95 protein-coding genes and 1 pseudogene are annotated in these 115343 nt (G+C 75.0%); 51 read left to right on the top strand and 45 right to left on the bottom strand.

Annotated elements, in window-relative coordinates; all coding sequences use genetic code 11:
- Positions 1–102 precede the first annotated feature (102 nt).
- Genes ACZ7KX_RS20695 through asnB form a run of 4 tightly spaced genes read right to left on the bottom strand, consistent with a single transcriptional unit; the run spans position 103 to position 7281 of the window.
- Positions 103–2823: an amino acid adenylation domain-containing protein gene (locus ACZ7KX_RS20695; protein ID WP_470327689.1), complete on the bottom strand. Its 2721-nt coding sequence runs from the start codon at positions 2821–2823 to the stop codon at positions 103–105.
- Entirely contained in the window at positions 2820–4556 is a 1737-nt protein-coding gene (locus ACZ7KX_RS20690) for a non-ribosomal peptide synthetase (protein WP_470327688.1), read from the bottom strand. The genes ACZ7KX_RS20695 and ACZ7KX_RS20690 overlap by 4 nt, the downstream gene beginning before the upstream one ends.
- A complete protein-coding gene (locus ACZ7KX_RS20685; RefSeq protein ID WP_470327687.1) occupies positions 4553–5392 on the bottom strand; it encodes an aspartate/glutamate racemase family protein in 840 nt (279 codons plus the stop codon). The genes ACZ7KX_RS20690 and ACZ7KX_RS20685 overlap by 4 nt, the downstream gene beginning before the upstream one ends.
- Positions 5389–7281 (bottom strand): asparagine synthase (glutamine-hydrolyzing), encoded by a 1893-nt coding sequence (gene asnB / locus ACZ7KX_RS20680; RefSeq protein ID WP_470327686.1) that lies wholly within the window; start codon positions 7279–7281, stop codon positions 5389–5391. Before asnB ends, ACZ7KX_RS20685 begins: the two co-directional genes overlap by 4 nt.
- A 257-nt stretch (positions 7282–7538) precedes the next feature.
- Here asnB and ACZ7KX_RS20675 point away from each other — a divergent pair, with 257 nt between their 5' ends.
- From ACZ7KX_RS20675 to ACZ7KX_RS20630, 10 genes are all read left to right on the top strand, one after another.
- Positions 7539–9320 (top strand): carbamoyltransferase family protein, encoded by a 1782-nt coding sequence (locus tag ACZ7KX_RS20675; RefSeq protein ID WP_470327685.1) that lies wholly within the window; start codon positions 7539–7541, stop codon positions 9318–9320.
- The gene (locus ACZ7KX_RS20670) at positions 9310–12015 is read left to right on the top strand and encodes a condensation domain-containing protein (RefSeq protein WP_470327684.1); all 2706 of its coding nucleotides are present in this window, start codon (positions 9310–9312) and stop codon (positions 12013–12015) included. Before ACZ7KX_RS20675 ends, ACZ7KX_RS20670 begins: the two co-directional genes overlap by 11 nt.
- Positions 12012–18350 (top strand): amino acid adenylation domain-containing protein, encoded by a 6339-nt coding sequence (locus ACZ7KX_RS20665; RefSeq protein ID WP_470327683.1) that lies wholly within the window; start codon positions 12012–12014, stop codon positions 18348–18350. The genes ACZ7KX_RS20670 and ACZ7KX_RS20665 overlap by 4 nt, the downstream gene beginning before the upstream one ends.
- An 80-nt stretch (positions 18351–18430) precedes the next feature.
- Positions 18431–18625, top strand: a complete 195-nt coding sequence (locus ACZ7KX_RS20660) for an MbtH family protein (RefSeq protein ID WP_350522721.1) — start codon at positions 18431–18433, stop codon at positions 18623–18625.
- A gap of 36 nt (positions 18626–18661) precedes the next feature.
- Positions 18662–25930, top strand: a complete 7269-nt coding sequence (locus ACZ7KX_RS20655; RefSeq protein WP_470327682.1) for an amino acid adenylation domain-containing protein — start codon at positions 18662–18664, stop codon at positions 25928–25930.
- Positions 25923–26669 carry a CatB-related O-acetyltransferase gene (locus ACZ7KX_RS20650; protein WP_470327681.1) on the top strand — a complete coding sequence of 249 codons (747 nt, stop codon included), beginning with the start codon at positions 25923–25925 and terminating at the stop codon, positions 26667–26669. The genes ACZ7KX_RS20655 and ACZ7KX_RS20650 overlap by 8 nt, the downstream gene beginning before the upstream one ends.
- Entirely contained in the window at positions 26666–27895 is a 1230-nt protein-coding gene (locus tag ACZ7KX_RS20645; RefSeq protein WP_470327680.1) for a cytochrome P450, read from the top strand. Before ACZ7KX_RS20650 ends, ACZ7KX_RS20645 begins: the two co-directional genes overlap by 4 nt.
- Positions 27892–29214 carry an MFS transporter gene (locus tag ACZ7KX_RS20640; protein WP_470327679.1) on the top strand — a complete coding sequence of 441 codons (1323 nt, stop codon included), beginning with the start codon at positions 27892–27894 and terminating at the stop codon, positions 29212–29214. The genes ACZ7KX_RS20645 and ACZ7KX_RS20640 overlap by 4 nt, the downstream gene beginning before the upstream one ends.
- A gap of 446 nt (positions 29215–29660) precedes the next feature.
- Entirely contained in the window at positions 29661–31073 is a 1413-nt protein-coding gene (gene argG / locus ACZ7KX_RS20635; protein WP_470327678.1) for an argininosuccinate synthase, read from the top strand.
- A gap of 192 nt (positions 31074–31265) precedes the next feature.
- Positions 31266–31925 (top strand): GAP family protein, encoded by a 660-nt coding sequence (locus ACZ7KX_RS20630; protein ID WP_470327677.1) that lies wholly within the window; start codon positions 31266–31268, stop codon positions 31923–31925.
- Positions 31926–32023: 98 nt separating this feature from the next.
- On the opposite strand, the gene ACZ7KX_RS20625 is transcribed toward ACZ7KX_RS20630, so the two are convergent.
- From ACZ7KX_RS20625 to ACZ7KX_RS20615, 3 genes are all read right to left on the bottom strand, one after another.
- Positions 32024–32833, bottom strand: a complete 810-nt coding sequence (locus tag ACZ7KX_RS20625) for a hypothetical protein (protein WP_470327676.1) — start codon at positions 32831–32833, stop codon at positions 32024–32026.
- A gap of 52 nt (positions 32834–32885) precedes the next feature.
- Positions 32886–33458, bottom strand: a complete 573-nt coding sequence (locus ACZ7KX_RS20620; RefSeq protein ID WP_350522729.1) for an RNA polymerase sigma factor — start codon at positions 33456–33458, stop codon at positions 32886–32888.
- Between the two features lie 403 nt (positions 33459–33861).
- A complete protein-coding gene (locus tag ACZ7KX_RS20615; RefSeq protein ID WP_470327675.1) occupies positions 33862–34335 on the bottom strand; it encodes a MarR family winged helix-turn-helix transcriptional regulator in 474 nt (157 codons plus the stop codon).
- 164 nt (positions 34336–34499) lie between these two features.
- Between ACZ7KX_RS20615 and ACZ7KX_RS20610 the strand changes: the two genes are divergently transcribed.
- A complete protein-coding gene (locus ACZ7KX_RS20610; RefSeq protein ID WP_470327674.1) occupies positions 34500–34910 on the top strand; it encodes an organic hydroperoxide resistance protein in 411 nt (136 codons plus the stop codon).
- A gap of 119 nt (positions 34911–35029) precedes the next feature.
- On the opposite strand, the gene ACZ7KX_RS20605 is transcribed toward ACZ7KX_RS20610, so the two are convergent.
- Positions 35030–35449 (bottom strand): hypothetical protein, encoded by a 420-nt coding sequence (locus ACZ7KX_RS20605; RefSeq protein ID WP_470327673.1) that lies wholly within the window; start codon positions 35447–35449, stop codon positions 35030–35032.
- 196 nt (positions 35450–35645) lie between these two features.
- Between ACZ7KX_RS20605 and ACZ7KX_RS20600 the strand changes: the two genes are divergently transcribed.
- Positions 35646–36035 carry a hypothetical protein gene (locus tag ACZ7KX_RS20600; RefSeq protein ID WP_470327672.1) on the top strand — a complete coding sequence of 130 codons (390 nt, stop codon included), beginning with the start codon at positions 35646–35648 and terminating at the stop codon, positions 36033–36035.
- A 37-nt stretch (positions 36036–36072) separates the two neighbouring features.
- On the opposite strand, the gene ACZ7KX_RS20595 is transcribed toward ACZ7KX_RS20600, so the two are convergent.
- Entirely contained in the window at positions 36073–36723 is a 651-nt protein-coding gene (locus ACZ7KX_RS20595) for a LamG domain-containing protein (protein WP_470327671.1), read from the bottom strand.
- 162 nt (positions 36724–36885) lie between these two features.
- Positions 36886–37512: a CBS domain-containing protein gene (locus ACZ7KX_RS20590; RefSeq protein ID WP_470327670.1), complete on the bottom strand. Its 627-nt coding sequence runs from the start codon at positions 37510–37512 to the stop codon at positions 36886–36888.
- A 409-nt stretch (positions 37513–37921) separates the two neighbouring features.
- On the opposite strand from ACZ7KX_RS20590, the gene ACZ7KX_RS20585 reads away from it, so the two are divergent.
- Positions 37922–38305 (top strand): hypothetical protein, encoded by a 384-nt coding sequence (locus tag ACZ7KX_RS20585; protein ID WP_470327669.1) that lies wholly within the window; start codon positions 37922–37924, stop codon positions 38303–38305.
- A gap of 57 nt (positions 38306–38362) precedes the next feature.
- Here ACZ7KX_RS20585 and ACZ7KX_RS20580 read toward each other — a convergent pair whose 3' ends face one another.
- Positions 38363–39562: an FAD-dependent monooxygenase gene (locus ACZ7KX_RS20580; protein WP_470327668.1), complete on the bottom strand. Its 1200-nt coding sequence runs from the start codon at positions 39560–39562 to the stop codon at positions 38363–38365.
- Positions 39563–39730: 168 nt separating this feature from the next.
- On the opposite strand from ACZ7KX_RS20580, the gene ACZ7KX_RS20575 reads away from it, so the two are divergent.
- On the top strand, positions 39731–40441 hold the full coding sequence (locus ACZ7KX_RS20575) for a TetR/AcrR family transcriptional regulator (protein WP_470327667.1): 711 nt from the start codon (positions 39731–39733) through the stop codon (positions 40439–40441).
- Positions 40442–40545: 104 nt separating this feature from the next.
- Complete coding sequence (locus ACZ7KX_RS20570) at positions 40546–41346, top strand: HEAT repeat domain-containing protein (protein ID WP_470327666.1); 801 nt, start codon at positions 40546–40548, stop codon at positions 41344–41346.
- A gap of 36 nt (positions 41347–41382) precedes the next feature.
- On the opposite strand, the gene ACZ7KX_RS20565 is transcribed toward ACZ7KX_RS20570, so the two are convergent.
- Complete coding sequence (locus ACZ7KX_RS20565) at positions 41383–41748, bottom strand: hypothetical protein (protein ID WP_396546316.1); 366 nt, start codon at positions 41746–41748, stop codon at positions 41383–41385.
- A gap of 269 nt (positions 41749–42017) precedes the next feature.
- On the opposite strand from ACZ7KX_RS20565, the gene ACZ7KX_RS20560 reads away from it, so the two are divergent.
- Positions 42018–42287 carry a GlsB/YeaQ/YmgE family stress response membrane protein gene (locus ACZ7KX_RS20560; RefSeq protein ID WP_470327665.1) on the top strand — a complete coding sequence of 90 codons (270 nt, stop codon included), beginning with the start codon at positions 42018–42020 and terminating at the stop codon, positions 42285–42287.
- A gap of 75 nt (positions 42288–42362) precedes the next feature.
- Here ACZ7KX_RS20560 and ACZ7KX_RS20555 read toward each other — a convergent pair whose 3' ends face one another.
- Positions 42363–44243, bottom strand: coding sequence for an APC family permease (locus ACZ7KX_RS20555; protein ID WP_470327664.1), 1881 nt, complete (start codon positions 44241–44243; stop codon positions 42363–42365).
- Positions 44244–44718: 475 nt separating this feature from the next.
- Between ACZ7KX_RS20555 and ACZ7KX_RS20550 the strand changes: the two genes are divergently transcribed.
- Positions 44719–46326 (top strand): N,N-dimethylformamidase beta subunit family domain-containing protein, encoded by a 1608-nt coding sequence (locus ACZ7KX_RS20550; RefSeq protein ID WP_470327663.1) that lies wholly within the window; start codon positions 44719–44721, stop codon positions 46324–46326.
- 51 nt (positions 46327–46377) lie between these two features.
- Here ACZ7KX_RS20550 and ACZ7KX_RS20545 read toward each other — a convergent pair whose 3' ends face one another.
- The gene (locus ACZ7KX_RS20545; protein WP_470327662.1) at positions 46378–47145 is read right to left on the bottom strand and encodes a hypothetical protein; all 768 of its coding nucleotides are present in this window, start codon (positions 47143–47145) and stop codon (positions 46378–46380) included.
- 227 nt (positions 47146–47372) lie between these two features.
- Between ACZ7KX_RS20545 and ACZ7KX_RS20540 the strand changes: the two genes are divergently transcribed.
- Positions 47373–48107 (top strand): polyprenol monophosphomannose synthase, encoded by a 735-nt coding sequence (locus tag ACZ7KX_RS20540; RefSeq protein ID WP_470327661.1) that lies wholly within the window; start codon positions 47373–47375, stop codon positions 48105–48107.
- 177 nt (positions 48108–48284) lie between these two features.
- Positions 48285–49541 (top strand): FUSC family protein, encoded by a 1257-nt coding sequence (locus ACZ7KX_RS20535; protein ID WP_350520850.1) that lies wholly within the window; start codon positions 48285–48287, stop codon positions 49539–49541.
- 141 nt (positions 49542–49682) lie between these two features.
- Here the strand turns inward: ACZ7KX_RS20535 and ACZ7KX_RS20530 are convergent, their stop codons facing one another.
- The 6 genes from ACZ7KX_RS20530 to ACZ7KX_RS20505 form a co-directional block, all read right to left on the bottom strand.
- On the bottom strand, positions 49683–50132 hold the full coding sequence (locus tag ACZ7KX_RS20530) for an SRPBCC domain-containing protein (RefSeq protein ID WP_470327660.1): 450 nt from the start codon (positions 50130–50132) through the stop codon (positions 49683–49685).
- Positions 50133–50136: 4 nt separating this feature from the next.
- Entirely contained in the window at positions 50137–50610 is a 474-nt protein-coding gene (locus tag ACZ7KX_RS20525; protein ID WP_470327659.1) for a VOC family protein, read from the bottom strand.
- Between the two features lie 92 nt (positions 50611–50702).
- Positions 50703–52700: a phosphocholine-specific phospholipase C gene (locus ACZ7KX_RS20520; protein ID WP_470327658.1), complete on the bottom strand. Its 1998-nt coding sequence runs from the start codon at positions 52698–52700 to the stop codon at positions 50703–50705.
- Between the two features lie 29 nt (positions 52701–52729).
- The gene (locus ACZ7KX_RS20515; protein WP_470327657.1) at positions 52730–53797 is read right to left on the bottom strand and encodes an endonuclease/exonuclease/phosphatase family protein; all 1068 of its coding nucleotides are present in this window, start codon (positions 53795–53797) and stop codon (positions 52730–52732) included.
- 756 nt (positions 53798–54553) lie between these two features.
- On the bottom strand, positions 54554–54820 hold the full coding sequence (locus ACZ7KX_RS20510) for a metal-sensitive transcriptional regulator (RefSeq protein WP_188303232.1): 267 nt from the start codon (positions 54818–54820) through the stop codon (positions 54554–54556).
- 106 nt (positions 54821–54926) lie between these two features.
- A complete protein-coding gene (locus ACZ7KX_RS20505) occupies positions 54927–55274 on the bottom strand; it encodes a PRC-barrel domain-containing protein (RefSeq protein WP_396546306.1) in 348 nt (115 codons plus the stop codon).
- A gap of 326 nt (positions 55275–55600) precedes the next feature.
- Here ACZ7KX_RS20505 and ACZ7KX_RS20500 point away from each other — a divergent pair, with 326 nt between their 5' ends.
- Together ACZ7KX_RS20500 and ACZ7KX_RS20495 are read left to right on the top strand one after the other, a co-directional pair.
- Positions 55601–56431 carry an SAM-dependent methyltransferase gene (locus ACZ7KX_RS20500; protein WP_470327656.1) on the top strand — a complete coding sequence of 277 codons (831 nt, stop codon included), beginning with the start codon at positions 55601–55603 and terminating at the stop codon, positions 56429–56431.
- 255 nt (positions 56432–56686) lie between these two features.
- Positions 56687–57700, top strand: a complete 1014-nt coding sequence (locus ACZ7KX_RS20495; RefSeq protein ID WP_470327655.1) for a phosphotransferase family protein — start codon at positions 56687–56689, stop codon at positions 57698–57700.
- 31 nt (positions 57701–57731) lie between these two features.
- On the opposite strand, the gene ACZ7KX_RS20490 is transcribed toward ACZ7KX_RS20495, so the two are convergent.
- From ACZ7KX_RS20490 to ACZ7KX_RS20470, 5 genes are all read right to left on the bottom strand, one after another.
- Positions 57732–58493, bottom strand: a complete 762-nt coding sequence (locus ACZ7KX_RS20490) for an NUDIX hydrolase (RefSeq protein WP_470327654.1) — start codon at positions 58491–58493, stop codon at positions 57732–57734.
- Between the two features lie 202 nt (positions 58494–58695).
- A complete protein-coding gene (locus ACZ7KX_RS20485; protein WP_470327653.1) occupies positions 58696–59352 on the bottom strand; it encodes a hypothetical protein in 657 nt (218 codons plus the stop codon).
- A 192-nt stretch (positions 59353–59544) separates the two neighbouring features.
- Positions 59545–60222 carry a response regulator transcription factor gene (locus ACZ7KX_RS20480; RefSeq protein ID WP_470327652.1) on the bottom strand — a complete coding sequence of 226 codons (678 nt, stop codon included), beginning with the start codon at positions 60220–60222 and terminating at the stop codon, positions 59545–59547.
- Positions 60219–61685 carry a sensor histidine kinase gene (locus ACZ7KX_RS20475; RefSeq protein WP_470327651.1) on the bottom strand — a complete coding sequence of 489 codons (1467 nt, stop codon included), beginning with the start codon at positions 61683–61685 and terminating at the stop codon, positions 60219–60221. Before ACZ7KX_RS20475 ends, ACZ7KX_RS20480 begins: the two co-directional genes overlap by 4 nt.
- Before the next feature lie 98 nt (positions 61686–61783).
- Positions 61784–63985 carry an MMPL family transporter gene (locus tag ACZ7KX_RS20470; RefSeq protein ID WP_470327650.1) on the bottom strand — a complete coding sequence of 734 codons (2202 nt, stop codon included), beginning with the start codon at positions 63983–63985 and terminating at the stop codon, positions 61784–61786.
- Positions 63986–64367: 382 nt separating this feature from the next.
- On the opposite strand from ACZ7KX_RS20470, the gene ACZ7KX_RS20465 reads away from it, so the two are divergent.
- Genes ACZ7KX_RS20465 through ACZ7KX_RS20455 form a run of 3 tightly spaced genes read left to right on the top strand, consistent with a single transcriptional unit; the run spans position 64368 to position 67569 of the window.
- Positions 64368–65492 carry a DegT/DnrJ/EryC1/StrS family aminotransferase gene (locus ACZ7KX_RS20465; protein ID WP_470327649.1) on the top strand — a complete coding sequence of 375 codons (1125 nt, stop codon included), beginning with the start codon at positions 64368–64370 and terminating at the stop codon, positions 65490–65492.
- Between the two features lie 27 nt (positions 65493–65519).
- The gene (locus tag ACZ7KX_RS20460; protein ID WP_350520864.1) at positions 65520–66464 is read left to right on the top strand and encodes an NAD-dependent epimerase/dehydratase family protein; all 945 of its coding nucleotides are present in this window, start codon (positions 65520–65522) and stop codon (positions 66462–66464) included.
- Positions 66465–66477: 13 nt separating this feature from the next.
- Positions 66478–67569 carry an MGDG synthase family glycosyltransferase gene (locus ACZ7KX_RS20455; protein WP_470327648.1) on the top strand — a complete coding sequence of 364 codons (1092 nt, stop codon included), beginning with the start codon at positions 66478–66480 and terminating at the stop codon, positions 67567–67569.
- Positions 67570–67688: 119 nt separating this feature from the next.
- Here the strand turns inward: ACZ7KX_RS20455 and ACZ7KX_RS20450 are convergent, their stop codons facing one another.
- From ACZ7KX_RS20450 to ACZ7KX_RS20430, 5 genes are all read right to left on the bottom strand, one after another.
- On the bottom strand, positions 67689–68426 hold the full coding sequence (locus ACZ7KX_RS20450) for a polysaccharide deacetylase family protein (protein ID WP_470327647.1): 738 nt from the start codon (positions 68424–68426) through the stop codon (positions 67689–67691).
- Positions 68427–68433: 7 nt separating this feature from the next.
- Entirely contained in the window at positions 68434–69234 is an 801-nt protein-coding gene (locus ACZ7KX_RS20445; protein ID WP_350520867.1) for an SDR family NAD(P)-dependent oxidoreductase, read from the bottom strand.
- A 77-nt stretch (positions 69235–69311) separates the two neighbouring features.
- Complete coding sequence (locus ACZ7KX_RS20440) at positions 69312–70199, bottom strand: DMT family transporter (protein ID WP_470327646.1); 888 nt, start codon at positions 70197–70199, stop codon at positions 69312–69314.
- Positions 70200–70410: 211 nt separating this feature from the next.
- Complete coding sequence (gene bla, locus ACZ7KX_RS20435; protein WP_470327645.1) at positions 70411–71331, bottom strand: class A beta-lactamase; 921 nt, start codon at positions 71329–71331, stop codon at positions 70411–70413.
- Between the two features lie 118 nt (positions 71332–71449).
- Positions 71450–72253 carry an SAM-dependent methyltransferase gene (locus ACZ7KX_RS20430; protein WP_470327644.1) on the bottom strand — a complete coding sequence of 268 codons (804 nt, stop codon included), beginning with the start codon at positions 72251–72253 and terminating at the stop codon, positions 71450–71452.
- Positions 72254–72489: 236 nt separating this feature from the next.
- On the opposite strand from ACZ7KX_RS20430, the gene ACZ7KX_RS20425 reads away from it, so the two are divergent.
- Together ACZ7KX_RS20425 and ACZ7KX_RS20420 are read left to right on the top strand one after the other, a co-directional pair.
- Positions 72490–73122 carry a sigma-70 family RNA polymerase sigma factor gene (locus ACZ7KX_RS20425; protein ID WP_470327643.1) on the top strand — a complete coding sequence of 211 codons (633 nt, stop codon included), beginning with the start codon at positions 72490–72492 and terminating at the stop codon, positions 73120–73122.
- Positions 73123–73253: 131 nt separating this feature from the next.
- Positions 73254–73919 carry a hypothetical protein gene (locus ACZ7KX_RS20420; RefSeq protein ID WP_470327642.1) on the top strand — a complete coding sequence of 222 codons (666 nt, stop codon included), beginning with the start codon at positions 73254–73256 and terminating at the stop codon, positions 73917–73919.
- 74 nt (positions 73920–73993) lie between these two features.
- Here the strand turns inward: ACZ7KX_RS20420 and ACZ7KX_RS20415 are convergent, their stop codons facing one another.
- From ACZ7KX_RS20415 to ACZ7KX_RS20395, 5 genes are all read right to left on the bottom strand, one after another.
- Positions 73994–75649, bottom strand: a complete 1656-nt coding sequence (locus ACZ7KX_RS20415; RefSeq protein WP_470327641.1) for a condensation domain-containing protein — start codon at positions 75647–75649, stop codon at positions 73994–73996.
- 244 nt (positions 75650–75893) lie between these two features.
- Positions 75894–76583 (bottom strand): 4'-phosphopantetheinyl transferase family protein, encoded by a 690-nt coding sequence (locus tag ACZ7KX_RS20410; RefSeq protein WP_470327640.1) that lies wholly within the window; start codon positions 76581–76583, stop codon positions 75894–75896.
- Complete coding sequence (locus tag ACZ7KX_RS20405; RefSeq protein WP_470327639.1) at positions 76580–77359, bottom strand: beta-ketoacyl-[acyl-carrier-protein] synthase family protein; 780 nt, start codon at positions 77357–77359, stop codon at positions 76580–76582. The genes ACZ7KX_RS20410 and ACZ7KX_RS20405 overlap by 4 nt, the downstream gene beginning before the upstream one ends.
- A 4-nt stretch (positions 77360–77363) precedes the next feature.
- Positions 77364–77654, bottom strand: a complete 291-nt coding sequence (locus ACZ7KX_RS20400) for a phosphopantetheine-binding protein (protein ID WP_363573322.1) — start codon at positions 77652–77654, stop codon at positions 77364–77366.
- 150 nt (positions 77655–77804) lie between these two features.
- A complete protein-coding gene (locus ACZ7KX_RS20395; RefSeq protein ID WP_470327638.1) occupies positions 77805–78737 on the bottom strand; it encodes a 3-oxoacyl-[acyl-carrier-protein] synthase III C-terminal domain-containing protein in 933 nt (310 codons plus the stop codon).
- A 169-nt stretch (positions 78738–78906) separates the two neighbouring features.
- On the opposite strand from ACZ7KX_RS20395, the gene ACZ7KX_RS20390 reads away from it, so the two are divergent.
- The 4 genes from ACZ7KX_RS20390 (at position 78907) to ACZ7KX_RS20375 (ending at position 82323) form a co-directional block, all read left to right on the top strand.
- Positions 78907–79206 (top strand): hypothetical protein, encoded by a 300-nt coding sequence (locus tag ACZ7KX_RS20390; protein WP_470327637.1) that lies wholly within the window; start codon positions 78907–78909, stop codon positions 79204–79206.
- On the top strand, positions 79203–80348 hold the full coding sequence (locus ACZ7KX_RS20385) for a glycosyltransferase (RefSeq protein WP_470327636.1): 1146 nt from the start codon (positions 79203–79205) through the stop codon (positions 80346–80348). Before ACZ7KX_RS20390 ends, ACZ7KX_RS20385 begins: the two co-directional genes overlap by 4 nt.
- Before the next feature lie 174 nt (positions 80349–80522).
- A complete protein-coding gene (locus tag ACZ7KX_RS20380; RefSeq protein ID WP_470327635.1) occupies positions 80523–81518 on the top strand; it encodes an ATP-binding cassette domain-containing protein in 996 nt (331 codons plus the stop codon).
- Between the two features lie 40 nt (positions 81519–81558).
- Positions 81559–82323: an ABC transporter permease gene (locus ACZ7KX_RS20375; protein WP_470327634.1), complete on the top strand. Its 765-nt coding sequence runs from the start codon at positions 81559–81561 to the stop codon at positions 82321–82323.
- Between the two features lie 139 nt (positions 82324–82462).
- On the opposite strand, the gene ACZ7KX_RS20370 is transcribed toward ACZ7KX_RS20375, so the two are convergent.
- The 4 genes and pseudogenes from ACZ7KX_RS20370 to ACZ7KX_RS20355 form a co-directional block, all read right to left on the bottom strand.
- The gene (locus ACZ7KX_RS20370) at positions 82463–83749 is read right to left on the bottom strand and encodes an aminotransferase-like domain-containing protein (protein ID WP_470327633.1); all 1287 of its coding nucleotides are present in this window, start codon (positions 83747–83749) and stop codon (positions 82463–82465) included.
- Positions 83746–84702 (bottom strand): annotated as a pseudogene (locus tag ACZ7KX_RS20365) (alpha/beta hydrolase); the annotation flags it as partial. The gene ACZ7KX_RS20370 and the pseudogene ACZ7KX_RS20365, both read right to left, overlap by 4 nt.
- A 79-nt stretch (positions 84703–84781) precedes the next feature.
- Positions 84782–85573 carry a methyltransferase domain-containing protein gene (locus tag ACZ7KX_RS20360; protein ID WP_470327632.1) on the bottom strand — a complete coding sequence of 264 codons (792 nt, stop codon included), beginning with the start codon at positions 85571–85573 and terminating at the stop codon, positions 84782–84784.
- A gap of 44 nt (positions 85574–85617) precedes the next feature.
- Positions 85618–86712 carry an alpha-hydroxy acid oxidase gene (locus ACZ7KX_RS20355; protein WP_470327631.1) on the bottom strand — a complete coding sequence of 365 codons (1095 nt, stop codon included), beginning with the start codon at positions 86710–86712 and terminating at the stop codon, positions 85618–85620.
- Between the two features lie 184 nt (positions 86713–86896).
- Here ACZ7KX_RS20355 and ACZ7KX_RS20350 point away from each other — a divergent pair, with 184 nt between their 5' ends.
- The 12 genes from ACZ7KX_RS20350 (at position 86897) to ACZ7KX_RS20295 (ending at position 98723) form a co-directional block, all read left to right on the top strand.
- Complete coding sequence (locus ACZ7KX_RS20350) at positions 86897–88339, top strand: class I adenylate-forming enzyme family protein (protein WP_470327630.1); 1443 nt, start codon at positions 86897–86899, stop codon at positions 88337–88339.
- Between the two features lie 61 nt (positions 88340–88400).
- Positions 88401–88676, top strand: coding sequence for a phosphopantetheine-binding protein (locus ACZ7KX_RS20345; protein WP_470327629.1), 276 nt, complete (start codon positions 88401–88403; stop codon positions 88674–88676).
- Complete coding sequence (locus ACZ7KX_RS20340) at positions 88673–88993, top strand: acyl carrier protein (protein ID WP_470327628.1); 321 nt, start codon at positions 88673–88675, stop codon at positions 88991–88993. The genes ACZ7KX_RS20345 and ACZ7KX_RS20340 overlap by 4 nt, the downstream gene beginning before the upstream one ends.
- Complete coding sequence (locus ACZ7KX_RS20335) at positions 88990–90192, top strand: beta-ketoacyl synthase N-terminal-like domain-containing protein (RefSeq protein WP_470327627.1); 1203 nt, start codon at positions 88990–88992, stop codon at positions 90190–90192. The genes ACZ7KX_RS20340 and ACZ7KX_RS20335 overlap by 4 nt, the downstream gene beginning before the upstream one ends.
- Positions 90193–90205: 13 nt before the next feature.
- The gene (locus tag ACZ7KX_RS20330) at positions 90206–90733 is read left to right on the top strand and encodes a beta-ketoacyl synthase chain length factor (RefSeq protein WP_470327626.1); all 528 of its coding nucleotides are present in this window, start codon (positions 90206–90208) and stop codon (positions 90731–90733) included.
- 210 nt (positions 90734–90943) lie between these two features.
- Positions 90944–92560 carry a class I adenylate-forming enzyme family protein gene (locus ACZ7KX_RS20325; protein WP_470327625.1) on the top strand — a complete coding sequence of 539 codons (1617 nt, stop codon included), beginning with the start codon at positions 90944–90946 and terminating at the stop codon, positions 92558–92560.
- Positions 92557–93813 (top strand): beta-ketoacyl-[acyl-carrier-protein] synthase family protein, encoded by a 1257-nt coding sequence (locus tag ACZ7KX_RS20320; protein ID WP_470327624.1) that lies wholly within the window; start codon positions 92557–92559, stop codon positions 93811–93813. Before ACZ7KX_RS20325 ends, ACZ7KX_RS20320 begins: the two co-directional genes overlap by 4 nt.
- Before the next feature lie 51 nt (positions 93814–93864).
- Positions 93865–94851 (top strand): 4-hydroxyphenylpyruvate dioxygenase, encoded by a 987-nt coding sequence (gene hppD / locus ACZ7KX_RS20315; RefSeq protein ID WP_470327623.1) that lies wholly within the window; start codon positions 93865–93867, stop codon positions 94849–94851.
- A gap of 30 nt (positions 94852–94881) precedes the next feature.
- Entirely contained in the window at positions 94882–95796 is a 915-nt protein-coding gene (locus ACZ7KX_RS20310; protein ID WP_470327622.1) for a phytanoyl-CoA dioxygenase family protein, read from the top strand.
- Complete coding sequence (locus ACZ7KX_RS20305; protein ID WP_470327621.1) at positions 95793–96848, top strand: thiamine pyrophosphate-dependent dehydrogenase E1 component subunit alpha; 1056 nt, start codon at positions 95793–95795, stop codon at positions 96846–96848. The genes ACZ7KX_RS20310 and ACZ7KX_RS20305 overlap by 4 nt, the downstream gene beginning before the upstream one ends.
- Positions 96845–97813, top strand: coding sequence for an alpha-ketoacid dehydrogenase subunit beta (locus tag ACZ7KX_RS20300; RefSeq protein WP_470327620.1), 969 nt, complete (start codon positions 96845–96847; stop codon positions 97811–97813). Before ACZ7KX_RS20305 ends, ACZ7KX_RS20300 begins: the two co-directional genes overlap by 4 nt.
- Positions 97814–97934: 121 nt before the next feature.
- A complete protein-coding gene (locus tag ACZ7KX_RS20295; protein ID WP_470327619.1) occupies positions 97935–98723 on the top strand; it encodes a DUF3050 domain-containing protein in 789 nt (262 codons plus the stop codon).
- A gap of 21 nt (positions 98724–98744) precedes the next feature.
- Here ACZ7KX_RS20295 and ACZ7KX_RS20290 read toward each other — a convergent pair whose 3' ends face one another.
- Entirely contained in the window at positions 98745–100094 is a 1350-nt protein-coding gene (locus tag ACZ7KX_RS20290; RefSeq protein ID WP_470327618.1) for an acyltransferase, read from the bottom strand.
- A 173-nt stretch (positions 100095–100267) separates the two neighbouring features.
- Between ACZ7KX_RS20290 and ACZ7KX_RS20285 the strand changes: the two genes are divergently transcribed.
- The 5 genes from ACZ7KX_RS20285 (at position 100268) to ACZ7KX_RS20265 (ending at position 105400) form a co-directional block, all read left to right on the top strand.
- Positions 100268–102634 carry an ABC transporter ATP-binding protein/permease gene (locus tag ACZ7KX_RS20285; RefSeq protein WP_470327617.1) on the top strand — a complete coding sequence of 789 codons (2367 nt, stop codon included), beginning with the start codon at positions 100268–100270 and terminating at the stop codon, positions 102632–102634.
- A gap of 141 nt (positions 102635–102775) precedes the next feature.
- Entirely contained in the window at positions 102776–103390 is a 615-nt protein-coding gene (locus ACZ7KX_RS20280; protein ID WP_350520899.1) for an SH3 domain-containing protein, read from the top strand.
- On the top strand, positions 103387–104454 hold the full coding sequence (locus ACZ7KX_RS20275; protein ID WP_470327616.1) for a serine/threonine-protein kinase: 1068 nt from the start codon (positions 103387–103389) through the stop codon (positions 104452–104454). The genes ACZ7KX_RS20280 and ACZ7KX_RS20275 overlap by 4 nt, the downstream gene beginning before the upstream one ends.
- Positions 104442–104816 (top strand): DUF1304 domain-containing protein, encoded by a 375-nt coding sequence (locus ACZ7KX_RS20270; protein WP_350520901.1) that lies wholly within the window; start codon positions 104442–104444, stop codon positions 104814–104816. Before ACZ7KX_RS20275 ends, ACZ7KX_RS20270 begins: the two co-directional genes overlap by 13 nt.
- An 86-nt stretch (positions 104817–104902) precedes the next feature.
- The gene (locus ACZ7KX_RS20265; RefSeq protein WP_350520902.1) at positions 104903–105400 is read left to right on the top strand and encodes a hypothetical protein; all 498 of its coding nucleotides are present in this window, start codon (positions 104903–104905) and stop codon (positions 105398–105400) included.
- Positions 105401–105415: 15 nt separating this feature from the next.
- On the opposite strand, the gene ACZ7KX_RS20260 is transcribed toward ACZ7KX_RS20265, so the two are convergent.
- On the bottom strand, positions 105416–106768 hold the full coding sequence (locus ACZ7KX_RS20260; RefSeq protein WP_470327615.1) for a streptophobe family protein: 1353 nt from the start codon (positions 106766–106768) through the stop codon (positions 105416–105418).
- A gap of 201 nt (positions 106769–106969) precedes the next feature.
- Here ACZ7KX_RS20260 and ACZ7KX_RS20255 point away from each other — a divergent pair, with 201 nt between their 5' ends.
- The gene (locus ACZ7KX_RS20255; RefSeq protein WP_470327614.1) at positions 106970–108484 is read left to right on the top strand and encodes a DUF6777 domain-containing protein; all 1515 of its coding nucleotides are present in this window, start codon (positions 106970–106972) and stop codon (positions 108482–108484) included.
- A 240-nt stretch (positions 108485–108724) separates the two neighbouring features.
- Entirely contained in the window at positions 108725–109552 is an 828-nt protein-coding gene (locus ACZ7KX_RS20250; protein WP_470327613.1) for a nucleotidyltransferase, read from the top strand.
- 103 nt (positions 109553–109655) lie between these two features.
- On the opposite strand, the gene ACZ7KX_RS20245 is transcribed toward ACZ7KX_RS20250, so the two are convergent.
- Both ACZ7KX_RS20245 and ACZ7KX_RS20240 read right to left on the bottom strand, forming a co-directional pair.
- On the bottom strand, positions 109656–111170 hold the full coding sequence (locus tag ACZ7KX_RS20245) for an LCP family protein (RefSeq protein ID WP_470327612.1): 1515 nt from the start codon (positions 111168–111170) through the stop codon (positions 109656–109658).
- Positions 111171–111408: 238 nt separating this feature from the next.
- Positions 111409–112035 carry a DUF6542 domain-containing protein gene (locus ACZ7KX_RS20240; protein ID WP_470327611.1) on the bottom strand — a complete coding sequence of 209 codons (627 nt, stop codon included), beginning with the start codon at positions 112033–112035 and terminating at the stop codon, positions 111409–111411.
- A 258-nt stretch (positions 112036–112293) separates the two neighbouring features.
- Here ACZ7KX_RS20240 and ACZ7KX_RS20235 point away from each other — a divergent pair, with 258 nt between their 5' ends.
- Both ACZ7KX_RS20235 and ACZ7KX_RS20230 read left to right on the top strand, forming a co-directional pair.
- Positions 112294–112500, top strand: a complete 207-nt coding sequence (locus tag ACZ7KX_RS20235; RefSeq protein ID WP_470327610.1) for an antitoxin — start codon at positions 112294–112296, stop codon at positions 112498–112500.
- A 73-nt stretch (positions 112501–112573) separates the two neighbouring features.
- Positions 112574–113263 (top strand): lytic transglycosylase domain-containing protein, encoded by a 690-nt coding sequence (locus tag ACZ7KX_RS20230; RefSeq protein WP_470327609.1) that lies wholly within the window; start codon positions 112574–112576, stop codon positions 113261–113263.
- A gap of 104 nt (positions 113264–113367) precedes the next feature.
- On the opposite strand, the gene galE is transcribed toward ACZ7KX_RS20230, so the two are convergent.
- Positions 113368–114381 (bottom strand): UDP-glucose 4-epimerase GalE, encoded by a 1014-nt coding sequence (gene galE / locus ACZ7KX_RS20225; protein ID WP_470327608.1) that lies wholly within the window; start codon positions 114379–114381, stop codon positions 113368–113370.
- A 132-nt stretch (positions 114382–114513) separates the two neighbouring features.
- On the bottom strand, positions 114514–115185 hold the full coding sequence (locus tag ACZ7KX_RS20220) for a hypothetical protein (RefSeq protein ID WP_470327607.1): 672 nt from the start codon (positions 115183–115185) through the stop codon (positions 114514–114516).
- Between the last annotated feature and the right edge of the window lie 158 nt (positions 115186–115343).

Below are 115343 nucleotides of genomic sequence, written 5' to 3'. Positions count from 1 at the left end.
GCTGCGGGCCGGCGAGCCGGCGGGCCAGCGGGGCTGCGGGCCAGCGGGGCTGCGGGGCTGCGGAGCCGAGGAGCCGAGGGGTCCTCGGGGGCGGGGAGGGTGTCAGGCCCCGTCGCCTTCCGGGCCGCTCCGCCGTGCCGGCAGGGGCCAGGGCAGCCGCGCACGATCGCGTTTGTTGGTGGCGGTGCGCGGCAGGTCGGCCAGCACCGCGATCAGGTCGGGCACCGCGGGGGCGGGCAGCCGCGCCGCGACGAGCCGCCGCAGCGCCTCGCCGGAGACGCCGGGGTCGGCCACCACGTAACCCACCAGGCAGGGGTCACCGGACGCGGTGGTGCGGACGGCCGCGGCGGCCTCCCGCACGCCGGCCTGCTGCTCCAGCACTGCCTCGACCTCGTCCAGTTCGACCCGGTTCCCGCGGATCTTCACCTGGTTGCCGGTCCGGCCGGTGAACGCCAGGGTGCCGTCGGCCCGCCAGTACCCGCGGTCGCCGGTGCGGTACAGCGTCCGGCCCGGCCGCCAGGGGTCGGGCAGGTACGCCGCGGCCGTCTCGGCGGGCCGGCGGTGGTAGGAGCCGGCCAGGAACGGGCTGCGCAGGTGGATCTCGCCGGGCACCCCGACCGGGCACGGTCGGCCGAGGCCGTCGAGGACGAGCACCTCCCGGCCCGGGATCGCCCCGCCGATCGGCACGCCCGTCGGGTACGCGCCGCCCGGGGGCAGTTCGTGGTGGGTGGCGAGGATGCACTCGGTGGGCCCGTACAGGTTGTGCAGGCCCGGCCGCACCGCCCGGTGCGCCCAGGCCTCCGCCAGGTCCACCGGGAACACCTCACCGGCGATCAGGACGTGCCGCAGGTCGGGCAGTTCACCGCCCTGCGCGTCCAGGGCCTCGGTGAGCAGCCGGAAGAACGACGGCACGGTCTGGATCTGCCCGATCCGCTCCCGTCGCAGCCAGCGCACCACCGCGACCGGGTCGCGCCGAGCGGCGGCGGGCGGCAGGCAGAGCTCGGCGCCGGCGGTGAGCGCCGCGAACACCTCGGTGTACGCGGCGTCGTAGGTGAGCGGCGCCCACTGGGCGACCCGGCTGCCCGGCCCGATCCCGAACCGCTCCCGCTGCCACTCGGCGAACTGCGCGAACGCGGCCCGCGACAGCGCGATCCCCTTGGGCGTCCCGGTGCTCCCCGAGGTGTGCACGATGCACAGCGGGTGGTCGGCGACCGCCGGGGCCGGGAAGCCGCCGTGCCCGCCCGGCGGGTCGTCCCCCGGGGCGGGCTCCAGCGGGAGCACCGGCAGGCCCGCCAACCGGCCGTCCGGCCCGAGCAGCGCGGGGTGCGCCGCGGCGGCGGCCGGGTCGGCCAGCACGCAGACCGCGCCGGTGCCGGCCAGGATGTCGCCCAGGCGGGCGTCCGGGTCGGCGGGGTTCAGGCAGGTGAAGGTCGCACCGGTGCGCATCGCACCGAGGACGGCCGCGATCTGCCCCGCGCCGCCGCCCGGCAGCAGCGCCACCACCTGCCCGGGGCCGGCGCCGTGGGCGGCGAGGGCGTGGGCGATCCGGTGGCTCCACCGGTCGAGCCCCCGGTAGTCGAGCGTGCCCTCGTCGGAGCGCACCGCGACCGCCTCGGGGGCCTCCCGCACCCGGGCCGTGAACTCCTCGTCCAGGAAGGCCAGGTGGTCGCGGTACGGCCGGGCGGGGGCGGGTGCCGGGTACGGGGCGGGGCGGCCGGAGAGGTCGAGCTCGGCCAGCGGCCGGTCTGGGGTGTCGAGCCCGAACCGCACCGCCCGGACGAGGTGGTCCGCGAAGCCCGCGGCCGTCACCCGGCCCGGCAGCGCGCCGGTGAGGACGACGGTGAACTCGTCCGGCCCGGTCAGGGCCAGGGTCAGCCGGCCCTCCGGGTCGGGCGGGGCGTCGACGGTCACCTCGGCGGCGATGCCCGGCAGGTCCAGGGCCGCCGTGGGGAGGCCGGACGGCGCGAACACGGCGCGGATCGGGAAGGCCGGTCCGTCCGCGCCGGCCCGCGGTGCCGTCCGCACGGCGGCGCCCAGCCGGGCGAACGTCAGGTCGTCCGGAAGGTCGAGCCGGATCACCCGGGCCGCCGGGCCGACCGGAGCAGTCCCCGCGAGTCCGTCCGGCACCGCGGCCTCCTCCGGCAGCGGGACCGCGGCCCCGCCCGGCACCGGCACCGGCACCGGCACCGGCACCGGCACCACGGTCTCGTCCGGAACAACCGGCACCGCCGCCACGGCCTCGTCCAGCAGCGTCACCACGGCCTCGTCCGTCCCGGCGTACCTGCCGAGCACCGTGGCGAAGGCTGCGAGCACCCGCTCGGCCGTGGCGCCGCCGGGCTGCCCGGGCACCGTACGGGACGCCCGCTCACCCGACAGCCCGGCACCCGGCACGGGGCCGGCCGCGGGCGGCGGCGGTGCGTCCGGCGTCCGCGCACGGTAGGCCGCGCCGAGGTCCCGGGTCAGCCCGGCGACGGACCACGCGTCGGCCCGCTCCCGGTCCAGTGCGAGCAGGAGTTCGTACGCCCCGGCGCCCAGCCCGGCGAGGCAGGCCCGAAGCCGGGGGCGCCCGGCGGCCCCGACCGGCCGGGCGGCCTCGTCGGCCGCCAGGTCTGCGAGGACGCGCCGCTGCTGCTCCCCGGCGGACCGCGAGAGGTCGATGACCCGCAGCCGGACCCGGCCCGGCCGCTCCCCCGCTGCTGCGAGTTCCGGACGCGCGGCCACGAGGTCCTCGACGGCGGCCGACAGCACGGTGACGTCCAGCTCCCCCGTCAGGCGGGCGCGGAGCACGGCGTTCGCGGGCGGCGCCACCGCGGGGGCGCTCACGCCCCGCTCCGCGCGGTGCGGTCCGTCACGGCCGCGGCCAGCCCGGCGACGGTCGGGTCCTGGAGGAAGACGCGCAGCGGGAGGTCCACCCGGTACTCGTAGCGGACCCGGTCCATCAGCCGCGCGATCGCCAGGGAGTCGCCGCCGAGCAGGGTGAAGTCGTCGTCGCGGTTGACGCCCGCCAGGCCGAGGATCTCGCTCCAGATCGCGGCGATCCGGGTCTCCTCGGGCCCCTGCGGCGGTTCCGTCGCCTCCGCCGTCCGCTGCAGCGCGACCCGCGGCAGGGAGCGGCGCTCCACCTTGCCGTTGAGCGTGCGGGGGATCGCCGCCATGCGGACGAACACCGACGGCACCTGACCGGGTGCGAGCCGCTGCGCGGCGTGCGCGCGCAGCTCCGCGTCGGGGACGTCCGGGGCCACCACGTAGGCGACCAGGGCGGTCGACACGTCCTCGGTGACCGCCGCCGCGCAGGCGTCCTGCACCGCGGGGTGGCTGCGCAGGGCGTTCTCGACCCCGCCGAGGTCGATGCGCACGCCGTGGACCTTGACCTGCTGGTCGCGCCGGCCGTACAGCTCCAGCGCCCCGTCGGGGCGGAACCGGCCGAGGTCGCCGGTGCGGTAGGTGGTGGCGGTGCCGGGCCACTCGTCGGCGCCGAGGTACCCGAGGAGCGGGTACGGGACCTCCAGCTCCACCTCGCCGAGCGCGTCCGGCGGGTCGCCGGGCCCGGTCAGCACCCGGGCCGCCACGCCCGGCAGCGGCCGGCCGACCGGCACCAGCCGGGCCCGGGCGTCCTCCTCGGTCGTCCGGTGGAAGAGCTTCGTCATGGTCGTCTCGGACGGCCCGTACAGGTTGACCAGCTCCTTGCCGCCGCCGAACAGGCCGCGCCACCACGCGACGTCCGAGGGGTGGAGCTGCTCGCCCGCGAGCAGCACGGCCCGCAGGGCCGGGAGGGAGTCGGGGGTCAGGGCGGCGGAGCGCAGCGTGCGGAAGAGGGTCGGCACGCAGTGCAGGACCTCGACCTCGTTCTCGGTGAGCCAGCGGGCGAGGCCGTCGCCGACCGGCGTCTCGGCGGCCGGGTTGACGCAGACGGTGCCGCCCGCGCACAACGGGGTGAGGACGTCGCGCAGGAACGCGTCGAAGCCCGGGGAGGTCAGCTGGGAGACCCTGGTGCCCTCGCCGATCCCGAACTCGGCGATCTCCCAGTCGACGAAGTGGTGGACGGCCCGGAGGCTGCCGCGGATGCCCTTCGGGCTCCCGGTCGTCCCCGAGGTGAAGTAGACGTATCCGCGGTCTTCCGGGGCGGCCTGCCGCCAGGCTTCGGCGGACCACTCGCGGGGCTCCAGCGTCTCGGGGCGGACGAACCCGGCGCCGCCGGGCAGTTCGCGCCCCGCGAGCGCCGCGCGCCCTGCGGCGTCGGCGACGACCGCGCCCGGCCGGAGGGCGGCGAGCACGCCGTCGAGCACGGCGGCGGGCAGGCGGGGGTCGACGGGGGCGAAGGTGCGGCCGGCGGCCGTGCAGCCGAGGAGGGCGGCGATCACCTCGACCGGGTCGGCGCAGGAGACCAGGACGGGGTCGGCGGGCCGGCCGATCTGCTCGAACGCGGCCTGGTAGCCGGCCACCCGGCCCGCGAGCTCCCGGTAACCCACCTCTCCGGTACCGGACTTGACGGCGCAGTGGGAGCTGTTGCGGGCCAGGCTGTCCGCCCATCGCCGCAGAACCGTCGGCGTTGTCATAGTGCTCCATCCCTGATTCGCTGTGCGATGACGGTCATCGGGTCGATGCTGGGCAGCTGCCGGGTCAGCCCGCGGTCCTCGATCACCCGGGTCACCAGGTGCAGTTCGGTGCAGCCGGCGACGAACGCGGCGGCCCCGTACGCGGGCAGCAGCGCGCGGACGAAGTCGATCGTCGGGAGCCGGTCGGCGTTGCGCTTGAGCCGGTAGATGTGCTCGTGCAGCTGTTCCTGGTCCTCCTCGTCGGGCAGGACCAGGCGGTGCGCGAACTCGGGCCAGCGCTCGTGGTCGGTGAAGACCCCGGCGAGGACGCTGCCGCGGGTGCACAGCACCAGGTGCCGGCCGGGGCGTTCGGCGAGCTGCTCGAAGACCAGGTCGACCAGGGAGACGCAGCGGGAGCGCAGGCGCTCCGGCAGCAGCCGGATCGCGGGGTGCGCGGTGATGCAGGCCACCACGACGCGGTCGGCGCCGGCGGTGAGCAGGCGGTCGACGGAGTCCTCCAGCGCTGTGCGGACGAGGTCGACCGTCCCGGACCGGATGGCCGTGGTCCGGTCGGCCACGGCCGGGTCGGACCACAGCAGGATCCGCGCGGCGAGCTGCTCGTGCTCGGGCGGTTCGAGTCCGTACACCGTGTTGAGGAGTTCGGTGGAGGCCAGCGGGCCCATTCCGCCGATCACGCCGATCAGCGGCCGGCGGGTGCCGGGCTCCGCGGTGGCCGCGGGGGCGCCGGCCGGCAGCGGCCGCCCCGCGCCCGGCTGGGGCACGGCTCCCGCCGGGTGCACCGTTCCCGCCGGATGCACCGCTCCCGCCTCGTGCTCGGCGGCGCGTTCTCGGATCATCCCAGGCACGGCAGGCCGAACTCCTCCAGGAAGATCGCGAAGGTCGCGATGACGAGCAGGTAGTCCGTGTCCAGGTGCGGGTGCACGGTGCGGGCCCCCGACGTCTGCCGGCGGATCAGCTCGGCGACGACGGCCGGGTCGAAGTAGCCCTGCCGGCGCACGGTGGCGGGCGAGAGCAGGTCGTTGAACCACTCGTCGCCGGCCAGCAGCAGTTCGGTGCTGGTCTGGCTGCGGAAGCCGAACTTGCGGCGGTTCAGCACCTCGTGCGGCACGAGTCCCTCGGCCGCGCGGCGCAGCACGGCCTTCTCCCGGCCGCCGGCCGTCATCAGGGACGGCGGGATCGCCGTCGCGTGCCGCACGACGTCCCTGGCCAGGAACGGGAAGCGCATCTCGACGGAGCCGGCCATGGCCATCCGGTCCCCGTGGTCGCCGAGCAGGTGGTCGGCGAGGCGCAGGTGGAAGTCGAGGTAGGAGCGCTGGTGCAGCGGGTGGCGCCCGATCAGGCGCTCCGGGTCGACGAGGCGCTGGGCGGTCACCGAGAAGCCGTCGAACTCCTCGGCCAGCGGGCCGCTGTAGAGCTGGCGGCGCAGGTCGTGGGCGGGGAGCTGGTCGGTCTCGTACCGCAGGTCCAGGCCCCACATCCGGTGGGCGGCCTCGCGTTCGAGCTGCTCCTCCAGGAGGTCGCCCGGTCCGCGGCCCGGGCCCCCGGTGTCGAACAGGTAGCCCGGGTAGCCGCCGAACAGCTCGTCGGCGCCCTCGCCGCTGAGCACCGCGACCGTGCCGGTGGCGCGCACCTTGCGGGCCAACAGCATCGAGCAGACGTTGTAGGACTCCTTCACCGGGGTCTCGGCGTGCCGGACCATGCCGGTGAGCAGGCCGGCGGTGTCCGCGGCGTCCACCGGCACCTCGTGGTGCCGGGTGCCGATCTTGCCGGCCACCAGCCGCTGGTAGCGGGCCTCGTCGATGCTGCTGCCGGGGAAGGTCACCGCGTAGCTGGGCCACGGGTGGTCGGGGCGTTCGGCGGCCATGAGTCCGCCGATCAGGCTGGAGTCGAGGCCGCCGCTGAGGTACATCCCGACGGGGACGTCCGCGACCGAGCGGGAGCGGACGGCGGCTTCGAGCAGGTCCCTGGTCCGGTCGGCGTAGCCGTCGAGCACCCGCGGATCGGCGAGCGCGGCGGCGTCCCGGTGGCGCGCCCCGTCGTCCCAGAGCGGGTAGTCGAGGTCCCAGTAGCGCTCGGTGCGGTACCCCGAGCGGTCCGCGACGAGCCGTTCGCCGGGGCGCAGCGAGCGGACGCCCTCGAACATCGTCCGGGGGCTCACCAGTCCGGGCAGCGAGAGCACCTGGTCGAGCCCGCGCAGGTCGACCCGGCGTTCCACCAGCGGGTGTTTCAGAATGCTCTTGATCTCCGAGGCGAAGACGATCCGACCGGCCACCACGGTGTAGAACAGCGGAAGGACTCCGCAATGGTCGCGGGCGAGCACCAGGCGGTCTTCGCGCCGGTCGTGGAGGGCGAAGGCGAACTGCCCGTCCAGGTGTTCCACGAGTTCGGTGCCGTATTCCTCGTAGAGGTGGACGAGCACTTCCGTGTCCGATTCGGAACGGAATCGGTGGCCTTTTCGCCGGAGTTCTTCCCGCAGGCTCCGGTGGTTGAATATCTCGCCGTTGCACACCGAGACGACCGAGGAATCCGGGGTGGCGTGGGGCTGCCCTCCGCCGGCCAGGTCGACCAGCGAGAGCCGGCGGAACCCGGCGGTGAAAGCGCCGGTCTCACAGGTGGCGTGCGCGTCTGGGCCCCGGTGCACCAGCGCGTCGGTCATGGCCGTCAGGACGTCGGGGTCCAGGCCGGCCGGGTCGTCGAGTCCGTAAACCCCGGCTATTCCGCACATCGAGCTCAGGCTCCTATCACCCGGTCGCTCACGCGAATCCTGACGGAATCCGCTGCTCCTTCGATATGTCCGCCGGTCACATTAGGAGCGGCATCGCGCACGGGTCAACGCTTCACCGCTCGTCCTTTCGACCGGAATTCCGGCCGTACCGAAGTACAGGTCAGGTCCCGACCTACGGGCGGCGACGTGCGGGGATCTCCCGGCCTAGCGTGAGGGCCGAACAATTCCGCGCGGCATCGACGGTGAGGTTGGAGACTATGCGCGTCCTCGGCTACAGCGGGCTGAACGGCGGTCTGGAATTCAAGCGGGAGGCCTTCCCCGGGCTCGATCCCCGGCTGCACAGGTTCGCCCAGGGCTACGACTCGGCGGCGGCCCTGGTGATCGACGGCGAGGTCGTGGCCGCCGCCGCGGAGGAGCGGTTCACCGGCGAGAAGACCACCGGGTCGTTCCCCGTCAACGCGATCGAGTTCTGCCTGGCGCAGGCCGGTCTGGGGCCCGACGACATCGACGTCCTGGCGCACGGCTTCGCCTACGGGGAGCCGGCCGACAGCTTCGGGAGCCCGCATTCCGCGGCCCGGTTCCGCGAGGTGTACTCGACGGAGTCGCAGCTCGCGCTGGCCGGGAAGTTCCTGCCCGGCCGCCTCTGGGACGACCGCTTCCGGCCCGTCCCGCACCACCTGGCCCACGCCGCCAGCACCTTCTACCCCAGCGGGTTCGAGGAGTCGCTGATCGTGGTGAGCGACGGGATGGGCGAGTCGGAGAGCCTGACCGTCGCGGTCGGCCGGGGCGAGTCCATCGAGGTGCTGAGCACCATCCCGGCCATGCACTCGGTCGGGATCCTCTACAGCCTGGTCACCCACCACCTCGGCTTCGTGCCCTTCATGGACGAGTACAAGGTGATGGGCCTGGCGCCCTACGGCGACCCGCAGCGCTACTACGACCGCTTCGCCGCGATGGTGCGGCTGCGGGAGGACGGCACGTACACCGTCCCCGTGCTGGCCCGGGACCGCACGGCCTTCGAGCACGAGACCCACGAGGGCGTCCTGCGCGAGCTGGCGGCCGTGCTCGGCCCGGCCCGGCTGCCGGGACAGCCCTCGACGCAGGACCACGCCGACATCGCCGCGGGCCTGCAGGCGATCACCGAGCAGGCGATGCTGCACGTCCTGCGCGCGGCCCGCGAGCGCACCGGCCTGTCCCGGCTCTGCCTGGCCGGCGGTGTCGCACTGAACTGCACGCTCAACGGCCTGGTCTCGCGCAGCCGCCTGTTCGACGACGTCTTCGTCCAGCCGGCCTCCAGCGACGACGGCACCGCGATCGGTGCGGCGCTCGCGGCGGACGCCGCCGGGGCCTCGCGGGCCGGGCGGATGTCCATGCCGTACTGGGGGCCCGGGTTCTCGGACGAGGAGCTGGCGGCGGCGGTCGGCGAGCCGGAGGGCTGCACCGTCGAGGAGTACGCCACCGACGCCGAACTCGCCGAACGGGTCGCGCAGCTGCTGGCCGACGGCAACATCACCGCGTGGGTCCAGGGCCGGATGGAGTTCGGCCCCCGCGCGCTGGGCAACCGCAGCATCATCGCCGATCCGCGCACCGAGGCGATGCGCGACCGCCTGAACGAGGTGGTCAAGGAGCGCGAGAGCTTCCGGCCGTTCGCGCCGGTGGTCCGCGTCCAGGACGCCGGTGAGTACTTCGAGATCGACCCGGGCACCGAATCCCGGTACGCCCACATGCTGTTCGTGACGCAGACCCGCGCCGAGCAGCGCGACAACCTCGGCGCGGTGACCCACGTGGACGGCAGTGCCCGCGTCCAGGTGCTCCACCCCGCGAGCAACCCGCGGTTCTTCGAGCTGATCGGCGCCTTCGGCCGGCGCACCGGCACGCCGGTGGTGCTGAACACCTCCTTCAACCTGCGTGGCCAGCCGATCATCGCGACCCCGCAGGAAGCGCTGCGCACCTTCCTGCGCTCGAAGCTGGACGCCCTCGTCCTCGGCCGCACCGTGATCGTCAAGGACGCCGAGGAGTCGATCGCCGATGTCGGCTAGCCCCTTCCGGCCCGGCCGGCCGGCCGCCCACGCGACGCTGCCGCCCGACCGGCCGCGCCCGCCGGTGCCGCAGTTCCGGCGCGCGACCGTCGGCGTCGACGGCGCCGCCTTCGCCGAGTGCCTGTCCGAGGTCTCCGCCCGGTACGGGGTCGAGCCGCAGACGGTGGCGGTCGCCGCGGTCGCCGCCGCACTGGCCGCCCGACACCGCCGCGGCCGCACCGCGCTCGCCGTCGGCACCGCCTTCGGACCGGCCCGGCTCCTGGACGTCGAGGTCGAGTCGGGCGGCGGGGCCGCCGCGACGGTGACCCTCGGCCGGCTGGACGCCGAGCTCGAAACCGCGCTGGACACCGAGTCCGGATCCGGGTCGGAGTCCGCCGGGCGCTCCGGTGTCGCGGTGCTGTTCGGTCGCCCGGCCGAGGAGTGGCGGGGCCTCGCACCGCAGCTCGCCGACCGGGACGTCGTGCTCGTCCTCGACCCGGACCGCAAGGAGGCCGGCTGCGAGTTCGACCGCGACCTCTACGACCCCGCCGCTGTGACGGCCTTCTGCGGCGACGTCCGGCAGGTGCTGGCCGCACTCCTGGACTCGCCGGACCTGCCCCTGATCGACGTCGAGGAGGACGCGGACCCGGAGCCGGCGCAGGCCTCCCCGGCGACGCCCGGCACCCCCGGACCGACCACCACCGAGGGCCTCCTGACGGCCGTCTGGGCCGAGGTGCTGGACGTCTCCCCCGCCGAGATCGACGCCGAGTCCGACTTCTTCGCCCTCGGCGGGCACTCCCTGCTGGCCGCCCGGGTCGCCATGCGGGCGGGCACCCTCTTCGGCGTCGAGCTCACCGTGGAGGACCTCTTCCACCACCCCACGCTGTCCGCGCTCGCCGACCGGATCGGCCGGGCCGCGCCCTCGACGGTGCGCCCGATCCCGACCGCACCGACCGGCGGCGCCCACCCGCTCAGCTCCGCGCAGACCGGGATCTGGCTCGCCGAACAGCTCAACCCCGGCGCGGCGCAGTACAACTTCCCGCTGTACTGGCGGCTGCGCGGCACGGTGGACCCGGACGCGCTGCGCCGGGCCCTGGACGAGCTGGTTCGGCGGCACGAGGCGCTGCGGCTGCGGATCACCGAGTCGGACGCCGGCCCCGTCCAGACCGTCGCCCCGGACCCGACGGCCCCCTTCGAGACCGTCGAACTGCCCGGATCCGACGAGGCGGCCCTCGCCGCGCTGGTCGACCGCACCGTCAACGCGCCCTTCGACCTGGCCGAGAACGCGCTGCGCGCGGTGCTCGTACGCCTGGCCGAGGACGACTGGGCCTTCGTCCTCGTCGTCCACCACATCGTCTGCGACCAGTGGTCGCTGGCCCACCTCGTCGACGAGCTCGGCGCGCTGTACGCCGGCCGGGCGGGCGCACCGGACGACGGGCCGCGCACCGGCTACCTGGACTACGCGGCCTGGCACCGCGGCGTGCTGGCCGAGCGGCTGCCCGCGCTGCAGGACCACTGGCGGGAGGGCGTGGTCACCGCCCCCGAGGTGGACCTGACGGCGCTGCACCGCCCCGACGCGGGCCCCGGCCTGCGCAGCGGCTGCCACCGCTTCGAGATACCCGCCGGGCTGCTCGGCGAGGTCGAGGCGCTCGGCCGACGCAGCGGCACCACCCCGTTCATGGTGCTCTACGCCGCCTTCCTCGGTCTGCTGCACCGCTACTCGGGCGGGCACGACCTCACCGTCGGCACCTCCGTCGCCGGCCGCAACCACCCGCAACTCGAAACGACGGTCGGCTCGTTCGTCAACCTCGTGCAGCTGCGCACCGGGCTGGCCGCCGAACTCCCGTTCCGCGAACTCCTGGACCGCGCCCGGACCACCGTCATCGACGCCTACGCGCACCAGGACTACCCGCTGGAGGCCGCCCTGCGGGAGCGGCGGGCCCACGGCGCCCCGGGCTCGCCGCTGACCTCGGTCATCTTCGAGCTGCTGAACGTCGACCCGGTGCGGCTCGTGCTCCCGGGGGCCGAGGCCGAGGAGGTGCCCGTCCGGGTCCGCTCGGCGAAGTTCGGGCTGATGGTGACGCTGGAGTCCACCACCTCGGGGACCATCGGCAACGTCGAGTACCGGGCCGACCGCTACGACGCCGCGCACATCGCCCGGTTCGTCGGGCACTACCTGTCGCTCCTCGCGGCCGTGGTACGGGATCCGGAGCTGAGGGCCGACGGGTGGCTGCCCGCCGGGGAGCCGGTCGCGCCGGAGCGGGCCGCCGGGGCCCCGCCCGGCGAGGACCCGGCCACCGGTCCGGCCCCGCTCAGCGAGGACCAGGCCGCCGAGGACCCGACCCACGAGGACCCGGCGGCCGGTCCGGCCCCGGCCTCCGGGCGGCGCGCGGCCCTCGAAACCGTCCTGGCCGACATCTGGGCCGACGAGCTCGGCGTGGAGGCCGTCGGCGCCGACCAGGACTTCTTCGCGCTCGGCGGCTACTCGCTGACCGCGACGCGGATCGTGGCGCGGCTGCGGCGCGAACTGTCCGTCACGGTGCCGCTGCGCGTCCTGCTGGTCGACGGGACGGTCGCCGCGCTGGCGGCACACATCGAGGCGCACGAGCCCGACCTGCCGGGCCTGCACAGGACCGTCAGGGTCATCCGGCTGGCGCGGGCGGACGAGCACCGGCAGCGGCAGACCGCCGATCAGGAAAGAGGTGCGGCGTCATGACCCACTCGACCCACTCGCTACCCGTGTCGCCGACCCAGCAGAGCATCTGGCTGGCCGAGCAGGTCAACCCGGGGCAGCCGGTGTACAACGTGCCGGTCGCGCTGCGCCTGCGGGGCGAGCTGTCCACGGACGGGCTGCGGGACGCCGTCGCGGCGCTCGTGCGCCGCCACCGCGCGCTGCGGACGCGGTTCTCCTCCGCCGCCGGCCTCCCCCGCCGGACCGTCCTCGACCACGGCGACGTCCCCGTCCGCGAGCTCCGGCTGACCGACGAGGCGGCGGCCCGGCAGGCCATGACCGAGGAGATCGCGCGTCCCTTCGCCGTCGCCGGCGACGCCCTGCTGCGGGTGACCGTCCTGCGGTACGCCGAGGACGAGTGCTTCCTGCTGCTGGTGTCCCACCACCTCGTGAGCGACGGCTGGTCGGTGGACGTCCTGCTGGAGGACCTCGCCGCCCACTACCGGCCCGGCGCGGACCGCACGCCCGGACCCGACGAGGCCCCGCTACAGGAGCCCGAGCTCCGGCCGCTCGACGCCGCCACGGCCGAGGAGAACCTCGCCTTCTGGGAGCGGACGCTGCGCGACGCCCCCGCGGCGACGGAACTGTTCGGCTCCGGCCGCCGGGCGACGGCCCGCACCAACCGGGGCACGACGTCCCGGTTCACCCTGCCCGACTCGCTCTGCGCCGCCGTGCGCGCCTTCGGCCGCACCCACCGGGTGAGCCCCGCCGTGACGCTCCTCGCCGGGTTCGCCGCGCTGCTCACCCGCTACAGCGGGGAGCAGGACCTCGTCATCGGGACGTCGCTGGCGGGCCGGGACGATCCGCGGACGGACCGGCTGGTGGACTGTCTGGTCAAGGTGGTCCCGCTGCGGATCGCCGCCCGCCCCGGCACCGGCTTCACCGGGCTGCTCGACACCGCCCGGGACGCGTTCATCGACGCCCTGGAGCACCAGGACGTCGCCCTGGAGGACCTCGCCCGGCGGCTCGGCACCGACCGGGACGGCTCGCCGCTGTTCCGGATCCTGTTCGGCTACGCACGCGGCCACGCGGCGCCCCCGATGCCGGGGCTGGAGACCGCCCACGTCCCGGTGAGCACCGCGACCGCCAAGTTCGACCTCACCTGGAACGTCAACGACGACGGCGAGCGGATCGAGATCGAGGTCGAACACCGGACCGAGCTGATCGACGCGGAGCTGGTCGAGCGCCTGGTCGGGCACTGGCGCCGGCTGCTCGCAGCCCTCCTGGCCGAGCCGGACGCACCCGTGGCGCGCGCCGAACTGCTGTCGGCCGAGGAGCGGGCGCAGCTCGTCGGGACGGCTCCGGCGCCGCGGGTGCGGCCGTCGGCGCCGGAGCGGTTCGCCGCGCAGGTCGCGGCGGCCGGTGACCGCGTCGCGGTCACCGACGGCACCGGTGCACGGCTGACCTACCGCGGGCTCGACGAGCGCGCCGCCCGGCTCGCCGCGCTGCTCGCCGGGGCCGGGGTCGGGCGCGGCGACCGCGTCGGGCTGTGCCTCGGCCGCTCCGCCGACATGGTCGCCGCCGTCCTCGCCGCCTGGCGCCTCGGCGCCGCCTACGTCCCCGTCGACCCCGACAACCCCTCGGACCGGATCGCCTACGTCCTCGACGACGCCGGTGTCCGGCTCGTCCTCGCCGACCCGGACACCGCGGGCCGGGTCCCCGCCGGCGGCCGGCGCACGCTCCTCACCACCGCGGCGCCGGACGACCCCCAGCCGGGAGCCGTCCGCCCCGGAGCCGTCCGCCCGCAGCCCGGCGAACCCGCCTACGTCATCTACACCTCGGGCTCCACCGGCCGGCCGAAGGGCGTCGAGGTCACCCACGGCAACCTGGCCGCGCTGCTGGACGCCGGCGAGCAGACCGTCGGCCTGCGCGACACCGACGTCTGGTCGCTGTTCCACTCGGTCGCCTTCGACTTCTCGGTCTGGGAGATCTGGGGCGCCCTCGCCCACGGCGGGCGCCTGGTGGTCGTCCCGCGCGACGTGACGCGCGACCCCGCGGCCTTCCTCGACCTGCTGGTCCGTGAGCGCGTCACCGTCCTGAACCAGACGCCGTCCGCGTTCCGCCAGCTCGCGGCCGAGGCGGAACGCCGCCCGGAGGCCGAACCGGGCCTGCGCCTGGTCGTGTTCGGCGGCGAGGCGCTCGACCCGGCCGCGGTCCGCACCTGGTGGCGCCGACGGCAGCCCGGCCACCCCGTCCTCGTCAACATGTACGGCATCACCGAGACCACCGTGCACGTCACCTGGCAGGTGCTGGACGAGGAGCGGATCGAGGCCGGCAGCAGCCCGATCGGCCGGGCCCTGCCGGGCTACCGGGCGCTCGTCCTGGACGCCCACGGCGAGCCGGTGCCGGTCGGCGTGCAGGGCGAACTGCACGTCGGCGGCGAGGCCGTGGCCCGCGGCTACCTCGGACGCCCGGACCTCACCGCCCAGCGCTTCGTCCCGGACCCGTTCGGCGGCGTGCCCGGCGCCCGTCTGTACCGCAGCGGCGACCTCGCCCGCTGGAACGCCCGCGGCGAACTCGAATACCTCGGCCGCAACGACGACCAGGTGAAGATCCGCGGCTTCCGGATCGAACTCGGCGAAGTGGCGGCCGCGATCGGCCGGCACCCGTCCGTCCGCGGCGCCACCGCGGTCGTCCGCGAGGACGCCCCCGGCGACCGCCGGCTCGTCGCCTACGCGGCCTGCCCCGACGGAACCGACTCCCGCGCACTGCGCGACTTCGCCGCCGCCCACCTGCCCGCCCACATGGTCCCCGCCGCGGTCGTCGTCCTGGACGCCCTCCCGCTGACCCGCAACGGCAAGGTCGACCGCGCCGCCCTGCCCGCACCGGACGTCTCCGCCGACGCCGCCTCCTACGTGGCACCGCGCACCCCGGCCGAGGAGGTCCTCGCCGAGGTCTGGGCCGAGGTCCTCCGGGTCGAGAGGGTCGGCGCCGACGACGGCTTCTTCGACCTCGGCGGCGACTCCATCCGCGCCGTACAGGTGGCCGCCCTCGCCCGCGGGCGCGGACTCGGCATCGCCGTCGCGCAGATCTACCGGCACCGCACCCTCGCCGACCTCGCCGCCGCCGCCGACACGGCCGGCGACCGCGCACGCACCGAGCCCTTCGGGCTGCTCTCCGCGGCCGACCGGGCCCGGATCGCCGACGGCCCCGGAGCCGGCCTCGACGACGCCTACCCCATGACGGCCCTCCAGGTCGGAATGATCTACCACATGGCGTCCGACCTGCAGGCGCTGCCCTACGTCAACGCGGCGAGCTACCGCCTGCCGTACCGGTTCGACGAGGAGGCGTTCCGCCGCGCCGTCCGGGCCGTGGTCGCCCGGCACCCCGTCCTGCGGACCGGCTTCGACCTGACGGGCTACGACGAGCCGCTGCAACTCGTCCACCGCGAGGCCGACGTGCCGCTCGTCGTCGAGGACCTGCGGGCGCTGAACCCGGCCGAGCAGGACCGGGCCGTCGACGAGCTGCTGGAGCGGGAGCGCCGCCCGTTCGACCTGGAGCGGCCGCCGATGCTGCGCCTGGGCGTCCAGGTGCTCACCGACGACAGCTTCCAGTGGACGCTGGTCGAGCACCACTCCATCCTCGACGGCTGGAGCCTGTGGTCGACGATCACCGAGATCCTCCTGCACTACACCCGGCTCCTGGACGGCGCGGGCCCGGCCGAACTCCCGCCCCCGGCCTCGGCCTACCGCGACTTCGTCGCCCTGGAGCAGCACGCGTCGGCCTCGCCCGAGGCCCGGCGGTTCTGGTCCGAGACGCTCGCCGGGCACACCCTGCCGCAGCTCCCCGCGCTCGCCGAACAGGCACCCCGGCCCGCCGGGCAGGCCCTGCGCGGCGACGGCGCCAGCGGCGTGGTCGACGGGTACGGCTGGCGCGACGCGCACCTCCCGGCCGGCCTCGGTCCGCGGGTCGGAGCGCTCGCCAAGCGCCTCGGCGTACCGGAGAAGACCGTCCTGCTCGCCACGCACCTCCAGGTGATCGCGGCGCAGACCGGCCTCGACGACGTCTGCTGCGGCGTCACGCTCAACGGCCGGCTGGAGGAGACCGGCGGGACGGATGCCCGCGGGCTGTTCCTCAACACCGTCCCGTTCCGGCTCGTGGTGGGCGGCGGGCGCCGGTCCGACCTGGTCCGCCGGGTCTTCGAAGCGGAGGCCGGGATCCTGCCCCACCGCCGGATGCCGTTGGCCCGGATCCGGCAACTCGCCGGCGGGCGCGACCTGTTCACCACCAACTTCACCTTCAACAACTTCCACGTCATGCGCGACACCATGGGCGACGGCGCGCACGCGGACCTGCTCAGCGGCCTGGGCGAACTGACCGCCAGCCGCCGGGTGGAGCCGGCCGACGTCCCGCTCACCGTCACGTTCTTCCGCAACCCGCTGACCGACGGCCTGCAGCTGTGCATCGACTACGACGCCCACCGGCTGACCCCGGCCCAGGTCGAGGAGATCGCCGAGCAGCACGTCCGGGCCGTCGAGGCCCTGGTCACCGACCCGGAGGGCGAGCTCGCCGGACCGGCCGCGGCCCCGGCCGCGGCACGCACCGCGGCCCCCGCGCCGCAGGGCGTCCTGGCCCGGTTCGCGGCGCAGGTCGCGGCGAACGGCGACGCCACCGCCGTCGCCGACGCGGCAGGCGGACGGCTGACCTACCGCGGGCTCGACGAACGCGCGGCCCGGCTGGCCGCCCTGCTCGCCGGGGCCGGGATCGGGCGCGGCGACCGCGTCGGGCTCTGCCTCGGCCGCTCCGCCGACATGGTCGCCGCCGTCCTCGCCGTGTGGCGCCTCGGCGCCGCCCACGTCCCGATCGACCCCGACCACCCGGCGAGCCGGATCGAGTTCGTCCTCAAGGACGCGGACGTCCCGCTCGTCCTCACCGACCCGGGCACCACCGGCCGCGTCCCGGACGGCCCCTGGCGCACGCTCGTCACCAGCCGGGCAGGGGACGCCGACCAGGCGGAGAACGCCGGCCGGGCAGGGAACGCCGGCCAGGCGGAGAACGCCGGCCTCGGCGGAACCGTCCGCCCCGAGGGCGCCGAACTCGCCTATGTCATCTACACCTCGGGCTCCACCGGCACACCCAAGGGGGTCGAGGTCGACTGGCGGTCGCTGGACAACCTGGTGGCCGTCACGGACGAGGTCATGGCCCTGCGCCCGGACGACCGGCTCCTCCAGTTCGCGTCGCTGAGCTTCGACGTGTCCGTCGCCGACCTCGTGTCCGCCCTCACCACCGGCGCCACCTTCGTCGTCTCCCCCGGCGGGGCCGACCGCGTCGGGGAGGGGCTGGTCGCGGCGATCCGCGCGCACCGGCCGACCGTCCTGTCGATGCCGCCGAGCGTCCTGGCCGGCCTGGACCCCGGCGACCTGCCCGCGCTGCGCCGGGTCGTCGTGGCGGGCGAGGCGCTCCCGGCGCCCCTGGCCGCACGCTGGGCCGCGGCGGCGGAGCTGGTCAACGCCTACGGCCCGACCGAGGCCACCGTCTACGCGACCGCCCACCGCTGCGCCGCGGAGGGCGACGTCCTGATCGGCCGGGCCGTTCCCGGCGCCGTCGCCCACGTCCTGGACGGGGCGGGCCGGCCGGTGCCGCCCGGTGTCCGCGGGGAGCTCTGCATCGGCGGCGTCGGCGTGGCCCGCGGGTACCTCGGCCGCCCCGCGCTGACCGCCGAGCGCTTCGTGCCGGACCCGACCGGCGACGCGCCCGGGGCACGCCTGTACCGGACCGGCGACGTGGCCCGGTGGACGCCCGCCGGCGACCTCGAATACCTGGGGCGCACCGACGACCAGGTGAAGGTCCGCGGCCTGCGGATCGAGCTCGGCGAGGTCGAGGCGCACCTGCGGGCGCACCCCGGCGTCGCCGCCGGTGCCGCCACCGCGCTCGGCGAGGGCGCGGAGCGCCGGCTGGTGGGGTACGTCGTCCCGGCCGCCTCCGCCGCGGTCTCGGCCGACGAGGTGCGCGCCTGGCTGGGCCGCCGGGTGCCGGCGTCCCTGGTGCCCTCCGCGGTCGTGGTGCTGGACGCGCTGCCCCTGTCGCCGAGCGGCAAGGTGGACCGCGCCGCACTGCCCGCACCCGTCCGCTCCGCCGCCGCGGCCGGGCACGTGGCGCCGCACACCCCGCTGGAGGAGTCCCTGGCCCGGGTGTGGGCGGAGATCCTCAAGGTGGAGCGCGTCGGCGCGGAGGACGACTTCTTCGACCTCGGCGGCGACTCCGTCCGGGCCGTGCAGATCGCCTTCCGGATCAAGCGCGAACTCGGCCTCCCGCTCAAGCCGGTCGACGTCCAGCTCCACCCCACGGTCGCGGAACTCGCGCGCCACCTGTCGGCCTGACGTTCCCGACACCCCGTCAGCACGCGACGGGACCCGCACCACCCGTCATCCCAACCCCTTTCCCCCTGTGGAGGTCTGCCATGTCCGACGACGAACTCGACCTGGACTACAAGGTCGTGGTGAACGACGAGGAGCAGTACTCGATCTGGCCCCAGGACCGGGAGAACCCGCCCGGCTGGCAGGACGCCGGGGCCCGGGGCAAGAAGCCGGACTGCCTGGAGTGGATCGAGCGGAACTGGACCGACATGCGGCCCAAGAGCCTGCGCAGCGCCTAGTCACGGTCGTACGGGACGGAGTTGGAGGTACATCGGATGTCACACGGTCTGGACGCCCGGGAAGACGGGTCGACTCCCGCCCCGGCACCCCTGTCGCCGGACGCACCCGCCGCGGCGGGTGCCGGCCGGCTGCCGCTGTCACCGGCGCAGCAGCGGCTGTGGTTCCTTTCCAGGCTCGGGGAGCACCGGGCCGGGTACAACATGCCCCGGGTGGTGCGGATCTCCGGCCCCCTCGACCGGACCGCGCTCACGGCGGCGCTCGGCGACGTCGTACGGCGCCACGCGGCGCTGCGGACGGTGTTCCCGGAGATCGCGGGCGAGCCGTGGCAGCAGGTCGTGCCGCCCGGTGACGTCGCCGGGCGGTTCACGGTGGAGTCCGCCGAGTGCGCCGCCGGGGAGGTGCCGGGCCGGGTGGACCTCGCCTGTCGGCACGAGTTCGATCTGACCTCCGAACTCCCCGTCCGGGCATGGCTGTTCGCGACCGGCCCGGCGCAGCACGTGCTGGTGCTGGTGCTGCACCACATCGCCGCGGACGGCTGGTCTCTCGGGCTCGTGGAGCGCGACCTCGGGACGGCCTACGCGGCGCGCCGGGCCGGTGCCGAGCCGGCCTGGCCCGCCCTGCCCCTGGAGTACCCGGAGCACGCGGTGCGCCAGCGCTCGGCGCTCGGCGCGGAGGACGATCCGCAGAGCCTGGTCTCCCGGCAACTCGACCACTGGCGCGAGGAGTTGCGCGGCGCGCCGCAGGAGCTGGTGCTTCCCCGGGACCGGCCGAGGCCGCCCACGGCGGGCTCCTCGCCGGCCGGGACGGTGCACTTCGAGGTCGACGCCGACACCCACCGGGCGCTGACGCGGCTGGCCCGCGAGCACCGGGTCACGCCGTTCGTGGCGCTGCAGGCGGCGTTCGCGGCGCTGCTGAGCCGGCTGGGCGCGGGCACCGACATCCCGATCGGCTCGCCGGTGGACGGCCGGACGGACGAGGACCTGCAGGAGCTCGTCGGGTTCTTCGTCAACACCCTGGTGTTCCGGGTCGACTGCTCGGGCGACCCGACCTTCGGCGAGCTCCTGAAGCGGGTGCGCCGCACGGCCCTGACGGCGTTCGCCCACCAGGACGTCCCCTTCGACCGGGTGGTCGAGGCCGTCAACCCCGTCCGCACCGCGAGCGGCAACCCCCTGTTCCAGGTGAGCTTCTCGCTGGAGACCGGCGGGGAGGGCGGCCTGGTCCTGCCCGGCCTGACGGTCGCCGAGGAGCCGTTCGGCGCCGGGGCGGCCAAGTTCGACCTCAGCCTCGGCCTGACCGAACGCCGAGAGGGCGGGCAGCCGGCCGGCCTGAGCGGCGTGCTGGAGTACGCGGAGGACGTCTTCGACCGGGCCACCGCGCAGGCCGTGGCCCGCCGCTGGCAGCTGCTGCTCGCCGGGGCGCTGGCCGATCCGGAGCGGCCGGTCGGCGAACTCCCGGTGACGGACCGGGCCGAGCGGCAGCGGCTGGTCGACCTCGGCAGCGGAGCGGCGGGCGGGCTGCCCGACGTGCGCCCCTCGGCGGTCGAGCGCTTCGCGGCGCAGGTCGCGGCCGTCGGCGGGCACACCGCCGTCACCGACGGCAGTGGCACCCGGCTGACCTACCGCCTGCTCGACGAACGCGCCGCCCGGATCGCCGCACTGCTGGCCGGCGCCGGCGTCCGGCGGGGCGACCGGGTCGCGGTCTGCCTCGGCCGCTCCGTCGACATGGTCGCCTCCGTGCTCGCCGTCCTGCGGCTCGGCGCCGCCTACGTCCCCGTCGACCCGGACTACCCGCCGGCCCGCCTGCGGTTCATCCTCGACGACGCCCGGGTGCCGCTGGTCCTCACCGACCCCGGTACCGCTGCCCGCGTCCCGGACGGGCCGTGGCGCACCCTCGACGCCACCGGAACGACGGACGCGACCGGAACGACCGCCGCCGACCCGGCCGAAGCCCCCGGCCCGGCGCCCGTACGGCCCGAGCCGGCCGAACTCGCCTACGTCATCTACACCTCCGGCTCCACCGGCCGGCCCAAGGGCGTCGAGGTCACCCACGGCAACCTCGCCGCGTTCCTGGCCTCCGTCCAGGTCCTCGCGGACCCGTCGGACACCGACGTGTGGACGCTGTTCCACTCGCTCGCCTTCGACTTCTCGGTCTGGGAGATCTGGGGCGCGCTGGCCTTCGGCGGCCGTCTGGTCGTCGTGCCCCGCGAGGCGGGGATGGACCCGGACGCGCTGCACGGGGTGCTGGCCCGCGAGCAGGTCACCGTCCTGAGCCAGACGCCGTCCGCCTTCCGGCAGTTCGTGGCCCGGGAGGAACGGCACCCGCCGGGCGCGTTGCGGCTGCGGCTGGTCGTGCTCGGCGGCGAGGCGCTCGACCTCGCGACCGTCGGCAGGTGGCAGCGCCGGCACCCGGCGGACTCCACCCGGCTGGTGAACGCCTACGGCGCCACCGAGAACACGGTGATCACGACCTGGCGGGTGATGGCCCCCGTCGGGACCGGGCCCGCCGCCGCGGCCGAGGGGAACGTCTCCCCCATCGACGGCACCATCCCCGGATGGCGGCTGGTCGTCCTGGACGCCCGCGGCGAGCCGGTGCCCACCGGGGTCGTCGGCGAGATCCACGTCGGCGGTCCCGGCGTGGCCGGCGGCTACCTCGGCCGCCCCGCGCTGACGGCCGAGCGCTACCTCCCGGACCCGTTCGGCGACGTGCCCGGCGGCCGCCTCTACCGCACCGGCGACCTGGGCCGCTGGAACGCCGCCGGCGCACTGGAGTACTGCGGCCGCACCGACGACCAGGTGAAGATCCGCGGCTTCCGGATCGAACTCGGCGAGGTCGAGGCCGCGATCGGCCGGCACCCGTCCGTCCGCGGCGCCGCCGTGCTCGTCCGCGAGGACGCCCCCGGCGACCGCCGGCTCGTCGCCTACGCGGCCTGCCCCGACGGGACGGACCCCCGCGCACTGCGCGACTTCGCCGCCGCCCACCTGCCCGCCCACATGGTCCCCGCCGCGGTCGTCGTCCTGGACGCCCTCCCGCTGACCCGCAACGGCAAGGTCGACCGCGCCGCCCTGCCCGCACCGGACGTCTCCGCCGGGCCCACCGGCCGCGAACCCGCGAACGCCACCGAGGAGGCGCTGTGCGGACTGTTCGCCGACGTCCTCGACCTGGAGCGGGTCGGCGTCGAGGACGCCTTCTTCGAGCTCGGCGGGCACTCGCTGCTGGTCATCCGGCTGGTGGACCGGATCCGCGCCGCCCTCGGCGTGGAACTGTCCATCCGGGCCGTCTTCGAGGCCCCGACGCCGGCCGGCCTGGCCGCCACCGTCGCCCTCGGGCAGCAGGCCCGCACGGCCGTGCGCCCCGCGGTGCGCCCGGAGCGCCTGCCGCTGTCCTTCGCCCAGCGCCGCCTGTGGTTCCTCAACGAGCTCGACGGCGGGGCGGCCTACAACATCCCGTACGCGGCGCGCCTCACGGGCGCCCTGGACGTCGAGGCACTGAACGCCGCCCTGGGCGACGTCGTCGACCGGCACGAGTCGCTGCGCACCGTCCTGCCCACCGAGGACGGCCACCCCTGGCAGAAGGTCCTGACCGGCCCGGAGGCCCGGACCGGCCTGACCGTCACCGACACCACCCCGGAGGCGCTGGAGGCCGAACTCGCCGGGGAGAGCGGAAAGGTCTTCCGGCTCACCACCGAACCCGCCCTGCGCGCCCGCCTCTTCCGCCTCGCCCCGGACGAGCACGTCCTGCTGCTGGTGGTCCACCACGTGGCCTGCGACGGCTGGTCGCTGGACCCGCTGCTCGACGACCTCGCCGAGGCGTACGCGGCACGCCGCACCGGCACGGCCCCGGCGTGGCCGCCGCTGCCCGTCCAGTACGCCGACTTCACGCTGTGGCAGCGGGACCTCCTCGGCGCAGAGGACGACCCGGCGAGCCGGCTCGCGCAGCAGACCGAGTACTGGCGCCGGACCCTCGCCGGCATCCCCGACCAGCTCGCGCTGCCCTTCGACCGGCCGCGCTCGGGCACGGTCGGCCTGCGCGGCGGGGAGGTCGCGGTCGAGGTCGGCCCGGCGCTGCACGCCGCCCTGGCCGCCACCGCGCGGGCCCACGACTGCACGGTGTTCATGGCGCTGCAGGCCGCGGTCGCCGTGGTGCTCTCCCGCTGCGGCGCCGGGACCGACATCCCGCTGGGCACGGCCACCTCCGGGCGCGCCGACGCCGTGCTGGACGGCCTGGTGGGCTTCTTCGCCAGCACCCTGGTGCTGCGCACCGACGTCTCGGGCGACCCGACCTTCGCCGAACTCCTCGGCCGGATCCGGGAGGCCGACCTCGGCGCCTACGCCCACCAGGACGTCCCGTTCGAGACCCTGGTCGAGGCGCTCAACCCGGCCCGGGTGCCCGGCGCCAACCCCCTGTTCCAGGTGAGCGTCTCCATGCTGAACACCATCAGCGCGGAACTCGCCCTTCCGGGGCTGGCGGTCGCGCCCCACGACCTGAGCATGGGCATCTCGGCCTTCGACCTGTCCTTCGTGTTCGGCGAGCGCCCGGGCTCCGACGACGCGTCCGGGCCGGCCGCCGGCCTGGTCGCCGCGATCGGGTACGACGCCGACCTGTTCGACCACGCCACCGTCGAGGGCATCGCCGACCGGCTGGTGCTGGTGCTGGAGGCGATGGCCGCCGACCCGGGCCGCCGCACCGGCGAGGTCGAGCTGCTGTCCCCCCGGGAGCGCCGGCAGGTCCTCCGGGACTGGAACGACACCACCACCGAGGTGCCGGCGGGGACGCTGCCCGAGCTCTTCGCCGCCCGGGCCGCGCACACCCCCGCGGCTCCGGCGGTCCGCTGCCTCGGCACCGAGCTGACGTACGCCGAACTCGACGCCGGCGCCAACCGGCTGGCGCACGAGCTGATCGCCCGCGGCATCGGGCCGGGCCGCCTGGTGGCCCTCGCCCTGCCCCGCTCGGAGCAGGGCGTGGTGGCCCTGCTCGCGGTCCTGAAGGCCGGAGCGGCCTACCTCCCGGTCGACCCGTCCTACCCCGCCGACCGCGTCGCCTTCATGCTCCGGGACGCGGCCCCGGCCTGTGTGCTCAGCACCGGCGAGGTCGCCGCCGCCCTGCCCACCGCCCCCGGCCTGCCGGTCCTGGCGCTGGACGACGAGCAGCTGCGGCGCTCGGTCACGGACCGGCCCGCCACGGCGCCCACCGACGCGGACCGGACCGCGCCGCTGCTCCCCGCCCACCCCGCCTACGTGATCTACACCTCCGGGTCGACGGGCCGTCCGAAGGGCGTGGTGGTCTCCCACCGCGGCGTCCCTAGCATGGTGCACGCCCAGGCGGCGACGCTCGGCGTCGACGCCGACAGCCGGGTGCTGCAGTTCGCCTCGACGAGCTTCGACGCCTCCGTCTGGGACACCTGGATGGCGCTGCTGACCGGCGGGTGCCTGGTCGTCGTCCCGGAGGCCGACCGCGTCCCGGGCCCGGCCCTTGCGGACTTCCTGCGCGTCCACGGCATCACCCACGCCACCCTGCCGCCCGCCGTGGTCCTCGCCACCGAGTTCGACGAGGACGTCGCCGGCGTCACGCTGATCACCGCCGGCGAGGCCTGCACCCCCGCCGTCCTCGACGCGGCCCGGCACTTCGCGAAGGTGGTCAACGCCTACGGCCCGACCGAGTCCACGGTGTGCGCGACCATGCGCACCGTCGACGGGGTGCCGCAGGCCGTCCCGATCGGCCGACCGGTGGCGAACACCCGGGTGTACGTGCTGGACGCGCGCCAGCGCCCCGTCCCGCCCGGCGTGCCCGGGGAGCTGTACCTCGCGGGCGCCGGGCTGGCCACCGGCTACCTGAACCGGCCCGCGCTGACGGCGGAGCGCTTCCTGCCCCACCCCTTCGGCGCTCCCGGCGAGCGCCTGTACCGCACCGGCGACCTGGTGCGCTGGACCGCGGACGGCGAGCTGGTCTTCCTCGGCCGGACGGACGAGCAGATCAAGATCCGGGGCTTCCGGGTCGAGCCCGGCGAGGTCGAGGCGGTGCTCACCGGCCACCCGGAGGTCGCCCACGCCGCGGTGGTCGCCCGCGAGGACCGCCCGGGGGACGTCCGGCTGGTGGCCTACGCCGTCCTGGCGGCCGGTCGGCAGCCGCAGGACCGGGACCCCGCCGGCGCCCTGCGCCGGTACGCGGCCGAGCACCTGCCCGAGTACCTCGTGCCCGGCGACGTCGTGGTCCTCGACCGGCTGCCGCTGACACCGAGCGGGAAACTCGACCGCAAGGCCCTGCCCGCGCCGTCGGCGAGCGGCCCCGCCGCCGAGGGCCGGGCCGGCGAGGACGCCCCGGAGGACCCGCGCACGGCCGTGCTGGTCCGGCTCTTCGCGCAGGAGCTCGGCCTGGACCGGGTCGGCCCGGACGACTCGTTCTTCGAGCTGGGCGGTCACTCGCTGCTGGCGACCCGGCTGATCGGCCGGATCCGCGCCCTGCTCGGCGCCGAGATCGGCATCGCGACGCTGTTCGAGGCGCCCACCGCCGCGGGGCTCGCGGCCCGACTGGACGAGGCCCCGACGGACCCGTACGCCAACGTCATCGAGCTCCGGCGCGGCCGGGCGAGCAGCCGCCCGGTCTTCTGCATCCACCCCATCGGTGGGCTCAGCTGGTGCTACAGCTCCGTCCTGCCCCACCTGGAGCGGGACCAGCCGGTCTACGGGATCCAGGTGACGGAGAGCCACGGCCGCTTCAAGGCGGTCGAGTCGCTCGACGCGCTGGCCCGGCGCTACGCGGACCTGATCACCGCGACGCACCCCGACGGCCCGTACGTCGTGATGGGCTGGTCGCTCGGCGGGGTCCTGTCCTACGAGGTCGCCCGCCTGCTGGAGGCCTCCGGACGGACGGTCGACCTCGTCGTCCTCTACGACGCCTGGCCGTACGAACGCCCGGTGACGCCCGAGGAGCTGGACGGCGACTTCGCCGCGTGGGTGACCGGTGAGGTCATCGCGGGCCCGTCCGCCGACGGCGCCCTCGACGCCCGCCAGAGCCGGGCCCTGGTCCGCGCGGCCAAGGGCGTCGCCGCCCTCCTCGGGCCGCCGCACCCGGACGGCTACCACGGACGGGTCCTGAGCATCGCCGCCGCCAAGACCGTCGCCGAGCGGGGCTCCGCGGCGCAGGCCTGGCAGCCGTACCTCACCGCGGCCGAGCACCACGTGGTGGACTCCGACCACGACGCGATGATGACGCCCGCCGTCATGGAGCAGTCGGGGCCGCTGGTGACGGCCGCCCTGCGGGCCCCGCGGGACGACCGGGCGGCCGCACCGGAGGCCCGCCGTGACTGACCGCCACGCCCCCGGGCCCGACGCCGATCCCGACCTCGACCCCGACCTGGACGTCCCGGACCCCCGCGATCCGCGTCCGCTCGGCGACGACCGCCTCGTCTTCATCCGCCCGGTGCTCCAACCGGACGGCAAGGTCGTCGCCGGGAACTTCTCCTACTACGACGCCTCCGAGGACACCGCCGGGTTCGAGGAGGCCCGGGTCCGCTACGCGTTCGGCACCGAGCGCCTGTTCATCGGCCGCTACTGCTCCGTCGCCGCGGGCGTGACCTTCGTGATGGCCGGCGCGAACCACGTCTTCGACGGGCCGACGGGCTACCCGTTCCTCAGCTTCGAGGGCGACTGGCGCGACAGCCTGCTCGACGACCTGATCGCCCGGGGGCCGGGCCGCAAGGGCGACACCCGGATCGGCAACGACGTCTGGATCGGCCGCGGCGCCACCATCATGCCCGGGGTGACCGTCGGCGACGGCGCCATCATCGGCGCGGGCGCCCTGGTCGCCTCCGACGTGGCGCCGTACCGGATCGTGGGCGGCAACCCGGCCCGGGTGATCCGCGCCCGCTACGGCCCCGAGGACGTCGAGCGGCTGCTCACGGCCCGCTGGTGGGACTGGCCGGTGGCGGCCGTCTCCCGGCACCTCCCGGAGCTGGTCCTCGGCCGGCCCGAACGGATCCTGTCCATCGCGCGGGCCGAGCAACTGCTCGGCCCGGCGCCGGCCACCACCCAGGGAAGCGCGTCATGACGAAAGCAACCGGCAGCCCCGGCGCCCCGCCGACGGTCGACCTCGCCGACCCGGCCCTGTACGGGGCCGGAGACCCCGAGGCGGTGTGGGCCGGACTGCGCCGCGACCACCCCGTCCACTGGAACGAGTCCCCGGACGGCGGCGGCTTCTGGGCCGTCACCCGGCACGCCGACGTCCAGCGGGTGCTCAAGGACACCGCGGCCTTCACCTCCGCCCAGGGCATGCGGATCGGCCACAACCCGACCGCCACCGCCGAGGCCGCCGGGAAGATGCTCATCGTCACGGACGCGCCCCGGCACGCGAAGATCCGGCGGGTGATCAGCTCCGCGTTCACTCCGCGCACCGTCGCCCGCCTGGAACAGAACATGCGGACGATCGTCCGCGAGGAACTGGAGCCGGTGCTGGCCGGCGAGCCCTGCGAGTTCACCGACTTCGCCGCCGTCCTGCCGGTCGCCGTGATCTGTGACCTGCTGGGCGTGCCGAAGAGCGACTGGCGCTTCATGCTCGACTCCACCAGGGCCGCCTTCGGCGCCTCCGACGTCGACCCGATCGCCCGGCTCGAAGCACACGCCGGCATGCTCGCCTACTACGCCGACCTCGTCGACTTCCGCCGCGAGGAGCCGGGCGACGACGTCATCAGCGCCATGGTGAACGGCCTCGTCGACGGCGAGCCGCTGACCGACGAGGAGATCTTCCTCAACTGCGACGGCCTCATCTCGGGCGGCAACGAGACCACCCGGCACGCCACCGTCGGCGGCCTCCTCGCCTTCGCCGCCGACCCCGACCAGTGGCGGCTCGCGGCCGCCGCCCCCGACCGGATGGACGGCGTCGTCGACGAGGTCCTGCGCTTCACCAGCCCGGCGATGCACGTGCTGCGCACGGCCTCGCGGGACGTCGAGATCGCCGGCCGGTCGATCCGGGCCGGCGACCCGGTGACGGTCTGGATGCCGTCGGCGAACCGCGACGAGACGGTCTTCGAGGCCCCCGAGCGCTTCGACGTCCGGCGCACGCCCAACCCGCACGTCTCCTTCGGCGTCGGCCCGCACTTCTGCCTGGGCGGGGCCCTCGCCCGCACCGAACTGCGGGTCCTGTTCACCGAGTTGCTCGCCCGCGCCGAAGGCGCCGAACCGGCCGGCCCGGCCCGCAGGCTGCACTCCAACCTCATCCGGGGCCACGAGTCCGCACCCGTCCTGCTGCACCCCCGCGACGGCCGGGAGAGGCGGTGAAGCCGCTCGCGGACCCCCGGTTCCGCCGCCTGCTCATCGGCCAGGCGCTCTCCGGCTTCGGCAGCAGCGCCCTGTTCCTGACCCTGGGAATCTGGGCCAAGGACCTCACCGGCAGCAACGCCGCCGCCGGTGGGGTCGAGGCCGCCCTCGGCGCGCCCATGGTGCTGTCGCCGCTCTTCGGCCACCTCGCCGACCGGGTGCGGCGGCGCCCGCTGCTCATGGCCACCAACGCCCTCATGGCGCTGGCCGTGCTGTCCCTGCTCGCGGTGCACGGCGGCGAACAGCTGTGGGTCATCTACCTGGTGGCGGTCTGCTACGGCGTCGCCTTCGGCGTCCTCGGCGCCGCGTCCGCCGGAATCCGCCGCGACCTCCTCCCCGACGACCAGCTGACCGGCGCCAACGCGATCCTCCAGACGACCAGCCAGGGGCTGCGCATCATCGCCCCGCTGGTCGGCGTGGCGGTCTACGCCGTCGCCGGGGCCGGAACGCTCGCCGTGCTCAACTCCCTCACCTTCCTGGCCGCGATCCTGGCGCTCGCCGGCCTGCGGGTCGAGGAGTCGGTCGGACCGGAGCCGTCCCGCGAGCCGTTCCTCCGCAGCGCCCTCGCGGGCATCCGGCACATCGGCGCCACACCGGTGCTGGCCCGGATCGGCTACGCCGCGGCCTGCGCGTTCTGCGTCATCGGCCTGAGCCAGACCGTGATGTTCGCGGTCGTGGACGAGGGGCTCGGCCGACCGCCCTCGGCACTCGGCCCGCTGAACGCCGTCCAGGGCGTCGGTGCGGTGGTCGGCGGCCTCACGGTCTCCGCGCTGATCCGGCGGGTCGGCATGGCGCGCACCGCCGGCCTCGGGATCGGCGCGTTCACACTGGCGGCGCTCGCCTACTGCGTACCGCACCTGGCGTTCGTCGTCGCGGGCGAGGTCGCGGACGGGATCGCCATCACCTGGATCATGGTGGTGCTGTCGTCCGCGGCGCAGCTCCACACGCCTTCCCGGCTCCAGGGCCGCGTCAACGCCATCTGCACGATGCTGGTGCTGGTCCCGCAGTCGCTGTCGCTGGCCGCCGGCACGGTCCTCATCGACCGCTTCGACTACCGGACGCTGCTGATCGCGATGGCGGCGGTCACCGCGGCCTGCGCCGCCGCGCTGGTGCTGTGGCCGGTCCCCGCGCTCACGGAGCGGACGTTCGTGACCTCGGCGCCGACCGGCCCGGCTGCCCCTGCCGACCCGGCCGACCGGGCAGACCGGGCAGGCCGGGCAGACACTGAAGACCGGGCCGGCCGGGACACCGCCGGCTCCGGCCCCCCGGCGCAGCGCTGAGGCCGCCGACCGGGCCCGGACGCGACTCCCCCGCGGGGTGGCGTCCGGGCCCGGTCGGCGTTCGACCGCCGGCACGCCGCCCCTCGCCGCCCCTCGCCGCGCCACGCCGCGCCGCGCCGCGCCGACACGCCGCGTACTCGCCGTATCGACGGAGCGCTACCCCACCGTCGCCGCCCGCCCGTCCATGCGAAGCGGCCGTTCCCGACGCCCCGCACCGCCCGGCACAGTGATCACTGGCCCAACCATAGTGCGGGGCAAGTGAATTGACCGGATCAACACCCGCCGGAGACCGGCTCCGCGAGGGGCCGCCCCGACCGACTCGATCGTATGCTCTTGCGGTCCTCTGCAAATCTATGCCAGAGTTCGGGGCATCGGATCGAGTACGCCGAATCCCGTCACACAACGCTGAATCAGGGGCCCGCCCGCGCGGGTCATAGGGTGCATCCATGTCGAAGGTCTTGAGCAAGCTGCCGGTCGGTGAACGGATCGGCATCGCATTCTCCGGTGGGTTGGACACCTCCGTCGCCGTCGCGTGGATGCGCGAGCACGGTGCCTTCCCGTACGCCTACACGGCCGACATCGGCCAGTACGACGAGCCGAACCTCGCCGACGTCCCCGCCCGCGGCCGCGCGTACGGCGCCGAGCAGGCCCGGCTGGTCGACTGCCGGGCCCCGCTGGTCGAGGAGGGCCTGGCCGCCCTCGCCTGCGGCGCCTTCCACATCCGCTCCGCCGGGCAGACGTACTTCAACACCACCCCCCTCGGCCGCGCCGTGACCGGCACCCTGCTGGTCCGCGCCATGCAGGAGGACGGGGTGTCCATCTGGGGCGACGGCTCCACCTACAAGGGCAACGACATCGAGCGGTTCTACCGCTACGGCCTACTCGCCAACCCCAGCCTGCGGATCTACAAGCCGTGGCTGGACCAGGCGTTCGTCGACCAGCTCGGCGGCCGCAAGGAGATGTCCGAGTGGCTCGCCGAGCGCGACCTGCCCTACCGGGACTCCGCCGAGAAGGCCTACTCCACCGACGCCAACATCTGGGGCGCCACCCACGAGGCCAAGCGGCTGGAGTACCTGGACACCTCGATGGAGATCGTCAGCCCGATCATGGGCGTGGCCTTCTGGGACCCCGAGGTCGAGATCCCGACCGAGGACATCACCGTCGAGTTCGAGTTCGGCCGCCCGGTCCGGATCAACGGCCAGGAGTTCGCCAGTGCCGTCGACCTCGTCCACGAGGCCAACAGCATCGGCGGGCGCCACGGCCTCGGCATGTCGGACCAGATCGAGAACCGGATCATCGAGGCCAAGAGCCGCGGCATCTACGAAGCCCCCGGCATGGCGCTGCTGCACATCGCCTACGAGCGGCTGCTCAACGCCATCCACAACGAGGACACCCTCGCCACCTACCACACCCAGGGCCGCCGCCTCGGCCGGCTGCTGTACGAGGGCCGGTGGTTCGACCCGCAGTCGCTCATGCTCCGGGACAGCATGCAGCGCTGGATCGGCCACCCGGTCACCGGCAGCGTCACGCTGCGGCTGCGGCGGGGCCAGGACTACTCGGTCATCGACACCCAGGGCCCCAACTTCAGCTACCACCCGGAGAAGCTGTCGATGGAGCGCAGCGTCGACGCCGCGTTCGTCCCGGACGACCGCATCGGCCAGCTGACCATGCGCAACCTCGACATCGCCGACTCGCGCAGCAAGCTGGAGCAGTACGCGGTCCACGGCCAGCTGGCGCCGTGGAGCGGCCTGATCGGCGAGCTCGCCCCCGGCGGGGCCGCGCCCATCGCCGCGGGCAACGGCGACGCGGAGGACTCCACCGCGCTCGACCACGCCGCGATCGAGTCCGGCACCGACTGACACGTCCGGCCCGGCTGACACGTCCGGCACCGACCGACGCGTCGGGCCCGGCCGGCGGCCCGGAGTCGCCCACGGAGGCCGCCGCACCACACCGGTGCGGCGGCCTCCGCCGTCCCCGACCGACCCGCGCCCCCACCCGCTCCGCCGTAGGATGACGGACGTGCGCCCGGCGACGGGAAGGCAGGACCCGTCATGGGTGAAGCGGTCGGTTCGATGCTGGCCTCCGCGGTGGCGCTCGCGATCAGTCCGTTGTCGCTCATCACCGTGATCCTCGTCCTGGCCACGCCGCGCGGGCGGACGAAGGGCCTCGCCTTCGCGGCCGGCTGGGTGCTGGGCCTCGCCGTCCCGGTGATCCTCGTCCTGGTGGCCGGCCGCGCACTGGGCGGGGTCGGGGCCGCCCCCACCTGGCCGTCCTGGCTGAAGCTCGCCCTCGGCACGCTGCTCCTGCTCTCGGCCGCGCGGCAGTGGCACGACCGACCGCGCGCGGGCCACGTCACGGCGCCGCCCGCCTGGCTGCAGTCGATCGAGCGCTACTCGCCCGCGAGGTCCGCCGGCCTCGCCCTCACACTCGTCGCGAGCGGCCCGAACACCCTGCTCCCGGCCGTCGGCGGCGCCGCCTCGATCGCGGGCACCGCGGCCGGCTCCGGCGCGTGGGCGGTGGCAGCGGCCCTGTTGGTGTCGATCGGCTCGCTCGGCTCCCTCGTGCCCCTGGCGGTCCGGATGCGCGGCGGAGCCCGGACCCTCGGCGAGTGGCGGGCCTGGACGGCCGCCCACCAGGCCCCGATCGTGGCCACGGTCGCTGCCGTACTCGGCGCCGGGTACCTGGGCGACGCGGTCTCCGCGCTCGGGTGACCGAAGGCTGTCCTCGGGCTCGGGCTCGGGCTCGGACTCGGCTGACGGCAGGCCGCCCCGCGCTCGCGCGGTCCGCCGGCTCGATCGGGCCGCTCCCCTCACCGGATCCGCACCACCCCGCGCCCCCGGACCGCCCGGACGCCCAGCCGGGCGGGATCCACCCTCGGACGCGCCGCGACCGCGTCCCGGAGCGTCAGCAGGATCTCCCCGTCGTAGCGTTCCGCCAGCACCCGGGCCAGCTCGGCCGGACCGCCCGGCCGCACCTCCGGCGCCAGGTCGGGCAGCCGCCCCGGGGCGCTGAGGTCCTGTGCCTGGGCGGCCCAGCGCGCGGCGTCACGCCGCTCGCCCTCGGCGCTGTAGTGCACGGCCAGGCAGTGCACGGCCAGCTGGTCGCCGTACTGGGCGGCGATCCGCCACCAGAAGACGCCGTCCGCCGTGCGGCCCATCCCGTACAGCAGGCAGCCGAGGGTGCGGAAGGCGGTCTTCTCGGCGAGTTCGAGGTCCAGGGCCAGTTCTCCGGGCTTCGCGGCGCCCGCCACGCCGGCGCACAGGTGCCGCAGGTCCCTGCGGAGCTCCGCCCGTCCGCCGGCCCAGGGCGACTGCGCGGTCCCCGTGCCCGCGCCGGTGCCCGGCACCCCGCCCGGGAGCGAACTCCAGGCCTGCCCCGGGCCCGGCCCCGGACCGCCTCCCGATCCCAGCCCCGCCCCCGGGCCGGCCCCCGAGGCCGGTGCGTGCGGTGGCCGGGCTCCGGCCGGCGGACGGGCGGGGCGTTCGCGCACGGCCGGGGCGGGCCGACGGGCGGCGGCGAGCCGCTCGGCCAGCCGCCGGGTGAACGCCACCGGATCGTGGTCGTCGAACTCCCGGTCCAGCTCGGCGGATTGCGCGCGCAGCAGGTCCCCGACCCTCATGTCTCCGCCCTCATGCGTCCGCCCTCATGTCACGGCCCTCATGTCACGGCCCTCATGTCTCCGCTCCGTCGTCTCCCGGGTGTTCCAACAGGTACTCCAGGTGGCGCCGCCCGAGGCTGTAGTAGGTCCGGGCGGTGGTGTGCGCGATGCCGAGCGACCGGCCGATGTCGGGGTACGACAGGCCCGCCTGGCGCAGCCGGACGACGTCCGCCTGGACCGGCGCGGCCCGTGCGAGTTCGTCCATCGCCCAGTCCAGGGCGTCCAGTTCGGCGAGTTCGTCCAGCTCGTCCTGGCTGGTGTCGGGGCGGCGCTGGGCGATCACCCGCAGCCGCTTGCGTTCGGTGCGCCGGCGGTCGCGCAGGACGTCCACCACCGCGTCTTTCACGACTTTGAAGGCGAAGGCCTGCGGATCGGCGCTGGCCAGGGCGCGACGCCAGTTCTTGTAGAGCGTCGTGCCGGCGTTCTGGACCGCGTCCTGCGCGTCCTCGCGGTGCCGCAGGCGTTGCTGGGCGTAGCGGAGGTAGCCGGAGTTCTCGCGGGTGAAGAAGGCCTCGAAGTCGTTCGGCAGGTCGCCGAGCGGGTCCGCCCGGAGGCCCCGCTCCTCGCCCGGCCCGGGAGTGTTCACGCACGCCCCCCTTTTCGTGGGTCAGCTGGCCGGCCCACCGGGTGGCACGCCGACGGCCCCTTGGGGGCTAGTGGTGTAACCGTCCGGGAGGCGCGGGATGTTGACCGGATCGGGCGGACAATTGGCGAACGTTTCCGCCCACTTTTGAACAGCGCCACTGACCTGCCGATTCGGGCCCGCCGACGCCCCCGGCAAGCCGGGCGAGTGACCCAGATCACATCGCGTGGGACGCCGGCTTGACAAGCCCCCCGCCACCGACCACTCACCCACCCACGGGGCCACCCCCGCGTCACCGGCACCGCACCACCACCCGGGCAGCACCGGCCCCGCCGCACGCACCACGCGGCGCGCGTCGCACAGCGCGCCGTGCGACGTCGGTACCGCCGCACCGGTGCCGGGGGCCCTACGGCGCCGGTTCCACCGCCGCCGAGTCCAGTGCGGCGGTCACCCGCTCCAGCAGCCCGCGCAGCTCCGCCAGGTCCTCGACCGGCAGCCCGGTCGCGGCGAGCAGCCGACGCGGGACCTGCCCGGCCCGCTCGCGCAGCGCCGACCCCTCGGCCGTGAGCGCGACGGTGACGGACCGCTCGTCCTGCGCGCTGCGCTCGCGGCGCACCAGCCCGGCCGCCTCCAGCCGCTTGAGCAGCGGGGAGAGCGTGCCGGAGTCGAGCCGCAGGCGCTCGCCGATCCGCTTGACGGGCAGTTCGCCGCCCTCCCAGAGCACCAGCATGACCAGGTACTGCGGGTAGGTCAGCCCGAGGTCGCGGAGCAGCACCCGGTAGACGCCGCCGAAGGCCCGCGAGGCCGCGTTGAGCGAGAAGCAGATCTGCTGGTCGAGGCGGAGCAGTTCCTCGTCCGCCATGCCGGGAAGCGTGGTCATGGCTCCATGGTACCGATCACACTCGCACGATTAAGTTGTGCGCAATTGAATTGCGTGCTCTACTTGTCGCAGGGCAGGAACCCGGACGGGTCGCGGAAACGAAGGCGACGCGCCCCGGGCCCACCCGCATCCGAGCAACCGAAGCACCACGAAGGGGACCGACCATGGACGCGCTCTACACCGCAGCCGCCACCGCCAACGGCCGGGAGGGCCGTGCCGTCAGCTCCGACGGGCAGCTGGACCTCGCGCTGGCGATGCCGCCGGCGCTCGGCGGCAACGGCCAGGGCACCAACCCCGAGCAGCTGTTCGCGGCCGGCTACGCCGCCTGCTTCGCGAGCGCCCTCGGCCTGGTCGGCCGGCAGGCCCGGGTGGACACCAGCGAGGTCTCGGTGACCGCCGAGGTCTCCATCGGCAAGGACGGCGCGGGCTTCGGCCTCGCGGTCGTGCTGCGCGTCGAGCTGCCCGAGGCCCTGGCGGGCGAGACCGGCGAGCTGCTGGTCAAGCAGGCGCACGAGGTCTGCCCCTACTCCCGCGCCACCCGCGGCAACATCCCGGTCGAGCTCGTCGTCGAGTAGTCGCCCGGGGCACGGGGAGGCCGGTCGCCACGACCGCGTCGCAGCCCCCTCGCAGGCGCGCACCGGGCCCGCCGCACACCCCGTGCGGCGGGCCCGCCCCGTTTCCCGGGCCGGCGCCCCTACCCCGCCGTGCCGGGCGGAGGCCCACCGCCCGCCGGGCCGGCCACACCCGGTCCGCCGGCACCCGGCCCGGCACTGCCGGGCCATCCGCCGCCGGGCCCGCTCGCCGAGCGCAGCGTCTCCAGTCTGTGCCGGTACTCCTCCGCGTCGATCTCACCCCGCGCGAACCGATCCGCGAGCACCTGCTCCGCAGGCGGTCCCGCCCCCCAGCCGCCGGGGCCGCCCGACCCCGGCCCACCCACACCCGGTGCCGCCGGACGGCCGGGCGGGACCGGCTGCCGCGAGCGCGAGACGTACCGGAAGAGGGCGACGGCGAGGAGCACGAGCAGGGCCAGGACCAGCAGCGTCCCGATCACCATCAGCCCGATGCCCCAGCCGCTCATGCCGTGGCCGTGCCCGTATCCGTGCCAGTGCCTCATCAGGACCTCCTCCTCCGGCCCCACCCGGGGCCGAGGTGATCAGCGCCGAAGGGCCCGTCTTCGAACCCCCGCCTGCGGGGGTTCGAAGACGGGCCCTACCACCATCCTGCGCCCGGCACCGGTGAAAACGCCGTGAAGAAAGCCTGAGAAAACGTTCCGGCGCACGAGCGCGCATCCACGGGGTAGCGTGCCGTTCGTGACCCGGTACCCGCGCATGACCCACCACCCGCCCGACGACGCCCGCTCCCCCGAGCAGCTCGTCGCCGCCGGACTGCTGCGGCGCCACGCCGACCCCAGCCCCCACCCGACGCTCGGCCACTCCCCGATCGCCTACGTCGCCACCGCGCTCTGGGCCGAACTCACCGCGCTCGCCATCGCGCCGTCCGCCGCCGAGGCCACCGCCACCGCCCTGCTGCACGCACTCGCGGACCGGGCCGTGGACGCGGCCCTCGCCCCGGGCAACGAGAGCGCCCCGCACGACGACCTGTACGTGACCGATCCCGCCCACATCGGCCGGAACCGCCGCACGGTGTGGTTCCAGCGCTACGGCCCGCACGGCCCGATCACCGCCGCCTTCGCACCGTGAACCCCGCGCGCGGCGCCGCCCCTCGGGGCCCGCGGCCTCAGCGCTCGACCTGCAGGCTGTGGCAGACCCAGCTGAGCCGGTCCGGCCCGGAGACCGGCGGCCGGGCGTGGTACGTCCCGTCCGCCACCGACAGGTTGACGATCAGGTAGGCGTGCCAGCCCGGCCCCACCCCGTGCAGGTCCGCGTAGACGAGCTCGTCCTCGACGTACCAGTCCACCGAGTTCGCGCCGAGCACCACCCGCAGGCCGAAGGTCGCCCCAGGGCCGATCCCGGCGCCGCCGCCGTGCCAGTACCGGTAGCCGCCCCGGACGTGGTTGGAGATCTCCAGCAGGTCGGGGTTGTCGGGGTGGTACTCGAAGAAGTCCACCTCGTTGCCGCCGTCCCGCCAGGTCCAGATCGCCGGCCAGGCGCCCAGCCCGGTGGGCAGCGTCACGCGCGCCGACAGCACGTCCCCGGTACGGACCTGGAACCCGTCCGGACTGCCCTCGGTCGTCAGCAGGTTGCAGCTCCACAGCCCGCCGCTGTGCCGCCGGGTGGCGGTGAACACCCCGCCCGGGCAGTACCCGCGGACGAGGTAGTCGAGCTTGTGGTCGCTCCGGTTGGTCGGCCCCATCCGGGGATAGGCGCTGCTACGCCCGGTGATCCACTGCCTGGTCGAAGTGAAGTCCGCGTCGAAAACGACGGTCACGGCCGCCTCCCCGGTGCTCCGGCGCCCCGGCAGTCGGATCGGCCGGGCACACAGAGTGATTTACCCGGTACGGTCCGCTGTATGCGAAGCGGACCCCGCGGGTCCGTCCCGGGACCGGGCGGACCCCCGAGGCGGCGGTCGGCCGCGGGAACCGGGGCCGGCTCAGCCGACCGCCGCAGCACCCCCGGCGCCGAGCCGGTCGGTCACCGAGACCACGCCGTCCACCGCGCGGCACAGGTTGAGCACGATCGGCACCAGGTGCGGCTCGGGCACGGTGCCGCTGAGCACCACCCGGCCCTGGTTGACCTCCACCCCGATCTCCGCCGGGCTCACGCCCTCGATCCGGCCGAGCACCTCCTCGACGATCTCCCGCCGGATCACCCCGTCCTCGCGCAGGAACACCCGCAGCAGGTCCCCGCGGCTGACCATGCCGACGACCCGCCCCTCCCCGTCCAGCACCGGCAGCCGCTTGAGCCCGTGCCGGCTCATCGTGCGGGCCGCCGCGACCACGCTGGTGCCGGGCGAGGTGCAGACCGGCTGGCCGGTCATCAGGTCGGCGGCGGTGACCTCGCCGTTCGGGCCGGCCTGCGGCGACTCCGGCGCCGGCAGCAGACTGCCCGGGTCCTCCTGCGCGGCCAGGGTGCGCAGCAGGTCGGCCTCCGACACGACGCCGAGCGGCCGCCCTTCCGGGTCCACCACCGGCACCCCGGTGATGTCGTACTCGCTCAGCAGCGTCACGATCTCCCGGAACCCGGTCTCGGGGGAGACCAGGACCACGGGGCTGGTCATCACGGATTCGACGGTGGCATGCCGCACGCCGGTTCACCTCGTCCAACGGTGCTGGTCCGACCGGGCGCGGATCGTCCCGGCCGGTTACCGGCAGCATGGCGCGCGGCGGCTCGGATCGCCAGGGGCCAAGGGGCCGAACGGGTGGGTCCTTGGACCCCGGTGCACGAACACGCCTCCCACGGGCCGGACCGGGGGCGGGACGTGCACCGTCGCCCCGCGGGCGGGGGCGACGGGCCGCCGGAGGACCCGTCCCCGCGACGTCCCTCGCGGCCACCGGCGAGGCGCAGATCCGGCCGTTCCCGGCAGGACCGCTCGCCGGACGGTCTTCCGGCGGTGGCCGGCCCGGGCGGGCTGCGCCGTCCCGGACGGCGGGCCGGGCGTCAAGCAGCTCGACCTGTGGGCCTTCGCGGTGCAGCCGCTGCCGCAGAACGCGGGCCCGGCCTCCTGGGTCTGTCTGCGCGCCGACCGCTGGAACGGCGAGGGCAGCGCGGCCACCGCCGTCGTCCTGCCGACCGCCCGCGGCGCGCAGCGCACCGGCGGCGGTCCGGGCCGGGCGTGCAGCCGGTTCGAGCGGGACACGGTGGCCTGGACGTGGTGGCGCTCCCCGCAGGGCACCGAGTACCTGCTCGCGGCGGGCAGCCGCCGGGTCACCCGGCTCACCGTCAAGGGCCCGGACCGGTCCGCCGACCGGCCCGTCGCGGACCACACCCTCGCCGTGGAGCGCCCCGCCCGCTCGGACGTCCGGGTGGAGGCGGTCCTCGACGGCGACAGCCGCATCGGCCCGCTGCAGTGAGCCCGGCCCCGGCGCGGGCGGCGCGGGCGGCGCGCACCGCACCACCGCCCGGTCCGCTCAGCCCGCACGGCCGACGGCGCCCGACGACTCCGCCTCGTAGTCCGGCAGTTCGACGCTGCTGACCTCCTTGCCCAGCTCCAGCATCTTGTCCAGCGCCCACCGCCGGTTCAGCAGCGCGTTGCGGAACCGCAGCCCGGTCGCGGTGCGCGGCGCCAGGAACGGCCCTGTGCGGTCGCCGCCCTTCTGGCAGCCCCGGGCGTATCCGCGCAGCAGCCGCTCGTACCGCGCGAAGGCGGTGCGGTGGTCACCGCGCGCCCGGGCCAGCTCGCCCGCCAGGACGTACGCGGCCACCACCGCCGTCCCGGTGCCCATGCCGCCGATGGTCGCGCCGCAGGCGGCGTCGCCGACGAGGGCGATCCGGCCGTTCGACCAGGCGGGCACGTCGGCCCGGCTGATGGAGTCGAAGTACAGCTCGGGGGCGGCGTCCAGGCTCTCCAGCAGGTGCGGGACCCGCCAGCCGAGGCCCGTGAAGGCGGCTCGGACGAGCGCCTTCTGCTGCGCCCGGTCGTGGCGGTCGTAGCGCACCTCGGGCGAGGCGAACAGGGCGAAGGCGCCCGCCCGGCTCCGGTCCCGGTGGCCGGCACCGACCGACATCAGCCGGCCGGGGACGTTCAGCCCCACCGAGCCGACGGGCAGCCCGAGGTCGTTCGGCAGCTGCCAGGTGGCCGCGTAGTAGCCGAGGTGGCGCACGTAGCGCTGCTCCGGGCCGAAGGCGAGCCGGCGGACGTTGGAGTGCAGCCCGTCGGCGCCGATCACCAGGTCGAACTCCCGCGGTGCGGCGTGCCGGAAGGCGACCCGGACCCCGCTCGGGGTCTCCTCCAGCGCGGTGATCGAGTCGCCGAAGAGGTACTCGGCCCGGGCGCTGCTGTGCCGGTGCAGCAGCCGGGCGAGTTCCCCGCGCGGAACCTCCACGTCGCCGCCCGCGAACTCGGCGGGCAGGTGCAGCAGGCGGCGCCCGTCGGCGGCCACGAAGGTCATCGGGCTGCCGCCGGTGCCGAGTGCGCGCAGCTCGTCCAGCACGCCCATCCGTTCCAGCACGGTCAGGTGGGTGCGGCCGCGGAAGTCGACGTCCTGGCCGCCGTCGCGCAGCGCGGGCGCCAGCTCGACCACGGTCACCTCGAAGCCGTACCTGCCCAGCCAGTGGGCCAGCGCGGGGCCGGCGATGCTCGCGCCCGAGATCAGGATCCTGGTGCTCACGGGAACCACTCCTCCGTCGATCGAGAAACTGTGTCTCGCAGACACGGTTTGTTGCTGTGTACGGTAGACACAGTTGGCGTGCGGGGCAACCCCCGAGGCAGGAGCCGAGGACGAGCCGGGGACGACCCCCGGCGGACCCGGTACGGAACCCCAGGACGGGAGCGGACGATGGGCGAGGCGGCGAACGACATGGTGCGGCTGCTCTGGGGGCCGCCGGCCAAGCCCACCCGGGGACCGAAACCGGCCCTCACCCTGGAGCGGATCGCCGCGGCGGGCGTCGAGGTCGCCGACGCCGAGGGCCTGGCCGCGGTCTCGATGCAGAAGGTGGCCGGGCTGCTCGACTTCACCAAGATGTCGCTGTACCGCTACGTCCCGGGCAAGGCCGAACTGATCGCCCTGATGGTCGAGTCGGCCGTCGACGAGCCGCCGCGCCCTGCCGAGGGCACCGACTGGCGGGAACAACTCACCGCCTGGTCCGGCCACTTGGCCGACTCCTTCGCCCGGCACCCGTGGCTGCTGGACGCCACCGTCGGCCCCCGCGTGGTCGGCCCGAAGGAACTCACCTGGCTGGAGCGGGTGGTCTCCGCGCTCGACGGCCACGGACTGACCGGCCCCGAGCGGATGGACGCCGCCGTCCTCCTCGCCGGACACGTGCGCGGGATCGCCGCACAGTCCCGCGCCACCGGGCCCGCCGGCTCCCCCGAGGCCGAATTCCTCACCGTCTTCGGCCTCGTGATGCAGCAGCACGCCGACCGCTACCCCGCGGTCGCGGCCGCCGTGGCCGAACCGGGCGGGCGCGACCAGGCGCTCGACTTCGGCCTGGAACGCATCCTGGACGGCCTGGCCGCCCTGATCGAGCACCGCACGGCGCAGCCCTGACACCACGGCGCGGCCCCGTCGCCCGCGCACCCGTGCGCCTTCGCGCCTTCGCGCCCGGAAAACCCTTCGGAGCGCCGCCCGCCCGGGCGCTAGCATCGCGCCCCATGGCGATGTTCGTGCACCTGACCGCCGCGGCCAACGCGCCGCGCATCCGCCGCGCCGGGATCCGGGCCGACAGCCGGGGCCAGGGCGGGGCGCGCGGGCTCTACTGCTTCCCCGTGCTGCCCTCGTACGCCCTGACCCACCAGTGGCTGCGCGAGCTGGCCCGGTTCGGCCCCAAGGGCTCGCTGGTCGCGGTGCACGTCCGGCTGGACGACGCGCAGGAGGTCCTGGCCGGGCACTACCGCGACCGCGCCCGGGACGCCCAGCAGCCGGTGTCCGCGGCCGAGGCGGTCCGGCGGATCGGCGCACTGCCCGACCCGCGCGGCTGGGAGGTCTTCCTGCCGCGTGCCGCGGGCGCCCGCGAGGTGCACCGGATCCGCGCCGTGCCGCAGGTCGCCGGCTGGCGCTACCGGCCGGGCGCCCACGGCACCCGGCCCTGCACCTGCTTCGGCTGCCGGATCCGCGGCGAGTACGGCGGCCGCCGCCTGCGCGAGCGCCACCCGCACCCGCTGGACGGCCCGCCGCCGCCCGTCCCCGTCCTGCTCGCCCGGATCGCGGCGGCCGGCGAGCCGGGCGACCCGGCCGAGCTGCGGCAGGCCCTGCACTGGTTCGGGATGCGCCCCCGCGGCCCGGTTGACCTCCTGGCGCCCCTGGCCGCCCATCCCGACCCGCGCGTGCGCGAGGACCTGGTCTGGACCGTCGGCCCCTGGTCCACCCCGGGCGTCGCCGAACTGCTGGACGGCCTCGCGGACGATCCGCACCCGGACGTCCGCGAGGCCGTCGGGGCGGTGCGGGACCGCTGAGGCCCCGCACCGCCCCGGGTCGTGGGCGGCCCGTCGTCAGGACACGCGCTTCAGCTGCCAGCTGTTCTTGTCGAAGCTCGGCACCGCGGAGTACTGACAGCCGGCGCTGTAGAAGCTGCTGACGATCGTCCAGCCGGCCGGCGGCCAGGTCGAGGCACAGGCGTTGACCACGGTGCCGACCGGGTAGCCGGTGAGCTGCATGATCTTCTTGGTGTTCGGGTTGAACCCGGAGCCGCAGCCGCCGCTGTTCCACCACTGGACGTCCACGTAGCCGCCCGGCGTGAGCGAGGAGGAGCACATGGTGGTGGTGTCACCGGGCGCGGCCTGGGCCGTCCCCATGGTCAGGGTGAGCGCGGCGGCGGCAGCGCCGATGGTCAGCGCGGCGGCGCGGAGGCGTATCACGGGGGCGGGCTCCTCTCGGTGACGCGGCACCTCCGCGTCACCGCCCATTCCTATCGGTGCCGCCGCCTCGACGGACAGCGACTTTCCGGCCCGACCGGCGGCGCATTCTCGCCCCTCCGTACCCGACCCACCCGCGCGCCGCGCCCGTGGCCGGCGCCGCCCGCCGCCGACGTGCCCGTCCGGCCGATCCGGGTGATCATGGGACGACACGCGTCTTCGACGATTCGGCGCACCGGCCGGCTCCGATGGCGCCGGGAAGGTGGACTGCGATGTTCCAGCTCCTGTGGATTCTGCTCATCGGCTTCGTGCTGGGCGTCATCGCCAAGCTGTTCCTGCGCGGGCCGCAGTCGATCCCCTGGTGGCTGACCATGCTGCTCGGTGCCGCCGGGGCGTGGCTCGGCAACGCCGTGTCCGGCTGGATCGGCGTCCGCCACACCTCGGGCATCGACTGGATCCGCCACATCCTGCAACTCGCCTTCGCGATCGCCCTGGTGGCCCTCGCCTCGCCCGCCTGGAGCAAGTCCCACCCGAGCCGCTGACCTTGCCGCCCCGTCGCCGGCACCCTCGGCGCAGCGACGTGCAGCGACGTGCAGCGACGTGCACCGCCACGCCGCTCAGCCGACGTGCACGGCCGGCCGGCGCGAGCGGTCCGGCTCGGCCTCGCGCAGCACCTCGCGGGTGACCGGCGCGATCTCGCCCTGCCCGAACAGGAAGAACCGCAGGAACTGGGCGAACGGGTTGCCCTCGGTCCACTCGAAGTAGATGTGCGGCTGCTGCCCGGTCAGGTCGCGCACGTGCAGCAGCAGGGCGGCGATGGCGTTGGGCACGCTGGAGCTCTCCAGCGACAGCACCCGGTACCGGCCGTGCAGCACCTCGCCGTGCACGGTCAGTTCGGACTCGAAGTCGGACGGGTCGAGCACGGTGACCTCGACGAAGACCAGGTCGTCCTCGGCCGGGATGTCGTTGTCGGTGCGGATCTGGCGGATCTTGTCGCGGTACTCGGCGAGGTCCCGGCTGTTGGGCTCGTTGGCGATCAGCCGTAGCGGGCGGTGCATGTAGTCCCGGACGAACCGCTCGGCGACGCCGTCCAGCGTCACGTCGGTGACGCGCAGTTCGAAGGCCCGCTTGAGCCGGGAGAGGAAGGAGACCAGCATGATGCCCGCGATGAAGCAGGCACCGATCTTCACGCCGTCCGGGCGCTCGGCGATGTTGACCCCGGTGGTGTAGAGGAACACCGCGGCGATCACCGCGAAGCCGGCCCGCCAGCGGCGCTGCCCGGCCTTGTGGGCGGCGATGGTGACGGCGATCGCGGCGGAGCTGATCAGCACCAGCACACCGGTCGCGTACGCGCCGCCCTGCGCGTCCACGCTGGCGTCGAAGATCCAGGTGACCAGGAAGGCGATCAGGGTGAGGACGATGACGGTGGGCCGCACCGCGCGGGCCCAGTGCGGGGCCATGCCGTAGCGGGGCAGGTAGCGCGGCATCAGGTTGAGCAGCCCGGCCATCGCGGAGGCGCCGGCGAACCAGAGGATGGCGATCGTGGACAGGTCGTAGATGCTGCCGAAGGTGTTGCCCAGGTACTCGTGGGCGAGGTAGGCGAGCGCTCGTCCGTTGGCCTGGCCGCCGGGCTTGAACTGGTCGGGCGGGATCAGCAGCGTGGTGATGAGGCTGGTGGTGATCAGGAAGACGCTCATGATCGCGGCGGCGGTGGTGAGCAGTTTGCGGGCGCCCCGGATCCGGCCGGTGGGCTTCTCCTCGGTGTCCTCGGGGTCGCCCTCGATGTGCGGCATCACGGCGACGCCGGTCTCGAAGCCGGACAGGCCGAGCGCCAGCTTGGGGAAGACGATCAGCGCCACGCCGACCACGGCGAGCGCGTTGCCGTGCTCGGCGGTGAGCGCGTCGGTCCAGGCGGTGAACAGGTGCGGGGCCTTGAGCACGTGCCAGAGCCCGTTGACCACCACCACGACGTTGAGCGAGAGGTAGACCGCGACGAGGACCACGGCCAGGCCGATCGCCTCGCTGAAGCCCTTGAGGAAGACCCCGCCGAGCAGCGCGATCATGATGAGGGTCAGCATGACCTGCTTGCCGGTCAGCGCGCTGTGCAGGTGCGGGTTCTCGACCAGGTGGGCGCTGGCGTCGGCGGCGGACAGGGTGATGGTGATCATGAAGTCGGTGGCTGCGAAGCCCAGCAGGGTGAGCACGAAGAGCTTGCCCTGCCAGAACGACAGCAGGCGCTCCAGCATCGCGATCGAGCCCTCGCCGTGCGGGCTCTCCTGGGCGACCCGCCGGTAGACGGGGAGCGCGCCGAGCAGGGTGACGATGACCAGCACGATCGTGGCGATCGGGGAGACCAGGCCGGCCGCGAGGGCGGCGATGCCGGGCTGGTAGCCGAGCGTCGAGAAGTAGTCGAGGCCGGTCAGGCACATGACCCGCCACCAGCGCTGGCCCTTCACGTGCGGAACCTGCGCGTGCGGGCCGGGGTGCTGCTTGGCCATGTCCGCCAGGCCTTCCAGCATCCACGCCCGGAAGCGCCCGCCGCTGTTCCGGGACGGTACCCCCGGTGCGGCCGAACCCGACGAGACCACGTACACCCCTGTCCACGACTCGGCCGGCCGCGTGCGGCTCCGGACCCCCGGCGGCCCGCCGGACGGCGGGCCTGGTCAGGCTAGGTGACCGGGCCACCACCCCCCGGGAACCGCGCGGGCCAACACGCCAGGGTGCGCCCGTACGGCCCTCCCGGCCCGCGGGCGGCGCCCGGCCGTGCCGGGAGGCCCGGCGCGTCGGTCCGTGCCCGACCTTGGGAGGAGTGAGGATGTCCGCGCGCGTTGACGCACTAGGTTGACGCCCGGGACCACGTCGACGGGCCTGACCCGTCGTCGGATCCGACCTGACCCGACCTGACCCGGCCGGACCGGCGCTCCGGATCGCCGCGGACCGGTCGACACGACTGCGAACGACAGGGAGGCCGCAGTGGCGGTACCGAGCCGGCGGGGGATTCTGGGCCTGGGCCTGATGGCGGCCGCCGTCACCTCCTGCGGTGCCCGGCGCCCGGAGGCGGCGCCCGCCCCGCACACCTCCGCCGACGGACCGCCCGGTGCCACCGGGGCCGGGCCCGGCAGTGGCACTCCCGGCGCCGCCGGGAACACCGGGAAGGCCGGGCCGGGGCACGACCTGGCGCACGAGCAGGCCCTGCCCGGCACGCCCGGCTGGGAGATCACCGACCCCGGCCCGGACTCCGCCGTCGAGGGCTTCGCCGACCGGGTCAGCGTCCTGCCCGGCGAGTCCTTCGGCCTGCACGTCTCCACCCCCGCCCCGGCCTTCACCGTCTCCGCGTACCGGATGGGCTGGTACGGCGGGGCCCGCGCCCGGCTGGTCTGGCGCCGCCAGAACGTCCCCGGCGGCAGACAGCCCGCGCCGCACGTGGACCCGGCGACCCGCACCGTGCTGACCGGCTGGCAGCGCAGCCTCGCCGTGGACACCACCGGCTGGCCCGAGGGCGCCTACCTGCTGCGCCTGGACGCCGAGGACGGCTCCGGCCGCCGCTACGTCCCGCTCACCGTCCGCTCCGCCGTCACCGCCGGCCGGACCGTGGTCATGAGCGCCCCGGCGACCTGGCAGGCCTACAACGAATGGGGCGGCCACAGCCTCTACAACGGCCCGACCGGCGGCCTCGCGACCCGTTCGCTGAAGGTCGTCTTCGACCGGCCGTACGACTACGCCCACGGCGCCGGGCTGTTCCTGGTCTACGAGGCGCCGCTGATCGCCTTCGCCGAACGGCTGGGCCTGCCGCTCGCCTACACCACCGGCGTCGACGTGGCCCGCGAACCCGGCCTGCTGACCGGCGCGACCACCGTCGTCTCGCTCGGCCACGACGAGTACTGGTCCCCCGAGCAGCGCGCCGCCGTGGTCACGGCCCGCGACGCCGGCACCAACCTGGCGATCCTGGGCGCCAACTGCTGCTTCCGCCGGATCCGTTACGAGCCGACCGACCTCGGCCCGGAGCGCACCGTGGTCTGCTACAAGGACGCCTGGGCGCAGGACCCGGGCCACCGGGCGGGCGCCCCGGCGACCACCGACTTCCGGGTGGGCCCGGGCGCCGATCCGGAGAGTTCGATGCTCGGCGTGATCTACGACGGCTACCCGGTGGACGCCCCGTACGTGGTCTCCTCCCCCGAGCACTGGGCCTTCGAGGGGACGGGCGTCGCCGCCGGGGCGTCCTTCCCGCACCTGGTCGGCGTCGAGTACGACCGGGTGAACACCGCCTTCCCCACCCCGCGCCCGGTCGAGGTGATCGCGCACTCCCCCGTGGTCTGCGACGGCCGGCCCTCCCACGCCGACACGGCCTACTACACCGTGCCGAGCGGCGCCGGGGTCTTCGCCTCCGGCACCATGCGCTGGGTCGAGACCCTGGACGCCCACGGCCCCGGCGCCGGCCCCGCCGACCACGGCATCGACGCCCAGGCGGGGGACCTGGTCCGCAGGGTCACCGAGAACGTCCTGCGCACCTTCGCCGCCGGACCGGCCGGCCGCACCCACCCGGCCCGGGACAACCTCGCCACCGTCTACGGCACGGCGTAGGGTCCGTCTCCGAACCCTCGCCCGGCCGGAGGTCGGGTCAGCCGGGCCGGGTCAGCCGGAGGCGAGCGGCGGCGCGAAGGTCTCGGGCGGGCCGAAGTCCGAGAAGCGGTCGTCCGTCACGGTCCGCGTGCCGTCGACCACCATCGCCTGCTCGACGCGGACGGGCCGGCCGAGCCGGTCGATCCACAGGTCGCAGTCGGCGGGCCCGCCCCCGCCCTGCGCCCCGACGTCGACCGACGGGTCCGCGCGGCGCATCAGGTCCGGCGAGAGCCGGGCGCCCAGGTGGAACACCGGCACACCCGACTCGGTCTCCATGCCCTTGCGTGCGGCGGGGCCGGAGTCCAGCAGGAGTTCGGCGTAGGCGGCGACCACGTCCGGGTCGATCCGGAAGCCCGCGGCGGACTCCGGGTCGCGCCGCCACCCCGTCCCAGCCGCCCGGTCCCGCTGGTATACGACCCCGTCGACGGTCAGGGTCTCCGTCCAGGCCACCACCTCGGCCCCGCCCCGGACGGTCCGCTCCTCCGTGCGGGAGCCCCGGGCCGGGGTGTTGTGGTTCACCCGGCCCGTGGCGGTGAAGACCTCCCGCGCGTCACCGTCGCCCGTCTCGGAGGTCAGCGCGAGGGTCGCGGCGTACGGCTCCTTCGAGCGGTGGGCGATCGCGACCGCCGGGTCGAACGCCCCGGTCGCGTCGGCGGGTGCGCCGACCGTCGCGGCCGTGGCGGGTGCCGGCGCCGCCGCCTCCGGGCCGCAGCCGGCGAGGACGGGCAGGGCGAGGGCCAGGGCGGCGACCGACCGGGAGGCCGAGCGTCGGGTCGTCAAGGAATTTCTCCGGTTCTGCGTTCGGGACGGCGGTAGCCTGCCACATCGGCCGATCGCGGTCGAACGGATGCCCGGAGCCCGGTGGAGCCCGTCCGGCGGCCCTCCCCGTACGGGAGCGGGCCCGCACCCCCGATACACTCGCACGGTCCAACCAGCGCAGGTCGTCCAGGCAAACCGACCGGTGCGGCACGGGGTGCCCGCCGGCGAGGGCACGAGGGAAACAGAACATGGTCGAGGCCTCTCCCAAGGTCGTTGTGGTCGTCCCCACGTACAACGAGCGGGAGAACCTCCCGGTCCTCGCGGGCCTGCTCGCCGAGCTTCCGGTGCCGAACCTGCACCTGCTGGTCGTCGACGACAACTCGCCCGACGGCACCGGCGAGGTCGCCGACAAGCTCGCCGCGAACTCCGACGGCACCGTCGGCGTGCTGCACCGCACCGAGAAGAACGGCCTCGGCCGTGCCTACCTGGCCGGCATGGAGCGGGCCCTGGACGAGGGCGCCGACGTCGTGGTCCAGATGGACGCCGACCTCTCCCACCCGGCCTCGGCGATCCCCGAGATGGTGCGCACCCTGCTCACCGACGGCACCGCCGTGGTGCTCGGTTCCCGCTACGTCCCCGGCGGCTCGACCGCCGCCGAGTGGCCCTGGCACCGCAAGGCCCTCTCCGCCTGGGCCAACTTCTACGTCAACACCATCCTCGGCCTGGGCGTCCGGGACGCCACCGCCGGGTTCAAGGCCTGGCGCGCGACCACCCTGCGCGCCATCGACCTGCCCACCGTGCAGAGCAACGGCTACTCCTTCCAGGTCGAGATGAACTACCGGGTGGTCAAGCGGGGCATGACGATCCGCGAGGTGCCGATCCGCTTCGAGGAGCGGATCGAGGGCGCCTCGAAGATGAGCATGGGGGTGCAGGTCGAGTCCGCACTGGCCCCCTGGAAGCTGCGCTTCAACCGCGGCGACTGACCGGACGGCGGGCGGAGTCCGGACGGCGGGCGGAACCGCCCGACCGGACCGCCGGGCGGAGCCGGTGGGGACCGGCCGGACCGAACCGGTGGCAACCGGCCGCTCCGGCAGGTTCATACGGGTGCCGAACGGGCCGCGGAACGGTGTGAAGGGCGGCGGCGGGGAAAGAAGGGCGACATGGCCCTTCTCCCGGAGTCACTCACGGCCCTGATCCGCCGCTTCGCGCGGGAGCCCTTCGTCGTCCAGACCGTGCGGGCCACCGTCGCGGCGACCATCTCCTACGCGGTGGCGACGCAGCTCAGCAGCGAGCCCGCCCCGCTGACGGCGCCGCTGACCGCGCTGCTGGTGGTCCAGGTGACCGTCTACTCGACTCTCAAGACCAGCATCCGCCGGGTCAACTCGGTGGTCGTCGGGGTGCTGATCGCGATCGGCTTCAGCGCCGTGGTCGGGCTCTCCTGGTGGAGCCTCGGGCTGATCATCCTGGCCTCGCTGGTCGTCGGCCGGTTCGTCCGGGTCGAGGAGTTCGTCCAGGAGGTCGCGATCAGCGCGATGCTGATCCTGGGCGTCACCAAACTGGCCTCGCAGGCCTGGGACCGCGTGCTGGAGACGCTCATCGGCGCCGCCGTCGGCCTGCTGTTCAACCTGGTGTTCGCGCCACCGGTCTGGGTGGACACCGCCGGGGAGTCGATCGAGGACCTCTCCCGGCGGGCCCGCCAGCTGCTGCTCGACATCGCCGAGGAGCTGGGCCGTCCCACGCCGGTCGCCCGGGCCGCCGAGCGGCTGCACGAGGCCCGCCGGCTGGACCAGGCGATCGCCGAGGTGGACGCGGCGCTGCGGCAGGCCGAGGACAGCCTGCGGTTCAACCCGCGGATCAGCGAGGGGCTGCTGTCGCGGCTGGTGCTGCGCACCGGGCTGGACACCCTGGAGATCTGCGTCGTGGTGATCCGGGTTCTGGCCCGCTCGCTGACCGACCTGGCCAAACGGCGCGCGCCCGGCGAGCGGCTGTTCCCACCGGACGTCGCGGTCGACCTTGAGGAGCTGCTGGACCACGTCGGCGGGGCGATGGTGAGCTTCGCGGTGCTGGTGACCACCCAGGTGAGCAGCAGCGCCGAGGAGGCTGAGACCCGGCTGACCTCCGAGCTGGCGGCGGCCTGGGCCTGCCGGGAGAACGTCGCCCAGGTGCTGCTGCGCAAGGTGCAGGAGCACCCGGAGGCCTGGCAACTGCACGGCTCGATGCTGGCCGAGGTGGACCGGATCCTGGACGAGCTGGACCTGGAGCACCGCAGCCGGCGGCTGATGGAGGAGCTGGACCGGGCGTCGGTGGCCAACCGGGAGCGGTTCGCGCGGTTCGCCCGGCTGCGCCGGTTCCTGCGCGGCGAGCGGGAGCGGGGACGGGAGACGACGGCGCGCCCGGCGGCGGAGGCCGGGCGCTGACCGGACGGTCGGGCCCCGACCGGATCGGGCCCCCGGGCTGTCGGGCCGTCACGGGGTTCAGGGCGTCACGGGGTTCAGGTCGTCAGGGCGTCGCGGCGTCCGTCCGGCACCGGGACATGAGCGCGTGAGTGCATCAGGGCATCAGGGCATCAGCCAGGGCTGCTGCGGGAGCGGGTGTCCGGTCTCCAGGTAGGTCTTCAGGTTGGAGAGCACGGCCGACCAGCCCTGCTCGGCGTCCACCCGCTCGGCCTCGTCGGCGAGGTTCTCGTGGGTGACGGTGAGCCGCGTGAGGTCCCGCCAGCCGCGGATGTCGAAGGTGACCACGGAGGGCCCGCCCGGGCGCCGCTCCGCCGGCCCCGCCCAGGTGGTGACCAGCCGGTGCGGCCGGTCGACGGCCTCGACCGTGCCGGCCACGTCGGCGATCCCGGAGTCGTCGGTGCGCTGGTGCTCCCAGGGCGCGCCGGGCAGCCAGGTCGAGACGTTGCGGTGGCCCCAGTACAGGCCGGACTCGTCGGCGTTGGTGAGCGCGTGCCAGACCCGCTCGGGGGTGGCCCTCAGGTAGAGGACGGCGCGGTGGGTGGCGGCGGTCACGGCATCAGCCCTCGGCCGCGTCGAGCAGGGGCTGGATCTCCAGCTTCTGCATCCGCAGCATCGTCGCCATCACGCGGTCGGCCCTGGCCCGGTCCTCACCGCCGATCAGGTCGAGCAGGACCCGCGGAGTGATCTGCCAGGAAAGGCCGTAGCGGTCCTTGAGCCAGCCGCACGGGCCGGCCTGGCCGCCCTCGGCGGTGAGCTTCTCCCAGAGCTCGTCGACCTCCCGCTGGTCCTCGCACTCCACCTGCAGCGAGACGGCCTCGGTGAAGGTGAACTCGGGGCCGCCGTTGAGGGCCACGTACGCGCGGCCGGCGAGCTCGAAGTCGACGGTCATGACCGAGCCGGCCGCACCGGGACCGGTCTCGCCGTAGCGGGTGACCCGGGTGATGCGGGAGTCGGGGAACAGCGAGGTGTAGAAGGCGGCGGCCTCTTCGGCCTGGTCGTCGAACCAGAGGAAGGTGCTGATGTTCTGCATGCGCCCGACGGTAGCGGCGGGGTCCGACGGGTGGGCCGAGCCACGGCCGGGGGTCACCGGTTCGGCGCCCCCGGCCGCGGCCCGGCCGCGGATCAGTGCACCCAGCCCGCGTAGCGCTGGGTGAAGCGCTGACCGGTGTGAGCGGTCACGACGACGTCGTACCGGCCCTGCTGGTCCAGCGGCCAGGCCAGGTCGGCCTGCTTGCCCGGCTTGACCCAGACGGTCTGCGCGGTGCCCGCGAAGTCGTTGGGCGCGGCGGTGAAGGCCACGTCGGTCATGCCGTCGTTGGCGAGCTGGAGGCTGAACTTCCCGTTGCCGCGCAGGTCGGCGGTGACGATCGGCACGCCGACGTCGTTCCGGCCGTCCTGGCCGTCCCGGACCACCGTGCCGCCGAAGCGGCGGACGAAGCCGTCCGGGCCGTGGACGGTGAAGTCGTAGCGGCCGTCGGTGGCCGCCGCGTCCCAGACGTACCGGGCGGTGGCGCCGGGGGCGACGGTGTACGGGGTGCCCGCGAACGGGAGCACGATGTTCGGGTAGACGGTGTACGGGAAGGCCACCGAACCGTCGTTGCTCATCGTGCAGGTGACCTTGCCGGTCTTCCGGTCCACCTCCACGTCGGCCCACGGCTGGTACGGCAGCGGGCGGTGCGGACGGTCGCCGCGTTCCTGGACGGGCATGGACTGGGCGCCGACCGCCGGCAGCGCGACGCCGGGCAGCTTGGCGCCCGCGTCGGCCTCGGCCATCAGGGCCTTGGTGTCGGGCAGCGTCGGGATCGAGTACTCGGGGGCGGCGAAGTCGAAGCAGCTGGTGAGGTCGCCGCAGACGGCCCGGCGCCAGGCCGAGATGTTCGGCTCGGCCACCCCGGTGACCTGCTCCATGAAGCGCAGCACCGAGGTGTGGTCGAAGACCTGGGAGTTGACCCAACCACCGCGCGACCAGGGCGAGATGACCCACAGCGGGACACGGTTGCCGAGGCCGATGGCACGTCCCTGGGTGAACTCCTCGGGGGTGCCGGGCTCGGGGGTGGGCGGGACCATGTGGTCGAAGTAGCCGTCGTTCTCGTCGTACATGACGAGGAACACGGCGTGCCGCCAGACGTCCGGGTTGGACATCAGCGACTGCAGCGCCTGGTCGACCCAGTGCGCGCCGTAGGCCGGGCCGGCGTCCGGGTGCTCGCAGAACAGGTAGGGCGCGACCAGCCAGGAGACGGTCGGCAGGGTGCCGTCCTTGCAGTGCTCGTCGAAGTCGGTCGGGTCGAACTTGGTCATCGCGTTGACGTACCGCGGGTCGTCGTGCGGGAACGCGTGGAACTGCTTGAAGTACGAGAGCGCGTTGTCGTCGTAGTCGCCGGTGCGCTCGTCCTTGCTGGGGTTGTGGTAGACGCGCCAGGTGACGCCGGCCGCCTCCAGGCGCTCGGCGTAGGTGGTCCAGTCGGCGACGGGGTTGTCGGTGACCGGGGTGTTGTCGATCCACGGGCCGGTGGTGCCGTCGCGGCCGGGGCCGGAGGTGCCGGTCCACAGGTAGAGGCGGTTGGGGTCGGTGGGCCCCGCGAGGGAGGTGAAATAGGCGTCGCAGACGGTGAACGCGTCGGCCAGGGCGTACTGGTAGGGGATGTCGTCCCGGTTGAAGTAGCCCATGGTGCGCTCGCCCTTGGCGGCGATCCACTTGTTCATCGCACCGTTGTTGATGGCCTGGTGGCCGGTCGCCCAGTCGTGGGCGAGGCCGCCGGCGTTCTGCGCGTTGTACTTGGCGGTGTCCATCCGGTACGGCAGCATCACGCCGCCGTCGCTGCGCCGGCTGTCCGGCTGGCGGAACACGTCGGTGCCGTCCGGGAACTGCAGCGCCTGCTTGTCGCCGAAGCCGCGGACGCCGGCGAGGGTGCCGAAGTAGTGGTCGAAGGAACGGTTCTCCTGCATCAGGACGACGACGTGCTTGACGTCCTTGACGGTGCCGGTGAGCGGGGCGGCTGCGGTGGTGCCGGGCGCGGGGGCCGGGGCGGCTTCGGCCGGCGCGCCGGCCAGACCGGTCAGGGCGGTGGCGCCGGCCGCGGCGGTGGCGCCGACGAAGGTACGGCGGGAGAGCTCGGGCATGACGAACTGGCCTCTCGGGGCTGCGGGTCTCAGAGCTGGAAGGTGGCGACGGCGGCGGCGGTGTCGGACGGCCACTCGTTGCCGGCCGCGTTCGGCTCGGGCTGCGGCCAGTCGGCGACCAGCGTGTGCGCCTCGACCAGCCTCAGCGGGCCGGCGTACTGCACGTAGTCGATCCGGTCCTGCGGCTCGGGCCGGTCGCCGCGCCGCTTGCGGGTGGGCGACCACGTGGCGCCCGGCGCCTTGGCCGGGTCGCGGTTCTCCTCGCGGAAGGTGTCGGTCAGCCCGGCGGCCTGCAGCGCCACGGTGACCGGCCAGCCGACCGGGCCGACCCCGCCGTGCGCGGCGGTGGCGGCCGTCCAGTCCAGGTGGGAGGGCGAGGAGAGCGCGCCGGCGAGGACGACCGGGAGGCCCCGGGCCGCGTCCGCGCGGACCGCGGCGGCGAGCGCCGTGGCCTGCTTCAGCCGCAGCGAGCCGTTCTCGGCGGCCACGACCTGGGCGGCGGTGCTGCCGTCCTGCACGGCGTACGGGCCGTAGCCCGCCTCGTCCAGGTGGGCGGCCCAGAAGCGGACGGCCCGGCCGCCGGGCAGCTGCAGGGTGGCCGCGGCGGCGGGCAGGTCGGCGGTCGGCGGGGTGACGTCGGCGAGCGGGTGACGGCTGAGGATGCCGACGCTGCCCGGGCTCTGGTAGGCGTACCAGCCGAGGGCGTCGGCCAGGGTCTTGGCGCGCTCGCCCGCCGTCTCCTGCAGGGCGAGGACGTCCAGGCCCTGGGCGAGGACCACGCGCAGCTGCTTCTCCAGCGCGTCGGAGTAGCCGGATCCCGCGTCGTGCAGGTTCCAACTCGCGGCCTTGAGACGGGGCTTGGCCGCCGGGTCGACGACGGGGACGAGCACGGTGACGGTGTCGACGGCGCCCGCGCCGTCCTTGACGCCGACGACGACCACCTCGGGGTTCTTCCCCGCGGTGGCGGGCGCGGTGCCGGTCAGCGTGCCGTCCGCGCTGACGGACGCCCAGGCCGGGCCGCCGACCTTGCGGAAGGTGGCGGAGCCGGGCGCATTGCCGACCGGGCGGGACCAGAGGCCGCCGAGCTTGACCTGCACGGCGGCGCCCGGGGCGACGGGCGTGGCGGTGAGCGAGTCGACGGCGGCGTGCGGGCGGACGACCGCGGGCTTGGGGCGGAAGCCGAACGGGGCGCTCTGCGAGGATGCCGTAGCCGTCCTTGGCGAGCAGGTAGGCGGTGTACGGGCCGCCGGTCAGCGCGGAGGTGTCGAGCTGGACGTCACCGGTGGCGGCCGGGGTGTACTTCCACAGCAGCGAGGACCCGGTGCCGGGCCGGCGGCTGCCGTCGTAGATGCCGACCCAGTTCTTTACGTCGGGCGCGTCGGTGCTCCAGTGGAAGGTGAGCCGGTCACCTTCGGTGGGGTTGGAGGAGGAGGTGAGGGTCAGGGCGCTGCCTGCGGCCACGGTTGTCCTGTCCGCCGCGCCCGGAGCCCGGTACCGCCGGGGGACGGTGCACGGGTCGGGTACGGCTGGTCACGGAGTCAGGGAGGGAGGGTTCGCCGCGGTCGGCTGTGCGGACAGTTGCGGGCTGTCCGCACAGTTGGCTGTACAACTGCGGGCGACCTCATTCACCTGGAGGTCAGCGACCGGGGCATGAACGACGCATGACGGGCCATCGGGCGGCACGGGAACTTCAGCGGGCGCACGAAGAGGGCCGCGACGGATGAACCGTCGCGACCCTCCGGTACGTGGAGCACTGCTCGTTCGCGCCCGCCGGGGTGGGGCCGCACCCCACCCCGACTCGCCACCCCGACTCGCCACACCGACGCGTCAGGCCGGAGCCTCGGGCGGGGGCATCAGGCCAGGGCGAGGAACAGCTTCTCCAGCTCGGCCTCGCTCATCGGCGCGGCGTCCTCGTCGGCGGCGGCCATGCACTGGCGCATCCCGCTGGCGACGATCTTGAACCCGGCCCGGTCCAGGGCCCGCGAGACGGCGGCGAGCTGGGTGACCACGTCCTTGCAGTCCCGGCCCGCCTCGATCATCGCGATCACTCCGGCCAACTGGCCCTGGGCGCGACGCAGCCGGTTCAGGACCGCGCCGACCGCCTCCTCGTCCACCTGCATGTCGGGGCCGCCTTTCGCATCGACTGTCGATGCACCAGTGTACCCCGCGGGGTATTCGTTCCCGGGTGGACGAAGCCCGTACCGACCGCCCCCCGAGGAACTCGGCTCAGCGACGGGCCAGCCGCCGCTCGCCACCGGCGCCGGTCGCGTACGGCACCTCGTAGTGCGCGAACACGGCGGGCTCGTCCTCGGCGGGCAGGACGTCGTCCGTCCCGATCGCCGGAGCCCCCTTGACCTGGCTCTTCGGGTAGGCCACCCGGACGTAGTCCGGCCCGACCACGGCGCCCACCAGCGGGACGAACACCAGGCGGCGCCGGCCGGCGAAACCCACCGTGACGGTGGCGAAGAACGCCTCGTCACTGGCCGTCTCGACGTAGACCGCCTCCAGCTTGCCGATGCGATGGCTCTTCTGGTCGACCACCGAGTGGCCGCGCCACTCCCGGATGTCTGCCATTGCGATTCCCACGGCCCGGACCTCCCGTCGCCGGATGTTCCACTGCCACTCCCCGATCCTCCATCCTGCGCCGCGACGGGCGACCCCGCGCGGCGGCCTCCCGGCCGCGCGCCGGCGTGAGCGGCCGGCTCCGCGGCGTGAGCCACCCGTTTCCGCGGTGTGAGCGGCCGGCTCCGCTGCAGCACTGCGAGACGAAAGGGACATACGGGGGTGACCCGACCAACCGGCGCCGGGGGTCATGACCCGGGCTCTAGGCTGGCCGGCGAGGCCGCGAGCAGATCATCGGACTCTTGCGGGCAGGTTGACGGGTGGAGGGGGCAACAGCCGTGGGATACGAGTCCATGTGGGGGCCCGGCGGGGTCGGGCACCCGGCCGACCTGCGGCCCGACATCCCGCACCCCGCCCGGATGTACGACTACTACCTGGGCGGCAAGGACAACTTCCCCGCCGACCGCGCCGCCGCCGAGAAGGCGCTCGCCGCCAACCCGGAGTTCCGCTCCACCGCCCGCGCCAACCGGGGCTTCCTCACCCGCGCGGTGCGCTGCGTCGCCGAGCTCGGCATCGACCAGTTCCTCGACGTCGGCACCGGCATCCCGACGGTCGGCAACACCCACGAGATCGCCCGGGCCGCCGACCCGGGCGCCCGGGTCGTCTACGTCGACAACGACCCGATCGTGCTCAGCCACGCCCGCGCCCTGATGGCCGGCCCCGGGCACGGCCGCACCAGGGTCGTCCGGGCCGACCTGCGGCAGCCCGCCGCCCTGCTGGACGCCGTCCGCGCCGTGCAACTGCTCGACCTCTCCCGGCCGGTCGGACTGGTCCTCGCGGCCGTCCTCCACTTCCTGCGCGACGACGACGAGCCGCACCGGGCCGTCACCACCCTGCTGGACGCCCTGCCCTCCGGCAGCCACCTGGTCCTCTCGCACGGCACCGCGGACTTCATCCCGGCCGTGGTCCGCGACCGCGTCACCGGCGTCTACGACAAGGCCACCGCCCCGCTCGTCGGCCGCACCCGCGCCGAGGTGCGGACCTTCCTCGACGGCCTCGACCTGCTCGACCCGGGCGTGGTCACCGTCCCGCTCTGGCGCCCCGACACCGCCCCCGCCCCGGGCGCCGACCGCGTGAGCATGTACGGGGCGGTGGCCCGCAAGCCCTGAGCCCGGGGTGGACGCCGACCGCATCCAGCTCGACGGTCAGCAGGCGCACCCTGGCGCCGTACGGGACGTGGACGCCGAAGTCGATGACGGCTTCCGGCAGTTGCCGCGACCCGCAGGCTGAGGCACAGGCCACCGCAAGGACTCGCCCGTGGCCCGCTGCGGCCCACCGGCGCTACGACGGCGGCTACCGCTCGCGGCCACGGCTGTGGAATCCCGTTCGCCTCCGGGCCGGTGCTCCCGTAGCGTGCACGGGTCGTGGTCAGGAAGAGGGCGGTTCGGAACGTGGTGGCACGCGGGGTGGTCGGGCGGGAGCAGTTGGCGGGTGCGGCGCGGGCCGCGCTGGGCGGCGGACGGCGGCTGACGGCCGTCGAGCGGCTCGCCGGCGGCAGCCGGAAGGGCGTCTACCGCCTGGTGATGGACGACGCCACGACGGCGATCGCCTACCGGTGGAGCGACACCGAGAACTACTGGCCGGCGGCCGCGGGCGACGCCGACCGCACCGATCCGTTCTCGCCCGGTCTCGGGCTCGACCTGTTCGAAGGCGCACACGCCCGGCTGCACGCGCTCGGGGTCCGTGTCCCGGCGATCCGCTCGCTCGACCGCGGGGGCGTCCACGGCCCGGACGACCTGGCGATCGTCGAAGACGTCCGGGGCGGGAGCCTGGAGGAGTTCCTCGCGCGCGATCCGCGTGCGGCCGCCCCGGTCCTGGCCGGGCTCGGCGAGGCGCTGGAGGCGATGCGGGGTCATCGGGCGGCCGGGTACGGCAAGGTGGCCGTGGTCGACGGCGGCGGGGCCTCGCGCGGGACGTCCTGCGAGGGGGTCGTGCTGGACCGCGCCCTGGGGGACCTCGCCGAGGCGGCCGCGCGGGACGGGCGGATCGCCCGGGCCCGCGGCCGGCTGGAGGAGCGGCTGCTCGACCTGGCGGCGGCGGTGCGGCCGCGCGCGGAGTACGCGGTGGTGCACGGCGAACTCGGGCCCGACCACGTCCTGGTGGGCGCGGACGGGCGCCCGGTGGTGATCGACGTCGAGGGCACGATGTACTTCGACGCGGAGTGGGAGCACGTCTTCCTGCGGATCCGCTTCCACGACGCCTACCGGCCCCTCGCGGTGGACGGGCTCGACGAGGACCGGCTCGCGTTCTACGCCCTGGCGCACCGCCTGTCGCTGACGGCCGGCCCGCTGCGGCTGCTCGACGGTGACTTCCCCGACCGGCCGGCCATGGCCGGCATCGCCGAGCACAACCTCCGGCAGGCCCTGGCCCTGCTGTGACGTGCCGCGTTCCGGCGTCGGCCGCAAGCGCTCAGCCGGCGAAGAGCCGGCGAAGCACGGGCCCGAGGTGGTCCGCGTGCGGGCCGGGGAGGGCGGCGGCCTCGGCCGGGGAGCCGATCAGGACGATCCGGTCGAACTCGGGCTCCGCGCCGAGCGACCGGTGGGCGGCGCACAACTCCGCGTGGCGCCCGGTCAGTTCCCGGGCCGGGCGGGGCGGGGCGAGGTGGAGCACGCCGACGCTGCCGTGCTCGCCGCGGACGAGCAGCCAGCGGGTGAGCCGTTCCGGGGGCGTGAACACGCCGGTCTCCTCGACGAGTTCCCGGGCGGCGTGGCGGCGCAGCGCGGGCGGGTCGAGCGGTTCGCCGGGCGGGGGCGGCTCGACGCAGCCGCCCGGCAGGCCCCAGCGCCCGGGGCGGGCGGTCGGGCCGGCCATCCGGCCGACCAGGATCCGGCCGTCGTCGGCGGGTTGGACGACGGCGACGTACAGGGAGCTCGCCCGGGCGGTGGCGCCCGGGACGAGGCGCAGGGCGAAGCGGCGGTAGCCGATGCGCGCCCAGTGGACGACGAGCGTGTCGGGGCTGTCCTGGACGAGGCCGGTGCAGGCGACGACCGGGCCGTCGAAGAGCCCGGGGTTCGCCCGGACGGCCTGCCTCCAGGCGCGGTCCATCGCGGCCCGCTCCGGCTCCGGGAGGGGTGGTGCGGGGGTTTCGACCAGGCGGATGCCAGCGGGTTCGAGGAGTTCGACGTCGACGGGCCCGGTGGTCGCGGCCGCGGGCTTCAGGTCTTCGGTCATCCCGCCATGGTGGCAGGGCCCCGGGTTCGGCGGCGGCCGATCGGAATTGTCATGACCGGACGACAAGCCCATGAATCGTGGGGCGGAGAAAGCCAGTTGGGGCGCGATTCGCCGAATCGTGGGCGAATTGACCGGCCGCGCGGGAAATCCCGCTCCGGGTACACACGTCGGCGCGTGCACCCGGAGCGCGGGCGACCGGAGGTCAGAGGCCGACCTGGATCTCGGCGCGGTGCCGGATGTACTCGTCGGGGTGCGAGCGGGCGATCGCGACCGCCGCCTCGACCAGGCCGTGCAGCGCCGCGGGATAGGCGCGCGGCACCAGCGGGAGACCGGGGAGGATGCAGCGGCGGACGTCCAGGTCCTCGTTGGCGACGAACTCCCGCAGCGCGGTCTCGTACCAGGTGTCCCGGACGCTCGCGCCCTCGTCGGCGGCGGCGCCGTTGCTGCCGTCCCCGATCGACAGGGCCGTCCAGTACCAGGCCCGCGCGGCGCCCGCCCGCTCGGGGTTGGTGCCGGTGCGCAGGTAGCCGAGCAGGGCGAGGCGGACCCGGCGCTGCCCGAAGGCGAGCAGTGCCGGCTCGACGAAGCGCCGGTTGAAACTCGGGTTGGGGTCGTGGACCGCCGCCTCCAGCAGCGCCTCGAAGTACTCCTCGGGCAGTTCGGACCGTCCGGCGACCGCCTTGTGGACCTCCCACCGGGCCGCGCTCTGGTAGTCGGGGCCGGCCGCGACCTCCGCCCCTATCAGGCGGAGCAGACGTGCGAGCCGGAGGTCGAACGCCTGCGATTCGTCCGCCGTACGCCCGGGCAACGGCTGGAGAATCCGCACCTCGCCTGCCGTGTCCTTGGTTTCCACGAACATCCTCCTCATTCTGAGTCATCGGCAGACTACTCGCCGATACACCAGTTCGGAGGTCGTTTTCGGCCAGGCCCGGGCTTTGATCGGTTTCCGGTGAGGAATTTTGACGAACACTCAGCCCTCAATCGGCTCAAACCGCGCGAGTCGGCCGGCCCGGATCCGGCGGGAGCACCCGGAGTGCCGGGAGCGCCGGGCTCAGGACGGACGGCCGGGCGGGACCAGTCCGGACTGGTAGGCGATCGCGACGAGTTGGGCGCGGTCGCGGGCGTCGAGCTTGGACATCGCCCGGTGCACGTGGGTCCGCACGGTGAACGGGCTGACGAACATGCGCTCGGCGATCTCCTCGTTGGTGAGGCCGGTGGCGGCCATCGACATCACCTCGCGCTCGCGGGCGGTGAGGAGGGCGAGGCGCTCGCTCGTCGGACCGCCGGCGCCCGGGTCGGGCTGGGCCAGCAGCTGGTCGATCACGGCGCGGGTGGCGGCGGGCGAGAGCAGGGCGTCGCCGGCCGCGACGGTCCGGACGGCGGCGAGAAGTTCCTTCGGGTCGGCGCCCTTGCCGAGGAAGCCGCCGGCGCCCGCGCGCAGCGCCTGCGCCACGTACTCGTCGATCTCGAAGGTGGTGAGGATGAGCACCCGGGTGCCGGACAGCTCCTCGTCGCCGCAGATCGCGGCGGTGGCGCCGAGGCCGTCGGCGCCGGGCATCCGGATGTCCATCAGGACGATGTCGGGCCTGGTCGCCCGGGCGAGCTCGACGGCCTCGCGCCCGTCGGCGGCCTCGCCCACCACCTCCATGTCCTCCTCCGCGTCTATCAGCATGCGGAAGGCACCGCGCAGCAGGGCTTGGTCGTCGGCGAGCAGTACCCGGATGGTCATGCGTGGTCCCTGTCCTCTCGAACGGCGCGAACCTGTCGGGTGGCGCGGTCCTGTCCTTCGGTTTCGTGCGTACGGGTGGCGCGGGCGCCCCGGGGGCCGCAGAAGGGCGTCACACCGCTCCCCCGGACGGCGCGGTCCGGTTCACCGGCCCTCGGCGTCCCGGCTCCCGGTGCCCCGGCTCCGCGGGGTTCGGTTCCTCGGGGTTCGGTTCCTCGGGGTTCGGCTCTGTGGGCTCCGGCCGCGGCGGCCGGGTCGGGGCCGTCGTCGCGGGCGCCGGTGCGCAGCGGCAGCTCGGCGGTGACCAGGAAGCCGCCGTCGGGCCGTTCGTCGGCGGCGAGCCGGCCGCCGACCGCGCCGGCCCGCTCGCGCATGCCGATCAGGCCGAAACCGCTCTCGCCCGGGGCGGGCTGGGGCAGTGGCGCGGCGCGGGGGCGCCCGGTCGCGGTGGGGCGCCCGTTGGCGATGCTGACCGACACCCGGCTCCCGCTGTAGGCGAGGGTGACCTCGGCGTCGGCGCCGTGGGCGTGCTTGGCTACGTTGGTCAGCGACTCCTGGACGATCCGGAAGGCGGTGAGGTCGACGCCGGGCGACAGCGGCCGGGCCTCGCCGCGGACGGTGAGCCGGACCGGCAGCCCGGCCCGTTCGAAGGAGCCGAGCAGCTCGGGCAGCCGGTCCAGGCCCGGGGTGGGTTCGAGCGGGGCGGGTTCCTCGGCGCGGCGCAGCAGGCCGACGGTGGCCCGCAGCTCCTGCAGGGCCGAGCCGGTGGCGTCGGTGATGTGGCTGAGCACCTCGCGGGCCTGGACCGGGTGGCTGTCCATGAGGTGGACCGCGATACCGGCCTGGGCGTTGGCGAGGGCGATGTGGTGGGCGACCACGTCGTGCAGGTCGCGGGCGATCCGGATCCGCTCGTCGGCGACCCGGCGGCGGGCCTCCTCCTCGCGGGTGCGTTCGGCGCGTTCGGCGCGCTCCTCGATGGCCGCGAGGTGGGCGCGGCGGTTGCGGATGGAGTCGCCGAGGGCGCCGGGCAGCAGGGCCCAGGCCAGGACGCCGAGCCGTTCGCCGAGGGATGCGCCGGTGCCGACGGACAGGGCGATCCCGGTGAGCAGGACGGCGCTGCCGATGGAGGCGCGCAGCGCGGTGGCGCGGTCGGTGCGGACGGCCAGGTAGTAGAGGGCGCAGAGCAGCGGGGCGGCCAGCGCGACGGTCAGCCGGGGGCTGGTGAACGCGAGCAGGACGGTGCAGGCCAGGGTGACGGCGGTGACCGCCCGGGGGTGGCGGCGGTGGGCGAACAGGGCGAGCGCGGAGACCAGCCCGAGGAGTCCGGAGACGGGTTCCAGGCTGCTGATGTGGCCGGTCTGGTCGATCGTCGCGCCGACTCCGACGACCGCGATCAGGACGGCGCCGCCGATCACGTCGAATCGTCGGGGGTGGTTCCGGCGCATGCGCTGCCAGGTGGTGGTCATGGTGCTGGTCTCCGGGTCGCGAGTCAGGGGCCGTCGGCGCGAGCGGCGACGGCCCCTGACTGCAACGGTAATCGGTGGGCGTGCGGATCCCGGCCGGGCTAGACCGTGACCGACTCCCGGATCGGGGCCGCTTCTGCGGCGGGCGTCTGCAGCTTGCTGCCCTCGACGTCCACGTCCGGCACCAGGCGGTCGAGCCTGCGCGGCAGCCACCAGGCGCGGTGGCCGAGCAGGGCGAGGACGGCCGGGACGATGGTCATCCGGACGACGAAGGCGTCGAACGCGACGGCTGCGGCGAGCCCCAGCCCCATCATCTTGATCATCGGCTCGCTCATCCCGATGAAACCCGCGAAGACGGCGATCATGATGAAGGCCGCGGCGGTGACCACCCGGGCGTTGTGCCGGAAGCCGGTGACGATCGCCTCGCCGGGCTGCTCGCCGTGGACGAAGCCCTCGCGGATCCGGGTGACCAGGAACACCTCGTAGTCCATGGCGAGGCCGAAGACCACGCCGATCATGAAGATCGGCATCATGCTCATCACCGGGCCGGTCTGCTCCACGCCGATCAGGTCGGCCAGCCAGCCCCACTGGAAGACCGCGACCACGGCGCCCAGGGCGGCGGCCACCGAGAGCAGGAAGCCGAGTGCCGCCTTCAGCGGGACGAGCACGGAGCGGAAGACCACCAGCAGCAGCAGGACGGCGAGGCCGACGACCAGGGCGAGGTAGGGCACCAGCGCGTCCGTGAGCTTCTGCGAGACGTCGATGTTCATCGCCGTCGTGCCGCTGACCAGGACCGTCGCGCCGGTGGCCGACGTGAGGGAAACCGCGCCGCCGCGGATGGTGTGCACGAGGTCCTTGGTCGCGGCCTCGCTCGGGCCGGTCGCCGGTATCGCGTTGAGCAGGGCCGTGTCACCGGCCTTGTTGAACATCGGCGGCGTCACGGTGACGACGCCCTGCAGGCCGGAGAGCTTCTTGGACACCTCGTTCGCGGCGGCCTTCGGGTCGGCGACGCCCTTGGCGTCCACCAGGACGGTCAGCGGGCCGTTGAATCCGGGCCCGAAGCCCTCGGAGAGCAGGTCGTAGGCGCGGCGCTGGGTGGTGGAGGTGGGCTTGGCCTCGTCGCCGGGCAGGCCGAGCCGCAGGTCGAGCGCGGGGGCCGCGAGGACGCCCAGGCCGATCACGCCGCCGAGCAGCACCGCGAGCGGGCGGCGCAGCACGAACCGCGCCCAGCGGGAGCCGCCGTTCTCCTTGGTCGACGCCCGGTCGGCGTCGCCCCGGGCCTTTCGGACCTTGCGCGGCAGCACCTTGCGGCCGATGAAGCCGAGCAGCGCCGGGACGAGGGTGAGCGCGACCAGCACGGCGATGACGACCGTCCCGGCGGCGGCCATGCCCATCTTGGCCAGCATCGGGATGCCGACCACGGAGAGCCCGGCGAGGGCGATCACCACGGTGAGGCCGGCGAACACCACGGCGGAGCCGGCGGTGCCGACGGCCCGGCCGGCCGCCTCCTGCGGTGTCCGGCCCTCGGTCAGCTCGGCCCGGTAGCGGGAGACGATGAACACCGCGTAGTCGATGCCGACCGCGAGGCCGAGCATCATGGCGAGGGTGCCGGTGGTGGTGGACAGGCCGAGGACGCTGCCGAACGCGGTGATCAGCGCCATGCCGAGGCCGACGCCGACGACCGCAGTGAGCAGCGGCAGGCCGGCCGCGACCAGCGAGCCGAAGGTGATCACCAGGACGACGGCGGACAGCGCCATGCCGATCGCCTCGCTGCTGCCGCCCGCGTCGGGCTTGGCCATCAGCGCGTTGCCGCCGACCTCGACCTTGAGCCCGGCGTCCCGGCCGTGCTGGGCGGCCTGCTCCAGGGCGGTCGTGGCGCCCTTGGACAGCTCGCCCGCCTTGGCGGCGTAGCTGACCGTCGCGTAGGCGGTGGTGCCGTCCTTGGAGACCGCGCCCGCCGTGAACGGGCTGACCGCCCCGGTGACCTGCTCGGCGTGCGCGAGCTCGTCGACCGTCCGCTCGACCGCCTGCTGGTTGGGGGAGGCGGTGATCTTCTGACCGGAGGGCGCGACGAACACCAGCCGGGCCGAGGCGCCGTCGGCGTGGCCGCCGGGGAAGCGCTCGTTCATCAGGTCGAAGGCCTTCTGCGCTTCCGTGCCGGGCATCGAGAAGCCGTCGTCGGGCGCGGCGGGCGCCTTGGCCGCCAGGACTCCGACGGCCGCCAGCACGGCGACCCAGAGCAGGGTCACCAGCCGGCGCCGGACGAAGGCCCATCGGCCCAGACGGTAGAGGAACGTGGCCACGGGAGAGCGGACTCCTTCGGTGCGGTGCTCGGTACAGGGCGCGCCGCGGGCGGGCCGTACGCCCCACGAGGGCGCGGTCCGCCGCAGCGTGACCAATCCTTGATCGGCGGGCCCTGCTCCGTCGTCGTCCCTGCGCAGGCCGTTTGCGTACTGCGGACGCAGTACGGCCCTCCCCCGTACGGAGGAGCGCACGCCCGGCGCCGGGAGTAGCCCTCCTACCTGCGGAGGAAGCAGTCGGGTTCACCCGTGCGGGCGGCGACGACGGGCCGTGACCCGGCCGGGCGAAGTAGCGTGATGTGCCTGGCCCGACCGCCGTCCGTGCGGTTCGGGACGACCCGACCTGATCGGTGCTGCCTGAGCAGCCAGCCGCCGGAGGTGCCCCATGGGCGTTCCAGCCGCCCGCATCGTGTTCGACGAGAGCGACCGCGCGGCCGTCGCCGAGGCGGTGACCGAGATGCTCGCCACCGGCGCCCTCACCCTCGGTCCCTGGACCGAACGGTTCGAGCAGGCCTTCGCCGCCGAGCACGGCGCCTCGCACGCCGTCGCGGTGAGCACCGGCACGGCGGCGCTGGAGGTGATCCTGCGCACCGTCGACGTCCGGGGCCGCGACGTGGTCGTCCCCGCCGTCAGCTTCTACGCGACCGCCGGCGCGGTGGTCCACGCGGGCGGGCGCCCGGTGTTCGCCGACGTCGACCCGGCCACCCTCGCGCTCTCCCCCGACACCTTGGCGGCGGCCCTCACCCCGGACACCGCCGCCGTCGTCCTGGTGCACATCGGCGGCCTCGTCACCCCCCGGGTGGACGCCCTGCGCGCGCTCTGCGACCAGCGCGGCATCCCGCTGGTCGAGGACGCCGCGCACGCCCACGGCAGCAGTGTCGACGGGCGCGCCGCCGGGACCTTCGGGCTGGCCGGGGCCTTCTCCTTCTACCCGACGAAGGTCACCACCAGCGGCGAGGGCGGCATGATCCTCACCGAGTCGCCGGAGCTGCGCGACGAGGCCCGGATCTACCGCGACCAGGGCAAGGGCTCCTTCACCACCAACCACCACGTGCTGCTCGGCTACTCCTGGCGGATGAGCGAGCTCCACGCGGCGGTCGGCGCGGTGCACCTGCGCCGGCTCAAGGAGTTCATCGAGACCCGCCGGGCCGTCGCCCGCCGCTACGACGCGGCGCTGGCCGGGCTGGCCGGCCTGGAACCGGTGCTCCAACCGCCGGGCTGCCGCGGCAACTACTACAAGTACGTGGCACTGCTGCCGGCCGGCACCGACCGTGCGGCCTTCAAGCGGGCGGTCGCCGAGGAGCACGGCGTGCGGCTGTCCGGCGAGGTCTACGACCTGCCGCTGCACCTCCAGCCGGTGCTCGCCCCGTACCGGCGCGGGCCGCTGCCCGTCGCCGAGGACCTCTGCGCACGGCAGGTCTGCCTGCCGGTGCACTCCGACATGACGGAGGACGAGACGGAGCAGGTCATCGAGGCCGTCTCGACCGTGTACCGGCGGTCGGTCGGCTGAGCCGACCGGAGCGAAGGGAGCAAGAACGTGCGGATAGCCGTCACCGGGGGCTGCGGATTCATCGGCTCACACGTCGTGGACCACCTCATCGCGGCCGGCCACGAGGTCCTCGCGGTGGACATGACCGACCAGTACCTCAACCCCGACGCCGAACACGCGCGGATCGACGTCCTCGACCTGAAGGCCCTCACCGCCGCACTGGCGGGCAGCGAGGTGGTCTACCACCTCGCCGCGATGGCCGACGTCGAGCAGGTCTCCGCCGATCCGGTCCGCGCCGTGCGGACCAACATCGACGGCACCGAGGCCGTCCTGGAGGCCGCCCGGCGCAGCGGTCTCAGCCGGACGGTGCTCGCAAGCACCGTCTGGGTCTACGGCGCCGCCCTCGCAGGCGAGCAACTCGGCGGCGAGGAGCAGGAGTTGGACGAGCACGTACCGATCGAACTGGAGCACAGCGGCCACCTGTACGTGGCCACCAAGCTGGCCGCCGAGATGCTCGTGCACAGCTACCGCGAGCTGTACGGGCAGCACTTCACCATCCTGCGCTACGGCATCCCCTACGGGCCCCGGATGCGCGACGAACTGGTCGTCGCCCGGTTCGTCCAGGCCGCACTGGCCGGACGCCCGATCACCATCGCCGGCGACGGGCGGCAGAGCCGCAACTTCGTCTACGTCGAGGACCTCGCCGACGCCCACGTGCGCGCCCTCTCCCCCGCCGCCGAGGACCAGACCTTCGCCCTGGAGGGCTCGACCGCCGTCTCCGTGCGCGACATCGCCGACACCGTCGACGGCCTGCTCGGGCCCGTGAGCATCGAGCACATCGGCGGCCGCAAGGCCGACTACACCGGGCGGCGGATCTCCTCCGCCCAGGCCAAGCGGCTCCTCGGCTGGTCGCCGCGGACCAACTTCGCCGAGGGCGTCCGGCGGTACGCCGACTGGTACCGGGCCGCCACCGCCGCGTCCACCGCCACCTGACCGGGGCCGCCCGATGCCGCACGCCCTGCTGGTCTCCGGCTCACTCGGCCAGGGCCACGACGTGATGGCCCAGGCCTGCGCGGACACCCTGCGGGAACGGGGCTGGACCACCGACACGGTCGACGCGATGGCCCTGCTCGGCGAACGCTCCGGCGCGGCCGGCGAGGCCGTCTTCCGCCGGCTGCTCGACCTGCCCGGGGTGTACGACGCGTTCCACTTCTCGGCGCTGCGGACGGGCGCGCGGATCGCGCTGCTCGCGGACGCGGCCGCCCGCGCCCGGCTCGTCCCGGCGCTGCGGAAGCTGGTCGAGGCGCAGCGGCCGCAGCTGGTGGTCTCGGTGTTCGCCACCGCGACCTCGGCGGTCAACCGGCTGCAGGAGTGGGGACAGGGCCGGGAGTTCCGGCACTTCGTGTTCTGCACCGACGTCACGCCGCACCGGCTCTGGGTGCAGGAGGGCACGGACGTGTTCCTGGTCACCTCGGAGGTCGCCGCGTGCGCGGTACGGCGCTACCGGCCGGACGCCGACATCGCCGTCGTGCCCGCGCCGCTGCGGCAGCCCTTCTACCGCCCGCCGGAACGGGCCGAGGCCCGCGCCGGGCTGGGCGTGCCGGCGGACGCCCGGTGCGTGCTGCTGATGTCAGGCTCCTGGGGGCTCGGGCCACTCGCCCGCACCGCCGCCTCACTCGCCGCGGCCGGACCGCACGTGCTCGCGGTGGCCGGGCACAACCGGGAACTGGAACGCCGCCTGCGCGCCGCCGCCCGCCGCGAACCCCGGCTGCACCCGTTCGGCCACACCGACCGCGTCCCCGCACTGATGACCGCCGCCGACCTCGTCGTCACCAGCTCCGGCGACACCTGCAGCGAGGCCCGCGCGCTCGGCCGGCGACTGCTGCTCCTCGACGTGGTCCAGGGGCACGGGCGCGACAACCTCCAGCACGAGCTCGAACTCGGCCACGCCGACGTCACCTCCGCCCGCCCCGCCGAGGTCGTCCGCAACGCCCTCGCGGCGCTGAAGCGCCCCTCCCCTGCGCCCTCGCCCGGCGCCACCCCGGAGGGCTGGCGCGCCGGGTTCGGCGAGGCCCTGCGACGCGTGGGACTGGGGTAGCGGGCTTCGACCGAGCCGACCAGGGTCGGGCCCGGCTCCGTCAGGTCGGGTCCGGTCGGGTCCGGCCCCGGTCAGGTCGGGTTCGCTTCAACGGCGTTGCTGCCGAAGGGCGTCGGGCCTCACCGCCGGTCCGTTCGGCCGGGCACCCCGTGGTCGCGGAGGGGGCCGAGGGTGAGGCGCCGGGTGCGGCAGTGGGCGGCGATCAGGGGCAGGGCGGCCAGGGTGGCGCGCCAGGAGTCGGGGGCGGAGGTGCAGTCGGAGTCGTGGAGCAGGAGGGTCGCGCCGGCGGCCAGGCCGGGGCGGGCGGTCGCGTAGACGGAGGCGCCGGTGGCATCCGCCGTCCAGTCGCGGCCCCAGGCGGTCCACAGCACGCTGCGCAGGCCGAGGCGGCGGGCGGCCAGGGCCGGACCGGCCGTCAGGACGCCGTACGGCGGGCGGTACCAGAGCGGGCGGGCGCCGCACAGGCCGGTCACCGCCTCCTCGGTGCGGCGCAGCTCGCGCAGGTCGCGCGCGGGGGCCGGGTACCACTGCTGCCGGTGGAACCAGCCGTGGACGGCGACCTCGTGGCCCCGCCGCACCAGCTCGCTGCCGAGCTCGGGGGCGCGTTCCAGCATCGCGCCGAGCAGGAAGAAGGTGGCGCGGACGCCGAGATCGTCCAGCGCGTCGAGGACGTACGGGGTGCTGCGCGGATCGGGGCCGTCGTCGAAGGTCAGGGCGACGTGGCCCGGGGCGGTGCCGTGGCCGGCCGTGCGGCGGGCGACGGTGCGGCGCAGCGGTGGGAGCCGGACGGCGGCGGGGGCGAGGTGCAGGAACTCCGCGGCGGCCGCGGCGGCGAGGGCTCCGGTCGCGATCCTCACCCCGGGCTCACCCGAAGCGGGAGGCCATCCGGCGGAACACGCCCGGCGCGACGCCGTGGATGCGGGCCGGGAAGCCCAGCCAGTGCGGCACGTAGAGGCGGTCGCGCTCGGTGGTGATGCTCGCGACGACGGTGTCCGCGACCCGCTCCGCCGAGACGGGGCGCGGCCGTTCGCGCTGGTACGGCGTGCCGCGCCGGTCGAAGAACGGGGTGTCCACCGCGCCCGGGAGGACCAGGCGCACCCCCACGCCCGTTCCGCGCAGCTCGTACCAGAGGCTCTCCGCGAACATCGTCAGGCCGCCCTTGGTGGCCGCGTAGCCCGACTCGTCGCGCACGCCGACCTGACCGGCCATCGAGCCGAGCAGCACGATCCGGCCGTGGCGGCGCTCCAGCATGCCGGGCAGGAGGAGGCGGACCAGGCGCAGCGTGGCGGCGAAGTTGACCTCGATCATCCGGTCGAGGGTGTCGGAGGGGGTCTCCGCGAACGGGCCGCGCCAGCCGAGGCCGGCGCTCGCGACCAGGGCGTCCACCCGGCCGGCCTCGGCCAGGGCGGCCTCGGCGAGGCGGCGCGGGCCGTCCGGCTTGCTCAGGTCCTCGGGCAGGGCCAGGCCGTCGGTGCGGTCGGCGAGCTCGTCGAGGCGGGCGCGGTCGGTGCCGGAGACCAGGGTCCGCCAGCCCGCACCGGCCAGCCGGAGGGCGGTGGCGAGGCCGATCCCGGAGGAGGCGCCGGTGATCAGTGCGACCGGGCGCTCGGTCGGCGCCGACCGCCGGGATCCGGGGTGGGGTTCCGATCGGGGGTCCTCCGCCATCGCGCACCTGCCGCTCTGAGGCCAGTCGCCGTCCGATTTGTCCGGCAAGTCACCTTCGCACGGCGGCGCCGACCGGGCTACCGGGGCGGGACCGCCTGCTCCGTCCCGGCGCCCGGGTGCGGCCTCACCAGCTCGGCCGACTCGCCCTCCAGTTCGCCGAAGCGGGAGAGGAGGAAGGTGCCGCCCACCGCCACCGCGAAGCCCGTCAGCGCGCACCACTCGAACCCGGGACGCGCGGCGTCGCCGAGCGCCACGACGCCGACCAGGGCCGGGCCGAAGGTCTCGGCCACCGTCCCGGCGGCGGTCGCGGCCGTCACGGTGCCCCGCTGCAGCGCCAGGGCGTACGCCAGGTAGCCGCCGAGACCACCGGCGACCAGGGCGTAGGTCGCCGGGTCGGTGAGGATCGCGAGCAGGCCGGAGGCGTCCATCACCCGCACCGCCAGGCTGGTCACGCCGAAACCGACCCCGGCCAGCAGGCCCAGCCCGGCGGCGGCCGCGGTGCCGTTCCGGCGGACCAGGACGAGCGTGGCCGGCAGCATGACGGCGGTGGTCGCGAGCAGCGCCCAGTGGAAGGCCTCCGGGGCGTGGTTGCGCCCCTCCCTGCCCGAGCCCAGCGCCAGCAGGGTCAGGCCGACGACGACGGCGAGGATGCCCGCGACGTCGCTCCGGTGCAGTCGCGCGCCCAGCAGCCAGACGGCGGCCAGCGCGGTGACGGCCAGGCTGGCGTTGGTGACGGCCTGCACCAGGAACAGCGGGAGGCTGCGCAGGGCGACGATGCTCAGCACGAAACCGACGATGTCCACCAGCGTCCCGACCAGGAACTGCCACGACCGCACCAACGCGGCCAGCAGCCCCGCCCGCACCCGGTCGGCCCGCGGGGCGGACCGCGCACCGCGGGCCTGGAAGACCGCCCCGAAGCCGAAGCAGACGGTCGCGACCAACGCGGTGGTGAGTCCCAGCAGCATGCGTCTCCCAGCGTCGCGGGGCAGCATCGGTCCACCACCAGTCTGTCCCCGGCGTGCCGGGGGCGCACGGGTGGGGCGGGACGGGCGCACGGGATCAGGCCGGCGGACGGCCGAAGGAGCGGTGGGGCCGCGGAGGGGCCTGTGCCGCGCGGAACGGGGCGGCGGGGGTTCGTGGCCCGCCGCCGCCCCGGCAGCTGCGGAGCGGGTCGCGCTAGCCGAGCACGGAGGCGAGCAGCGCCGCGGTCTCGGCGACCACGGGCTCGTCCCGCACGGCGGCCTCGTCGGGCTTTGTGGTCAGCACGGCGAGGACGACGGGCGCGCCGGACGGGGTCCAGGCGATGCCGACGTCGTTGGCGGTCCCGTACCGGCCGGATCCGGTCTTGTCGGCGAGGGCCCAGTCCGCCGGGAGGCCCTTGCGGAAGCGGTTCGTACTGGTCGTGTTGCCGCGCAGCCAGGTGGTGAGCTGCTCGCGCTTGGCGGGCGGGAGGGCGTGGCCGAGCGTGAGGCGGCGGTAGGTGCGGGCGATGGCCTGCGGGGTCGTGGTGTCGGTGATGCGGTCCGGTTCGGCCGAGTTGAGCTCGGACTCCCAGCGGTCCAGGCGGGTGATGCGGTCGCCGATCGAGCGGCAGAAGTCGGTGACGGCGGTCGGTCCGCCGAGTTCGCGGAGCAGCAGGTTGCCGGCGGTGTTGTCGCTGTGGTCGATGGCCGCCTTGCAGAGTTCGGCGACGGTCATGCCGTGTGCCAGGTGGTCCTTGGTGACCGTCGAGCTGTCCGTGCCACCGGACCTCGTGATGTCGTCGGCGGTGTAGTGGATCCGCTGGGCGAGGAACTCGCCGTCCCGGTCGAGGTCGCGCAGGACGGCGGCGGCCGCGAGGGTCTTGAAGACGGAGCAGATCGGGAACAACTCGTCCGCGCGGTAGCGGACCGTCCGGCCGGTGGACAGGTTCCGGGCGAAGACGCCGAGGCGGGCGCCGTGTTCCTGCTCCAGCGCGGCGAGCAGGCGGTGGGTGTCCGGGCCGGTCGCCGCGTGTGCCGATCCGCCGGTGGTCGCGGTGACGGCGACGGCCGCTCCGAGGCCGAGCCCCAGAACGGCGCGGCGACTGGGCCGGGTTGCCGAAGACTGCGTGGACATGATCCCCCCTGTATTCGAAATCGCGGCCGGAGCCGCGTCCTGAAACCACAGGACGCCACAGTAGCCCCGATGGTTCGTCAACAGTCGCTATCGGAACGGAGATATGCCGTTGGCAGAATCAGGGCCGGATGGCCACCGCGGCGTAGGCGGAGGCGTCCGGGGCGGAGATCGGGGGTTCGTCCGCCGAGGGGCGCCACTGGGGGGTGGGAACGACACCCGGGGCGAGCAGCGTCCAGCCGTCGAAGAAGCGGGCGAACTCGGAGCGGGTGCGGGCCTGGACGGCGGTGCCGGCGGACTCGTAGATGCGGACCAGATCGGCGATGTCCGTGGGCGCGAAGTCGGGGGTGACGTGGGTCATCACCAGGGCGCTGCCGGGGGCGAGGACGGACTTGAGGTGCTCGACGAGCTCGTAGGCGCCGTGGGCGTCGGGCACGAAGTGGAGCAGGGCGTTGAGGGAGAGCGCCACGGGGCGGCGGAGGTCGACGGTGTCGCGCAGCCCGGGGGCGTCGAGCAGCCGGGCGACGTCGGTGACGTCGGCCTCGACGTAGGCGGTGCGGCCCTCGGGGGTGCCGGTGAGCAGGGCCTGGGCGTGCGAGAGGACGATCGGGTCGTTGTCGGCGTAGACGACGCGGGCCCCGGGCACCACGCGTTGGGCGACCTCGTGGAGGTTGGGCGGGGTGGGGATGCCGGTGCCGATGTCGAGGAACTGGTCGAAGCCGGCCTCGGCGAGGGCGCGGGTGGAGCGGTGCATGAAGGAGCGGTTGGCGCGGGCGCCGCTGCGCAGCCACGGCGCGACGGCGAGGGCGTGCCCGGCGGCCTCGCGGTCGGCGGCGAAGTTGGTGAAGCCGCCGAGGAAGTAGTCGTACATCCGGGCCGAGTGCGGCACGTTCAGCCGCAGGTCCACCCCGTCGTAGAGACCCATCGCGTTTCCCCCTCGGTCCATCGTTCGCATGCCGGCAACCGATCGCATTGCTGCCCACGGTAACCGGGCGCCAATCACAGCCGGATCGATTCAACGAGCCGCCGTATCACATGAGATGACAATCAGTGTTCGCTTTGCAGCCTGGAGTGACAGGCCTGATGGAATGAGGATGGGCACGGACAACCCGACCCTCGGGTGGCCTGGCGAGCAGCCGACGGCCACGGAAAGCAGGATCGATGACGATCGACAGGGGTGCCCCCGCTCGCGGGTACCGGGGCGGGACGGCAGTGGACTGCGCCGGCGGGGCGGGGCCGGACCGGGGGCTCGGCGGAGACCTCGGCCTCCGCCTGGACCTCACCTACGCCGCGTTCTGCGAGACGCACGAACCCGCTTGGCACGCCCTCGCGTTGACCAGGATAGGCAGTCGGGCCGACGCCGCACTGGTGGTCGCGGCGGTGAAGGCCGACCTGGCCCGCTGCTGGCCCCAGGTGCTGCGGTTCGAGGAACCGGCCGCGTACACCTGGCGGTTGGCCAACCGGCACGTCGCGGACTGGGTCTCCGCCGAGGAGCCGGTGGAGGTCGAGGCGGTCACCTTCGCGGCGGTGATCAACGCGTTCAAGCAGGTGGCGAAGGGGCTGCTGCAGAGCGAGGCGGACGAGGTGCGGCTCTACGCGGCGATCCTCGAACTCCCGGACCGGCAACGGGACGTGGTGATCCTGCGCTACCTGCTCGGCCTGCACGTGAAGGTGATCGCGGCATACCTGGGGCGTCCGGTGGCGACGGTGCACTCCAATCTGCGGCACGCCCGCGAACGGCTGGCGCGCCGGCTCGGGGTGGGCGAACTCCCGGACCGCGGGGGCGAACTGTGACGGACCGGCGGGCGGGCGGGTGCCCGCGCGGGGCGCACGCGACCGGCGGGCCGGGGCCGACGGGCGGGGCGCGCACGACGGACGGGGCCCACGGCACCGGCGGGGCGCGCGGCACGGGCGGGGGGCGTGCGGTGATCCAGGTGCCCCGGCCCGAACGCGCCCACGCCGAACGGATCGCGGCAGTGCGCCAGGCCCGGCTGACCGCCGCGCCGAGCCACCTGCCGTCGGAGCACGAACAGGCCTCCTTCGAACTGGGCCTGGTGGTGGCCCTGGTGCTGGGCGCGCCGGACGCCTCGCGCGGGCTCGACCTGCTGGTGAACGCGCGCCGGATCCAGCCCGAGGGCGCGGAGGTGTTCGGGGCGCTGCTGTACGCCACCGGCAAGGAGGAGGGCGCCGAGTTCTGGTGGCGCTTCGCGGCCGGCTCCGGCAGCGGGACGGCCGCGTACTGCCTGCACCTGCACCACCTGATGCTCGGCGAGACCGACGACGCCGACTACTGGCGGGCCTGGTCGGACCAGCTGTCCTCGGCCGGACGCCCGCCCGGGCCGCGGCCGTTGCGGATGAGCAGACCGCTGCTGCCGGCCGACGTACGGCGCGACATCCTGTCCCGGGTGCACCGGGGGCTGGCGCCGCAGCTGCCGCCCGCACTGGTCGCGGTGATCGACCGGCTGCCGTTGCAGGGCGAGGACGCGGAGGAGGTCCCGAGCCCGTGGGGCCTCACCTCGGGCGCCACCTCCGCGTGCTCGTGGGACCTCCCGTGGGGGCTCGGCGACGACGGCGCGGGCCAGTCGCGGTGAGCGGCGTGGCTCGTCGCCGTTCGCGCCGAGGACTCGTCGGAGTGAGCGGCCCGCGCCCGCCCGGGATCATCCCTTCAGGTGAGTGCGGACAGCCGGGCGACGATCTCCGGATCCCGCCCGCTTCCGGCCTCGACCTCCTCGCCGTCCGCCGTCGCCCGCCGGACGACGTAGTGGTGCGGCGCCATCGCGGTGTCGCGGCCCGGCAGGGCGGCGACGACGGCGCGGTGCGCGGCGGCGGGGTGGAGCGCGGGATCGTCGGTGGCGATCTCGGCGACCAGCCTCCCCTCGGCCAGGGACAGTCGGTGCGGGCCGACGGCGGCTTCCACGAGGGCGCGGACGGCCGCGAGGTCGATCCAGGAGCCGTCGACCAGCCGCCACTCGCCGCCGGGCCGTCCGGCCGGCGGACCGAGCACGGCGGGCAGGTCGGCGAGCAGCACCGGGCCTTCGGCGGCCGCCGCGAGCAGGGCGAGCAGCGCCCGGGCGAAACCCTCGGTCTCCTCGGCGTCGAGCACCTGGGGGCAGGCGACCAGGACGAAGTCCAGGCTGCCGGTGATCCGCAGGATCGCCAGCATCAGCCGGACCGGCAGCGGCGGGCCGGGCAGCGGGGTCAGCTCGGGGTCACCGGACGGGGGCGGCTGGGCGTCGGCGACGGCCGGCGGGACGGTGAGGCTCAGGTCGTTCACGACCACCTGGCGGGCGAACCGGGAGCCGCGCCGGTGGGCGACGTCCTCGACCAGCTGCCAGACCTGCTCGGCGTCCAGGATGCTGTTCCAATAGGCTTTCAGCGATGCCGACTTGGCGCGGCCGATCAGCTGGTCGAGATCGGCCGCATCGGTGTCCAGCAGGATCAGCGCGTCCTGCGCGAGGGTGCCGACGTGGTCGATCAGCTCGGCCTGGTGACGGTTGGCGGAGAGCGCCGACATCACCAGGTCCCCCCGTCGGCCGGCCCGGTGGGCGACCAGCGCGGCGAAGGCGGCGAGCAGGACCACGGACGGGCTGGCGCCGACCCGGCGGCAGACGGCGGCGAGGTGCCCGGCCGCCGAACCCGAGCGCACCATCAAGGCGGTGTGGTCGCGGGGCGGGCCGGTGACGCGCGGGTCCGCGAAGACGGTCTGCGGGGCGCCGCCCAGCACCCGGGCCCAGTGCCGCAGTCCGGCCGCCGCCTTGCGCCGGCCCTGCCGACTCTGCTCCGCGGCCGCGAGCCGCAGCGGCGTCGGGGCCACGACCGGCGGCAGCTGCCGCCCGACGGCGAGGGCGTACCAGTCCTGGATCAGCACGGCGGTGGCGGCGCCGTCGGCACCCGCGTGGCAGACCACGGCCACCAGTCGGAGCAGCTGCTCGCCCCGGGCGACCAGGGTGAACCGGATCCGGGGCGCCACCGCCAGGTCCAGCGGGACGGCGACGTCGGCCCGCCCCAGCTCGCCCGCCAGGACGTCCAGCCGGCCGTCGTCGTGGTCGTCCGACTCGACCACCGTCACGGTGAAACGCCCGCTCGGGTGCACCACTTGGCGGACCGGGAAGCCGTCCGGGCCGGCTCCGGGCGGGAAGGAGGTGCGCAGCGACTCGTGCCGCTCGACCAGCAGCCTCAGGGCCACCAGGCCGGCCGGGACCGTGGTGCCGGCCGGCACCGGCCACACGGAGTCCTTGTTGATCCGCTCCGGGGTGTCGCTCCGGATGCAGCGGATCATGTTGTCCTGGCCGCGGGTCAGCGGGCCGGATCCGCTGCTCACGGCGGCGAAGCGGACTCCGACCTGCCTGGCGGCCGGTAGCGGGTCGGTCGGGGTCGTCCGGTGCGGGTTCCCTTCGCGTGCAGCCGTCTCACGCGGAGCCGCCTCGCGGGGAATCAGGTCGTGCGGAGTCACGTCGTACGCGCCTTTCGGCTCGCCGGGAGGGGCTCAGCGGGGGTGTGATCGAGACGCTACCAGCGGCCCGCCGGACTGGTCCAGACCAAAGTCCGCTCGATTCGACTGACCGTCAACTCTGCCGCCATGCACAGGAGTTGACATGTAACGGCGGATCTCCCAGGGCCGCCACGGCAGCCCGGAACGGCCCCGGGACGGGCACGTCGCAGACCCTCGCCGGGCCGGTTCCGAGCCCGCCGGGGTCGGCCACCAGCACCGGGGACGGCCCCACCACGGACACGCCGAAGGACTGCGTCAGCCGTCCGCCGTACGCCTTCACGCAGGCCTCGCGGCGGCACCACAGTCCGGTGAAGCGGGCCGCCCGCTCGGACGGCTCGACGGGTTCGGCGACGAAGCGCTCCTCCTCGAACGGGAACCAGCGCGCAGCCATCCGCTCGGCCGTCCGGGCCTCGTGGAGCCGCTCGACGTCGACGCCGACCGCCCGCCGCTCGGCCAGGGCCAGCACCGCGAGCGCGCCCGAGGCCGACCAGCTGACCCGCAGGCCACCGGCGTCCGCGGCCTCGGGCTTGCCGTTCGGCCCGCGCCGCCAGCGGACCCCGGCCGGAGGACGGCCCAGCCGGGCGCCGACCAGCCGCCGGACGGCGCCGCGCACCACCGTGAACCGGTCTCGCAGCACCGGGTCCATGCCGTCGGCCCGCGCGCGTTCGTCGGCGTCGAGCAGCTGCCACAGGTCGGCGACGACCGCCGCGGGCCGACCGGTGTCGATGAGCCAGCACTCGACCTCGCTCGCGGCCCCGCTCACGGCAGGGCCAGCGTGCTGAGCACCCCGAGCCGGCGGTCGTACCCGGCGAGCAGGGCCGGCCGTTCCTCCCGCCGCCAGCGCGGCAGGTGTTCGGCCAGCCGTGCCCAGAGGCCGGTGAAGGGCTGGGCGGGTTCCCCGACGTCGAAGCCGCCGTCGTACAGGATCTCCGCCCGCGCCCCCAGCTCCCCGGCCCGGGCCCGCACCGCGCCCTCCGGCGAACGGGCACCGGTCACCTGCCGGACCGCCAGCCCGGCCCCGGGCGCCTCCTCGCACACCAGCACGACCACCGCGTGCCGCTCCGGCAGGGCGACCGGCTCCGACGGCCGGTAGTGCAGCGCGGTCTGTTCGGCGAGCACCACCACGGCCCGACGGCAGCCGGCGGTTCGGTGGTGGTCGGCGGCCAGCCGCAGGGCGGTGAACGCCGCGGCGGTGCCCTGGTCGCAGATCGCGAAGGCGAGCGGCTCGCCCGGGACGGACCGGCTGAGCGCGAGCGAGGACGGCGCGCCGGGGCGGACGTCCGGGGTGTCGAAGGCGAGGACCAGCAGGTCCACCGGCTCGTCCTCGGCGAGTGCCTCGCGCAGCAGTCCGGCGGCCAGCTCCTCGTAGGAGTGGCCGACGCCCTCGCGCAGCAGGTCCTCGCGCAGCGGCAGGCCGTAGGGGCGGACCAGGTCGGAGACGAACACCCGCAGGTCCGGATCGAGCGAGGCCTCCGAGCGGCCGTCGAAGCGGCGGGCGAGCGCCCGGGTGATCCGCAGGCCGGAGGGGCCGGGGGGCACCCGGTCAGTCCTCGGGGATGACGTGCCCGGCGACGTAGTCGGCGAGCCTGGTGACCGAGCGCAGGTCGTCCTCGGTGATCTGCTCGACGTCCACCTGGATGTCCAGCGACTCTTCGAGCTCCAGGATGAGCTCGATGGTGCCGGCGGAGGTGAGGCCGAGGTCGTCGAAGAGGCAGGCGTCCTGCGGGATCTCGGGCAGTTCGCGCTTGAGGACGCGTGGCAGGAGTTCGCCGATGCCGTGCAGGATGCGCTCGCGCAGCTCGGGGTCAGTGGTCTGGACCACGGGTTCTGACATGGGGGTACCGTCCCGTCGTACGTGGGAAGTGCGCCCGGAGGGCTCTGGGGTGTGACCGACGGTCCCGGGCGACCGACCGGCCGCCGGCAGGTCGCCGGGTGGTCGTCGGGTGGTCGTCGGCAGGTGCGCCGGCCGGTCATCGGCACGTCGTCAGCACTGCATCGCCATCGCGGAGAAGGTGGCTCCGACACCGGCGGCGGCGATCAGGTAGCGGTCGCCGCGGCGGAGCAGCCCCCGCGTGATGGCGGTGTGAAGATTGATGAGGCTGTCTGCAGCGAAACTGTGCCCGACCGACCGCACGTTGTCCAGCACGACTTTCTCGACCGGGTAGCCGAGGCGGCGCGCGATCATCCGCCAGGACGCCTGGTTGACGTTGTGCGGGAGGATCGCGGCCAGATCGGAGAGGCCCAGACCGGCCCGGTCGAGGGCGGTCTCGATCGCCTCGACCATGACGTCCGGGTACTCGCGCTGGTAGCGGGCCAGCAGGTCCGGGTCCCCGGCCAACCGGCCGTCGAACTCCGGGCGTTGGCGCACCGCGAAGGAGAGCACCCGGTGCCGCTCGCCCCCGGCGCTGACCAGGCAGGCGGCCGCGCCCTCGGCGAAGATGCCGGTCTCCGGCACCACCTGGGCGTCCCTGGTGAAGGTCTTCTCCCCCGCCAGGACCAGCGCGAGCGCCGCCGGGTCGGGTTCGGACGCGAGCAGTCGGCCGGCCAGGTCGATGGCCAGCAGGCCCACCGCGCAGGCGTGGTGGGTCACCGTGAAGGCGTTGGCGTGCCCGAGGCCGCGCCCGGCGAGCAGCTCGTGCAGGGGGTTGAGCGGGTGGGGCACCGCCACCGGCATGCTGCGGGCGTGGATCACGAAGCGGATGTCGCGTTCGCGTCCGCGCAGTTCCGGCAGGCCGTCGAGGGCGGCTTCGAGCAGGTCGGGCAGCGTCCCGGTCGGGTCCAGGCGCAGCTGGTCCAGGCCGTGGAAGCGGCGGAAGAGACGGAGTTGACGTGGGGTCAGGCCGATGCGCTCGCCCACCGCCTCGATGGGGACGGCGTGCGGGGGGAGGTGAACGGCCACTGCCTCCAGTGCGGTCACCCGGGCTAGTATTCCGACGCCCGCCGGGTCGCACAAGTGATCTCGAATCCGAGACCGGACCCGGCGCCGTCGTCGAACCCCTCTCGCGGCCGCGTTCCCGGAAGCCGTCAACTGCGCTCCGGTGCGGCCGCGTTCACCCCCGCGCCGTCGAGCAGGTGGGAGATCCCCCGTGTCGCATCCCGAACCCCCGTCCTCCGCCGTGCGGTTGGATCCGGAGCTGGTCGCCCTCGTGGTCGAGGTGGCCGGCGCGCCGCCCGGCTGGGCCCGCCACGTCACCCCGGACGCCCGGCTGGACGGCGACCTGCTGCTGGACGAGGCCGAACTCGGAGAGCTGGCCGGGCGTCTGCGTGAGCGTTTCGGCCCGGCCGCCGACCTGGCCGCGCTGCGCGCCGGGCTGGACCTGGCCGGCCTGGAGGCGCTGACCGTCGCCGACCTGCAGCGGCTGCTCCCCGAGGAGGGCGCCCGGTGACCCGGTTCCTGCTGGTGATGCCCCCGCTGACCGGACACGTCAACCCGGCCGCGGGCATCGCCGCCGAACTGGCCGCGCGCGGCCACGACGTCGCCTGGACCGGCACGGAGTCGGTGCTGCGCCCCCTGCTCGGCGGTGACGCCCGCGTGCTGGGCACCGGCACCCGGGCGTTCCGGACGCAGGGCGGGCACGGGCTGGCCGCGCTGCGCTCGCTCTGGGAGGGCTTCATCGTCCCGTACGCACGGTTCACCGCGAAGCCGCTGGACGCGGTCGTGCGGGAGTACCGGCCGGACGTGCTGCTGGTGGACCAGCACACCCCGGCGGGCGCGCTGGTCGCGCACCGGCACGGCCTGCCGTGGGCGAGCTTCGCGCCCGGGGCGATGGAACTGGGCCGCCCGTACCGTGCGTTGCCGCAGGTCGAGGCGTGGATGACCGGGCTGCTGCGCGGGCTGTGGGAGCGTGCCCGGCTGCCCGGGGCGGAGTACGTCGACCCGCGCTTCTCCCCCGCGCTGGTGCTGGCCACCACCGGTCCGGCGCTGACCGGCCGCGCCGCACCGCCGCACCACGCGCAGGTCGGGCCGGTGATCGCGGCGCGGCCGCACGATCCGGGGTTCCCGTGGGAGCGGCTGCTGCCGGGCCGGCGGCGGGTGCTGGTCACCATGGGGACGCTGGCCGGGGAGCTGGGCGCGGACTTCCTCGCCCGGGCCGTCCGGGCGCTGGAGCTGTGCGGCGAGGACGTGCAGCCGGTGTTCGCGGCGCCGCGCGGGCTGCTGCCCGCGCTTCCGGCGCGGGCGGTCGCGGTGGACCGGGCGCCGGTCGCGGCGCTGATGGCGCGCGGCGAGCTGGACGCGGTGCTGTGCCACGGCGGGATGAACACCGTGGGCGAGGCCCTGGCGCACGGGTTGCCGCTGGTCACCGCGCCGATCCGGCACGACCAGCCGTTCGTGGCCGCACAGGTGGCGGCGGCCGGGGCCGGGCTCCGGGTGCCGTTCGCCAGGGTCACCGCGGAGCGACTGGCGGGGGCGCTGGGGGCCGTGCTGGAGGCAACGGGCCATCGGGAAGCGGCGGTTCGGGTCGGGACGGAACTGCTGGCCGGAGGCGGTGCGGTGGCCGCCGCGGACCGGCTGGAAGCACTCGGCTGACCGCCCCGGCCGGGAAATCCCTTAGCAGAAGCGGAGATCACACGTCCATTGGTCTAGGCCATTGTTTCCGAGTGGGAGTTCACCCTAGGGTGTCGCAGCAGCACCGCCCTCCGCAGGTGCCGAGCACCGCCTTCCCGGGTGCCGTGGCAGCCCATCCCCGTACGGGAGTTCCGGTTGATCGAGACCACGGGACTGCGCAAGTCCTACCGCAAGAAGACCTCCCGCCGCAGCGGCGACAGCCGGAGCGTCGACGCCGTGCGCGGCATCGACCTGGCCGTCGACGCCGGCGAGATCTACGGCTTCCTCGGCCCCAACGGCGCCGGGAAGACCACCACCCTGCGCATGCTGGCCACCCTCATCCGCCCCGACGACGGCCGCGCCGTCATCGCCGGGGCCGACCTCTTCACCGACCCGGCGGGGGTCCGCCGCCGGATCGGCTACGTCGCCCAGGGCGGCGGCACCACCGACAACGTCAGCGCCCGCGAGGAGCTGGTGCTGCAGGGCCGGATGTACGGCGCGGCCAAGGCCCAGGCCGTCCGGGCCGCCGAGGACGCGCTCAAGGCCTTCGACCTCGGCGAGTTCGGCGACCGGCCGTGCGCCACCTACTCCGGCGGCCAGCGCCGCCGGGTGGACATCGCCCTCGGGGTGATCCACCGGCCCCGGGTGCTGTTCCTGGACGAGCCGACCGTAGGACTGGACCCGTCCGGCCGGGCGCACGTCTGGGAGGAGATCCGCCGGCTGCGCACCGAGGGCATGACCGTCGTGGTCACCACCCACTACCTGGACGAGGCCGACGCGCTCTGCGACCGGGTCGCCATCGTCGACCACGGCCGGGTGGTGGCCGAGGGCACGCCCGAGGCGCTCAAGCGGGAGATCTCCGGTGACGTCGTCCTGCTCGGCCTGGACACCGGGGAGGGCGCCGTCGAGCGGGCGGCCGAGGTGCTGCGCCCGCAGCCGTACCTGCACCGGCTGGAGCCCGACGGGGACCGGGGGCTGCGGCTGTACCTGGAGGACGGCGCCGCGGCCGTCCCCCGGCTGCTGCGCGCCCTGGACGCGGCCGGTGTGACGCCCGGCACCGTCCAGCTCCAACGGCCCAGCCTGGACGACGTGTTCCTGGCCCGCACCGGACGCTCGCTGCGCCAGGCCGGCCCCGCGGCCGACACCCCGTGACCCGCCGCCACCCCGCCCCGCCCGACCCCCTGGGGAGACCGTGAAGCTCGCCCGCGACACCTGGCTGGTCTTCCAGCGCCAGCTGCTGCTGATGATCCGCACCCCGGTCTGGATCGCCGTCGGCATCATCCAGCCCCTGTTCTACCTCCTGCTGTTCGCGCCCCTGCTGAAGAAGGTGCTCGCCCCCGAGGGCGCGACCAGCTACGCCGACGCCTACCAGGTGTACGTGCCGGGCCTGTTGGCGGTGCTGTGCATCTTCGGCGGGCTGTTCACCGGCTTCAGCCTGCTCGGCGAACTCAAGGCCGGGATCATCGAACGCTCCCGGGTGACCCCGGTGAGCCGGCTCGCGCTGCTGCTCGGACGGGCGCTGCGGGAGATGGTGGCGCTGCTGGTGCAGGCCGTCCTGATCACGCTGATCGCGCTGCCGTTCGGGCTGCGGGTGAGCCCGCTGAACCTGCTGCTCGCCTACCTGCTGCTGGGACTGCTGGCGCTGATGACCTCGGCGATCTCCTTCGGCATCGCCCTGATGGTCCCGGCCGACGCGGCGATGGCGCCGGTGGTCAACACCATCGCGCAGCCGATCGCGCTGCTGTCCGGGGTGCTGCTGCCGCTCACCCTGGCGCCGCAGTGGCTGCAGCAGCTCGCCCGTTGGAACCCCTTCTACTGGGCGGTGGAGGGCATGCGCGCGCTGTTCTCGGGGCACGCCGGGGACGCCGCGGTCTGGCAGGGGCTGCTGGTGGTCGTGGTGATGACCGCCCTGGCGGTGTACTGGTCGGCCCGGCTGTTCTCCACCCGGGTGCGCTGACCCCGGGCGCTCCGGGCCGCGCCGGGCCGCGCCGGGCCGGGCCCGGAGACGGCAGAGGAAGGGGCCGGGCTCGCCATGAGCCGGGCCCCGTGGGCGTGCGCGCGCTCAGGAGGCGCGCACGCCCACGCTGCGCACCCGCTCAGGAGGCGACGAAGGCCGCCAACTTCGCCACTCCGTCGATGATCTGAGTCTGCGTCACCGAACTGACGGAGAGCCGAAGGCGGTGCTCACCGCCGCCGGCCGGGTAGAACGGCGCCATCGGTGTCCACAGCACCCCGTGGTCGCGGGCGCAGCGCTCCATCGCCGCGTCGTCCGCGGTGAAGGGCACGGTCAGCACCGCGAAGAAGCCGCCGTCCGGCCGGTTCCAGGAGACGCCCAGGCGGCGCCGCTCGGAGGCCGGGAAGTGCCGGTCCAGCTCCCGCAGCAGGGTGTCCAGGCCGGCCGCGTAGTGGGCCGTGGCACGGGCGTTGGCGGCGCGCAGACGGCAGTCGTGGGCCAGCAGCATGCCGCCGATGACGGCCTGGCTGAGCGCGGGCGTGTTGACCGTCGTCATGCTCTTCAGCTTGGCCAGTTCGTCGGCGAGCAGACCGCTGCGCCCGCCGGGGCCGGCCACCTCCTGGTCGGCGACGACGTAGCCGAGCCGGGCGCCGGGGAAGCAGGTCTTGGCGAAGGATCCCAGGTGGACGACCTGGCCGCGGCGGTCCAGCGCCTTGAGCGTGGGCCGCAGGCCCGGCGTGCGGGCGAAGAAGCCGTACGGGTTGTCCTCGATGACCAGGACGTCCTCCTCGGCGGCCGCCTCCAGCAGCCGGGTGCGGGCGTCGACCGGCATGCTGGTGCCGGAGGGGTTGGCGAAGTCCGGGACGACGTAGAGGGCGCGCGGGCGGCGACCCTCGGCGCGGACGGCCCTCGCGGCTGCGAGCACGGCCTGCGGGTCGGGCCCGCCATCCGGACCCTCGGGGACCGGCCGGGTGGTCAGGTCGAGCAGCCGGGCGGCGCCGGTGACGCCGACGTAGCAGGGCGAGCTGACCAGCAGGACGTCGTCCGGGCCGGCGCAGAGCGCGCGCAGGGTGAGCAGCATGCCCTCCTGGGCGCCGACGGTGAGCACCAGGGACGCGGGGTCGACGGTCAGGCCCTCGTCGTTGGCGAGGGTGCGGGCCACCAGGTCGGCGATGATGCCCTTGGTGGGGCCGTACTGGAACAGCGTGCTGCGCACGGCGTCCCGGTCGAGCCCGCGCTCCGCGAGGTGGGCGAGGAAGCGCTCAAGGTGGGCCGGGACGTCCTCGGGCTCGAAGAAGCCCTCGTAGGGGCGGCCGGGGGCGAAGGAGACGGCCCCGGGGTAGCGGGTGGTGACCTCGTTGAGGAAGGTCATCGCGTCCAGCAGCGGGTCCGCGAGGGAGGCGTGCAGGTCTTCCAGCCGGAGCCTCACCGCAGGGCCTCCCGCAGCCGGCCGGCGGCGTGCGCCTGGGCTTCGGCGGCGGCGTCCAGGGTGCCGGTCATGGCGAAGAAGCCGTGCGGCACGCCCTCGTAGCGGCGCAGTTCCACCGGGACCCCGGCGGCGCGCAGCGCCTCGGCGTACTGCTCGCCCTCGTCGCGCAGCGGGTCGTACTCGGCGGTGAGGACGGTCGCGGGCGGCAGGCCCGCCAGGGTGGCGGCGCGCAGCGGGGAGGCGTACGGGGAGGCGCCGTCGGCCGGGTCGGCCAGGTAGTGGCCCCAGTACCAGGCGACCGAGCGGCGGTTGAAGAACAGCGGGTCGTCGTGTGCGCGCAGCGAGGGGGTGTCGGCGCCGTGGTCGGTGTTGGGGTAGACGAGCAGTTGGTGGCGCAGGGCGGGGCCGCCCTCGGCGCGCAGCAGGAGGGTCAGGGCGGCGGTGAGGTTGCCGCCGGCGCTGTCGCCGCCGACCGCCAGGCGCTCGGGGTCGACGCCGAACTCCTCGGCGCGTTCGACCAGGTGCCGGAGCGCGGCGCGGCAGTCGTGCAGGGCCGCGGGGAAGGGGTGTTCGGGGGCGAGCCGGTAGCCGACGGAGGCGGTGACGCAGCCGACGGCGTTGGTGAGGCGGCGGCAGACGGCGTCGCTGGTGTCGGGCGAGCCGAGGGTCCAGCCGCCGCCGAACAGGTAGAGCAGGGCGGGCAGTGGGCGGCCGGCCGGTTCGGGGCGGTACAGGCGCAGGGCGAGTTCGCCGCCGGGGCCTTCGATGCGGTGTTCCTCGACGGCGGCGACCGGTTCGGGGGTGCCGGCCGCGGCGCGGATGTCGGCGAGGTCGGCGGCGCGGGCCTCGGCGAGGGTGAGGGTGTAGAGCGGCGGTGCGCCGCTGCTCGCGCGCCGGGCGCGCAGGGCCTCGGCCTGGGGGTGCAGGGGCATGGGTGGTCCCGTTCTGGAGCGGGGGGTCGGTGGTCGGCGGACGGTTCGGGGACGGTCGGTGAGCGGTTCCGGGGCTGGTCGGGCGGATGGTCGGGGGTGGTCAGCGGTCGGCCTCGACGTAGATGGTCTCGTCGGTGCGGAAGGCCGTGTCGAGGTCGGCGACGTCCGGCCGGGCGCCCTGCCGGTAGGCGCAGGGGCGGATCCGCTCGGGCGCGAAGCCGGCCAGGGTGAGGACGTGGCGCAGCTCGTCCAGGTCGTAGATCCACTGGTGGCCGTAGTGGCGGAAGATCTGGTTGACCAGGAAGGCCGGGCGGGCCGGCATCGGCGGGCCGAAGCCGAGGGTGGTCAGGCGTCGGCGGTGCTTGGTGAGGAAGCCGTCGCCGGTGGCGTAGCCGACCAGGTAGCGGGCGAGGTCGGGGGTGGTCAGGCGCAGGACGCCGCCGGGGCGCAGCACCCGGCGGGCCTCGCGCAGCCAGCCGACCGCGACGGGCATGGTGACGTGCTCGATGAGGTGCTCGGCGTACACCCAGTCGACGCTGGCGTCGGCGAAGGGCAGCGGCTCGGAGATGTCGAGCCGGGTGAACCAGCGGTCGCCGTCGACGCGGTAGAGGGTGCCGGGCTCGGCGGTGGCCTGCGGGCCGCCGCCCGGCGAGGTGCACAGGGCGGCAAGGTCGGTGCCGAGTCCCTGCGGGTGGGCGGTCCGGAACGCGGCGAACTCGATTCCGGTGAGGCCGAGTTCGCGGAAGTCCGCGTGGTCGTGCGGCAGCCCGCCGGGGTGCGCTTCGAGCGTGTCGCAGGTGGCGACCTGCGCGCTGAAGGCGTCCAGGCGGGTGGCCAGGCCGTCGGGATCGTCCCAGTCCCAGCCGGGGAATCGGTCACTCTGCTCGGTCATCCGGGTCTTCCTCTCGAAGGTACGTGGCGCGGGTGCCGCGCGGTTCAGCCCGGGGCGCAGGGCCAGGGGGCGAGGGTCGTGCGGTCCAGGTCGGCGAGCCGGGGGCGGCCCAACAGGGCCATGGCGTGCTCCAGTTCCTCGCGCAGCAGGCCGAGCACCCGGTGGACTCCGGCTTCGCCGTCGGTGGCGAGGCCCCAGAACGCGGGACGGCCGACCAGCACGGCGCGGGCGCCGAGGGCGAGGGCGACGGCGATGTCCGCGCCGGTGCGCACACCGCCGTCGAGCAGCACGGGCAGGTCGGCGGGGACGGCGTCGACGACCTCGGGCAGGGCGGCCAGCGCCGGTACGGCTCCGTCGAGTTGGCGTCCGCCGTGGTTGGAGACCAGGACGGCGTCGGCGCCGTGCTCGACGGCGAGCCGGGCGTCCTCGGCGGTGAGGATGCCCTTGAGGACCAGCGGCAGCCGGGTGCGTTCGCGCAGCCAGGCGAGGTCGCCCCAGCTCAGGGTGGGGTCGAACTGCTCGCGGGCGTGCTCGGCGATGCCCGAACTGCCTTTCGCGGCCCGGTGGCTGGCCCTCATGAGGGCCGGGTCCAGGTTGACCGCGCGGACGGTGGGCGGGACGGCGAAGCCGTTGCGCAGGTCGCGCAGGCGGCGGCCGATCCGGGGGGCGTCCACGGTCAGCACCAGGGCGTGGTAGCCGGCCGCCTCGGCGCGTTCCACCAGGTCGGCGAGGACGGCGCGTTCGCGCAGCCAGTACAGCTGCAGCCAGAGCGGACCGGTGGCGGCCCCGGCGATCTCCTCCAGGGTGCGGCTGGCGAACATCCCGGCGACCAGCAGGGCGCCGGCGCGGCCGGCGGCGCGTGCGGTGGCGGTCTCGCCCTCCGGGTCGACCAGGCGGTGGTAGGCCATCGGGGCGATGCCGAGCGGGAGGGCGAGCGGTGCGCCGAGCAGGGTCAGCGCCGGGTCGCAGTCCGAGACGTCGACCAGGGTGCGCGGGCGCAGCGCATAGCGCCCGAACATCTCCCGGTTCGCCGCCAGGGTGCGTTCCGCCCCGCTGCCGCCTTCGATGAAATCCCAGATTTCCGGGGAAAGTTGTTCGCGCGCCGTGCGCTCGATCCCGGCCAGAGTGAGTACTCCCACGGGCGTTCCTCGTTCCCGGACGGCCACGCGCGGGCCGGTCCCGGTTCGGCAGCGTAGGAGCAACGGCCACATTGGTATAGACCTTGATTTGACCAAACGTCTGTGCCATGGTCTGGCAACGGAATTGACCGCTTTGGTTGTGAACGGCGTTCATGTCAAATCCCCTCACTTGTGTGGAGCCGCGTTGACCGGCTTTTCCTCTCCACTTCCGCCTTCCGCGGCACCGCCGCACTCCGACGCACCGGACGACTGGGTCGACCGCCTGCTGCTGGCCGGCCCCGGCGGCGAGGAGTGCCTGCACCTCGGCGCGCCGCTCGACCGGGACGCCCTGCGCGCCCTGGTCGACGAACAGTCCGTACGGCTGGCGACGGCCGGACTGGGCCCCGGCGGGACGGCGGCGCTGCGGCTGCCGCCCTCGGTGGCGTTCGTCGCGGTGCTGCTGGCATGCTGGCGGCTCGGCGCCCAAGTCGCCCTGCTCGACCACCGGTTGACCGACCACGAGATCGACGCGGCGGTGGCACGGCTGGCCCCGCAGGTGCTGGTAGGCTCCGCCCACCGGCCGGCGGCGGCACTGCGCGGCTTCTCCGAGGTGGAGCCGGTGGCCGTCCCGCTGCCGGACGGACGACTGGCCCGCACCGGGCACGCGTTGATCCAGCTCAGCTCCGGATCGACCGGCCCGGCCAAGGTCATCGCCCGGACCGCCGGCGACCTGCTGCGCGAACTCGACTGCTACCGAAGGCTGGTGGAGTTCCCCGGCGAGGGGGAACGGGTCGTCCTGCTCTCCTCGGTCGTGCACGTTCTCGGCCTGGTCGGCGGGCTGCTCAACGGCCTGCACGCCCGTGCCGCGCTCACCGTGCCGGAGCGGATGACGGCGGCGGGCATCCTCGCCGCGGTCGCCGGCTCCGACCGGCCGACCACCGTCATCGGGGTGCCGTTCCACGCCGAACTGCTGGCGGGGACGGTCGCTCCCCCGTCGCTGCCGCGGCTGCGACGGATGATCGTCGCGGGCGAACTGGTCCGCCCGGGCCTGCCCGCGCTGTTCACCGAGCGCTACGGCGTCCCGCTCGGCACCATGTACGGCATGACCGAGACCGGGGTCATCGCCACCGACCTCGACGGCACCCTCCACCCGGCCAAGCGCCCCGTCCACGGGATGCGACTGCGCCTGGTGGACGGCGAGTTGCAGCTCTCCGCGGCGTCCTCCCCGTACCCCGGCCTGGACGACCCGACGCGCTGGTCGGACGGCTGGCTGCACACCCGGGACGCCGCCGGACTGGACGGGAGCAACGGCCTGGTCACCGTGCTCGGCCGCCTCGACTCCCAGGTGTCGATCGGCGGTCTGAAGGTCGACCTCACCGAGGTCGAGCAGACCCTCACCGCACTGCCCGGCGTCCGCGAGGCCGTGGTCGTCTTCGACGACGGCGCGATCGAGGCCTACCTGGCCACCGAACCCGACGCCGACCTCGCCCTGCTCCACGCCGGGCTGGAGCGCCGCCTCGCCGCCTACAAGCGGCCGCGCCGCCTCGCCCTGCTCCCCGTCCTCCCCCGCACCTCCACCGGAAAGCTGCTGCGCGACCCGGCCGCCCTGCGCGGCTCCGCCACGGCCGACGCGGCCGCCGCGCGCTGACCCGGTGCCCCGCCGCGCACCCCGCACGTACGCACCAGAACCCCGACAAGGAGCCACCACCATGCAGGACCGCATCCGCGCGTTCGTCCTCGCCGCCCTGACCGAGATGCAGTACGACGTCTCCGAGGCCACCGGTGACACCGACCTCGGCCCGGCCGGGCTGGACCTCGAATCGCTCGCGCTGGCCGACCTCTCGGTGCAGGTCGAGGACGAGTTCGGGATCAAGTTCGACCTGGACGAAATGGAGACCACGGCGCTGATGACCCTGGACGAGTTCACCGCCGACGTCGCCCGGCGGATCGACGCCCTCGCCGCCACCTCCGGCAGCTCCGCGTGACCGGCACCCCGCGTCCGGACGACCTCCCGGACCGGGCCGAGGTGCTCACGATGCTGGCGGCGTTCGGGCAGCGCGCCGCCGACACCGTGCCCGAGGAACTGGGATCACTCGAACTCACCTGGCTCGTCGCCGAGTTCGAGCAGCGCTACGGCCTGCAGCTGGACCTGGACGACGAGCGCTTCGGCGCGGTGCGGACGGTCGACGACGCGACCGCCCTGCTGCGCGACGCCGTCCTGAGCGAGCGCGCCGTCCTGGCCGAGCGCGCCGTCCTGGCCGAGCGCGCCGGTCCGGCCGAGCCCGCTGGCGCCCAGCCGTGAGCGGCGTCGCCACGGGCGCGGGACCGCCCGGGCCGCTGGGCCGGGCGGGGCCGGTGGTCACCGGTGTCGGCGTGCTCAGCGCCGCCGGGCGCGGGCTCGCCGCGCTCAGCGAGGCCGCCGCCCACGGCAAGGCCGCGTTCGGCCCGGTCACCCGCTTCGACGTGCGGGCCCGCCGGACCGGCCGGGCCGCGCTGCTGCCCGACGCCCTGCTGTCCGGTGCGGCACTGCCGAGCGCTCCGCCGACCAGCCCCCGGGCGGCCGGCTCGTCCGCCCCGGCCGTGGCGGTGCTCGACGCGATCGCCCAGGCCTGCCACCAGGCCGGCCCGGGCGCCACCGAGGGCACCGCACTGCCCGTCCTGCTCGCGCTGCACAGCGACGGGCGGACCCGAGCCACCGTGGACGCGGTGGCCGCCGGGCTCCGCGCCGGCCGGACGGCCGCGGGCGTCAGCCGGGTGTACACCGGCGCCTGCGTCGCCGCCGCGACCGCCGTCGCCGACGCCGCCGCGGCGGTGGCCACCGGACGGCACGAGCGGGTCCTGGTCGCGGCCGTCCACCTGGTCGAGCCGGGCGTGTTCGCCGTCTTCGACGCCGGGCGCGCACTGGCCCGCGACGGCGAGCTGCGCCCGTTCAGCTCCGGACGGACCGGCACCCTGCTGGGCGACGCGGCCGCGGCCGTCGTGGTCGAGGCCGCTGCGGCCGCCGAACGCCGCGGTGCGTCCGTGCTCGCCCGGCTGACCGGCTGGGGCCGGGCCGGCGACGCCCACCACGTCTGCCGCCCCGAACCGGACGGCGCCGGGGTGGCCCGGGCGATCGAGGCCGCGCTCGCCCGCGCGGGCGTCGCACCGGCCGAGGTCGGCTACGTCAACGCCAACGGCACCGGATCCCCGCTGGCGGACCGGGCCGAGGCCCGCGCCCTGCGGCGGGTGTTCGGCCCGCACACCGGGCACCTGCCGGTCAGCTCCAGCAAGTCCGTGCACGGGCACGCCCTGGAGGCCTCCGCCCTGCTCGAACTCGCCGTCCTCGTCGGCGCGTTGGGCACCGGCAAACTTCCGGTCAACGCCGGCTGGCTCGGCCCCGACCCGGACGTCGGCCTGGACCTCGTCCTGGACGGCCCGCGCACCGCCCGCCCCACCCACGCGCTCAGCCTCAACTCCGCCTTCGGCGGCGCCAACACCGCGCTGCTGCTGGCCCCGGGATGACACCGACACCACCATGACCACCGCTGCCGACCACACCCACGGCCTGCGGGTCCTCGCCGAGGCCCGCCGCCCCTCCCCCGGCCTGGCCGGGCCACCGCCACCGCTGCCCGGCTTCGCGGCCTCCGGCTTCAACCCGCTGGTCGCCGACACCGCCGACCGCTGCCTGCGCGAGCACCACGGCCCGCCACCCGCCCCCGGGCGGACGGCCCTGCTGCTGGCGAGCGCGAGCGGCGACCTCGCCACCGCGCGAGCCATCGAGCAGAGCGCCGAACCCGGCCGACGGACCGGCCCGCTGCTGTTCTTCCAGTCCAACCCCAACGCCGTCCTCGGGCACATCGCCGCCCGCTGGGGCCTGACCGGCCCCGTCGTGGCGATCTGCCCGGCCGCCGCCGAACCCGGCCGCGTCCCGGCGGAGGCGTACGAACTCGCCGCACTGCTGCTCGCCGACGGCGACGCCGACCGGGTGCTGGTCGTCGCCGCCGAGCAGACACCCGACGGCGACCAGGCCGCGGCCGTCCTGCTCGCGAACCCGACGGCCTGAACGCGCCGAACGCGCCCGACGCCCCGCACGCCCGCCCTGCACGCCCCGAACGTCCTGAACGCCCCGCCCTGCACAACCCCGAACGCCCAGAACGCCCTGCACACCCAGAGCAGTCCCGAGCGCCGCTGCCGTCCGCGCGCGGCCGACCGACCCTGCCATCCGATCAGCCGCCCGGGCCGTCCGCCGGCCCCGAGGGAGGGATCCACCCCCGTGACCATCCGCAGTCTCCGCACCCTGCTCGCGGACGACCCCGACGTCGGCGCCGGCAACGTCCTGACCACCCGGATCGCGCTCGGGCAGGACGTCGACGAGCCGCTGCTCACCTTCGACACCCCGGTGGACGACCACCCGGCCTGGCAGCCGCTCACCCTGCGCGAGCTCGACCGGGCCGTCCGGGCCCGGGCCGCCGCCCTGCACGCGCTCGGCGTCACCCGGCGCGACCCGGTCGTGGTCTACGCGAGCGACGCCGCCGACCACGTGCTGGCCTTCCTCGCCCTGGCCCGGCTCGGCGCCATCCCCGCCCTGCTCAACCCGAACCTGGACGGCGAGCGCGCCGCCCGCTACATCTCCCGCCTCGGCGCGGCCGGCGTCCTCGCCGACCCGGCCCACCTCGCCGCGCTGGCCGGCCACGAGCCCGGCGCACCCCTGCTGCCCGAGATCGGCACCCTCGGCGCGGGCGACCCGGACGACGCCCCGGAGCCGTACCGGCACTGGTCCGGCGATCCGGTGGCGATCACCCATTCCTCCGGCACCACCGGCCTGCCCAAGGCCGTCGTCCACTCGCACGCGAGCCTCTACGCCGCGATCCGCCACCGGCTGCGGCTGCCCCGCCCCCAGGGCCAGGACCGCATGCTCAGCGCCCTGCCCGCACCGCACGCCGCCACCCTGATCGCGCTCAACCTCGCGCTCGGCTCGCACACCCGGCTCGCCCTCCTGTCCCGGCAGTCCGGCGACGGCGTGCTGGAGGCGATCGAGCGGTGGCGGCCCACCGGGGTGGTCGGCTTCGCCGCCACCTGGGCCGACCTGGCCCGCCACGACCTCACCACCCGGGACCTCACCTCCGTCGCACTCTGGTGGAACACCGGCGACTGCGCCCACGAGGTGCACATCCGCCGTCTGATCGCCACCGGCAGCCGGGAGACCGTCACCCGTGCGGGCCGCGCCCGCGTCCCCGGCTCGCAGTTCGTGGACGGCCTCGGCTCCACCGAGATGGGCCACTCGCACTTCTTCATCACCCACGGCCCCGGCACCGAGCGCTACGGCCGCTGCGTCGGCCGCCCGCACGCCTTCGTCGACTGCGCGGTGCTCGGCCCGGACGGCGAACCGCTCGGCCCCGGCGAGGTCGGCGAACTCGCCACCGCCTCACCGACCTTGGCGCTCGGCTACTGGAACGACTCGGCCACCACCTTCCGCACCCGGATCCGCGGCCGCTTCCTCACCGGGGACCTGGTGTACCGGGACGGGGACGGCTACTACTACCACGTCGACCGGGCCGTCGACTCGGTCGAACTCGGCGACGGCAGAAGGCTGTTCACCGCCATGTCGGAGGAGCGGGTGCTGGCCGCCCACCCGGACGTGCTGGACTGCACGGTGGTGGCGTTCCGGGACGGCGAGCAGGTGGTCACCGACGTCCTGCTGCTCCTCGCCGAGGGCGCCGACCCGGCGCTCGACCGCACCGCGGCCGTCCTCGCCGCCCTGGACGGGCCCACCGCCGCGACCGTCCGCCGGGTGTCCGTGGTCTCCGGGGACAACATCCCGCTCGGCCCGACCGGCAAGGTCCGCAAGGTCCTGCTGCGGCAGCGCCACCTCGCGGCGGTCGGCGCGTGACCGGCCGCGAGGGCGCCGTCGTCACCGGCATCGGCCTGGTCACCCCGCTCGGCCGCAAGCCCGCCGAGGTGTTCGAGGCGCTGACCGCCGGCCGCTCCGGCATCCGCGCCGTCCCCGAGGGCCACGCCGCGCACGGCTGGCTGCCCGCCGCCGGGATCGCCCCCGCCGTGGACGGCCGGGAGGTGCTGGCGCCCACCGAGACCCGCTGCGTGGACCGCTTCGTGCTGCTCGGCCTGGCCGCCGCGGACGACGCGCTCGCCGACGCGGGCCTGGTGGTCGGCCGGGACGCCGACCCGCACCGCACCGCCGTGGTGCTGGCGACGGGCGGCGGCGGGCTGGAGACCTTCGAGCAGCAGTCGCACCGCCGGCTGGAACGCGGCCGCCCCGGCGTCAGCCCCTACCTGCTGCCCGGCATGCTCTCCAACATGGCCGCCGCCCGGGTCGCCATCAAGCACGGCATCCGGGGGTACAGCTCCGCCGTGGTGACGGCGTGCGCGGCCGGCGCCCAGGCGATCGCCGAGGGCCTGCGGCTGATCCGGGCCGGCGACGCGGACGTGGTGGTGTGCGGCGGCACCGAATCCTCGCTGCACCCGACGATCGCCGCGGCCTTCACCAACGCCCGCGCACTGGCCCAGGGTTGGGACGAACCGGAGCAGGCGAGCCGGCCCTTCGACGCCCGGCGCAACGGCTTCGTGCTCGGCGAGGGCAGCGCGGTGCTCGTCCTGGAGAGCGTGGCGCACGCCCGGGCGCGCGGCGCCGGCGGCTACGCGGAGGTCATCGGCTGGGGTGCCTCCACCGACGCCCACCACCCGACCATGCCCCGGCCCGACGGCACCGGCGCCGCCGACGCGATGCGCGCCGCGCTCGCGAGCGCGGGCCTGGCCCCGGGCGACATCGACTACGTGAACGCCCACGGCACCGGTACCAAGCTCGGTGACGCGGCCGAGACCGCGTCCCTGCACTCCGTCTTCGGCGCGCACCGGCCCGCGGTCAGCTCCACCAAGGGCGCCACCGGCCACCTCCTGGGCGCCGCGGGCGCGTTGGAGGCGGCGGTGACCGCCCTGGCGGTGGCGAGGGGGACGCTGCCGCCCACGCTCAACCTGACCGACCCCGACCCGGCCTGCGACCTCGACCACGTCCGGGGCAGCGCCCGGTCCGCCCCGGTGCGCGCCGCGCTGAGCAACGCCTTCGCCTTCGGCGGCCACAACCTCAGCCTCGTCCTCGGCCCCGCCCGGGCCGGGGCCGCCGGATAGCGCGTCGGCCCACCGATCCACCACCTGCCATCCCTCCGGGGGGAGATCCCGATGTCCGTCCAGACCATCACCCACGCCGAGTTCCACTGCGCCGACGCCGACAAGACCGCGGCCGGGCTCTGCGCCGACTACGGCTTCACCGCCGACGCCCCGGCCACCGCGCCGGACGGCACCCGCACCGTCGAACTGCGCCAGGGCACCATCCGGCTGCACCTGGCCTCCGCCGCCGACCCCGAGCACCCGGTCGCCGACTTCGTCGCGCGGCACGGGGACGGCGTCGCCGTCCTCGCCCTGGGCTGCACCGACCCGCAGGCCGCACTGGAACGCGCCGAACGGCACGGCGCCCGCGTCCTGGACCGCGCCGGCGCGCTGATCGCCGGCTTCGGCGACACCGCGCTGCGGCTCGTCCAGCTGCCCACCGACGGGCCCGCCCCCGAGCCGAGCCTGCTGGACGCGCTCGACCACGTCGCGATCTGCCTCCCGGCCGGCGAACTCGCCCCCGCCGTACGGTTCTGCGAGGCCGCGCTCGGATTCCACACGATCTTCGAGGAGCACATCGAGGTCGGCGAGCAGGCCATGGACTCCAAGGTGGTGCAGAGCCCCTCCGGCGCGGTCACCTTCACCCTGATCGAACCCGACACCGGCCGCCGGCCCGGCCAGATCGACGACTTCCTGGCCGCCCACGGCGGCGCCGGCGTGCAGCACCTCGCCTTCAGCACCCGCGACATCACCACCGCCGTCCGGACCGTCCGCGCCCGCGGCGTGGAGTTCCTGACCACCCCGGGCGCCTACTTCGACGTCCTGGCCGAGCGCTTCGGCGAGACGGCCATCCCGGTGGAGACCCTGCGCGACCTGCACGTCCTGGTCGACCAGGACCACGGCGGCCAGCTGTTCCAGATCTTCGCCCGCTCGACCCACCCCCGGCGCACCTACTTCCTCGAACTGATCGAGCGCCAGGGCGCCGGCACCTTCGGCACCGCGAACATCAAGGCCCTGTACGAGGCCATCAAGCGGCACGGCTCCGCCGCCTCCGCCTGACCACCCCGCACCCCCGAAGGAGGCCCGACCATGACCACGACCGCCGAGTTCCGGCTCACCGAGGCCGAGCGCGCGCTGCTGCCCACCCCCGACGAGGTCGCCCACTACCGCGAGCACGGCTGGTACCTGTCCCGCCGGCTGTTCAGCGACGAGGAGCTGGACACCCTGCAGGCCGCCACCGAGCTGTACTACGCCGGCCACCGCGACCGCGAACTGCCCGTCCGGCCGCCCAGGTTGGCGTCCTGGCAGCCGTCGGACGGTCCCGTCCAGCGGCACAACGACTACGTCCACTACGAGAGCGACGCGATCGGCGCCGTCCTGCGCAAGCCGCTGGTCGGCGCGGTGGCCGCGCTGCTCGCCGGCACGGAGGAGATCCGGATCTTCCAGGCCACCCTGATCTACAAGCCGCCGGTGCCCGGGGAGCCCAGCAACCGGGTGCCGTGGCACTTCGACAAGCACTACTGGCAGACCTGCACCTCGCAGGAGATGCTCACCGCCTTCATCCCCTTCCACGACTGCCACGAGGAGAACGGCACCATCACCATGGTCGACGGCAGCCACCGCTGGCGGGAGCTGCCCTCCGGCGAGGACTCCACCCGGCACTTCGCCGACCGCGACCGCTCCGAACTGGACGGCATCCTGGCCGCCAACGCCGCCCACAACGGGCAGCAGGTGACCAAGGTCCCGATGCCGATCCCGCGCGGCCACATGTCCTTCCACCACTGCCGCACCTACCACGGCAGCGGCCCCAACCTGGCCTCCTACCCGCGCCGCGCCGTCTCGCTGCACCTGCAGGACGCCGCCAACGAGTACCACCGGCACGACCGGGCGGACGGCAGCCCCGTGGTGTACAACCACGACGTCCTGGTGCGCCGCACCGCCGACGGCCGGCCGGACTACGCCGACCCGCGGTTCTGCCCGGCGGTCTGGCGGGGACGGCCGTGACGGCTCCCCCGGACACGGACACCCCGGCCGCAGCCCTTCCCCCGGAGGCGGTGCGCGCGCCCGGCGTCCCCGCCCCGCTCGGCACGCCCGCCGAACGCTACCGGATGCTGCGGCTGATCCGCGGCTTCGAGGAGCTGGCGCTCGGCCTGGTGAAGTCCGGCGCGATCCCCGGCGGCATCCACCCGTACATCGGGCAGGAGGCCGTCGCGGTCGGCGTCTGCTCGGCGCTGGGCCCGGCCGACCGGCTCACCAGCACCCACCGCGGCCACGGCCACGTGCTCGCCCGGGGCGCCGCCCCGCACCGGCTGCTCGCCGAACTCCTCGGCCGCGTCGATGGGTTGAACGGCGGCCGGGGCGGCTCCATGCACGCCGCCGACCTCTCCCTGGGCATCCTCGGCGCCAACGGCATCGTCGGCGCCGGTGCCCCGATCGCGGTCGGCGCCGCCTGGGCGGCCCGCCAGGAGCCGCCCGGGCGAACCCCGGTGGCGGTGGCCTTCTTCGGCGACGGCGCACTCAACCAGGGCGTGCTGCTGGAATCGCTCAACCTCGCCGCGATGTGGCGCCTGCCGGTGCTGTTCGTCTGCGAGAACAACGGCTACGCCACCACCCTGCCCGCCGCCACCGCCGTCGCGGGCAGCGCCACCGGCCGGGCGGCCGCCTTCGGCATCCCCACCGAGGAGGTGGACGGCATGGACACCGAGGCCGTCCGCGCCGCCGCCCTGAACGCCGTCGAGCGGGCGCGCGACGGCGGCGGCCCCGGCTTCCTGGAGTGCCGCACCTACCGCTACGAGGGCCACCACACCATGGAACGCCGGATGAAACTGCGCTACCGCACCCCCGAGGAGGTCGAGGCCTGGCGCGGGCGCGACCCGCTCCCCCGGGCCGCCGCCCTGATCGACCCCGCGGCGCTCGCCGGGCTGGACCGATCGGTGGCCGAACAGCTCACCTCCGCCGAGGAGTTCGCGCTCGCCTCCGAACACCCGGACCCGGCGCGCGCATCGGACCACCTGTACGCGGACGGGCTGCGAGCCCGGGCGGGAGCGACACCGTGACCAGGCTCTCGTACACCAAGGCGCTCAACCGGGCGCTGGCCGACGAACTCGCCGCCGACCCCGCGGTCTGCGTCTTCGGCGAGGACATCGGCGCCGGGCTGGCCGGGCCCACGCTCGGCCTGCTGGACCGCTTCGGCCCGGACCGGATCGTCGACACCCCGCTGTCCGAACAGGCCTTCACCGCGATGGCGGTCGGCGCCGCGCTGGCCGGCCGACGCCCGGTGCTGGAGTTCCAGATCCCCTCGCTGCTGTTCCTGGTCTTCGAACAACTCGTCAACCAGGCACACAAGTTCTCCCTGATGACCGGCGGCCAGGCGGCCGTGCCGCTGACCTGCCTGGTCCCCGGCTCCGGCTCAAGGGACGGCTGGGCCGGACAGCACTCCGACCACCCGTACAGCCTGTTCGCGCACGCCGGCCTGAAGACCGTGGTGCCCGCCACCCCGACGGACGCCTACGGGCTGCTGCGCTCGGCGATCCGGGATCCGGACCCGGTCGTGGTGTTCGCGCCCGCCGCCGCCCTGCCGGTGCGCGAGACCGTCACCCGGGAGCTCGCCCCGGTGCCGCTCGGCCGGGCCCGGATCCACCGCCCGGGCACCGACGTCACCGTGGTCGCCCTCGGGCACCTGGTGCACGACGCGCTCGCCGTGGCCGAGGAGGTCGCGCCGGACGTCTCGGTGGAGGTGCTCGACCCGCGTACCGTCCACCCCTTCGACTGGCAGGCACTGGCCGACTCGCTGCAGCGCACCGGCCGGCTGGTGGTGATCGACGACTCCAACCGCAGCTGCGGCTTCGGCGCGGAGGTGCTGGCCACCGCCGCCGAGGAGCTGCGCCTGATCGCCCCGCCGCGCCGGATCACCCGGCCCGACGGCGCCGTCCTGCCCTTCGCCCCGGCCCTCGACCGGGCCGTGCAGCCGAGCCGCGACCAGCTGCGGCACGCGCTGTACGCCGTCATGAAGCACCCCTGACCGGCCCCCGCCCCCGCAAGCCCGTGCCGCGACACCCCCGTGCCCGGCACACCCCGCAGCACCCCTGCAGCACCACGCGGGACACCCCCGCAGCACACCCCGTGACCGACAAGGAGCCCGCATGTCCGCCAACCGCTACCACTGGGACCGCTCCCACCCCGGACTGACCAGCCTGCAGCAGGCCATCGACCCGCTGCGCCGCGAGGTGGTCGGCCACTCCGTGTACTCGGCGCTCACCGACATCGAGCGCGTCCGCACCTTCCTGAACAGCCACGTCTTCGCCGTCTGGGACTTCATGTCGCTGCTGAAGAGCCTGCAGCGCGACCTGACCTGCGTCGAGGTCCCGTGGGTGCCCGGCGGCCCGACGGCCAGCCGGCGGCTGATCAACGAGATCGTGCTGGTCGAGGAGAGCGACGAGCTCGGCGAGGGCTACACCAGCCACTTCGAGCTGTACCTGGAGGGCATGCGCCGGGCCGGTGCCGACCCGCGCCCGGTGGAGGCGTTCCTCGCGCTGCTGGGCACCGGTTCCGCCGTGCCGGAGGCACTGAAGGCCGCCGACGTCCCGCAGCCCGCCGTGGACTTCACGAGCACGACCTGGTCCGTCATCGAGAACGCCCCGGTGCACTGCCGGGCCGCGGCCTTCGCCTTCGGCCGCGAGGACCTGATCCCCGAGATGTTCGCCCAGGTGATCGCGATCGACGACCCGGACGGCCTGCTCACCGTCTTCAAGGACTACCTGGCCCGGCACATCGAGGTCGACGGCGAGCAGCACACCCCGATGGCGATGCAGATGCTGATCGACCTGTGCGGCGACGACCAGGCCAAGTGGGACTCCTGCGCCGAGACCGTCCGCACCGCGCTGCAGGCCCGCTCCCGGCTGTGGACCGGGATCGAGCGGTCCTTCCGGTAGCGTCCGGCCCCCGGACGGCGCTCAGATCACCTTCGGCAGCACGGCGGCCGACGCGGGCAGCTCGTCGGCCCCCGTCCGGAAGCGGTGCAGCGCCGCCCGGCCCTCCGCACCGCGGACCCGGGCGGCGAGCCGGGCGGGCAGCACCACCGTGGCCAGCCACCCCTCGCCGCGGAACCCCTCGACCGTCCAGCAGACCCACGGCAGCGGGTAGTTGGCGGCCGGACTGAAGAACACCGGGCGCTGCCCCTGGAAGCTGACCGCATAGGCGCCGAAGCGGCTCCAGTTGGAGAAGCTGAACCGGCGGGCCTGCGGGTCGAAGCCCAGCGGTACGCACTCGCGCAGCCGCGAGCGGCCGAGCGCGGCCAGGAAGCCGAGGTTGGCCCGGAGGTTGAGGTGCGCGGTCGGGAACTCCTCGACCGCCGCCCGCAGCGCGCCAGCCAGCGCCGCCGGGCCGTCCCCGGGCCGGTGCGGCACGTGCACCTCGCTCAGCAGGTTGCCCACCAGGGCGGGCGAGAGGCCGAGCCAGCGGCGCGCGTTGACCGGGACGGTCAGCATCCGCTCGGCGTCGTCGCCGTCCAACTCCCGCAGGGTGGCGAGCAGATGCGCGCACAGCACGTCCCCGGCGGACAGCCTGCGCCCGGCCGCGGCACCGAACTCTGCGCGCATCCGGGCCACTTCGGTGTCGGTGAAGGCGATCTGGACGGTCCGGTTGGCGCGCGGCCCGGCCGCCACCTCGCGGGCCAGCAGCTCGGCCTCGGCGGGCGCGGGCACCCGGAACCCGGGCCGCCCGCAGTCCTCGGCGGGCAGCGTACCGTCCAGCAACTCGTCCTGGTCGGGGACGAGTTCGGCCTCCGGGAGCGGCTCCCCCTCGACCGCCGCCGACCAGATCCGCAGCAGCAGCATGAAGCTGTGCAGATCGCCGATCGCGTGGTGCCAGGAGCAGCCGAGCAGCGTCCCGCCGTCGGCGGTGCGGGTGACCCTGACGGTGAGCAGCGGGGCGCCGCCGGTGCGGGCGCCCGGTGCGTCCAGCCGGTCGACCAGTTCGGATCCTGCCGCCGTGACCCGGCCCATCGCCTCGGCGAGCGTGCCGTCCACGGTGTAGACCTCCAGCGGCACGCCGGAGTCGTCACAGACCGCTTCCAGGACTCCGTCGACGGTGCGCAGCCGCCCGGCGAAGACCGGCACCCGTTCCAGGGCGCGGGCCAGGCCGGCGGCGAGCCGGTCGTCGTCCAGCGGCTGCTCGAAGCAGAGCACGACCGAGACGGCGAGGTCGGCGAGCATGGTGTCCATCAGGCCGCAGCGCAGCACCCGGCCGGTGGCCCGCCCGGCTCGGACGGTCCGGGATCGGCGCAACCGGGGCCAGATGCTCATGGGTTCCGTTCCGAAGCACTCGATGACACCCGGCGACGCCCGGCACTTGCCGACGCCCGACGCCCGGCGACGCGCGGGCACGCCGAACGATAGTGCCGCCACGGCACAGTGGTCCAGTCCAATCCTGTGGTCCGGGAAGGCCGTTCGCGCCCACCGGCGATAGAATTCCCAGCATGGGAGAGCGCGTCGGCGCACTCACCGCGCCACCCCTCGTCCTGGTCACCGAGACCGACTCCCAGCTGATCGACCCGACCCGGGCCTATCACGTCGGCCGCGACCCGACCAGTGAGATCGTGCTGGACGACCCCCGGGTCTCCTGGCACCACGCGATCCTGCGCGCCACCGACGGCCACTGGCTGCTGGAGGACGTCGGAAGCACCAACGGCACCTTCGACGACGGCCACCGGGTCAGCCGCGAGGACGTCGGCCCGGGCACCCGGCTGCGGTTCGGCGATCCGGCCGACGGCCCGTCCGCGACCTTCGCCGGCCTGCCCGCCCCGGCGCCGGACGAGCGCACGGTCCTGGTCGCCCCGGAGAGCTCCGGCGTCTTCCGCAGTCCGAGCGCCGTCCTCCAGCTGCCCGGCCGCACCGTGCGGATCGGCCGCTCGCCGGACAACGACCTGGTGCTGGACGACCTGGTGGTCTCCCGGCACCACGCCGAGCTGCGCGAACTGCCCGACGGCAGTCACGAGATCGTCGACCTGAACAGCCACAACGGCACCTACCTCAACGGCCGCCCGGTCAAGCGCGGCCCGGTCGGCCCCGCGGACATCGTCGGCATCGGCCACTCCGCCCTGTGCCTGGTTGACGGCCGACTGGTCGAGTACACCGACACCGGCGAGATCTCGCTCGACGTCCAGCACCTGGTCGTCCACGTCGGCCCGGACCGCCGGGTCCTGCTGGACGACGTCAGCTTCCCGCTCCCCGAGAAGACCCTGCTCGCGGTGGCCGGCCCCAGCGGAGCGGGCAAGTCCACGCTGCTCAACGCGCTCACCGGGCTGCGCCCCGCCGACCAGGGCACGGTGCTGTACGACGGACGCGACCTCTACCGCGACTACGCCGAGTTGCGCCGCCGGATCGGGCTGGTTCCGCAGGACGACATCCTGCACACCCAGTTGACCGTCCGCCGCGCGCTCACCTACGCCGCCGAGCTGCGCTTCCCCGGCGACACCGACCCGCAGGAGCGGGAGGCCAGGGTCCTGGAGGTGATCCACGAACTGGGCCTGGACGAACGGGCCGACCAGGTGATCGCCAGCCTGTCCGGCGGCCAGCGCAAGCGGGTCAGCGTGGCCCTGGAGCTGCTGACCAAGCCCTCCCTGCTCTTCCTCGACGAGCCGACCTCCGGACTGGACCCCGGCATGGAGCGCTCGGTGATGCGGATGCTGCGCGGGCTGGCCGACGACGGCCGCACGGTGGTCGTGGTGACGCACAGCGTGCTGAGCCTGAACGTCTGCGACCGCCTGCTGGTGCTGGCCCCGGGCGGCCGGACGGCCTACTACGGGCCGCCCGGCGAGGCGCTCGACTACTTCGGTCAGGACGAGTGGCCGGAGGCCTTCGAGGCCTTCGAGAGCGACACCGAGGGCGTCGCCCGCGACCGGTTCCGGGCCTCGCTGCAGTACCAGCGGTACGTGACGGCCGAGGCGGCCCACCCGCCGCACGACGCCGCGGCGTCCGCGCCGACGATCGGCCACGAGAAGCCGCAGAGCTGGTTCTCCCAGCTGGGCACGCTGGTCCGCCGGTACTCCGCGGTGCTCGCGGCCGACCGGCTGTTCCTCACCGTCATGATCGCGCTGCCGTTCATCATCGGCCTGATGTGCCGGGTGATGGCCGGCTCCCGGCTCACCGACGAGAACGCCATCAACTGCCTGCTCACGCTCTGTCTCGGCGGCGTGCTCACCGGCTCGGCCAACTCGGTGCGCGAGATCGTCAAGGAACGCGCGATCTACCGGCGGGAACGCGTCGTCGGCCTGTCCAGATCGGCGTACCTGGTCTCGAAGGTGGTGGTCCTCGGGGCGGTCACGGTGGCGCAGGCCGCGGTGCTGACCGTGGTCGGCCTGGGCGGGGTCAAGCTCTCCGCCGAGCCCCGTCCGGGCTCCCCGCCACCGGTGACGAGCGGTGTGCTGATGCCGCAGCTGCCCGAACTGATCATCGCGGTCGCGGTGCTCGCGTTCACGGCGATGATGCTCGGCCTGGTGGTCTCCGCCGCCGTCGACAAGGAGGAGACCACGATGCCGCTGCTCGTGCTCCTCGCCATCGTCCAGATCGTCCTCAGCGGTCTGATGCTCAAGCTGGTCGGCGTGCCCGGCCTGGAGCAGTTCGCCTGGCTGTTCCCCTCGCGGTGGGGCCTGTCCTCCATGGCCCGGACGGTCCAGTTGAACGGGCTGACCATCCCGTCCCCGATCACCGCGGACCCGATGTTCCGCCACGAGCGCACCGGCTGGCTGGTCGGGATGGGCGCGATGCTCGGCCTCTCGGTGGCGTACGGCCTGGCGGTGCTGGCGCTGCTGCGGCGGCACGAGCCCTCGGTGATGCGCAAGTAGTCCGGCGGCCGGCCCGGGCGCGGGCGTGCACCCGCGCCCGGCGCCGGGTCGGGCCGCCGCCGGTAGAGTGGGAACCGACCCTGTGGTGCGAGTCGTGCCGCGCGCGGCGGGGGTCGCGCGGCGGAGGAAATGTAGCCGCCCATGGACGAGTTCGTGTTCAGCCCCACCCACGTCGCCCCGCCGGGCGGACTGGCCTCCTGGACGGCCCCGGACCCGGCACGGCCGTCCGCGCGGTTCGACGCGCTGCTCCCGCTGCAGCTGCTCGGCCGCCAGGGCGACTGGGCGCAGGTCCTGTGCTCCAACGGCTGGAGCGCCTGGGTCGACGGCCGGCTGCTGGTCGCCCTGCCGCAGCCGCCGCCCGCCGCCGGGGGCCCGCCCGCCCGGACCGCCGATCCGCGCCCGGCGCTCGCCGAGGCCGAGGCCGCGCTGGCCCGCTACCGCGCCCTGCTGGAGGACCTCGCGGCCGGGACCCTCGACCTGGAGGCGTTCCGGGAGCGCACCCGCGGCCTGCGGGTCGGCCTGGTGGTGGACGGCGAGGCGCTCTGGGTCTTCGACCCGGTGCACGACCGCTGGTGCTACTGCGACGGGCTGCAGCTGCAGACGTACGCGGCCACCGACCGGCAGCCGGCGCCCGCCGCACCGGAGCCCTCCCCGCGGCACACGCCGACCCCGGCACCGGCGCAGTCGCCCGCGCCCGGGGCGTCGCCGTCGCCGGTGGGCGGCCCGTACGCGCCCACCCAGGCGGGCGAGCCGTGACCTCCGCCGAGCAGCCGTCCGCCCCGAGCCTGCCCGCCGGCCTGGTCGGGCGGAAGGTCGCGGACTACCGGCTGGAGAGCGAGATCGGCCGCGGCGGCATGGCCGTGGTCTACCGGGCCAAGGACCTGCGGCTGCGCCGGACCGTCGCGGTCAAGCTGCTGGCCCCCGAGCTGGCCCGCAACGAGGTGTTCCGGCAGCGCTTCATCCACGAGTCCGAGGCCGCGGCGGCGATCGACCACCCGCACATCATCCCGGTGTTCCAGGCGGGCGAGCACGACGGCATCCTGTTCATCGCGATGCGCTACGTCGAGGGCGGCGACCTGCGCGCCCTGATCAACCGGGGCGGCCCCTTCCCGGTCGAGCGGACCACCCGGTTGGCCCTGCAGATCGCCTCCGCACTGGACGCCGCGCACGACCACGACCTGGTGCACCGGGACGTCAAGCCGGGCAACGTGCTGGTCGCCGCCGGCACGGACAGCGAGCACCCGGAGCACCTGTACCTGGCGGACTTCGGCCTCACCAAGAAGTCCCTGTCGCTCAGCGGGCTGACCAGTGTCGGCCAGATCGTCGGCACGCTGGACTACGCGGCGCCCGAGCAGATCTCCGGCCGGCCGCTGGACGGGCGCTGCGACCAGTACAGCCTCGGCTGCGTGGTCTTCGAGATGCTCGCGGGCACCCCGCCGTTCCGCCGGGAGAGCGACCTCGCACTGCTCTGGGCCCACCTCAACGACCCGCCGCCGGCGCTGGAGGAGCACCGGCCCGACCTGACGGCCCCGGTGACGGCGGTGGTCGCCCGGGCGCTCGCCAAGACGCCCGAGGAGCGGTACGCGAGCTGCCTGCAGTTCGTCGCCGAGCTGCGCGCGGCCACCACCGCGGCCGACGCCCCCGACGCGGCCCGGTGGGGCAGCGGCGGGCCGCCCACCCAGGTCGTCCCGGCGTTCGACCCGCGCGTGCCCCGCGCGGTGCCGGAGCCCCCCGCCTGGGCCTCGCCGGTCGTCCACCCGCCGCCCGCGTGGCCGTCCCCGTTCGCGTCCGGAGGGAGCCGCTCGTCATGGATGCCGTGAGCCAGGTCTTCGCCATGGTCGCCGCCGCGATCCACCTCGTCGCGTGGCCGCTGGAGAGCTTCCTCTACGGACACCCCCGGGTGCGCTACCTGCTCACCGGCAACACCGCGGACGCCCCGGAGGTCCGGCTCTGGCGCTTCAACGTGGGCTTCTACAACCTCTTCCTGGCCCTCGGCCTGGTCACCGGCCTGGTCCTGCTGCACTCCGGCCACGGCGGCTCGGGCCGCGCGGTGATCCTCTACATCGCCGCCTTCATGGTCGCGGGCGGGATCACCCTGTTCGTCTCGGAGCCCAGGCTGTGGCGCGGGGCGCTCGGCCAGGCCGTCCCGGCGGCGGTGATCCTTCTGTCCGAGGCCTTTTGACGTGACGTCATCTGTTTCACCGGCTGCGGGCACGGCTACAATCCGCCTGCCCCGTGACGGTCGCGGCGGCGTCTGGGGGTGGCACGGTGGCACAGTCCACGATCGGCGACAGATACGTGGTGAGCCTCGGCTGCAGGGTGAGCGTGGAGCACGGACCCACCACGACGAGGGTCAGGTGGAGCGTCTCCCACGTGCCGCAGGGCGGCGCGCCGCGGCCCGCCGAGGGGGACCGCGACATCGCCCTCATCTGCCCGCGGTGCCTCCGGGCGTTCTCAGTCCGGGTGGAGAGCGCCGCCCGGGCGAGGGCCAAGCAGCTGGTGCACCGGGCGCTGGGCTGGCTGCTGCTGCTCTCGCTGCTGGCCACCGTCCCGATGCTGATCCACCTCGGCGGCCAGACCGTCGAGGAGGGCGACGACCGGAGCACCCAGAACATCGGGCTGCTCTTCGCCCTGGCCGCCGCGGGCGTGATCATCGGCCCCTCGCTGCTGTTCAGCGCGAAGATGCACAGCGGTGTCAGGAAGCTCCGGCACGTCCGCGACGACGGCACCAGGACCGCCCTGGTGCAGGGCCACCGGCTGTTCTGAGCCCCGGCCGGCCCGTCAGCTCCCTGCCGCCTCCTGCTCGGTGACCTCCCCCCGGTGCCGCACCCGGGTGGCGAGCAGCGCGCCGAGGGCGCCGGTGACCAGGCCCCAGCCCGCCGCGAGCGGAACGGCCGTCCACAGCGAGGGGCGCAGCGTGAGGCTGCCGCTGCCGAGGCCGGCCACCGGATTGGAGCCGCCGAGGACGGAGCCGATCAGATCGTCCAGGCCGCCGCCCTCGCCGAGGCCGACGCCGAGCACGGAGAGCCCGTACTCTGCGTCCATCCGGGTCCACAGGCCCACCAGCAGCATGGTGACGGCGGCGGCCAGCGCGAACCGGACGGCGTGCTGCCAGAGCCGGACGGTGCGGGGCGAACGACGGGCCGCCAGGAAGGCGGCCGCGAGCAGCAGGACGGCGGCCAGCGGCAGCAGCCACCAGGCGCGCGCGTCCTGGTCGGCCAGGGTGCCGAGGTCGACCGTCGCCTCCTGTCCGTCCGGCACGCGCAGCACCTCGGCGAGCGGCTTGGGCACGGGCAGGCCGAGTGCGCCCTTCAACCGGCCGTGCCACTCGGCGCCGAGCCCGAGGCCGAAGGCCATCCAGGCGAGGTCGGGCAGGGCGAGCAGCAGCACCGCCATGGTCTGCCGGGCGTTGCCGTTGACGACGGCGGTCAGCACCCCCGCCACCGCGCCGATCGCCAGGTACGCCAGCAGCACCATCCAGAGTGCGAACGCAGCCGGTCGGACGGCGAGTTGGTGGCGCACCAGGGCGGGCGGCAGCGGCGCCCGGCGGGACACCGCGAAGGTGGCCGCGAGCACCGCCAGCAGCCACGCCAGACCGATGCCGACGGTGCTCGGGCCCTCCGCGTGGAAGCCGACCTGCGGGGTCAGCCCGAGGGCGCCGCCGATCGACTGCACGAGGTCGCCGCCGAGCGGGACGACGAAGCTGTGCCGGGCGGCGAGGGTCAGCAGGACGAGGGCGAGCACCCACAGCACGACCGTCCGGGCGAGCCGGCCCAGCAGTTCACGCCCGCCGGCCACCGCGCGGAAGCGCAGCTGACGCAGCAGCACCTCGGCCATCGTGACCGCGCCGACCACCGAGACGGTCAGCGGCATCGCCGTGATCCCGGCGTCCACGGCGGCGAAGCCGCCCGCGCCGCCGTCGAGTTGGACGGATCCGCCGACGGCGAGCGCCAGCGTCGCCGCGACCACCGAGGCGAAGCCGCCGTCGGGGAGGTCGGCGGCGCCGGCCAGCCAGAGGCCGAGCGCGGCCACCGCCGCCATCGCGACCACCCCGGCCAGCACGACGGCGAGCGCGTCCAGCCAGCCGCGGACGGCGCCGGGCGGGCCCGCGGCCCGGGTCGTGGGCTGCTCCATGCCGCCTCCTGGTCGCTCGACGGGCCTCCGGCTCTCGGGCCCGCTCGGCTTCCAGGGTGGCCGACGCCCGGGGCGCACGCTCGGCGACGCCTCGGGCACCTGCTGTTGCGGCGGGCGGTGCGCCGGGAGAGAAAGGGAAGCCAGTGGCAGGAGCTTCCCGTGCCGAACGCGATCGCCGGCCGCCTGCGAAACGGAGCCTCGATGACCTCCCAACCACCGCCGTCCGGACCACCGACCGAGCCGCCGTACGGCCCTCCCTCCGGCCCCCCGTCGGGCCCGCTGGCCGGTCCGCCGTCCGGTGGCGGCACCTCCGGGCCGTCGTCCGTGCCCCCGCCGCCCTCGGGCCCGCCCGGGGACTCCGGGCCGCCCTCCGGTGGTGGCAACGGTTCCAGCGGCTCCGGGGGCCGGCCGCACCGCCCGTGGTGGCGCTCCCCGAAGGGGCTGGCGCTGGCGGCGGGCACCCTGGTGGTGGCCGTGGTGGCCACCGTGGTGATCGTCAGCAACCAGGGCAGCAAGACCGAGGCGATCCCGGCCGCCAACGAGGTCGCCCTGCAGGCGCCGGCGGACCCGGGGCCCGCCCCGTTCACCCCGTCGGTGGAAACCCAGGGGATGACGGCGCCCGCTCCCGCCACCTCGGCGGCGCAGCAGCCCGGCGGTACCACCCACCCGGGCGGCGCAACGTCCGCGGGCAGTACGTCGGCCGCCCTGCACAGCGTCGAGGGGAGCTCCGCGGGGCTGTACGGCGGCGCGATGGGCAAGTCCAGCTGCGACACCGAGCGCCTGATCGGGATGGTCTCGACCGGGGACACCGGGCGCGCCTGGGCCGCCGGCGCCGGCATCGCGCAGGCCGACATCCCCGGCTACCTGCGCTCGCTCACCCCGGCGTACCTGCGGGTGGACACCCGGGTGACCAACCACAGCTACAAGGGCGGGGCCTCGGTCGAGTACCAGTCCGCGCTGCAGGCCGGGACGGCCGTCCTGGTGGACGCCCAGGGCGTGCCCAGGGTGCGCTGCGCCTGCGGCAACCCGCTGGGGCCGCCGAAGCTGATGAGCAACGCCAAGTACACCGGGAAGGGCTGGACGGGCTTCCAGCCGTCCTCGCTGATCGTGGTGGTGCCGGCGCCGCAGCCGGTGACCGCGATCGTCCTGGTGAACATCGACACCGGCGGCTGGTTCGCCCGGGCGACCGGGCAGATCCGGATCGTGGACAAGCCCGTCGAACCGCCGAAGGGCCCCCTCGCGCCGGGCGTGCCGCCGCCCGCGGTGTGGAAGCCGACCACGCCGTCGGGTTCGCCGGCCTCCGGGACCGCTTCGGGTGCCACGACGTCCGGGGCCACCACCTCGGGTGCCACGACCTCCGGGGCCACCACCTCGGGCTCGACCACCTCCGGGTCCACCACCTCGGGCTCGACCACCTCCGGGTCCACCACCTCGGGCTCGACCACCTCCTCGGGCGGGCCGTCGTCCTCCTCGGCGACGACCACCACGGGCACGCCGTCCGCGACGAAGTCGACGGCGAGCACCGCGCCCTCGACCGCCACCACCACGGCCACGACAGCCACGACGGCCACGACGGCCGGCAAACCGACCACCACCGTCACATCGGCCGCGACCACCGTCACCACCAGCGCGAAGTCGCCGACCACGGCCTGTGCGACCACGGCGCCGTCGACCCTCCCGCCGTGCCCGACCACGCAGGCGGCCACGCCGAGCTGACCGGGCGTCCGGCTCCGCCCCGCTGCCACCGTCCGACTCCCGGCCGGTGGCAGCGGCACGCCTCCCGGCCGTCGGCTGTCGGCCATCGGTCGCCGACGGCCGCCCCGGGTGCCCGTGCCGATCCCCTCGCACGCCCTCCGTGTTCGTGCACGACGGATGCTTGCACACGGCACCGACAAGCCACCGGGTGGCCGGATATCTCGCTGGTCAGCCGGGCCGCTGGTACGGCAGAGTGCCCCCATGACCACCGCTCAGGGCCTGGACGCCGCCGGATTCATCGCCCGGGAGGGCTCGCTCACCCGCATGCCGGCGCCGTTCGCCCCGGTGGTCGGCGCGGCCCGCGAGCGGATCGCCCGCGTCTTCGGCCCCGACCGGCTGCACAGTGCCTACCTCTACGGCAGCATCCCGCGCGGCACCGCCCGCCCCGGTGTCTCGGACCTCGACCTGCTGCTCGCCCTGCACCACGAGCCCACGGCCGCGGACCGGGCCGACGCCGACGCCCTCGAAGCCGCGCTGGACGCCGAGTTCGCGCAGGTCGACGGCGTCGGCATGCTGCTCTTCGGCACCGGCACCCTGTTGAGCGAGCTCGAACGGCACGACCTGGGCTGGTTCGTGGCCTGCCTGTGCACCCCGCTGTTCGGCGTGGACCTCGCCACCCGGCTCCCCCGCTACCGGCCCACCTCCCTGCTCGCCCGGGAGACCAACGGCGACCTCGCGCCGGCCCTCCCCCGCTGGCGCGAGCGCGCGGCCGCCGCCACCACGGACGCCGAACTCCGCGCCCTCACCCGCGCGGTCACCCGCCGCATCGTCCGAACCGGCTTCACCCTGGTGATGCCCCGCTGGGGCGGCTGGACCAGCGACCTCACCGCCTCCGCCGAGGCCTTCGCCGCCTACTACCCGGAGCACGCCGACCGGATGCGCCTGGCCGCCGCCACCGCCCGCACTCCGGCCGCGGACCGCGCCCCCGCCGTGGACCGGGGCGTCCTCACCATGCTCATCGACGACCTGGGCCCGTGGCTCGCGGCCGAGTACACCGCCGTGCACGGCGAGAAGACACCCCGCCCCTGACCCGCGCCGCCGCCGGACCGTCCGGTCGGCCGGGACCGACCGGACCGGCCGGACCGGGACCGACCCGATCGAGCCGACCAGCTGCGGCCGGGCCACGATCCCCTCAGTCCACGCAGGGGATCCCCCCCGCCTTCACCGGGGGCCCCTGCATCGGCAGGCCCGCCGCCGGGTCGCCGGACGGGTCGCCCGTCGCGGCGGCGCCCGGGGGCACGGCGGTGGGGGCCGGGGTGCGGGCGGCGGCGAGGGTGAGCAGGATGTGGCCGGGCGCAACCGTGCCGGAGGGTGCGGCGGTGACGCCGTAGCGGCCCGCGAGCTGCTGGGCGTCGGCCTTGGCGCCGCTTCCGTAGGCGACGGTGGTGACCTTGGTCCTGGCCGGGGCGTCGCCGATCCTGCCGGCCTGGTAACCGAGTTCGGCCAGCGCCTTGGACTCGTTGGACGCCGTGCCGGCGCCGGCCGCCGCGTTGACGTCGACCACCGCCTTCGCCGGCCCGCTCGGTGCAGCGGAGGCGGTCGTCGCAGCCGACGCGGAGGCGGCGGGAGCGGCGCCCGCGTCGCCCGGTGCGTCCCCGGCGGGCGCGGCCGCGGCGGCCGGATCGTGGTTGAACAACTGCCGGACGATCTTCTTGATCAGGTCCGGGTTGACGGTGTTGACCTCCTGCCCGCCGACCGTCCTGAACCCGGCGATCGGCAGGGTGTTGAACTCGACGTTGCCACCCGTCAGATTGGGCGCCTGCCGGGCGAAGTCGAGGATGTTCCACTCGTTGTCGATGACGACGTCCTTCTTCACCACCCCGAACAGCTTCTGCATCTGCCCGAAGTCGTTCAGGATCCCCTGCTGCTTGAGCTTGTACTCGACGGAGGAGATGAACGCCTGCTGCCGGTGGGTGCGGTCGAGGTCGCCGTTGGCGAGGTGGTGGCGCTGGCGGACGAAGGAGAGCGCCTGGGCGGCGTTGAGGGAGCTGATCCCGGCCGGCAGTTTGAGGCCGGTGCCGCCGCCCTCGTGGGTGGCGGTCCGGGCGGTGATCGGATCGTCCACCGGGTGGTTGAGGCAGACCTGGATCGGCTCCACCGCCTTGGCGATGTCGTAGAAGCCGATCAGGTTCACCTCCGCGAAGTGGTCGATCGGGACGTCCAGGAGGCTCTGCACGGTCTGGATGGTGGCCGAGCGGCCGGCCTCCCGGCTCTGCCGCTCCAGGTCCGCCTTGGAGAGCCCCTTGCCGGCCAGCTTCAGCTCGGCGGCGTCCTTCGCGATGCCGTACGCCTCCTTGATCTTGTGCATCCTGCCGTCGGCCCCGACGGTCTGCACGTAGTCGTCGCGCGGGACGGACAGCGCGGAGACCTTGCCGCCGTTGGCCGGGATGTGCAGCACGATCAGGGCGTTGGTGTTGTAGCCGCCGATCCCGCTGGAGCCCGCGTGCAGTTCGTCCTCCACGAACTGCTTGGGCAGGTCGTTGCCGTCCATGTCCTTGCGGCTGTCCAGACCGATCAGCAGCAGGTTGACGGACTTGTCGAGGTGCGGCGGGGCGTTCTTCTTCGCCTCGCTCAGCGCCATCGACTTGATCATGCCGTCGTCCAGGCTGCGGTACTCGTACCAGGTGAAGCCGCTGGCCCCGAGCACGGCGATGGAGACGGCGCAGGCCAGGGTGCGCCCGGCGACGGTCAGCGGGGCGGGGCCGCGGCTCGGGACCCGACCGCGCGGGCCGCCGGCGCGGCCGGAACCAGCGGCACCACCGGCACGAGGGGTACCAGCGGTACGAGGACTGCCGTCGGTACGAGGGGCACCGCCGGAACGAGGGGCACCACCGGTACGACCGGGGACACCGGAACGGCCCGTGCCCCGGCCCCGGTTGTTGCGTTCAGCCACGACGGCTCCCCCCGGTCGGGGCGCCCGGACCGTCGGGTCGTCGCCGGTCGGGCACGGCCCGGCGGCGGTCGGCCACCGCCCGGCCGACGACCACCGCCAGCGCCGCCCCCACCGCGGCGGCCATCACCGGGAACGCCTCGACGACCCAGCGCAGCGTGCCGGTCCCCAGGTTCCTGCCCCGGTACTCGTCGGGGTGCGCCGCGTACTCCACGCCCGCCGCGGCGAGCAGCACCACGACCGGAGCGGCCGTCACCACCCACCACCGGCCCGGCCGGCTGCACAGTGCCGCCGCGACGCCCGTCCCGAGCACCGAGCCGGCCGCGAACAGCAGGCCGACGCCGGGCCCGCCCGACTCGTCCACGACAGCGCCCAGTACGGGCAGCCCGACCGCGGAGCACGCGGCCACCAGACCGCCGCGCCGACGCGCCTGCTGCCGGCGGCGCGCCGCCCCCGTCCGCGGCGCCCGCGCCGACCGCTCCGCGCCGGCGCGCCCGGCGTGCCCGGCGTCCACCGGGCCTCCCGGGGCTCCGGCCACCCGGGAGCGCTGGGCGGGGAAGGCACGGTCCTCGGGGCGCGGTCCCGCGTCCTGGTACGGCGTTCTCGCCCGCTGGCCGGCCATGCGCACTTCCCTCGATCGTTGCGGCTGCGGCGACGCGATCGCACCGCCGCGGTCGCCGGGACGCCTTCGGTCCCGGCGACGAGCCCTACTTCTACACCTCTGTAGAAGTAGGGCTGGAGCATACAAACCCATCTCACCAAAGTCACCCGCCGCCGGCCGGCAGCAGGCGAACCGTTCGGTCGGCCGTCGTTAGGATGGTCATGATCCCCGCCACGTCGGCACACCATCAGGAACGCGCCAGAGGAGCAGAGCGTCACCATGTCGGAGGGTCCGAAGAACCTGGCGGGCAAGGCAACCGACCTCGCCCGCGAGCACGGTGACGTGATCGGGAAGGGCCTGGAGAAGGTCGGCGACGCGATCGACGACCGCACGGACGGCAAGTACAGCGGGCAGATCGACACCGGCGTCGAGAAGGCGGAGGACTTCCTCCGCACCCTCGACGGCGACCGCGGGAGCGCCGAGTAACCTGCCGACGGAAGGCGGTCGACCGTACGGCGGTCGAACGGGCGCACGGGCGAACGGGGAGGGACCGGCAGCGGTGAGCGAGGAACAGAAGGGCCCGGGCTGGGGGCGCTGGCTGGTGATCGGCGTCGTGGTCGTGGCCGGACTGGGCCTCGTCCGCGGCAACGGCCACGACGGCGCGACCTCCGCCGACCCCACGCCGTCCACCGCGGCGTCGTCGGCGCCGTCGTCCGGCGGCGCGCCGTCGGCCGCCCCCTCGGCCGCACCGTCGAAGGCCTCGGGCCGCTACGACCCCGCCGACTACGCCGCGCCGGTGCGCCGGTTCGCCGCCGAGGCCGGGGTCAACCCGCAGCTGCTGATGGCGATCCTCTACAACGAGGCGTACAAGCCGCACGACCCCGAGCTCGAACGGGCCTGGCAGCGCAGCAAGCCGGACGCGTCCTTCGGCATCGCCAACATGCACCGGGCCGCGTTCGACGACACCAAGCCCGGCCGCCCCTTCGCCGCCCGCCAGTGGGAGGAGCTCCCGGACGACCGCGACCTCGCCGTCCAGGCCGCGGCGTGGCACCTGCACGACCTCGCCGAGCAGCTCCCGGCCCACCCGAGCGTGTCGCTGAGCCGCGACGAACTCGCCGCCCTCGGCTACAACGCCGGCGCGGGCAACATGCTGGCCTTCGCCCGGGGCGTCAAGATCGGCTCCCAGGCGCAGTCCTACCTGGACCGGCTGCGCGACAACTGGACGAAGTCCGGCGAGGCCGTGAAGTAGGCCGCGCCGCCGGGCCCGTGGGGTGGAACGGGCGGGGCCCGCCCCCGTCGGCCCGGCACGCGGCGACGGGTGGTACGCGGGTGGGCCCCGGGTCTGCCGACCGGTCAGACGCCCAGGTGGGCCGCCCACTTGGCGCGCCAGGCGAGCGCGTCGGCGACCCCCTCGGCGATGCCGCGGCGGGGCTGCCACTCCAGCAGCTCGCGGGCGGTGTCGACGGCGGCGTAGCAGCCGATCACGTCGCCGGGGCGCGGGCCCGCCTCGCGGACGTCGAGCCGGGCGCCGACCGCCTCCTCGAAGGCGGCGATCAGCTCGCGGACGGTGGTGCCGTCGCCCGTCCCGACGTTGATCACGCGGTAGCGGTCCGCCGCACCCGGGGCGACCACCTCGTCGAACCGCAGCAGCGCCGCGACGTGCGCCTCGGCGAGGTCCTGGACGTGGACGTAGTCGCGGATGCCGGAGCCGTCGCGGGTCGCCCAGCCGACGCCGGTCACGGTGAACGGCGCGCCGGTGGTGTGCGCCTCGATCAGCTTGCCGAGGGCGTGGGTGGGGTTGAGGTCCTGCAGTCCGGTGCGCAGCTGCGGGTCGGCACCGATCGGGTTGAAGTAGCGCAGGGCGATGACGCGCTGCCGTTGGGCCCCCTCGCCGCGGGTCCAGTCCTGGAGCACCTGCTCCATCATCTGCTTGGTGCGCGCGTACGGGCTGTTGGCGTCGACCGGGCAGCTCTCGTCGACGCGGGCGTCGGGGGTGGGCGCGTAGATGGAGGCGGAGCTGCTGAAGACGACGCGGGTGCAGCCGTGCCGCTGGAGGGATTCCAGGAGTTCGACGGTCTTGGCGACGTTCTCCCGGTAGTAGTACAGGGGCTTGGCCACGGACTCCGGTACGACGATCTTCGCGGCGCAGTGCACGGTGGCGTCGATGTCCGGGTGGTCGGCGAAGATCCGGTCGAGCAGGGCGGCGTCGGCGATGTCTCCCCGGTAGAAAATCCGGTCCTCGACGAACTCGGCCCGGCCCTTCGAGAGGTCGTCCAGCACGACCGGCGTGATCCCCCGGTCGAGCAGGGCGGAGGCCACCGTGCTCCCGATGAACCCCGCACCGCCGGTGATCAGCACCTTCTTCATCCGCGGACGCTCCCTTGCGATTGGCCGGGCGCTCGGTGCGCCCGATGACCGAGGAGGACGTCGGTTCGTGCCCTGCTGGTTCCCCGGCGGGGCACCCCGACGGCCGGGGGCGGGCGGCTGCGGCCCGGCGGCTCAGGCCCGGCGGCGACGGAACCAGAGGCCGGCGCCGGTCAGCAGGACGGCCGCGACGGCGGTGCCGACGGCGGCCCAGGTGGTGGCGTCGGAGGTGGTCTCGTGCGCGGTGGCGGCCGTGGTCTCGCGGACGGGTCCGGCGGTGGCCCCCTGCGTGGCGGCGGGGCCGGAGGTGGCGGACCGGGTGGGAACGGGCGCCAGGGTCGGGGCGGTCCCGGAGCCCGTCCCCTGAGCCGGCCCGGCGGTGGGCTGGGCCGGCGTCGGGTGGGCCGCGGTGCCCGCGGGCACCGGGTCGTCGATGGCGGTCGCGTCGACGTCGAGCTCGCGCTGGGCGTGCCCCAGCGAGGGGAAGGCGCAGTCCACGGTCACCGTCCAGTGCCCGGCGGGGACGATCTCCCGGGTGGTGTACGTCCCCGGGTGGCCCGGGACGGCGACCAGGCGCCAGGGCCCGACGGCGCGGCCGTCCGCGGCGGTGGCGGAGAGCGTTCCGGCGAACTCCTCGGTGACCGGGTCGTGGTCGTTCTCCCAGGTGGCGACGGTGCTGACGTGGCCGTTCTGCTGGCCGGTGACGTCGAGGTGGACGCTGTCGCCGTGGGAGACCGCGGGCGTGGCGGCGGACAGGACGGCCGCCGCGGCCAGGACGGCGGCGGCGAGGATCGATCGGGTTCGCATGGCGGGACTCCTCGTGGCGGTGTGGGGAACGGGCGCGGGAAGCGGTGCGCCGGGCGCGGCCGCCACTGGGTGAGTGGCGGCCGCGCCCAGCGTGTCTGTTCTAACGACCCCCAGGATCCGCGAATTTCGGCCGGTCCCTTCCGGCCGGCGGCTCACGA

The sequence above is a fragment of the Kitasatospora sp. NPDC038210 genome (assembly GCF_055600605.1).
Note: the sequence above shows the minus strand (reverse complement) of the source record. Positions and strands in the feature narration are given on the sequence as shown.

Excerpts from the sequence above, each read along its gene's own strand:
- ACZ7KX_RS20505 (WP_396546306.1), bottom strand. The coding sequence starts at position 55,274 with ATGGCAGACATCCGGGAGTGGCGCGGCCACTCGGTGGTCGACCAGAAG.
- ACZ7KX_RS20540 (WP_470327661.1), top strand. The coding sequence starts at position 47,373 with ATGGTCGAGGCCTCTCCCAAGGTCGTTGTGGTCGTCCCCACGTACAAC.
- asnB (WP_470327686.1), bottom strand. The coding sequence starts at position 7,281 with ATGTGCGGAATAGCCGGGGTTTACGGACTCGACGACCCGGCCGGCCTG.
- ACZ7KX_RS20485 (WP_470327653.1), bottom strand. The coding sequence starts at position 59,352 with ATGTTCGTGGAAACCAAGGACACGGCAGGCGAGGTGCGGATTCTCCAG.
- bla (WP_470327645.1), bottom strand. The coding sequence starts at position 71,331 with ATGTCCACGCAGTCTTCGGCAACCCGGCCCAGTCGCCGCGCCGTTCTG.
- ACZ7KX_RS20660 (WP_350522721.1), top strand. The coding sequence starts at position 18,431 with ATGTCCGACGACGAACTCGACCTGGACTACAAGGTCGTGGTGAACGAC.
- ACZ7KX_RS20520 (WP_470327658.1), bottom strand. The coding sequence starts at position 52,700 with ATGCCCGAGCTCTCCCGCCGTACCTTCGTCGGCGCCACCGCCGCGGCC.
- ACZ7KX_RS20615 (WP_470327675.1), bottom strand. The coding sequence starts at position 34,335 with ATGACCACGCTTCCCGGCATGGCGGACGAGGAACTGCTCCGCCTCGAC.
- ACZ7KX_RS20475 (WP_470327651.1), bottom strand. The coding sequence starts at position 61,685 with ATGACCACCACCTGGCAGCGCATGCGCCGGAACCACCCCCGACGATTC.
- ACZ7KX_RS20575 (WP_470327667.1), top strand. The coding sequence starts at position 39,731 with ATGGGCGAGGCGGCGAACGACATGGTGCGGCTGCTCTGGGGGCCGCCG.
- ACZ7KX_RS20440 (WP_470327646.1), bottom strand. The coding sequence starts at position 70,199 with ATGCTGCTGGGACTCACCACCGCGTTGGTCGCGACCGTCTGCTTCGGC.
- ACZ7KX_RS20590 (WP_470327670.1), bottom strand. The coding sequence starts at position 37,512 with ATGACCAGCCCCGTGGTCCTGGTCTCCCCCGAGACCGGGTTCCGGGAG.
- ACZ7KX_RS20445 (WP_350520867.1), bottom strand. The coding sequence starts at position 69,234 with ATGGCGGAGGACCCCCGATCGGAACCCCACCCCGGATCCCGGCGGTCG.
- ACZ7KX_RS20465 (WP_470327649.1), top strand. The coding sequence starts at position 64,368 with ATGGGCGTTCCAGCCGCCCGCATCGTGTTCGACGAGAGCGACCGCGCG.
- ACZ7KX_RS20400 (WP_363573322.1), bottom strand. The coding sequence starts at position 77,654 with ATGTCAGAACCCGTGGTCCAGACCACTGACCCCGAGCTGCGCGAGCGC.
- argG (WP_470327678.1), top strand. The coding sequence starts at position 29,661 with ATGTCGAAGGTCTTGAGCAAGCTGCCGGTCGGTGAACGGATCGGCATC.
- ACZ7KX_RS20555 (WP_470327664.1), bottom strand. The coding sequence starts at position 44,243 with ATGGCCAAGCAGCACCCCGGCCCGCACGCGCAGGTTCCGCACGTGAAG.
- ACZ7KX_RS20280 (WP_350520899.1), top strand. The coding sequence starts at position 102,776 with ATGGACGAGTTCGTGTTCAGCCCCACCCACGTCGCCCCGCCGGGCGGA.
- ACZ7KX_RS20670 (WP_470327684.1), top strand. The coding sequence starts at position 9,310 with ATGTCGGCTAGCCCCTTCCGGCCCGGCCGGCCGGCCGCCCACGCGACG.
- ACZ7KX_RS20480 (WP_470327652.1), bottom strand. The coding sequence starts at position 60,222 with ATGACCATCCGGGTACTGCTCGCCGACGACCAAGCCCTGCTGCGCGGT.
- ACZ7KX_RS20510 (WP_188303232.1), bottom strand. The coding sequence starts at position 54,820 with ATGCAGGTGGACGAGGAGGCGGTCGGCGCGGTCCTGAACCGGCTGCGT.
- ACZ7KX_RS20285 (WP_470327617.1), top strand. The coding sequence starts at position 100,268 with ATGGGAGAGCGCGTCGGCGCACTCACCGCGCCACCCCTCGTCCTGGTC.
- ACZ7KX_RS20255 (WP_470327614.1), top strand. The coding sequence starts at position 106,970 with ATGACCTCCCAACCACCGCCGTCCGGACCACCGACCGAGCCGCCGTAC.
- ACZ7KX_RS20220 (WP_470327607.1), bottom strand. The coding sequence starts at position 115,185 with ATGCGAACCCGATCGATCCTCGCCGCCGCCGTCCTGGCCGCGGCGGCC.
- ACZ7KX_RS20345 (WP_470327629.1), top strand. The coding sequence starts at position 88,401 with ATGCAGGACCGCATCCGCGCGTTCGTCCTCGCCGCCCTGACCGAGATG.
- ACZ7KX_RS20425 (WP_470327643.1), top strand. The coding sequence starts at position 72,490 with ATGACGATCGACAGGGGTGCCCCCGCTCGCGGGTACCGGGGCGGGACG.
- ACZ7KX_RS20665 (WP_470327683.1), top strand. The coding sequence starts at position 12,012 with ATGACCCACTCGACCCACTCGCTACCCGTGTCGCCGACCCAGCAGAGC.
- ACZ7KX_RS20535 (WP_350520850.1), top strand. The coding sequence starts at position 48,285 with ATGGCCCTTCTCCCGGAGTCACTCACGGCCCTGATCCGCCGCTTCGCG.
- ACZ7KX_RS20645 (WP_470327680.1), top strand. The coding sequence starts at position 26,666 with ATGACGAAAGCAACCGGCAGCCCCGGCGCCCCGCCGACGGTCGACCTC.
- ACZ7KX_RS20610 (WP_470327674.1), top strand. The coding sequence starts at position 34,500 with ATGGACGCGCTCTACACCGCAGCCGCCACCGCCAACGGCCGGGAGGGC.
- ACZ7KX_RS20490 (WP_470327654.1), bottom strand. The coding sequence starts at position 58,493 with ATGACCGAAGACCTGAAGCCCGCGGCCGCGACCACCGGGCCCGTCGAC.
- ACZ7KX_RS20625 (WP_470327676.1), bottom strand. The coding sequence starts at position 32,833 with ATGAGGGTCGGGGACCTGCTGCGCGCGCAATCCGCCGAGCTGGACCGG.
- ACZ7KX_RS20525 (WP_470327659.1), bottom strand. The coding sequence starts at position 50,610 with ATGCAGAACATCAGCACCTTCCTCTGGTTCGACGACCAGGCCGAAGAG.
- ACZ7KX_RS20235 (WP_470327610.1), top strand. The coding sequence starts at position 112,294 with ATGTCGGAGGGTCCGAAGAACCTGGCGGGCAAGGCAACCGACCTCGCC.
- ACZ7KX_RS20690 (WP_470327688.1), bottom strand. The coding sequence starts at position 4,556 with ATGACAACGCCGACGGTTCTGCGGCGATGGGCGGACAGCCTGGCCCGC.
- ACZ7KX_RS20630 (WP_470327677.1), top strand. The coding sequence starts at position 31,266 with ATGGGTGAAGCGGTCGGTTCGATGCTGGCCTCCGCGGTGGCGCTCGCG.
- ACZ7KX_RS20605 (WP_470327673.1), bottom strand. The coding sequence starts at position 35,449 with ATGAGGCACTGGCACGGATACGGGCACGGCCACGGCATGAGCGGCTGG.
- ACZ7KX_RS20570 (WP_470327666.1), top strand. The coding sequence starts at position 40,546 with ATGGCGATGTTCGTGCACCTGACCGCCGCGGCCAACGCGCCGCGCATC.
- ACZ7KX_RS20360 (WP_470327632.1), bottom strand. The coding sequence starts at position 85,573 with ATGACCGAGCAGAGTGACCGATTCCCCGGCTGGGACTGGGACGATCCC.
- hppD (WP_470327623.1), top strand. The coding sequence starts at position 93,865 with ATGTCCGTCCAGACCATCACCCACGCCGAGTTCCACTGCGCCGACGCC.
- ACZ7KX_RS20240 (WP_470327611.1), bottom strand. The coding sequence starts at position 112,035 with ATGGCCGGCCAGCGGGCGAGAACGCCGTACCAGGACGCGGGACCGCGC.
- ACZ7KX_RS20560 (WP_470327665.1), top strand. The coding sequence starts at position 42,018 with ATGTTCCAGCTCCTGTGGATTCTGCTCATCGGCTTCGTGCTGGGCGTC.
- ACZ7KX_RS20260 (WP_470327615.1), bottom strand. The coding sequence starts at position 106,768 with ATGGAGCAGCCCACGACCCGGGCCGCGGGCCCGCCCGGCGCCGTCCGC.
- ACZ7KX_RS20675 (WP_470327685.1), top strand. The coding sequence starts at position 7,539 with ATGCGCGTCCTCGGCTACAGCGGGCTGAACGGCGGTCTGGAATTCAAG.
- ACZ7KX_RS20310 (WP_470327622.1), top strand. The coding sequence starts at position 94,882 with ATGACCACGACCGCCGAGTTCCGGCTCACCGAGGCCGAGCGCGCGCTG.
- ACZ7KX_RS20655 (WP_470327682.1), top strand. The coding sequence starts at position 18,662 with ATGTCACACGGTCTGGACGCCCGGGAAGACGGGTCGACTCCCGCCCCG.
- ACZ7KX_RS20430 (WP_470327644.1), bottom strand. The coding sequence starts at position 72,253 with ATGGGTCTCTACGACGGGGTGGACCTGCGGCTGAACGTGCCGCACTCG.
- galE (WP_470327608.1), bottom strand. The coding sequence starts at position 114,381 with ATGAAGAAGGTGCTGATCACCGGCGGTGCGGGGTTCATCGGGAGCACG.
- ACZ7KX_RS20270 (WP_350520901.1), top strand. The coding sequence starts at position 104,442 with ATGGATGCCGTGAGCCAGGTCTTCGCCATGGTCGCCGCCGCGATCCAC.
- ACZ7KX_RS20250 (WP_470327613.1), top strand. The coding sequence starts at position 108,725 with ATGACCACCGCTCAGGGCCTGGACGCCGCCGGATTCATCGCCCGGGAG.
- ACZ7KX_RS20290 (WP_470327618.1), bottom strand. The coding sequence starts at position 100,094 with ATGAGCATCTGGCCCCGGTTGCGCCGATCCCGGACCGTCCGAGCCGGG.
- ACZ7KX_RS20455 (WP_470327648.1), top strand. The coding sequence starts at position 66,478 with ATGCCGCACGCCCTGCTGGTCTCCGGCTCACTCGGCCAGGGCCACGAC.
- ACZ7KX_RS20295 (WP_470327619.1), top strand. The coding sequence starts at position 97,935 with ATGTCCGCCAACCGCTACCACTGGGACCGCTCCCACCCCGGACTGACC.
- ACZ7KX_RS20685 (WP_470327687.1), bottom strand. The coding sequence starts at position 5,392 with ATGATCCGAGAACGCGCCGCCGAGCACGAGGCGGGAGCGGTGCATCCG.
- ACZ7KX_RS20330 (WP_470327626.1), top strand. The coding sequence starts at position 90,206 with ATGACCACCGCTGCCGACCACACCCACGGCCTGCGGGTCCTCGCCGAG.